The sequence below is a fragment of the Paenibacillus sp. N22P23 genome (genome assembly GCF_059383735.1).
Map to the genome: position 1 here is coordinate 57,672 of NZ_JBXENT010000001.1, position 115,343 is coordinate 173,014.

At 50.1% G+C, this 115,343-nt stretch carries 103 protein-coding genes and 1 other RNA gene; 90 read left to right on the forward strand and 14 right to left on the reverse strand.

Going from position 1 to position 115,343, the window contains the following annotated elements; translation table 11 throughout:
- The first annotated feature begins 105 nt into the window (after window positions 1-105).
- Window positions 106-2,796, forward strand: a complete 2,691-nt coding sequence (locus tag AC506A_RS00270; RefSeq protein ID WP_495459031.1) for a ComEC/Rec2 family competence protein — start codon at window positions 106-108, stop codon at window positions 2,794-2,796.
- A 48-nt stretch (window positions 2,797-2,844) separates the two neighbouring features.
- On the opposite strand, the gene AC506A_RS00275 is transcribed toward AC506A_RS00270, so the two are convergent.
- Window positions 2,845-3,162 (reverse strand): hypothetical protein, encoded by a 318-nt coding sequence (locus AC506A_RS00275; protein ID WP_495459032.1) that lies wholly within the window; start codon window positions 3,160-3,162, stop codon window positions 2,845-2,847.
- A gap of 195 nt (window positions 3,163-3,357) precedes the next feature.
- On the opposite strand from AC506A_RS00275, the gene AC506A_RS00280 reads away from it, so the two are divergent.
- From AC506A_RS00280 to holA, 4 genes are all read left to right on the forward strand, one after another.
- Entirely contained in the window at window positions 3,358-4,311 is a 954-nt protein-coding gene (locus AC506A_RS00280) for a D-2-hydroxyacid dehydrogenase (protein WP_495459033.1), read from the forward strand.
- A gap of 332 nt (window positions 4,312-4,643) precedes the next feature.
- Window positions 4,644-5,192, forward strand: coding sequence for an RNA polymerase sigma factor (locus AC506A_RS00285; protein ID WP_495459034.1), 549 nt, complete (start codon window positions 4,644-4,646; stop codon window positions 5,190-5,192).
- Window positions 5,189-6,325, forward strand: coding sequence for an anti-sigma factor family protein (locus AC506A_RS00290; protein WP_495459035.1), 1,137 nt, complete (start codon window positions 5,189-5,191; stop codon window positions 6,323-6,325). Before AC506A_RS00285 ends, AC506A_RS00290 begins: the two co-directional genes overlap by 4 nt.
- 252 nt (window positions 6,326-6,577) lie before the next feature.
- A complete protein-coding gene (holA, locus tag AC506A_RS00295) occupies window positions 6,578-7,594 on the forward strand; it encodes a DNA polymerase III subunit delta (protein WP_495460925.1) in 1,017 nt (338 codons plus the stop codon).
- A 65-nt stretch (window positions 7,595-7,659) separates the two neighbouring features.
- On the opposite strand, the gene rpsT is transcribed toward holA, so the two are convergent.
- A complete protein-coding gene (rpsT, locus tag AC506A_RS00300) occupies window positions 7,660-7,932 on the reverse strand; it encodes a 30S ribosomal protein S20 (protein WP_495459036.1) in 273 nt (90 codons plus the stop codon).
- Window positions 7,933-8,120: 188 nt separating this feature from the next.
- On the opposite strand from rpsT, the gene gpr reads away from it, so the two are divergent.
- The 20 genes from gpr to AC506A_RS00400 all read left to right on the forward strand — a co-directional run bounded on the left by gpr (window position 8,121) and on the right by AC506A_RS00400 (window position 28,331).
- Window positions 8,121-9,128, forward strand: coding sequence for a GPR endopeptidase (gene gpr, locus AC506A_RS00305; RefSeq protein WP_495459037.1), 1,008 nt, complete (start codon window positions 8,121-8,123; stop codon window positions 9,126-9,128).
- Between the two features lie 582 nt (window positions 9,129-9,710).
- Complete coding sequence (spoIIP, locus tag AC506A_RS00310; protein ID WP_495459038.1) at window positions 9,711-11,039, forward strand: stage II sporulation protein P; 1,329 nt, start codon at window positions 9,711-9,713, stop codon at window positions 11,037-11,039.
- A 24-nt stretch (window positions 11,040-11,063) separates the two neighbouring features.
- Window positions 11,064-11,549 carry a hypothetical protein gene (locus AC506A_RS00315; RefSeq protein WP_495459039.1) on the forward strand — a complete coding sequence of 162 codons (486 nt, stop codon included), beginning with the start codon at window positions 11,064-11,066 and terminating at the stop codon, window positions 11,547-11,549.
- A gap of 66 nt (window positions 11,550-11,615) precedes the next feature.
- Window positions 11,616-13,433 (forward strand): translation elongation factor 4, encoded by a 1,818-nt coding sequence (gene lepA, locus AC506A_RS00320; protein ID WP_495459040.1) that lies wholly within the window; start codon window positions 11,616-11,618, stop codon window positions 13,431-13,433.
- A 110-nt stretch (window positions 13,434-13,543) separates the two neighbouring features.
- Window positions 13,544-14,701 carry a radical SAM family heme chaperone HemW gene (gene hemW / locus AC506A_RS00325; protein ID WP_495459041.1) on the forward strand — a complete coding sequence of 386 codons (1,158 nt, stop codon included), beginning with the start codon at window positions 13,544-13,546 and terminating at the stop codon, window positions 14,699-14,701.
- Window positions 14,702-14,809: 108 nt separating this feature from the next.
- On the forward strand, window positions 14,810-15,271 hold the full coding sequence (locus AC506A_RS00330; protein WP_495459042.1) for an N-acetyltransferase: 462 nt from the start codon (window positions 14,810-14,812) through the stop codon (window positions 15,269-15,271).
- A gap of 192 nt (window positions 15,272-15,463) precedes the next feature.
- A complete protein-coding gene (locus AC506A_RS00335) occupies window positions 15,464-16,528 on the forward strand; it encodes a C40 family peptidase (protein WP_495459043.1) in 1,065 nt (354 codons plus the stop codon).
- Window positions 16,529-16,836: 308 nt separating this feature from the next.
- Window positions 16,837-17,862, forward strand: a complete 1,026-nt coding sequence (gene hrcA / locus AC506A_RS00340) for a heat-inducible transcriptional repressor HrcA (RefSeq protein WP_495459044.1) — start codon at window positions 16,837-16,839, stop codon at window positions 17,860-17,862.
- 61 nt (window positions 17,863-17,923) lie between these two features.
- A complete protein-coding gene (grpE, locus tag AC506A_RS00345; protein WP_495460926.1) occupies window positions 17,924-18,490 on the forward strand; it encodes a nucleotide exchange factor GrpE in 567 nt (188 codons plus the stop codon).
- 66 nt (window positions 18,491-18,556) lie between these two features.
- Entirely contained in the window at window positions 18,557-20,404 is a 1,848-nt protein-coding gene (dnaK, locus tag AC506A_RS00350; RefSeq protein WP_495459045.1) for a molecular chaperone DnaK, read from the forward strand.
- Window positions 20,405-20,531: 127 nt separating this feature from the next.
- Window positions 20,532-21,671 (forward strand): molecular chaperone DnaJ, encoded by a 1,140-nt coding sequence (dnaJ, locus tag AC506A_RS00355; protein WP_495460927.1) that lies wholly within the window; start codon window positions 20,532-20,534, stop codon window positions 21,669-21,671.
- A gap of 81 nt (window positions 21,672-21,752) precedes the next feature.
- On the forward strand, window positions 21,753-21,905 hold the full coding sequence (locus AC506A_RS00360; RefSeq protein WP_495459046.1) for a YfhD family protein: 153 nt from the start codon (window positions 21,753-21,755) through the stop codon (window positions 21,903-21,905).
- Between the two features lie 16 nt (window positions 21,906-21,921).
- Window positions 21,922-22,113 (forward strand): hypothetical protein, encoded by a 192-nt coding sequence (locus AC506A_RS00365; protein WP_495459047.1) that lies wholly within the window; start codon window positions 21,922-21,924, stop codon window positions 22,111-22,113.
- 125 nt (window positions 22,114-22,238) lie between these two features.
- Window positions 22,239-22,571 carry a cupin domain-containing protein gene (locus tag AC506A_RS00370; RefSeq protein ID WP_495459048.1) on the forward strand — a complete coding sequence of 111 codons (333 nt, stop codon included), beginning with the start codon at window positions 22,239-22,241 and terminating at the stop codon, window positions 22,569-22,571.
- On the forward strand, window positions 22,568-23,593 hold the full coding sequence (locus AC506A_RS00375) for a Gfo/Idh/MocA family protein (RefSeq protein WP_495459049.1): 1,026 nt from the start codon (window positions 22,568-22,570) through the stop codon (window positions 23,591-23,593). The genes AC506A_RS00370 and AC506A_RS00375 overlap by 4 nt, the downstream gene beginning before the upstream one ends.
- A gap of 148 nt (window positions 23,594-23,741) precedes the next feature.
- Window positions 23,742-24,722 (forward strand): 50S ribosomal protein L11 methyltransferase, encoded by a 981-nt coding sequence (prmA, locus tag AC506A_RS00380; protein ID WP_495459050.1) that lies wholly within the window; start codon window positions 23,742-23,744, stop codon window positions 24,720-24,722.
- Window positions 24,723-24,755: 33 nt separating this feature from the next.
- Complete coding sequence (locus AC506A_RS00385) at window positions 24,756-25,466, forward strand: site-2 protease family protein (protein WP_495459051.1); 711 nt, start codon at window positions 24,756-24,758, stop codon at window positions 25,464-25,466.
- Window positions 25,467-25,607: 141 nt separating this feature from the next.
- Complete coding sequence (locus AC506A_RS00390; RefSeq protein ID WP_495459052.1) at window positions 25,608-26,387, forward strand: 16S rRNA (uracil(1498)-N(3))-methyltransferase; 780 nt, start codon at window positions 25,608-25,610, stop codon at window positions 26,385-26,387.
- 5 nt (window positions 26,388-26,392) lie between these two features.
- Entirely contained in the window at window positions 26,393-27,775 is a 1,383-nt protein-coding gene (gene mtaB / locus AC506A_RS00395) for a tRNA (N(6)-L-threonylcarbamoyladenosine(37)-C(2))-methylthiotransferase MtaB (RefSeq protein WP_495459053.1), read from the forward strand.
- Between the two features lie 118 nt (window positions 27,776-27,893).
- Window positions 27,894-28,331, forward strand: a complete 438-nt coding sequence (locus tag AC506A_RS00400) for an NUDIX hydrolase (protein WP_495459054.1) — start codon at window positions 27,894-27,896, stop codon at window positions 28,329-28,331.
- A 1-nt stretch (window position 28,332) separates the two neighbouring features.
- Here the strand turns inward: AC506A_RS00400 and AC506A_RS00405 are convergent, their stop codons facing one another.
- On the reverse strand, window positions 28,333-29,316 hold the full coding sequence (locus tag AC506A_RS00405) for a Na/Pi cotransporter family protein (protein WP_495459055.1): 984 nt from the start codon (window positions 29,314-29,316) through the stop codon (window positions 28,333-28,335).
- A gap of 102 nt (window positions 29,317-29,418) precedes the next feature.
- Between AC506A_RS00405 and AC506A_RS00410 the strand changes: the two genes are divergently transcribed.
- The 6 genes from AC506A_RS00410 to AC506A_RS00435 all read left to right on the forward strand — a co-directional run bounded on the left by AC506A_RS00410 (window position 29,419) and on the right by AC506A_RS00435 (window position 44,364).
- Entirely contained in the window at window positions 29,419-30,825 is a 1,407-nt protein-coding gene (locus AC506A_RS00410; protein ID WP_495459056.1) for a class I SAM-dependent rRNA methyltransferase, read from the forward strand.
- A gap of 345 nt (window positions 30,826-31,170) precedes the next feature.
- Window positions 31,171-34,713, forward strand: coding sequence for a helicase-exonuclease AddAB subunit AddB (gene addB / locus AC506A_RS00415; protein ID WP_495459057.1), 3,543 nt, complete (start codon window positions 31,171-31,173; stop codon window positions 34,711-34,713).
- On the forward strand, window positions 34,710-38,930 hold the full coding sequence (gene addA, locus AC506A_RS00420; RefSeq protein WP_495459058.1) for a helicase-exonuclease AddAB subunit AddA: 4,221 nt from the start codon (window positions 34,710-34,712) through the stop codon (window positions 38,928-38,930). Before addB ends, addA begins: the two co-directional genes overlap by 4 nt.
- Window positions 38,931-38,954: 24 nt before the next feature.
- On the forward strand, window positions 38,955-40,178 hold the full coding sequence (locus tag AC506A_RS00425) for an exonuclease SbcCD subunit D (RefSeq protein WP_495459059.1): 1,224 nt from the start codon (window positions 38,955-38,957) through the stop codon (window positions 40,176-40,178).
- Entirely contained in the window at window positions 40,175-43,621 is a 3,447-nt protein-coding gene (locus AC506A_RS00430; protein WP_495459060.1) for an AAA family ATPase, read from the forward strand. Before AC506A_RS00425 ends, AC506A_RS00430 begins: the two co-directional genes overlap by 4 nt.
- Window positions 43,622-43,752: 131 nt before the next feature.
- Entirely contained in the window at window positions 43,753-44,364 is a 612-nt protein-coding gene (locus AC506A_RS00435) for a hypothetical protein (RefSeq protein ID WP_495459061.1), read from the forward strand.
- A gap of 88 nt (window positions 44,365-44,452) precedes the next feature.
- Here AC506A_RS00435 and AC506A_RS00440 read toward each other — a convergent pair whose 3' ends face one another.
- From AC506A_RS00440 to AC506A_RS00455, 4 genes are all read right to left on the reverse strand, one after another.
- Window positions 44,453-45,580, reverse strand: coding sequence for a Ger(x)C family spore germination protein (locus AC506A_RS00440; RefSeq protein ID WP_495459062.1), 1,128 nt, complete (start codon window positions 45,578-45,580; stop codon window positions 44,453-44,455).
- Window positions 45,577-46,647 (reverse strand): GerAB/ArcD/ProY family transporter, encoded by a 1,071-nt coding sequence (locus tag AC506A_RS00445; protein ID WP_495459063.1) that lies wholly within the window; start codon window positions 46,645-46,647, stop codon window positions 45,577-45,579. Before AC506A_RS00445 ends, AC506A_RS00440 begins: the two co-directional genes overlap by 4 nt.
- A 6-nt stretch (window positions 46,648-46,653) precedes the next feature.
- Window positions 46,654-48,072, reverse strand: coding sequence for a spore germination protein (locus AC506A_RS00450; RefSeq protein ID WP_495459064.1), 1,419 nt, complete (start codon window positions 48,070-48,072; stop codon window positions 46,654-46,656).
- A gap of 227 nt (window positions 48,073-48,299) precedes the next feature.
- Complete coding sequence (locus AC506A_RS00455) at window positions 48,300-49,643, reverse strand: FAD-dependent oxidoreductase (RefSeq protein ID WP_495459065.1); 1,344 nt, start codon at window positions 49,641-49,643, stop codon at window positions 48,300-48,302.
- 269 nt (window positions 49,644-49,912) lie between these two features.
- On the opposite strand from AC506A_RS00455, the gene AC506A_RS00460 reads away from it, so the two are divergent.
- The 29 genes from AC506A_RS00460 (at window position 49,913) to rnpB (ending at window position 77,480) form a co-directional block, all read left to right on the forward strand.
- Window positions 49,913-50,407 (forward strand): hypothetical protein, encoded by a 495-nt coding sequence (locus tag AC506A_RS00460; protein WP_495459066.1) that lies wholly within the window; start codon window positions 49,913-49,915, stop codon window positions 50,405-50,407.
- A 150-nt stretch (window positions 50,408-50,557) separates the two neighbouring features.
- Complete coding sequence (locus AC506A_RS00465; RefSeq protein ID WP_495459067.1) at window positions 50,558-50,896, forward strand: histidine triad nucleotide-binding protein; 339 nt, start codon at window positions 50,558-50,560, stop codon at window positions 50,894-50,896.
- Window positions 50,897-51,015: 119 nt separating this feature from the next.
- Window positions 51,016-51,189, forward strand: a complete 174-nt coding sequence (rpsU, locus tag AC506A_RS00470; protein ID WP_090573672.1) for a 30S ribosomal protein S21 — start codon at window positions 51,016-51,018, stop codon at window positions 51,187-51,189.
- A 15-nt stretch (window positions 51,190-51,204) separates the two neighbouring features.
- A complete protein-coding gene (locus tag AC506A_RS00475) occupies window positions 51,205-51,648 on the forward strand; it encodes a GatB/YqeY domain-containing protein (RefSeq protein ID WP_090979935.1) in 444 nt (147 codons plus the stop codon).
- Between the two features lie 142 nt (window positions 51,649-51,790).
- A complete protein-coding gene (locus AC506A_RS00480) occupies window positions 51,791-53,137 on the forward strand; it encodes an MATE family efflux transporter (RefSeq protein WP_495459068.1) in 1,347 nt (448 codons plus the stop codon).
- Window positions 53,138-53,213: 76 nt separating this feature from the next.
- Window positions 53,214-54,590 (forward strand): NfeD family protein, encoded by a 1,377-nt coding sequence (locus AC506A_RS00485; protein WP_495459069.1) that lies wholly within the window; start codon window positions 53,214-53,216, stop codon window positions 54,588-54,590.
- An 18-nt stretch (window positions 54,591-54,608) separates the two neighbouring features.
- On the forward strand, window positions 54,609-55,604 hold the full coding sequence (gene floA, locus AC506A_RS00490; protein WP_495459070.1) for a flotillin-like protein FloA: 996 nt from the start codon (window positions 54,609-54,611) through the stop codon (window positions 55,602-55,604).
- Between the two features lie 48 nt (window positions 55,605-55,652).
- A complete protein-coding gene (locus tag AC506A_RS00495; protein WP_495459071.1) occupies window positions 55,653-56,162 on the forward strand; it encodes a hypothetical protein in 510 nt (169 codons plus the stop codon).
- Window positions 56,163-56,323: 161 nt separating this feature from the next.
- Window positions 56,324-56,602 (forward strand): sporulation protein YqfC, encoded by a 279-nt coding sequence (gene yqfC / locus AC506A_RS00500; protein ID WP_090979929.1) that lies wholly within the window; start codon window positions 56,324-56,326, stop codon window positions 56,600-56,602.
- 12 nt (window positions 56,603-56,614) lie between these two features.
- Window positions 56,615-57,808: a sporulation protein YqfD gene (gene yqfD, locus AC506A_RS00505; RefSeq protein ID WP_495459072.1), complete on the forward strand. Its 1,194-nt coding sequence runs from the start codon at window positions 56,615-56,617 to the stop codon at window positions 57,806-57,808.
- 6 nt (window positions 57,809-57,814) lie between these two features.
- Window positions 57,815-58,822 (forward strand): PhoH family protein, encoded by a 1,008-nt coding sequence (locus tag AC506A_RS00510; RefSeq protein WP_495459073.1) that lies wholly within the window; start codon window positions 57,815-57,817, stop codon window positions 58,820-58,822.
- 439 nt (window positions 58,823-59,261) lie between these two features.
- A complete protein-coding gene (locus tag AC506A_RS00515) occupies window positions 59,262-61,520 on the forward strand; it encodes an HD family phosphohydrolase (RefSeq protein WP_495459074.1) in 2,259 nt (752 codons plus the stop codon).
- The gene (ybeY, locus tag AC506A_RS00520; RefSeq protein ID WP_495459075.1) at window positions 61,517-62,014 is read left to right on the forward strand and encodes an rRNA maturation RNase YbeY; all 498 of its coding nucleotides are present in this window, start codon (window positions 61,517-61,519) and stop codon (window positions 62,012-62,014) included. The genes AC506A_RS00515 and ybeY overlap by 4 nt, the downstream gene beginning before the upstream one ends.
- Complete coding sequence (locus AC506A_RS00525) at window positions 62,014-62,364, forward strand: diacylglycerol kinase family protein (RefSeq protein WP_495459076.1); 351 nt, start codon at window positions 62,014-62,016, stop codon at window positions 62,362-62,364. The genes ybeY and AC506A_RS00525 overlap by 1 nt, the downstream gene beginning before the upstream one ends.
- Window positions 62,365-62,381: 17 nt before the next feature.
- A complete protein-coding gene (gene cdd, locus AC506A_RS00530) occupies window positions 62,382-62,819 on the forward strand; it encodes a cytidine deaminase (RefSeq protein WP_495459077.1) in 438 nt (145 codons plus the stop codon).
- A gap of 39 nt (window positions 62,820-62,858) precedes the next feature.
- Complete coding sequence (gene era / locus AC506A_RS00535; RefSeq protein ID WP_495459078.1) at window positions 62,859-63,785, forward strand: GTPase Era; 927 nt, start codon at window positions 62,859-62,861, stop codon at window positions 63,783-63,785.
- Between the two features lie 115 nt (window positions 63,786-63,900).
- The gene (locus tag AC506A_RS00540; protein ID WP_495459079.1) at window positions 63,901-64,053 is read left to right on the forward strand and encodes a YqzL family protein; all 153 of its coding nucleotides are present in this window, start codon (window positions 63,901-63,903) and stop codon (window positions 64,051-64,053) included.
- A 26-nt stretch (window positions 64,054-64,079) separates the two neighbouring features.
- Entirely contained in the window at window positions 64,080-64,826 is a 747-nt protein-coding gene (gene recO, locus AC506A_RS00545; protein WP_495459080.1) for a DNA repair protein RecO, read from the forward strand.
- Between the two features lie 24 nt (window positions 64,827-64,850).
- Window positions 64,851-66,242: an MATE family efflux transporter gene (locus tag AC506A_RS00550; RefSeq protein ID WP_495459081.1), complete on the forward strand. Its 1,392-nt coding sequence runs from the start codon at window positions 64,851-64,853 to the stop codon at window positions 66,240-66,242.
- A gap of 365 nt (window positions 66,243-66,607) precedes the next feature.
- Window positions 66,608-67,495, forward strand: coding sequence for a glycine--tRNA ligase subunit alpha (glyQ, locus tag AC506A_RS00555; RefSeq protein ID WP_495459082.1), 888 nt, complete (start codon window positions 66,608-66,610; stop codon window positions 67,493-67,495).
- A complete protein-coding gene (gene glyS, locus AC506A_RS00560) occupies window positions 67,488-69,569 on the forward strand; it encodes a glycine--tRNA ligase subunit beta (RefSeq protein ID WP_495459083.1) in 2,082 nt (693 codons plus the stop codon). The genes glyQ and glyS overlap by 8 nt, the downstream gene beginning before the upstream one ends.
- Before the next feature lie 151 nt (window positions 69,570-69,720).
- On the forward strand, window positions 69,721-70,539 hold the full coding sequence (locus tag AC506A_RS00565) for a pyruvate, water dikinase regulatory protein (RefSeq protein WP_495459084.1): 819 nt from the start codon (window positions 69,721-69,723) through the stop codon (window positions 70,537-70,539).
- A gap of 81 nt (window positions 70,540-70,620) precedes the next feature.
- Window positions 70,621-71,088, forward strand: a complete 468-nt coding sequence (locus AC506A_RS00570) for a YaiI/YqxD family protein (protein ID WP_495459085.1) — start codon at window positions 70,621-70,623, stop codon at window positions 71,086-71,088.
- Between the two features lie 41 nt (window positions 71,089-71,129).
- Window positions 71,130-72,989 carry a DNA primase gene (gene dnaG, locus AC506A_RS00575; RefSeq protein WP_495459086.1) on the forward strand — a complete coding sequence of 620 codons (1,860 nt, stop codon included), beginning with the start codon at window positions 71,130-71,132 and terminating at the stop codon, window positions 72,987-72,989.
- Window positions 72,990-73,007: 18 nt separating this feature from the next.
- Window positions 73,008-74,132, forward strand: a complete 1,125-nt coding sequence (rpoD, locus tag AC506A_RS00580) for an RNA polymerase sigma factor RpoD (RefSeq protein ID WP_090979899.1) — start codon at window positions 73,008-73,010, stop codon at window positions 74,130-74,132.
- A 110-nt stretch (window positions 74,133-74,242) separates the two neighbouring features.
- Window positions 74,243-75,070, forward strand: a complete 828-nt coding sequence (locus AC506A_RS00585; RefSeq protein ID WP_495459087.1) for a hypothetical protein — start codon at window positions 74,243-74,245, stop codon at window positions 75,068-75,070.
- 1 nt (window position 75,071) lies between these two features.
- Window positions 75,072-75,866 (forward strand): tRNA (adenine(22)-N(1))-methyltransferase, encoded by a 795-nt coding sequence (locus tag AC506A_RS00590; RefSeq protein ID WP_495459088.1) that lies wholly within the window; start codon window positions 75,072-75,074, stop codon window positions 75,864-75,866.
- Window positions 75,830-76,951 (forward strand): Nif3-like dinuclear metal center hexameric protein, encoded by a 1,122-nt coding sequence (locus tag AC506A_RS00595; RefSeq protein WP_495459089.1) that lies wholly within the window; start codon window positions 75,830-75,832, stop codon window positions 76,949-76,951. Before AC506A_RS00590 ends, AC506A_RS00595 begins: the two co-directional genes overlap by 37 nt.
- Before the next feature lie 122 nt (window positions 76,952-77,073).
- Window positions 77,074-77,480: RNase P RNA component class A (rnpB, locus tag AC506A_RS00600), an RNA gene on the forward strand.
- Between the two features lie 48 nt (window positions 77,481-77,528).
- Here the strand turns inward: rnpB and AC506A_RS00605 are convergent.
- Entirely contained in the window at window positions 77,529-79,370 is a 1,842-nt protein-coding gene (locus AC506A_RS00605) for a S8 family peptidase (RefSeq protein WP_495459090.1), read from the reverse strand.
- Window positions 79,371-79,567: 197 nt separating this feature from the next.
- Between AC506A_RS00605 and AC506A_RS00610 the strand changes: the two genes are divergently transcribed.
- The 6 genes from AC506A_RS00610 to thiI all read left to right on the forward strand — a co-directional run bounded on the left by AC506A_RS00610 (window position 79,568) and on the right by thiI (window position 84,147).
- A complete protein-coding gene (locus AC506A_RS00610; RefSeq protein ID WP_495459091.1) occupies window positions 79,568-80,068 on the forward strand; it encodes a YpuI family protein in 501 nt (166 codons plus the stop codon).
- Between the two features lie 53 nt (window positions 80,069-80,121).
- Window positions 80,122-80,334: a DUF1540 domain-containing protein gene (locus AC506A_RS00615; protein ID WP_495459092.1), complete on the forward strand. Its 213-nt coding sequence runs from the start codon at window positions 80,122-80,124 to the stop codon at window positions 80,332-80,334.
- Between the two features lie 6 nt (window positions 80,335-80,340).
- Window positions 80,341-80,748 (forward strand): hypothetical protein, encoded by a 408-nt coding sequence (locus AC506A_RS00620; RefSeq protein ID WP_495459093.1) that lies wholly within the window; start codon window positions 80,341-80,343, stop codon window positions 80,746-80,748.
- 153 nt (window positions 80,749-80,901) lie between these two features.
- Window positions 80,902-81,606, forward strand: coding sequence for a lytic transglycosylase domain-containing protein (locus AC506A_RS00625; protein ID WP_495459094.1), 705 nt, complete (start codon window positions 80,902-80,904; stop codon window positions 81,604-81,606).
- Window positions 81,607-81,752: 146 nt separating this feature from the next.
- Complete coding sequence (locus tag AC506A_RS00630; protein WP_495459095.1) at window positions 81,753-82,919, forward strand: cysteine desulfurase family protein; 1,167 nt, start codon at window positions 81,753-81,755, stop codon at window positions 82,917-82,919.
- 7 nt (window positions 82,920-82,926) lie between these two features.
- Window positions 82,927-84,147 carry a tRNA uracil 4-sulfurtransferase ThiI gene (gene thiI, locus AC506A_RS00635; RefSeq protein WP_495459096.1) on the forward strand — a complete coding sequence of 407 codons (1,221 nt, stop codon included), beginning with the start codon at window positions 82,927-82,929 and terminating at the stop codon, window positions 84,145-84,147.
- A gap of 26 nt (window positions 84,148-84,173) precedes the next feature.
- Here thiI and AC506A_RS00640 read toward each other — a convergent pair whose 3' ends face one another.
- A complete protein-coding gene (locus tag AC506A_RS00640; RefSeq protein ID WP_495459097.1) occupies window positions 84,174-84,875 on the reverse strand; it encodes a TerC family protein in 702 nt (233 codons plus the stop codon).
- Between the two features lie 205 nt (window positions 84,876-85,080).
- On the opposite strand from AC506A_RS00640, the gene AC506A_RS00645 reads away from it, so the two are divergent.
- The 7 genes from AC506A_RS00645 to AC506A_RS00675 all read left to right on the forward strand — a co-directional run bounded on the left by AC506A_RS00645 (window position 85,081) and on the right by AC506A_RS00675 (window position 90,518).
- On the forward strand, window positions 85,081-85,740 hold the full coding sequence (locus AC506A_RS00645) for a YjbE family putative metal transport protein (protein ID WP_495459098.1): 660 nt from the start codon (window positions 85,081-85,083) through the stop codon (window positions 85,738-85,740).
- Between the two features lie 108 nt (window positions 85,741-85,848).
- A complete protein-coding gene (locus AC506A_RS00650) occupies window positions 85,849-86,331 on the forward strand; it encodes a hypothetical protein (protein WP_495459099.1) in 483 nt (160 codons plus the stop codon).
- Between the two features lie 80 nt (window positions 86,332-86,411).
- On the forward strand, window positions 86,412-88,253 hold the full coding sequence (gene typA, locus AC506A_RS00655; RefSeq protein WP_495459100.1) for a translational GTPase TypA: 1,842 nt from the start codon (window positions 86,412-86,414) through the stop codon (window positions 88,251-88,253).
- 144 nt (window positions 88,254-88,397) lie between these two features.
- Complete coding sequence (locus tag AC506A_RS00660) at window positions 88,398-88,697, forward strand: YlaH-like family protein (protein WP_495459101.1); 300 nt, start codon at window positions 88,398-88,400, stop codon at window positions 88,695-88,697.
- Between the two features lies 1 nt (window position 88,698).
- On the forward strand, window positions 88,699-88,971 hold the full coding sequence (locus AC506A_RS00665) for a hypothetical protein (protein ID WP_495459102.1): 273 nt from the start codon (window positions 88,699-88,701) through the stop codon (window positions 88,969-88,971).
- 14 nt (window positions 88,972-88,985) lie between these two features.
- Window positions 88,986-89,990 carry an LCP family protein gene (locus tag AC506A_RS00670; RefSeq protein ID WP_495459103.1) on the forward strand — a complete coding sequence of 335 codons (1,005 nt, stop codon included), beginning with the start codon at window positions 88,986-88,988 and terminating at the stop codon, window positions 89,988-89,990.
- Window positions 89,991-90,065: 75 nt separating this feature from the next.
- A complete protein-coding gene (locus tag AC506A_RS00675) occupies window positions 90,066-90,518 on the forward strand; it encodes a pyridoxamine 5'-phosphate oxidase family protein (protein WP_495459104.1) in 453 nt (150 codons plus the stop codon).
- Window positions 90,519-90,582: 64 nt separating this feature from the next.
- On the opposite strand, the gene AC506A_RS00680 is transcribed toward AC506A_RS00675, so the two are convergent.
- Window positions 90,583-91,128: a YhcN/YlaJ family sporulation lipoprotein gene (locus AC506A_RS00680; protein ID WP_495459105.1), complete on the reverse strand. Its 546-nt coding sequence runs from the start codon at window positions 91,126-91,128 to the stop codon at window positions 90,583-90,585.
- A 114-nt stretch (window positions 91,129-91,242) separates the two neighbouring features.
- On the opposite strand from AC506A_RS00680, the gene AC506A_RS00685 reads away from it, so the two are divergent.
- Complete coding sequence (locus AC506A_RS00685; protein ID WP_495459106.1) at window positions 91,243-92,574, forward strand: PhoH family protein; 1,332 nt, start codon at window positions 91,243-91,245, stop codon at window positions 92,572-92,574.
- On the opposite strand, the gene AC506A_RS00690 is transcribed toward AC506A_RS00685, so the two are convergent.
- On the reverse strand, window positions 92,571-93,074 hold the full coding sequence (locus AC506A_RS00690) for a hypothetical protein (RefSeq protein ID WP_495459107.1): 504 nt from the start codon (window positions 93,072-93,074) through the stop codon (window positions 92,571-92,573). The two genes, AC506A_RS00685 and AC506A_RS00690, sit on opposite strands and share 4 nt — an antisense overlap.
- Window positions 93,075-93,268: 194 nt before the next feature.
- Between AC506A_RS00690 and AC506A_RS00695 the strand changes: the two genes are divergently transcribed.
- Entirely contained in the window at window positions 93,269-94,630 is a 1,362-nt protein-coding gene (locus AC506A_RS00695) for an ABC transporter substrate-binding protein (protein ID WP_495459108.1), read from the forward strand.
- On the opposite strand, the gene AC506A_RS00700 is transcribed toward AC506A_RS00695, so the two are convergent.
- Window positions 94,601-95,686 (reverse strand): coiled-coil domain-containing protein, encoded by a 1,086-nt coding sequence (locus AC506A_RS00700; protein ID WP_495459109.1) that lies wholly within the window; start codon window positions 95,684-95,686, stop codon window positions 94,601-94,603. The two genes, AC506A_RS00695 and AC506A_RS00700, sit on opposite strands and share 30 nt — an antisense overlap.
- 105 nt (window positions 95,687-95,791) lie before the next feature.
- Between AC506A_RS00700 and AC506A_RS00705 the strand changes: the two genes are divergently transcribed.
- Entirely contained in the window at window positions 95,792-97,015 is a 1,224-nt protein-coding gene (locus tag AC506A_RS00705; protein WP_495459110.1) for a class I SAM-dependent methyltransferase, read from the forward strand.
- Window positions 97,016-97,117: 102 nt separating this feature from the next.
- On the opposite strand, the gene AC506A_RS00710 is transcribed toward AC506A_RS00705, so the two are convergent.
- Complete coding sequence (locus AC506A_RS00710) at window positions 97,118-97,354, reverse strand: DUF2626 domain-containing protein (protein ID WP_090979850.1); 237 nt, start codon at window positions 97,352-97,354, stop codon at window positions 97,118-97,120.
- Window positions 97,355-97,624: 270 nt separating this feature from the next.
- Between AC506A_RS00710 and AC506A_RS00715 the strand changes: the two genes are divergently transcribed.
- From AC506A_RS00715 to AC506A_RS00740, 6 genes are all read left to right on the forward strand, one after another.
- Complete coding sequence (locus AC506A_RS00715; protein ID WP_495459111.1) at window positions 97,625-98,272, forward strand: RsfA family transcriptional regulator; 648 nt, start codon at window positions 97,625-97,627, stop codon at window positions 98,270-98,272.
- A 132-nt stretch (window positions 98,273-98,404) separates the two neighbouring features.
- Entirely contained in the window at window positions 98,405-99,334 is a 930-nt protein-coding gene (locus tag AC506A_RS00720) for a ketopantoate reductase family protein (RefSeq protein ID WP_495460928.1), read from the forward strand.
- Window positions 99,335-99,360: 26 nt separating this feature from the next.
- The gene (locus tag AC506A_RS00725; RefSeq protein ID WP_494818750.1) at window positions 99,361-99,756 is read left to right on the forward strand and encodes a DUF3397 domain-containing protein; all 396 of its coding nucleotides are present in this window, start codon (window positions 99,361-99,363) and stop codon (window positions 99,754-99,756) included.
- Window positions 99,757-99,912: 156 nt separating this feature from the next.
- Window positions 99,913-101,544: a bacillithiol biosynthesis cysteine-adding enzyme BshC gene (gene bshC / locus AC506A_RS00730; RefSeq protein ID WP_495459112.1), complete on the forward strand. Its 1,632-nt coding sequence runs from the start codon at window positions 99,913-99,915 to the stop codon at window positions 101,542-101,544.
- 45 nt (window positions 101,545-101,589) lie between these two features.
- The gene (locus AC506A_RS00735) at window positions 101,590-102,858 is read left to right on the forward strand and encodes an adenosylhomocysteinase (RefSeq protein ID WP_495459113.1); all 1,269 of its coding nucleotides are present in this window, start codon (window positions 101,590-101,592) and stop codon (window positions 102,856-102,858) included.
- Between the two features lie 148 nt (window positions 102,859-103,006).
- A complete protein-coding gene (locus AC506A_RS00740; protein ID WP_495459114.1) occupies window positions 103,007-104,107 on the forward strand; it encodes a DUF4349 domain-containing protein in 1,101 nt (366 codons plus the stop codon).
- A gap of 30 nt (window positions 104,108-104,137) precedes the next feature.
- Here AC506A_RS00740 and AC506A_RS00745 read toward each other — a convergent pair whose 3' ends face one another.
- A complete protein-coding gene (locus tag AC506A_RS00745) occupies window positions 104,138-104,425 on the reverse strand; it encodes a hypothetical protein (protein ID WP_495459115.1) in 288 nt (95 codons plus the stop codon).
- Between the two features lie 222 nt (window positions 104,426-104,647).
- Between AC506A_RS00745 and mraZ the strand changes: the two genes are divergently transcribed.
- From mraZ to mraY, 8 genes are all read left to right on the forward strand, one after another.
- Window positions 104,648-105,085, forward strand: a complete 438-nt coding sequence (gene mraZ, locus AC506A_RS00750) for a division/cell wall cluster transcriptional repressor MraZ (RefSeq protein ID WP_494818755.1) — start codon at window positions 104,648-104,650, stop codon at window positions 105,083-105,085.
- A 56-nt stretch (window positions 105,086-105,141) separates the two neighbouring features.
- Entirely contained in the window at window positions 105,142-106,074 is a 933-nt protein-coding gene (gene rsmH, locus AC506A_RS00755) for a 16S rRNA (cytosine(1402)-N(4))-methyltransferase RsmH (protein WP_495459116.1), read from the forward strand.
- Between the two features lie 67 nt (window positions 106,075-106,141).
- Window positions 106,142-106,543, forward strand: coding sequence for an FtsL-like putative cell division protein (locus tag AC506A_RS00760; RefSeq protein ID WP_495459117.1), 402 nt, complete (start codon window positions 106,142-106,144; stop codon window positions 106,541-106,543).
- A gap of 10 nt (window positions 106,544-106,553) precedes the next feature.
- The gene (locus AC506A_RS00765) at window positions 106,554-108,788 is read left to right on the forward strand and encodes a penicillin-binding transpeptidase domain-containing protein (protein WP_495459118.1); all 2,235 of its coding nucleotides are present in this window, start codon (window positions 106,554-106,556) and stop codon (window positions 108,786-108,788) included.
- Window positions 108,789-108,883: 95 nt separating this feature from the next.
- Window positions 108,884-110,824, forward strand: coding sequence for a stage V sporulation protein D (locus tag AC506A_RS00770; RefSeq protein WP_495459119.1), 1,941 nt, complete (start codon window positions 108,884-108,886; stop codon window positions 110,822-110,824).
- A gap of 105 nt (window positions 110,825-110,929) precedes the next feature.
- Window positions 110,930-112,414, forward strand: coding sequence for a UDP-N-acetylmuramoyl-L-alanyl-D-glutamate--2,6-diaminopimelate ligase (locus AC506A_RS00775; protein ID WP_495459120.1), 1,485 nt, complete (start codon window positions 110,930-110,932; stop codon window positions 112,412-112,414).
- Window positions 112,414-113,820 carry a UDP-N-acetylmuramoyl-tripeptide--D-alanyl-D-alanine ligase gene (locus AC506A_RS00780; RefSeq protein ID WP_495459121.1) on the forward strand — a complete coding sequence of 469 codons (1,407 nt, stop codon included), beginning with the start codon at window positions 112,414-112,416 and terminating at the stop codon, window positions 113,818-113,820. The genes AC506A_RS00775 and AC506A_RS00780 overlap by 1 nt, the downstream gene beginning before the upstream one ends.
- A gap of 10 nt (window positions 113,821-113,830) precedes the next feature.
- Complete coding sequence (gene mraY / locus AC506A_RS00785; RefSeq protein WP_495459122.1) at window positions 113,831-114,787, forward strand: phospho-N-acetylmuramoyl-pentapeptide-transferase; 957 nt, start codon at window positions 113,831-113,833, stop codon at window positions 114,785-114,787.
- Window positions 114,788-115,343: the final 556 nt, after the last annotated feature.

The window sequence follows — 115,343 nt, forward strand, 5'->3', positions numbered from 1 at the left end:
CGGTGTGGTCCATAACTGTGGATTACTTTAGTCGGCTGCTTCCGTGGGTATAGACGGAGGTTTTTTGCGTTTTCTGCGTTGTTCGGAGGAAAGGGGGATGGGTGGATGGGGGCAAGAAGACCGCTCATCTGGTTTACGGTGTGTTGGGTGCTGGGAGCAAGTGCCGCAGCGGGATTAATGGACTATGGCGTTTATTTGACCGGTGCGGCTTTACTTGCTGCCTTGCTCGCGCTGGGGCTGCTGAAGCGTGCTTCATGGCTGCTTGTTGCTGCATGTTTGGCGGCCTACATGGCATCTGCCGGTGAACGAATGTGGGTGGATTCGCGCAATGTCACTGCGCTGCCACAGCTGCAAGCGGCTGCTCATGAGGCTGTTCCTGCGGGGGCGGCAGTTTTCGGTGCGGAGATCAGCGGCATTATTATTTCATCGGTTGAGATTGACGGTGATCAAGTTCGGTTCCGTGTTGCTGTAGATGAGGTCTTGTTAAGTGGCGAAGTCAATTCCAGACAGCTTGGCGGTGAGCGCATGCAGGTGCAGGTGCGGCTTACGGAGGAGAGGGAGTTAAATCGTGCAGACTCGTGGAAACGCGGGCAACAGGTGTCGGCTGCAGGTGAGCTGTCTGCACCAATGGCTGCTACGAATTTCGATGGTTTCGATTATCGCCGCTATTTGAACAGCCAGCGCATCCACTGGCAGTTCATCGTGGATGGCGCTGCCGCGCTGGAGGTAAGCGCCGGACCGCGCTGGTCGGCTTCTGCGCATCTCCGCTATGTCGATGACGTGCGTGCCTTGCTTGGGGCACAAATGGATAAGCTGTATCCGGACCTCCAGTCCGGGTACATGAAAGGCCTCGTCCTCGGCATAAGCGACGATCTCGATCCCGCCGTGTACCGCCAGTTTGCGCAGCTGGGACTCACGCACATCCTGGCCATATCTGGCCTGCATGTCGCCGTGTTCCTCTATATGCTCGGCGGCCTGCTTCGCTTAACCCGAATGACCCGGGAGCGCATGCTGCTGCTGCTCATTGCGGCGGTGCCGCTGTACGTGCTCCTCGCCGGAGCCTCGCCGTCGGTCGTACGCTCCGGCATTATGGCCGTGCTCGGCCTGGCAGCCGCGCGCCTGCACAAGCTCGGCGACGGGCTGCACTTGCTGGCCGCTGCCGCGCTGCTCATGCTCGCGTTCGACCCGTACATGCTCGGAAACGTCGGCTTTCAGCTGTCGTTTCTCGTGACGGCGGGTCTCATTCTCGGCGTGCCGCCTGTGCGCGGCTGCCTGCCTGCCGGGAAGCGCTGGTGGTCGCGTTCCCTGCTTGATTTGCTCACCGTCACCGTGGTCGCACAGCTCGTGTCGATGCCGCTCACCATCTACTACTTCAACGCGGTGCACCTGCTCTCGATCGGCGCAAACCTGGTACTTGTGCCGTTCATCAGCTTTATCGTCATGCCGCTGGGCGGGGCTTCCATACTGCTCGGTGCTTTATGGCATCCAGCAGGTGCGCTGCTGTCACAGGTGGCCGTAATAGGCAATGAACTGACGTTTACTTTTGTTACACAACTGAGCGAATGGAACAGCTTTCGCTTGATCTGGGCAACCCCGCCGCTATGGTGGGTCGTGTGTTATTATGGTTTGCTAGTGATCTGTTTCAATTTGCTTGGAAGGTTATCGCGTCGACGGCGGCTCGATTCGGAGGAAAGTTCGAGTATACATACGGACTTGGCTGGGAACAGAAATTCGGCTTCGTTTGCGGAGAGGGACCTCACACAGCCGATCCATGAATTATTGCTGGCGGAGTCGACGGTAATCCCGTTCATTGACATGTCGCCTCAGGGATCGCCGCGAGCTCGCAGTCGGAGCATCTTCCTGTTGTCAATAACAGCTGTCAGCTTAGGGATACTTCTATTATGGGCCTATTATCCCGACTTTCGGGATCGCAATGCGTATGTGGATTTTTTCGATGTGGGCCAGGGTGATGCGATTCTGATCCGCACCTCGAGCGGGAAGCAGATCTTGCTGGATGGCGGAGGGGCTGTACAGTTTGGACGCAAAGAAGCTTGGCGGGAACGAAAAGACCCATACGAAGTAGGCCGAAAGCTTCTCGTACCGCTGCTGCAGAAACGAGGCGTTCATCAGTTGGATCTGCTCATTCTATCTCATCTCGACAGCGACCATATTAAAGGTCTGCTAGCGGTATTGAGTGATATCAAGGTAAAGGCGATATTGTGGAACGGTACACTGAAAGCTTCCGAGGATGCCGTATCGCTGCTGCGCACAGCGGTGGATGCGGGTATTCCGCTCTATAAGAGTACGGCCGGCTTGAATTGGCAGGTCGATTCCGGTACGACAATCCAGGTGCTCGGTTTAGCGCCAAGCGCTGGCGATGCGATCATGGAGGAAGAGGAGCAGAACGGGCAGAGTGTTGCGTTACTCATTGAAATGTACAACCGCCGATTTCTGTTTACAGGAGATGCCGATGTACAAGAAGAGAAGCAGCTGTTGGAGCGGCTCCACTCTCATCCAGGCATACCATCATCAGCTAGCCCCATCGACGTCATGAAAATCTCCCATCATGGCAGCAAAACCTCCACCTCCGCGCAATGGCTTACCTATTGGAGGCCGAAATGGGCGGTTGTCTCTGTCGGACGAACGAATACCTACGGTCATCCGGCTCAGGATGTGATGGATCGCCTAACAGCTGCAACGATTCAAACTCGCCGAACGGATTGGAATGGCGAAGTCCAATTCCGCATTAGTCCGGATCAAGTAATGGCCCGCAGAGAAAAAATCCCCGACTCCTAGCAGTCATGCTGCAAGGCATCGGGGAAACGCATTTATGTGTAGATCTATTTAGTGGAGTGATTTAATTTTCTTTGCCAGATCCATGCGCTGAAGTTTCAAGGATCCAATCAGCTCGCGAATCGTGCTTTCCTCAGCCGGATCGCTGCTCTGCTTCATTTGTGCAAGCAGATCCATCATTTGATGGTTGATCGTATTGAATTTATGCCACAGCTCTTCTTTGGCACTTCGTACAGCCTCTTCGCGGTCCAATACATCCTTCTGACGCATCGCTTCAAGCAGCTCTTCCTGCCACTGCTGATCGCCAAGCTGCTTGGCAAAGTTGTAGAGGTCCAAATAATCGTCAAACCAATTGCTGGTCATAGTCATCGTGGAGGACTCCTTTCGTGCGCTTGTCTACCTCATATTATACTTAGAATAAGAAGAAGATCAAATCTCATTCGTACTATATTTAGATTAATTTCGCACTTTTATCAGACTACTTTCGTACATATTCAGTTTGACATCGTTCTTGGAGCGGTGGTAATCTGTGGCAAAGAACGGTTTGGAAAGGGGCATTCTCTCATGGGTACGATTGTGTCAGTACATCCTTTTGATGAAGAACAGGTGAAGGCTATACAAGAGGCTTGTCCGAGCTTGGATTACCTGAGTGTAAGCGGCTCTGATGAAGCAAGAGCGGCTCTTATGAATGCAGAAGTGATTTTGGGCTGGAATCGTGATGTGCTCAAAATCATTCATGCAGACGGCATTCCGCTAAAATGGCTGCAAAACTTAGGAGCAGGCGTCGACCACATCCCGCTGGATCGGCTCCAATCGCTCGGTGTCACACTGACCCATGCTTCCGGTGTTCATCCGAATGGCATTTCGGAATCGATCTTTGCCATGCTCCTCTCCTTGACAAGAAACGTACATATCGCGATTCGCAACCAGCAAACGCAAACGTGGAAGCCATCGAAGAATATGGGTGAAGCGCATGGGAAGACCATTGCGATTCTCGGGACTGGCGCGATCGGGCTTGAAACGGCGAAGCTGGCTCAAGCGTTCGGCATGAACGTGCTCGGCGTTCGCAAGTCGGGCGAACCGGCCCATGGCGTTGATCGTATGTATCCTATTGAACAATTAAATGAAGTGATCGCTCACAGCGATTACATCGTCAATTGCTTGCCGCTGACTGCGCAGACGAGGCATATCGTAGGCAAGGAACAGTTTGCGGTCATGAAGCCTTCCGCGATTTACATTAATATTGGCCGTGGCGGCACAACCGATACAACTGCACTGGTTGATGCTTTGCAGAAGGAACGGATCGCTGGAGCGGGACTTGATGTGTTTGAGCAGGAGCCGCTTCCGCAGGAGCATCCACTGTGGACCATGGAGAATGTTATTCTAACCCCGCATGAAACAGGCAATACGCCTTATTATATGGACCGCGCGCTATCGATTGTGCTCGATAACTTAAAGCATTACAGCGAATATGGAAAACCTTGCCGAAATGTCGTTGACTGGCAAGCGCAATATTGAATTTCGTAACGTAGTCCAAAAGCCGTACTCCCGCTGGTAATTTCTAGTAGGGTGTACGGTTGTTCTATTTTCTGCTATCATTTTGAATAGTATGCTTACCTTAATCATTTCTCAAAATGGAAGTGAAACAGCCTATTTCTTCATGCATTCAGGCTGGAAGAAGCCTGCCGATCGGCCTAGTAATGGTGATTATCTGCCTTAATTCGGCACTTGTTCATTATTTGTCATTTGGCTTCACACAACATCCTTAAATTTTTATAAAGAATTGTTTAGGCTTGGTGCAACATTATAACGAACCTTTCCGTCTGAAAGGTTGCAAGGGGGGATCCTCCGTGGTAGAGCCAGGCCTTATTAAAGCCGCACAAGCCGGCGATGGCGACGCTCTTATTTCTCTATTGCGCGAGATTGAGAATCATGTTTACCGGACAGCCTACTATATTGTAGGCAATGAGCAGGATGCGATGGATGCGGCTCAAGAAGCACTTATTCGTATTTATACGAAAATCGGCAGCTATGAAGAGAAAGCCCAGTTTAAAACCTGGGTACAGCGGATTGTCACTAACATATGTATCGATAAGTTTCGTCGAACCAAACCGACTGTATCCATTGACGAGCATGACATGGTGTTCAAGGATAATCAATCGGTTGAAGAGGAAGTTCTTACTTCCTATGCTGCGCAGGATATCCGCAAAGCGATCGACAAATTGCCTGAGCATCATCGGGCCGTTGTTGTTCTTCGCTATTTGCAGGATTTCTCGTACAATGAAATCGCCGATTCACTTGATCTGCCGCTGAATACGGTCAAATCTTATTTATTCCGGGCAAGACAACAGCTGCAAACATACCTGCATGATTATCAGAGAGGGGGTGTCCGAGGATGAATTGTCAAGAGGTGATGGAATATATGCAAAGGCAGCTTGACGGCGATCTGGATGAGCAGGAAGCCGAATTCTTGATGACTCATACACGGCATTGCCCGGAATGTGCAGCCATGCTTGAACGGCTTGAAATGCTCTCCTCCGGACTAACCAACCTGCCGAGGGTCACGCCGAGCTACAGTTTGGTGGATGCGATACTGCCGCGACTGGCAGAGCTTCAAGTCGCTCAAGATACCGTCATTCAAGGCGATATTCCGATGCAAGACCGCGAAACAGACCAAACAGCAATGCCAAGACGAATTGGGCCAAACTCGGAGAAGCGAAGATGGACAGACCGGTTCTCGTTTCGTGCAATTGGCGGTGTCATAGCAGCAGGCATTATTGCAGGGCTGTTCATCGTCAATTACGATCCGAGCCGTTCCATGAACGATTCCGATTCCGCACAAGATATGTCCGCAGCTTCTTCGGATACGTTTGATACGGCACAGAATACATCTACGGCTGATTCAGCGGTCAGTATGAATCAATCGACTGAGTCGGCCAGCAATGCTTCTACAGCTAATGAGATTACAACCGAAGCTGCCGAGCCAAGCGCTGCATCGTCCAATGTTAAGCCGATGATGAAGTCGGACAGCCGCAATGTGGATCCGAATGGTGAAACCATGCCGCCGCTCACAACAGAAACGGATGGCGGGGCACCTGCGGTGAAAGGCCAGTCGCCTAACTACGAAGTGTCCCATGAAAGTGATTCCGATTCCGGTAATGCAGGTGCAGCAACCGAGAATGCTGCGGGGGATGAAACCAAAACCTTGGACAGCAAGTCGGACAGTGGATCCGCTAATAATGAGCGCGTCGGCATTGCAGCTGAGAACGAATTGATCATGGCTTCGCCGATCTCGCCGGATGGCATGTATCAAGCCTTTATTGTGGAGGACACGGTCCGCATCTATACGGTTCAAGAAAGCTTGATGATTTTCCAAGGCGTTAAGCGGGCCGATATTGCGCATTTGAAGTGGTCCGGGTCCGAAGACAGCTTGACGTTGACGTACGAGGCTGCAGATGCCGAGGGGAACAAGCAAGTTTATTCCGTTGATCCCAAGAAAGCAGCTGAGCAGCAAGTACAATCTATTAAATAATATGGCGGTTGATGCACACTTTACGGGATGTTCGCGTATGGTGTAGGGAGCAGGAAACCAGTCATAGGACGGCACCTTGACGTCGTATGACCATTCGCAGCCGGTACCATGGACCGTATGCTAGCGAGTGTTTATATAGATGTTCGGGGACAAAGGGATGAGTCGCAAGCTGACTTCATCCCTTTGTTGCGTTTTTTGTGAAATGGCGCTATCGTAGGGTTGGTGGTTTAAAGGGGGACTGGGGCCGTGGAAATGAAGGATGTCATGAAGGAATGGAAGGCGGGAACGTTCCGCCCCGTCTATGTACTGTACGGGAAAGACCGTTATCGCATGCGGCAATTTGTGTCGAGCTTGACGGACAAGCTGCTGCCGCCTGAAGAACAAGAGCTTGGACTTGTAAAATTCGATACATCGGAAACACCTATAGAAGAAGCAGTAGCAGAGGCCGAGACATTGCCTTTCTTCGCATCGCGCAAGCTGGTGCTCATTCGGGATTCCTCCGTGCTCGCCGCGGCGCAGGGCAAAGAAGGGAAGCTTGAGCATGGGACAGATGCTCTTATCGCTTATTTGAAGCAGCCATGTGAGAGCAGTGTCATCGTGTTCCAAGTCATGGCTGAGAAACTGGATGAGCGTCGTAAAGTTGTAAAGCTGCTCAAGGAGCAGGATGCGTTAATGGCGTTCCAAGAGCTCCAGGAATCTGAGCTTCTACAATGGACAGTTAAACGCGCGGAGGAACAAGGACGTGGAATGAGCCGTGATGCCGCTCAGCTGCTTCTGGCGCGTACGGGGACAAACATGCAGCAGCTGGCGCATGAAGTGGATAAGCTTTGTTTGCATGCCGGCAGCGGCGGCTCCATCAGCAGCAGTGATGTGGAGCATTTGATTGCCTCAACGGTAGAGGAAGACGTATTCGCGCTCATTGACGCTATGGCTTCGCTGCAGGTGGACCGCGCGCTTAAATTATATGGAGAGCTGCTGCTGCGCCGTGAGGAGCCGATTAAGATTGCAGCGTTAATTGCAAGGCAATTTCGCATTATGCTGCAGGTGAAAGAGCTGGAGCAGCATAATTATTCTCCGCAGCAGATGGCAGGGCAGCTAGGTTTGCATCCTTATGCGGTCAAGCTGGCCGCAGAGAAAGCGAAACGATTTACGGCACAGACGCTTGGGAAACATCTGAACAAGCTTGCGGAGCTGGATTACAGCATGAAGACAGGCCGCATCGATAAGACGCTGGGACTGGAGCTGTTTCTGCTCTCGCTTGCCGCATAATAAGATCATAAAAAAAGTCCTGCTTTTACGCACAAGGCGTAAGAGCAGGACTTTCGTTTGATTGATTAAGCTTGTGCGCTAAGTACGTTAAGCTTTTTAGCCAGGCGCGACTTCTTGCGAGCAGCTGCATTTTTATGAATCAGGCCTTTAGTTACGGCTTTATCCAGCTTTTTTGTAGCGTTGAGAAGAGCTGCTTTAGCAGCATCAACATCAGTAGCAACAACAGCTTGATCAGCAGCCTTAACGGCCGTGCGAAGAGCTGATTTTTGCGAAGCGTTCAAAGCGCGGCGTTTCTCGATTGTTTTAACGCGTTTGACTGCGGATTTAATGTTTGGCATTGCATTCACCTCCTGTAAAAAGGGAGAATCCCTTTGTAACAACACAACTTGACATAGTGTATCATGGGCATGACCAAAATGCAATAGTACCTTGACGTCTGAAAGCATGCAAAACGACAGTAACCGCATAATTCGAGGTTCTCTTTCGCAAACTAGACACAAACGGATGGAAGGAGCGCCCTTATAACATGAGTGAGCTTGATCTGCAGGAGTTTAACGTGGGGATCGATTTGGCGCTTGAAGCGAAGGAATATGCAGAGGCAGCAGGGAACGGTCCGATACCGGGTGTGCTCTCCGATGTGTCGGAGGATGACGGGATTACCATTACGAGACTTGAAGTAACCACTGAGGAAGGCTCCAGAATTATGGGCAAAATGATGGGACACTACGTGACCTTCGAAGTGCCGGAGCTGCGAAAGCAGGACACCGTGCTGCAAGACCGCGTGGCCACAAAGCTGGCGCAGGAGTTTGCAGAGTTTCTCCTGCGAATTGGCATAAGCAAGACGGCGAATGTATTGATCGTCGGACTTGGCAACTGGAATGTAACACCGGATGCGCTCGGTCCGATCGTCGTTGAGAATGCGCTGGTTACGCGCCATTTCTTCGAGCTGATGCCGGGGGAAGTTGCGCCAGGCTACCGCAATGTCAGTGCCGTTGCACCTGGCGTTCTTGGTATAACAGGCATTGAGTCGAGTGATATCGTGCAGGGAATTGTGGATCGCTCGAAGCCGGATCTCATCATTGCGATCGATGCATTGGCGTCCAAAGCACTCGAACGGGTAAACACGACGATACAAATTGCCGATACCGGCATTCATCCCGGTTCCGGTATCGGGAATAAGCGGCGGGGGATCACGAAGGAGATCATGGGGGTCCCGGTTGTCGCAATCGGTGTTCCGACTGTTCTGTATGCATCGACGATTGTCAGCAACAGTATTGATTTGATGCGGGAGCATTTGAAGAAACATGCAGCGGGTAAATCGGATGGTTTCCTTGGCTTGCTTGATTCCATCGACGAGAATGAGAGGCTTCAGCTAGTCCGCGAGGCTCTAGGTCCTCTAGGCCATGATCTGCTTGTTACTCCGAAAGAAATCGACCAGTTCATCGAGGACATCGCCAACATCGTAGCCAGCGGACTGAATGCTGCACTGCACGAGGCAGTAGATAAAACGAATGTAGCGGCATATACACATTAGGACTATTGCTAGGCGTTAACATAAAAGAAGTGCACACAGTGCTTATAGGGCTGTCGGAAAAGCGTGCTTATCGCTTTTTTGGCAGCCTTTTCTGTTGGGGGAAGTTTGGGTCCGCTCGATTTTTACATTCCAGTAATGGTGTGCCTTTGATGTTTAGCTTAGCCGGATTAGCACCGCGGTCGCTTTTTGGTAATGCGGAATGCTCTGACGAACCGTACGGCGCTTATTTCACCAATATTGACTCCGAAATAAATCTAACGAACTGTAGAGGTGCTATTTGACTGTATTTGAGTATTTGGGAGCCGAATATTCGCAAATAAGGCCCCTACGGTTCGTTAGATTCTCGAAACCCCGAAATTCGGCCAAATAACGCCTCTAGGGTTCGTTAGATTTCGCGTAATGCAAGACGAGAGCTGCGATCCCTCATATCCAACTCTATTGGTATCTATCACTCTAGCAATCTATCAATTCTCCAACTCTATTAAACTTTCGGTTCTATTAAATCTGCCTGCTTCATAAAGTGATACTAGCCTAGTGCGCGATGAACCAATGCCACAATTGGAACTGGGAGGAGTACATGGAATGAAGCGATGGATTGTTACCCTGAACCTTGCTAAAGGCAGCATGCGTTTGCGTCAGCTGCTTGTAGCAGGCCGTACCTTTGCGTTGATGTCATTGGGATCTATGATCCTTGTCATTGTAGTTGGAGTCGGCGCGATTGTGCATCAGAACGCCGCGTCATCACCGGTATCGTCGATGAAAGGATTTGCGGCAGCGGTATCCGGTGGATTATTTAAAGACATGCTGTCGATGGAATTGCCGGGCGCAGGCGATGGGTCGCCTAGAACAGCCATTAACGGCCGTCAAATCAGTACGTTCCTGTTTCGACTGTTGACCGACATTAATCCGGAGGATCCGAGGAGCCTGCTGGCAAGTCAATATCCAGGTATGAGCGGCGATACAACGGTCATCCTGCGACCGGGAACAGGTACAGATGCCGTTGTTGAATCCGGAGATCATGATTCGATGCCGGGGCAAGAGGAAGTCACCGGTGAAGGATCAGGGCTTCCGGTTACGGATTCAGGCAGACCGGATCATGAAACAGGTAATACAGACCCAGACGAATCGGAACCGGATGGCGGCACTCAAACAGGAGATCAGCCAACGACGCCTGTGAAACAGCCTGACGATACGAAGCCGGACTCGGAACAGGGGCAGGTAGAACCGGCAAATCCGGTCACACCAACAACCGGAAGCAAGAAGGTCGTTTTTATCTACCATTCCCATAGTCGTGAATCCTGGTTCCCAGAAATCAGCAGCAAGAAATACGCGGAATCATCGGTGAAGAACATTACGCTGCTTGGCAAACGCCTCGCTTTGCAACTGGAGAAAAGCGGCATCGGGGCACAACAATCTTCCACAGATTATGTAACGGCGATTAAAAACTACAATTGGCTCCTATCCTATAAGTATTCGAAAAAAACGGTCGTCGATGCGATAGCCAAAAATAACGATCTCAAATTTTTCTTCGATATTCACCGAGACTCCTTACGACGCAAAAATACGACGATCACCATCGACGGTGAAACGTATGCGGAAGTTTTCTTCATCATTGGTTTGGCAAACCCCAACTGGAAGCAGAATGAAGCGCTGGCGAACCGTATGCACGAGGCATTGGAAAAGAAATATCCGGGTCTCTCACGCGGGATTTTGGGTAAAACGACAGCCAGCGGAAACGGTGAATATAATCAATCCCTCTCGCCGGACAGTGTTCTGATTGAGATTGGCGGGGTCGACAACACGCTGAAGGAATCCTACCGGACCATAGATGTTCTGGCGAAGGTCATCTCAGATATTTACTGGGATGCTGCGAAAGTAACAGCACCACCGTTATCGAAATCGAAAAAATAGTTTAACCATAGGGGAGAGAATCTAATGCGTCGTCAATCGATGAAAATGGCACTGGTAGGTGGAGCGGTTGCGCTCATCATTATGTTTGGCATTGATATGGCTTCGAGCGGCATCGAACGTGTTTATGGTCCGGTTGAAGGAGGCGTTCAAGCCGTTAATCCTGCAGGTTACACGTCCACTAAGCTGACCGATAGTGACGTCGAATCCAGTATATCCGGTTCTTCGGCGGACGCACCTAACGTGGAACAGCTCCCCGAAAATCAAGCGGATCAGAATATACAACGACGCACCGTTGCAGATGCGCAGCATGGGAGAACAGAGGAGGAACTCCTTCAAGAATATGAACGGAAGCTCCAAGAAGAGCTCAATAAACGTCTGACAGGCTTGCCTGATTTGCGCAGTGATGCGACTGTTAACAAGGTCGCAGATGGGACGGCAGGGGTGCTTCAAACGGTGTCCGCGAAGGGGATTCGGATGGTCGTTTCGTTTTTTGAATCGGTAACAGATTGATGGTGACCCTTCAAGCTGTTATACTTATAAGAATGATTAGCAATTAGGTACATCTGGGGGTTTAGCATGGCGGACGTACGAGACAGACAAAAACGAATTCGCAACTTTTCAATTATCGCCCATATCGATCATGGGAAATCAACGCTGGCGGACCGGATTCTTGAATTTACCGGCGCGTTGTCATCAAGAGAAATGCAAGAGCAAGTGCTGGATCAAATGGATCTAGAGCGCGAACGCGGCATCACGATAAAGCTGCAAGCCGTTAGACTCGGTTACAAGGCCGATGACGGTGTAGAATACATTTTGAATTTGATTGATACACCGGGACACGTAGACTTTACGTACGAGGTTTCGCGCAGCTTGGCTGCTTGTGAAGGCGCTTTGCTCGTTGTCGATGCCGCGCAAGGTATCGAAGCACAAACGTTAGCCAACGTGTACTTGGCGCTCGACAACAATTTGGAGATTATTCCGGTACTGAACAAGATTGACTTGCCAAGTGCGGAGCCTGAACGCGTGAAACAGGAAATTGAGGATGTTATCGGTCTTGACGCAAGCGATGCTGTACATGCTTCTGCGAAAGCGGGCATCGGCATTAAGGAAATATTGGAGCAGGTTGTCAGCAAAGTTCCGGCACCTACAGGCGATCCGGACAATCCGCTTAAAGCACTTATTTTCGACTCGCACTACGATCCTTACAAAGGGGTTATCGTGTATGTGCGTGTTATCGACGGCAGCATCAAAGCAGGCAAGAAGATTCGCTTCATGGCAACAGGTGCAGAGTTTGATGTCATCGAAGTCGGTGCCTTTATGCCACGTATGGGGATCGTTGACGAGCTGGCTGTCGGTGACGTTGGTTTCGTCGTTGCAGGGATCAAGAACGTTAAGGATACTCGTGTCGGGGATACCGTTACCGATGCGAAGAAACCGGCTTTAGAAGCACTGCCGGGTTACCGTAAGATCAATCCGATGGTATTCTGCGGCTTGTATCCGATCGAAACGCAGGATTATAACGATCTGCGTGATGCGCTCGAGAAGTTGGAGCTCAACGATGCATCCCTTCGTTATGAAGCGGAGTCATCTACTGCGCTTGGTTTCGGTTATCGCTGCGGATTCTTGGGACTTCTTCACATGGAAATCATCCAAGAGCGGATTGAGCGTGAGTTCAACATCCCGCTTATTACTACAGCGCCAAGCGTAGTGTATCGCGTTACTCTGACGAACGGCGAAGTGATGGAGATCGACAACCCGTCCAACTATCCGGATGTCGGTAAGATTGAATATGTTGAAGAGCCATTCGTAAAAGCGGCTATTATCGTGCCAAATGATTATGTAGGTGCGATTATGGAGCTTTGTCAGAATAAACGCGGCGAATTCGTCAACATGGAGTATTTGGATACTAATCGTGTAACCATCACCTATGATATGCCGCTTTCAGAAATCGTTTATGATTTCTTTGATCAATTGAAATCAAGCACGAAGGGTTATGCTTCCTTCGACTACGAGCTGTCCGGCTATCGACAGTCCAAGCTTGTGAAGATGGACATCATGCTTAACAACGAACAGGTGGATGCCTTGTCCGTTATCGTTCATCGCGACCGCGCTTATCACCGCGGACGGATCATTTGCGAGAAACTCAAGGACCTTATCCCTCGTCAAATGTTCGAGGTGCCGATTCAAGCATCGATCGGAAACAAGGTTATCGCTCGTGAAACCGTTAAAGCGATGCGGAAGAACGTTCTTGCCAAGTGTTACGGCGGTGACATCAGCCGTAAGCGGAAGCTGCTTGATAAGCAGAAGGAAGGTAAGAAACGGATGAAGCAGGTCGGCAGTGTTGAGGTGCCGCAAGAGGCATTCATGGCCGTACTGAAGATCGACGAGGATTGATTGCTGAGAGATTAGCCTCCGGCTAATCTCACGCTTATTTAAGTAAAGGGAGCATAAAAGCTCCCTTGTTTTTATTTCAAGGGAGCATTTGCACTGGAGGGAAAGACAAAATGTTTAACCATGCGCCGAGGGCGCTTTATATTCATATCCCGTTTTGTACGAATAAGTGCCACTACTGCGATTTTACGTCTTATGTGCTTCGCGGGCAGCCGGTAGACGCTTATCTAGATGCGCTTGAGAGCGAAATGGCGCGCACGGTCGAACTGCTTCCGCCTGAAGAGATTCGCACGGTGTTCGTCGGAGGCGGTACGCCGACTGTTCTTACACCGCCTCAGATGGAGCGTTTTCTGACGTCCGTGAAGAAATACTTCCCCATTCATCCGGATGCGGAATTTACGATGGAAGCCAACCCCGGGACAACTGATTTGGACAAGCTCACAGCTATGAAGGCAGGCGGTGTTAACCGGATCAGCTTTGGTGTGCAATCGTTTGATAACGTATTGCTGGAGCGGATCGGCCGCATACACAATGTTGACGATGTTTATCGCAGCATCGAGAATGCACGTACGGCTGGATTCAGCAATCTGTCCATCGATTTGATGTTCGGCCTTCCCGGCCAGAGCGTCGAACAGCTCTCAGACAGCGTTAATCGTGCGCTGCAATTAGGATTGCCTCATTATTCGCTCTACGGTCTAAAGGTTGAAGAGAATACACTGTTCCACACGTTATATGAACGTAATGAATTGCCGCTGCCTCCGGAAGAGGACGAGCTTGCCATGTACATGCTGCTGATTGATAAGCTTAAAGCGGAAGGATTTCATCATTATGAGATCAGCAACTTCGCGAAGCCCGGTCACGAAAGCAGACACAATATTACGTATTGGCGCAATGAGCCGTATTATGGTCTTGGTGCCGGCGCGCACGGTTATGCACGAGGCGAGCGGCATGTCAATATTAAAGGGGTTCAGCCATTCATTGATGCGGCAGCTCAGAGACTGCCGCGTCTTGAGACCAATTCGGTTCCCGAGCACGAGGCGATGGAAGATTTCATGATGGTTGGCCTTCGCATGCTCGAAGGCGTGAACAATGATCATTTCTCTGCTCAATTCCCCGGTCAAACGATTGAAAGTGTGTTTGGTGACGCGCTTCAAACGGTGCTCTCGCAAGGGTTGATAGAGCACACGGAAGGCTTCGGTGGTGGATATCGATTGTCTGAGAAGGGGATTCCGCTCGGCAATGAAGTATTCGGTGCCTTTATCAGCGGATAAAACAGCGAATCTAGTCAAATTATTCTTGTGTTAACATTCATGATGTTGTATATTTATTCGTGTTAAAAGCAGTTTACTATGGAGTTTATGGAAGCGGAGGCGAGTGGGATGCAAGCGGTATGCAGAAAGGCGACCGAGAACGATATCGAAACATTAGTGGATTTAATAGCAGGGTACGCCGAGAAAGGAATAATGCTGCCGCGATCTCGCGATATGCTGAAGCGTCAAATTCATACATTCGTTGTGGCGGAGGTATCGGGTGAGGTAGTCGGCTGCGGTTCTTTAACTCAGCTGGGCGCTGACCTCGTCGAGATCCGCTCGCTAGGCATATCTGAAGGCTATAAAGGACTTGGTATCGGCAGCAAACTCGTCGATCAGCTGCTTCTTGAAGCTAAAGAGCAGAACATACCTAAAGTGATGGCATTGACATACGAAGTTAACTTCTTCGAGAAGAACGGCTTTACGATTGTCAACAAGGAGATTTTTCCAGAGAAGGTGTGGACGGACTGTATTCACTGTCCGAAGCAGCACTGCTGCGACGAAATCGCCGTACTCAGAACGCTGAACTGAAATCTTACTATAACTAACCTAGCCGCTGTACCTTTCCAAAGGTTGCAGTGGCTTTTTTGTATCTACATAATGGCTCCAATCTAAACCAATAGACATAGCAGCGGTCCATATCGGCCATAATAATTACCTGAATGGGAACAATACAAGCTGTCAACATGAGATCAGCAACCATCACAGGAGGATATACGATACATGAAACGCTTAATGATCTTCATCTCCCTGGCCCTTATTCTGGCCTCTTGTTCGGCTAAAGAGAATGTGCGTATAGGGAAAAATAACGCAAGCGGCTCTATCGTCAATCTGCAAGTACAAGGTCATCCGGGGGCGGTCATTACCAAGTATAAGATGAAAGACGGGAAGGTTTATATTCCGGCTGATCAGGCGGCAGAGCTGTTTGGTTATCGCTACGAAGTGGAACCTACAAGCAAGACGGCTTCGATGGGCTACACGGATCCCATTTATACATTTTCCGAGAATACGAAGCAAGCAACGGTTGGTGACGAGCCGGTAACGCTGCACGAGGCTCCGCAGTTAATCGATCGTAAGCTGCATCTTGAAGTGAGCTCATTGTCGCAGCTATGGCAAACACCTATCGAATGGGATGCGAAGCTCAATTCAATCTTGGTTACGCCTCCTGCAACGGAACGGCCCGAGAGATCGTCAGCACTAAGCGTAAGAAGGAACACAATGAGAGCTAAGGCTCTAGACGATACGACCGATACAGAGTGGGACCCGAACGCAGATGAGAATACCGATCCCAACTGGAATCCAGATTGGAATACGGAACCGAATCCGGATGAGAATCCCGATTCAAATCCGGGGCAGAACCCTGTTGAAAACCCGGACTCAAATACGGAACCCGGAGCCGGAGCAGATGCGGAGAAAGTGATTGCATATGCTAAGAAGTATATGGCGATCCCCTACAAATTTGCAGCAGCACCTTATCCGCAAAGCCGCAGATTCGATTGCTCGTCGTTTATGCAGCATATATTCGATCATGTAGGCATTGAGCTGCCGCGTTCCTCCAGAGCACAATCCAAGATAGGCAAATACGTATCCCGAAAATACTTCATACCGGGAGACATCGTGTTCTTCTACACCCCCGGCAGATACAGCAGCAACAAAATTGTCGGCCATGTCGGGTTGTATATCGGAAACAATCAGGTCATTCATACGTACGGAAGTCCCGGCGTTACGATCTCCGAGTTAGAAGGAAACTGGGAGAAACGGATTTTGTGGGGTAGAAGAGTGCTCTAAACGAAGCTTTTCCAATTGAATGGCTGTCTCGAAAGTGTGCAGGCTGACGCTGACTTTTGAGACGGCTATTTTTATAAGCAGAAGTCGCAGGCAGGATCTTGTCGTAAAATATGGCTATTTCATGTAAACACCTGCCTTTCTTCTCGCCTAAAATATCGAACCAGACTTGACAATTGGCAAGCGGTTTTGGTATTTTTGTAGTAATGATTAGCACTCATCGATAACGAGTGCTAACGGTTGAAGGATGACCGTAATAAAGGTAAGCAGCAATAACATGAATCGATCTGAAGAAACCGGGAGGGACTGCGATGTTAACTGAACGGCAGCGAATGATTTTGAATGTCATCATAGACGATTATATCCGCTCAGCTGAGCCAATTGGATCACGCAGCATTTCGAAGCGAAGCGATGTCAGCTTTAGCCCGGCAACCATTCGTAACGAAATGGCTGATTTGGAAGAGCTCGGATTTCTAGAACAGCCTCACACCTCGGCAGGTCGTATTCCATCTATTAAAGGCTACCGGTATTACGTCGATCATCTCGTAAGACTGAGTCAAGTTAACGAACAAGACATGAACACGGTTCGCTCCTTCTTCACGGAGAAAGTGAACCAAATGGAACAGATTATTCAGCATGCAGCCATGATTTTGTCCAATCTGACGAATTACACGAGCATTGTGCTTGGGCCGGAGACGTTTACGAATTCGCTGAAGCATTTCCAACTCGTTCCAATCAGTGATGACACGGCGGTAGCCATTATCGTTACCAACACCGGTCATGTTGAGAACCGTACGATTTCCTTGCCGGACGATATGAGCATGGAGGAAATGCAGCAGGCTGTTAACATTCTAAACAGCAAATTGATCGGGGTGCCGATTGCGCGCCTCAAATCGAAGCTGTATTCCGAAGTTGGTCAAGAGCTTGGCCGTTACGCGGACCAATGCGAACGACTGCTCGGCGTACTCGACGACGCACTAATGAGCGAAGACGATCACCGTGTTTTCTTAAGCGGTACGACGAACATGCTGACACAACCGGAATTTAAGGATGTCGACAAAGTAAAAACATTGCTCGATCTGCTTGATGAGACGCCGACCATTATGCAAATGTTCAGTACGCTCCCAAGTGGTATTCAAGTTCGTATCGGAACAGAAAATACACATGAAGCGATCAACAACTGCAGTCTGATTACGGCAACTTATTCGGCACAGGGCAAACAGCTGGGCACGATTGGGATATTGGGACCGACACGGATGGATTACGGTAAAGTTATCAGTTTGCTGGATTTACTGTCTAAAGATATGGCGGTTTTGCTCAATCGATGGTACAAATGACGCAACTAGCGTGAATGAAGGCATTAGGGATTACTTTCAGGAGGTGTAAGCGCTCGTGTCTGTGAATGAACAGCATACCGAAGAAGAACATAAACATGAAGAGACCCGTTCTGCTGAAGAAGCGCAGGAAACGGTGAACGAAGAAACGGCAGCTCCCGAAGAAGAGGGAAGCGCAGGGGACTCCCGCGTGGAGGCACTTGAGAAATTAGCCGAAGAGAACCAACAGCGATACTTACGAGCACAAGCTGACTTTGATAACTTCCGTCGTCGTACGATGAAGGAGAAGGAAGAGCTTGGTCAATATGCTTCGATGAAACTGATTGGGCAGCTGCTGCCGGTGGTTGATAACTTTGGCCGCGCAATTGATGCTGCAAAGAACGGCGGCGATGGTGAATCGTTCTCCAAAGGCGTCGATATGATTTTCCGCCAGCTTGAGCAAGTGCTTGAAGCTGAAGGACTGAAAGCGATGGATGCCGTAGGACAGCCGTTTAATCCGGAGTTCCATCAAGCCATTATGCAAGTCGAATCCGATGAGCATGAAGAAGGCGTTGTAGTTGAAGAAGTGCAAAAGGGCTATGTCCTGAAGGATAAAGTGCTGCGTCCCGCTATGGTGAAAGTCAGCGGTTAACGATCAGTTGCCTATAGATGATTTAGATAACGTCAAAATATATACCTTTGAGGAGGAACTTTAATTATGAGTAAAGTAATTGGTATCGACCTTGGTACAACAAACTCTTGCGTTGCGGTAATGGAAGGCGGCGAAGCTGTCGTTATCCCGAATCCGGAAGGCAACCGTACTACACCTTCTGTTGTTGGTTTCAAGAAAGATGGCGAGCGTATTGTCGGTGAATCGGCAAAACGTCAAGCGATCACGAATCCAGACCGCACAATCATGTCCATTAAGCGTCACATGGGCTCCAGCCATAAAGAAGTCATCGATGGTAAGGATTTCTCGGCACCGGAAATTTCTGCAATCATTCTGCAAAAGCTGAAATCAGACGCTGAGGCTTACCTTGGCCAAACGGTAACACAAGCTGTAATTACAGTACCGGCTTACTTCAACGATAGTCAGCGTCAAGCGACTAAAGATGCTGGTAAAATCGCAGGTCTTGAAGTGCTTCGTATCGTCAATGAGCCGACAGCTGCCGCGCTTGCTTACGGTCTTGAGAAAACAGAAGATCATACGATCCTCGTTTATGACCTTGGCGGCGGTACGTTCGACGTTTCCATCCTTGAGCTTGGCGATGGCTTCTTCGAAGTAAAAGCAACCAGCGGTGACAATCGTCTAGGCGGCGACGACTTCGACCAAGTGATCATCGACTACTTGGTATCTGAATTCAAGAAAGAACAAGGCGTTGACCTTTCCAAAGATAAAGCAGCTGTACAACGTCTGAAGGACGCGGCTGAGAAAGCAAAGAAAGAGCTCTCCGGCGTAGTGACTTCGACAATCTCCTTGCCGTTTATCACTATGGCAGACGGCGTTCCGCAACATTTGGAGCTTAGCCTGACTCGTGCGAAGTTCGAAGAATTGTCGCAAGCACTTGTAGAGCGTACACTTGGACCAACTCGCCAAGCATTGAGCGATGCTGGCATGTCCCCAAGCGATATCGATAAAGTTGTTCTTGTCGGCGGATCGACTCGTATCCCAGCTGTGCAAGAAGCAGTTAAGAAACTGATTGGCAAAGACCCGCACAAAGGCGTTAACCCGGATGAGGTTGTAGCTCTGGGTGCAGCGGTTCAAGCTGGCGTATTGACAGGCGATGTGAAAGACGTTGTATTGCTCGACGTAACTCCATTGTCCTTGGGTATTGAGACAGCTGGCGGCGTGTTCACGAAAATGATCGATCGCAATACAACAATCCCGACAAGCAAATCGCAAGTGTACTCCACGTATGCGGATAACCAACCAAGCGTTGAAATCCACGTGCTTCAAGGTGAGCGTCAAATGGCTGCAGGCAACAAAACGCTTGGCCGTTTCACACTCGGTGATATTCCACTGGCACCGCGCGGCGTACCGCAAATCGAAGTTACATTCGATATCGATGCCAACGGTATCGTAAACGTGTCTGCGCTTGACAAAGGCACAGGCAAGAGCCACAAAATCACGATCACGTCTTCCGGCGGTTTGTCCGACGAGGAAATCGATCGCATGATGAAGGATGCGGAATTGAACGCAGAGGAAGACCGCAAACGTCGTGAGCTTGTTGAAGCGAAGAATGCGGCTGACCAGCTTGTATATTCCGTTGACAAAACAATCAAAGATCTTGGCGATAAAGTAGATGCAGGCGAAATCGCGAAAGCGAACGAAGCCAAAGAGAAAGTGACTGCAGCGCTGGCAACAGACGATGTAGAACAAATCAATGCAGCAGCAGAAGCTTTGACAGAAATCGTGCAACAGCTTTCCGTGAAGCTGTATGAGCAAGCACAAGCTGCGGGTGGCGCTGAAGGCGCAGGTCCTGAAGCAGGCGGCGGCGAATCCTCCTCCAGAGGCAAAGACAACGTAGTCGATGCTGACTATGAAGTTGTAGACGACAAGAAGTAAGTCGTAGTGTAAACTAAGTTATACGTAAACGGTGTGCCGTCCGAAAAAGTTTGGACGGCGCAGCCGTTTTTCGTGTGTCTAGATAGATAATGAATATGCAGCGCAAATAGGAGACGGGGTGACGGAGTTGGCTGACAAGCGGGACTATTATGAGGTGCTCGGCGTCGGGAAAGACGCAGGCGAGGACGAGATCAAGAAAGCGTATCGTAAAATGGCGCGCCAATACCATCCGGACGTAAACAAAGCGGCGGATGCGGAAGATAAATTTAAAGAAGTAAAGGAAGCTTACGACGTCCTTAGTGATGATGGTAAGCGTGCTACGTATGATCGACATGGTCACGTAGATCCGAACCAAGGCTTTGGCGGCGGTGCAGGCGATTTCGGCGGCGGCTTCGGCGATATCTTCGATATGTTCTTCGGAGGCGGCGGAGGCGGACGACGTGATCCTAACGCTCCGCAGCGCGGTAATGACTTGCAGTACACGATGACAATTGAATTCAAGGAAGCCGTTTTCGGCAAGGAAACGGAAATTACGATTCCACGCACGGAAACTTGTGATACTTGTGTAGGTTCAGGCGCTAAACCGGGTACGAAACCGGAAACTTGTTCCGTTTGTCGGGGGACAGGTCAGCAAGAAGTGGTTCAAAATACACCGTTTGGCCGTATGGTGAACCGAAGAGCTTGCTCGAACTGTAATGGCGCAGGCAAAATCGTGAAAGAAAAATGCGGTACTTGTCACGGTGCAGGCAAAGTGAAGAAGCAGCGTAAAATCAATGTGAAAATTCCTGCCGGTGTCGATGAAGGCGCACAAATTCGCCTAAGCGGCGAAGGAGAAGGCGGATTCCGCGGTGGCCCATCCGGGGACTTGTATATCGTTATTCGAGTGAAGCCGCATGATTTCTTCGAGCGTGAGAATGATGATATTTACTGTGAAGTACCGCTTACGTTTGCGCAAGCCGCTCTGGGCGACGAGATCGAAATTCCGACGCTGACAGAGAAAGTGAAGCTGAAGATTCCTGCAGGCACGCAAACAGGCACTTATTTCCGTTTGAAAGGAAAAGGTGTTCCGCGCCTTCGCGGATACGGTCAAGGCGACCAGCATGTGAAAGTAACAGTCGTGACGCCTACTGCCCTTAACGATGAGCAGAAGGAATTGCTTCGTCAGTTCTCCGGTGTCGGTCCAGCAGGCGGCAATACAGATGCTGGACAGCAGGAGCACCATGAATCGATCTTCGATAAGATGAAGAAAGCATTCCGCGGCGAATAATGGGTTAAAGCATAAGATCGCGGCTACTTGTTTATGCTAACTTTCGTGTCCAAATCCATCTCTACATGAAGGAGCATATCCATGAGCGATCAAGACTTGGAGAAACAAAATTTCGCAGAGCTGCCAATCGGTAAGAATGAAGATGTGGAATTCTCAGCGGAGCTGGCTGACGAGGAAGATAAGAAGGCCATGCAGAGGGCTGCTGAGGCAGATGCCAGAGCACAGAACAAATGATTAGGCTGCTTCTTCTATGACAGTCATTCATGCAACATTTCAAGATGGGGATGGAGCACGTGAGGCGCAGCTTAAGCTGATGGCTCTGCGCGTGCTGCAAGTGGACGGCGGCGCTGACGGCGCCTCACTAACCGCTACTGTCGGTGATGATCTGGTCGACCGCGCACTTCATTTGATCGAACAAACCGGAGGAACAGCTGATTATTGAATGTTGGGATGCCATACTTGCGATTAATTTCCGCGGTATGGTATCTTTTTTTTATCCTTGTGAAACGTTTCAACGTGTGGCAAAATTAACGATAGTTTAAAGTAATATGAGGAGGATGGATAATCATGCCGGTTAATTTCAAAAGTGCAACACAAGTCTATCCAGAGTGGAGCGAGCTGAGCCATTATGGTATTAACCATCTTAAAGTTGGCGATATCGTTCAGTTGCATTATCATGACGCGAATGAATACTGGATTATTATAAGCGGAAAAGGAACGTGTACGACTGAAGGCGACACGTACGAAATCGGTGCCGGAGATATGGTTCTCACGAAACGTGGAGATGAGCATTCCTTAGTCGTTACCGAAGAGATGGTTGCTGTATATATTTATGGTATTATGCCTGAAGGCGGCCGAGTTGGTTATCTATTCAAGGATAGAGGAGACGCACAACAATGACATTGAAAATCATTCAAGTTGGCCTAGGTATGCATGGGTTCGGCGTTGCGCTTCATTATGTGAAGCAGTCCGCAGATTTCTCCTATGCGGGTGTCGTTGAAATCAATCCGGCTCGTCTGAAAGAATGCGCAGCTGAACTCGGCGTTGCCGAAGAGAATTGTTACACGGATTATTTGGAAGCGTTCGCATCTTGTGAAGCGGATGCCGTATTTGTAACCGCAGCTTCTCCATACCATTATGCGATTTGCAAAGCTGCCTTGGAGCAGGGCTTACATGTGCTGGTTGAGAAGCCTTTCGTACTCGATATCGGCGAAGCTTGCGAGTTGGTCGAGCTTGCGAAGCAGAAACAGCTCATTCTGATGGTCAGTCAGAATTACCGCTATCAGAACCATGTCCTGTCGCTTAAGAAAGCGATCTCCGAAATGGGGAAACCGCTGTTTGTGCAGGCTCAGTTCTTCTATGATCATTTTGGCAAGGACTATCAGCAGGTAATGGAGAATTTCATGCTGCTTGAGATGGCTGTTCATCACGTGGACATGATTCGCTACTTACTGGAATCCGATATTCGGACCGTGTCGGGCAAAACGTGGAACATCGAAGGAAGCATGTACAAAGGTCATCCGAATGTGCAGGCGAGTATGGAGCTGGATAACGGAATCCCTGTGTTTTACTTAGGCAGCCTCGTATCCAAGGGACTGTCAACGCCTTGGGAAGGTGACTGGCGCATTCAATGCGAGAACGGCTCCATTCATCTGGATGATCTCGGACAAGGCTATGGTGTTTATATCGTGGACCAAGAGCAGAACAAACGATTTATCTCTTATGCGGACGGTCCGCTGCCGGACTCGAAGCAAGGCATTCACAGCGTATTGTCCGAGTTTGCCGCGCGGATCAAAGACGGTGCCGAACCATCGATTTCGGGCAGAGATAATCTGCGTACCTTAGCTGCACTTATTGCATTCAGTGATTCTTCCCGTACAGGTGAGGTCACTTATCCGGAAAGCTACATTGTTTCTAAGTAACCATCATTAGATATGCATGGACAAGTCTCTGCGGCTCGTAAGCCGCGGGGGCTTGTTTTTTGTGTGAAGCCGTTATCTGGTGTAGAATAGACAAGATAGGTTAAAAATGACGAATAGAAATGATAACGCGATCAGGGGGATTTACAAAGTGAAATGGCATGAACTAACAATCTCGACAACAGAAGAAGCGATCGAGATGATTTCCAACTTCTTGCATGAAATGGATGCCGACGGCGTATCCATTGAAGAATCAGGCACGCTGAACAAACAGCGGGACACTTCGCTCGGACAATGGTATGAGCACCCGCTTAACGATATTCCTGAAGGACAGGCAGTTATTAAAGGCTACTTCTCGGAGCTGGATACGGACGTCGACAAACTCATGTCTATATTGCCTGAGAGAATCGATCAGCTTCGCGAATTCGATATTGATCCCGGTGATTATACGATTACGAAAGCGCTTGTTGACGAGGAAGACTGGGCTAATGCATGGAAGCAATATTTTAAACCGATCCGGGTATCTGAGCGCTTGACGATTAAGCCGACTTGGGAGGAATACACCCCATCGCCGGAAGAACGAATTATCGAACTTGACCCCGGCATGGCGTTCGGAACGGGTACGCATCCTACAACAGCGCTTTGCTTGCGTACACTGGAGACGGTTATCAAGGGCGATGAGGAAGTTATCGATGTAGGAACAGGTTCAGGCATTTTGGCAATCGGTGCAATTCTGCTAGGCGCTCGCCGCGTGCTTGCACTCGATTTGGATCCGATTGCAGTTACCTCTGCGACAGAGAATACGCGACTGAACAAGCTGGAAAACGATATTCAAGTGCATCTGAGTGATTTACTAGGTGTATTGAACACGGATGGCAGTCAAACGGATAAGCCCTTAAACGTGAAGGTACCGGTTGATGTTGTTGTGGCTAACATCTTAGCTGAGATCATTCTGCTGTTCATCGACGATGTTTATGCAGCGCTTAAACCAGGCGGCACCTACATTGCATCAGGTATCTTTAAGAATAAAGAGGATGCCGTTGCGGAAGGCCTCGAGCAAGCAGGTTTTGCGATTATCGATCGTCAGCGTGATCAGGACTGGATCGCTTTCGTCGCGAAGAAACCGGAGTAAGCTGAAGTTTCACAAAAACGTGTAGGAGGGTGAATGGTGTCGGACTTTTTGTGGTATCCGCTGAAAGATTTACCTTTTATCTTTCTTGTACTAATGATTGCGTTCACGCTGCACGAATTCGCGCATGCGTACAGCGCCTATAAGTTCGGAGATCGGACCGCATATGATGCCGGCAGGGTAACATTGAATCCTCGTGCCCATCTGGATGTTATGGGAACTATATTGCTGCTCGTAGCGGGTTTTGGCTGGGCCAGACCCGTTCCGGTTAACCGGAGCCGCTTTAAGTATCCTCGTTTGATGGGTATCGTTGTTTCGGCTGTTGGCCCCCTCAGCAATTTGCTGCTGACGGCAATCGGAATTCTAGCCGTATATGTGCTGAACCAGATTGGCTTACTTAATGCAGGCTCCTTTGGCGTACATAGTGCACTCGTCCACTTTCTTAATTACTTAATTACGCTGAATGTCATGCTATTTATATTCAATCTTATACCTGTGCCGCCGCTTGATGGATACCGGATCATTCAGGATCTAGCTCCGACCCCGCTTCGTGTGAAGATGGATCAATATGAAACATGGGGGATGTTTCTGTTCCTGCTGATCGTATTTGTCCCGCCGCTTCGCGCGGCAACGCTTGATCCGCTATTCGCCAATTCGGATTCGATTATTTCCGGCATTATGCATATTTGTGAATTGTTCTTTGACGATGTGAATTGGGCGCAGTTTGTAGCAGATTTCTACAGGTAAGGACAGTAAGCAGCTGCGCTTCTGGAAAATGTTTTACGACCCTAGCGGAGCGAGTGTAAACCGTGTATGATGTAGGTTGGAGTTTTGACACAGACCTTGTAGTTGTCGGCCTGTGATTTGACTGGAAAGGTTCTACCGAGGATGCAACGATATTTTGTCACGCCGGAGCAGTTTACTGACAATTTGGTTGTTCTTACAGGCGACGATGCTCATCACGTTACGCGCGTGATGCGGATGGAAGCGGGAGATACCATTATTGTAAGTGACGGCCGCACACGTGTCGCGGAAGCGACTATTCGCGCCTTATCACCGAACAAAGTAGAAGCTGAAGTTTCCGAATGGCTGACTATGAGCGGTGAACCGACTTGGTCGGTGACGGTAGCCCAAAGCTTACCGAAAGGCGATAAAATGGAGATTGTCATCCAGAAGGGGACAGAGATCGGCGCAGCAAGCTTCGTGCCGTTCCAATCCCAGCGGATGATTGTTCAATATGATGACAAGAAAGAAGCCAAGCGGCTTGACCGTTGGGGCAAGATTGCGAAGGAAGCTGCTGAGCAGGCACATCGCAGTCGCATTCCGGCCATTGAGCCGGTTGCGTCATGGCGGGAGCTGGTCGCACGCATTTCCGAGTACCACTTGGCGTTATTTTGCTATGAGAAGGAAGGCGGCGGACTTGGTTTGCGCGATGCAATCCAGGCACGCCGAAGAGCGGCAGAAGGCTGGGGCGACTATGAAGAGCCGCGCAATATTTTGCTTATTGTCGGACCAGAAGGCGGCTTCACAGAACGTGAAGCTGAGGAAGCAGAACAGGCCGGTGCTGTCATTATCGGTCTTGGCAAGCGAATCTTACGCACGGAAACCGCTGCGATGGTTGGACTCGCCTGCCTCATGTATGAATCCGGAGAAATGGGAGGCGTTTAACAACTATGCCATCGGTTGCTTTTTACACATTAGGCTGCAAAGTAAACTTTTACGATACGGAAGCGATCTGGCAGCTGTTTAAGAAGGAAGGCTATGAGCAAGTCGACTTCGAAACAACTACTGCTGATGTTTATCTAATCAATACATGTACGGTAACAAATACGGGGGATAAGAAGAGCAGACAGATTATACGTCGTGCCATTCGTCGTAACCCGGATGCCGTTGTAGCGGTTACGGGCTGTTATGCCCAAACTTCACCTGCCGAAATTCTGGCTATTGAAGGCGTTGATCTTGTCATCGGAACGCAGGATCGGGACAAGTTGATGAATTATATTACGGACCTGCAAAATGAGCGTAAACCAGTGAATGCGGTTCGTAATATTATGAAAACACGTGAGTTTGAGGAACTTGATGTGCCGGATTTTGCTGAACGTACGCGTGCGTTCCTTAAGATTCAAGAAGGATGCAACAACTTCTGTACCTTCTGTATTATTCCGTGGTCGCGTGGTTTGTCCCGCAGCCGTGAAGCGGAAAGCGTCATTAACCAAGCTCGCCAGCTGGTACAATCCGGTTACAAAGAAATTGTACTGACAGGCATTCATACCGGCGGTTATGGTGATGATATGGAGAACTACCGCCTTTCTGACCTGTTGTGGGATCTTGACGCCATTGAAGGTCTTGAGCGAATTCGAATCAGTTCCATCGAAGCGAGTCAAATTGACGAAGCGATGATCGACGTGCTGAACCGTTCCAGCAAAATGTGTCGTCATCTTCATATTCCGCTGCAATCAGGCGATAACGATGTGTTGAAACGGATGCGCCGCAAGTATACAGTGGAACAGTTTGCCGAGAAAATCAAACTGCTGCACGAAGCGATGCCGGGCGTTGCAATTACGACGGATGTTATCGTTGGATTCCCTGGCGAAACGGAAGAAATGTTCGAGAACGGCTTTAAGTTCATGGAGCAAATGGGCTTTGCCGAAATGCATGTATTCCCATACTCCAAACGGACGGGTACGCCTGCCGCGCGCATGGAAGATCAGATTGACGACGAGCTGAAGAACGAACGCGTTCATAAGCTGATTGACTTGTCTGAGCGGATGCAATTGGAGTATGCGAAGAAGTACGTCGGTGAAATGCTTGATATCATTCCAGAGCGTGAGCATAAAGGCTCAGAAGGCTCCGGCTTGATTATGGGCTACTCCGACAACTATATCCAAGTTGTATTCGAGGGTTCGGAAACGCTGATTGGCGAGCTGTGCAGAGTGAAAATTACGGAAGCAGGCGTCAATGAGTGTCGCGGAAAGCTTGTACGCGTACTGGATATCCATACAGCGTCTACTGCCCGTATCGAAGCTGCGACAGAGCCACAAGCGATGCAGGCGTAAGTTTGTTCGGATTCAATAGCATGCAGCGAGGATTCTTATGCGGCCCGGACAGGGCTGCAAGAGAGTCCTTGCTCTACATAAGAGCATAGTATCCAAGAAACGCGAAGGGGGAACGCAAATGAAGGAGATTTCAGCAGGTGGTGTCGTGTTCCGTAAGGTTGGCGATGAGCTGCAGGTGCAGTTGATCCAAGACCGCTATGGCAAAATATCGCTGCCTAAAGGCAAAATGGAACCGGGCGAAACCATTGAGCAGACAGCCCTTCGCGAAATCGTCGAGGAGACGGGGATGGAAGGCGTAATCGTTTCGCCAATCGATCAGATCAAATACAAATACAATCATGAGTCCAAGGGGCTTGTAGATAAAGAAGTCCACTATTATCTCGTGGAAGCAGTAGGCGGTAAGCTGCAGGCGCAGGTGGAGGAAATTCGAGGCGTGGAATGGTTTGAGCCGATGGAAGCATGGCGCAGGCAGAAGCAGTCCGGATATAACAACAATGATCGGATCCTTGCCGGGGCGCTTCGCCTGCTTGGATTGCATGTTCAGAATGGCGGCTGATTCACGTTGCTGACAGTTTCCTTAAACGCGGCAGATAGCAGATCGGCAGCGCAATCAACGAGCATAGGATATTAAAGATCGTTTGGGCATGGGCAATTTGACCGGCTGGAGACGAAGTTAATGAGGTTGCTATGGTGCCGAGTTCACCAGCGAATGGTGCAAACAAAGCTGCTCCGCCGACATTGAGCAGCACATGCGCCCAAGCGACGAAACGGCCGGAAGGCGTTCCTCCCAGTGCAGCGAGTACGGCAGTGATACACGTGCCGACATTGGCGCCAAGGACAATCGCGATGCCGACATCCAGCGGCATGGCGCCGGACTGAGCGAGTCCCATGACGATGCCGATAACGGCCGCGCTGCTGTGAACGGCAGCCGTAAGCACTGCCCCTGCGGCAAGTCCCCACAGCACACTATCTTCAGCACGGCTCATAAAGCCTTGAAAGAACGGTGTAGCTTGTACTGCAGGTGCAACGGATTGCATGAGACCGATTCCAATGAGGAGTAAAGCGAATCCTCCTGTAACGACAGTACCGTTGCGGAATGGTTTTAGGAAACGGCTGACCTTCTGCCCTGCGCGGCTGCCGCTGCCAAGGCCAACCTCACCGAAGAGGGCGGTCAGCAGCCAGACTGCAAATGATATCTTTAATAGAGGCCAGCCCAGACTGCCTAGATTAAGACCAATTAACTCGGTAGTTAAGCACGTGCCGATGTTTGTACCTAGAATAATGCCTAGCGTGCGCGGGAAGGTGAGCACGCCGGCATTGACCAGTCCTATTGCGATTACGGTAACGGCTGTGCTGCTCTGCAGTACAGCCGTTGTTGCTGTCCCGACAAGCATTCCGTGAAGCGGTGTGGCGGTAGATTTGCGCAGCACGTCCTGCAGCCGGTGGCCGACAGAGCGATGCATGGCCAGCTCCATCGCTCTCATGCCGAGCATGAAGACGACAAACCCTCCCAGAACGCGGGCTACGATCATGATTAGCATGGCAGTACGCTCCTTTAACAAGAATAACGATACATATGCAGCAGACTGGACGAGCATGACAAGATTGGATCAAGGCAGCTTACGGAAAGGATGAGGATGAACATGGAACGCGTAAAAGCAATATTGCAGCGTGATCGCAAGAAACGATTGGAGGCCGGACACCCGTGGGTGTTTGCAGGCGAAATTAACCGTATAGAAGGAGAAGCCACTCCCGGAGATTTGGTTGACCTTGTGACACATCAAGGCAGGTATTTGGCAACGGGCTACTGGAATCCAAAATCTCAAATTACTGTTCGTGTCACATCGTACAAACCAATCGAAGCCATGGATGAGGCGTACTTCCGAGAACGTTTCATCCAATGTGCGCAGCATCGGAATCGGTTTGTGCAAGGGCATGATTGCCGGTTAGTTTATGGAGAGGCCGATTTTCTGCCTGGACTGATCGTAGACCGGTTTGGCGGCGTACTAGTCGTTCAATTGCTGACACTGGGAATGGATATTCGCCGTGAAGCGATTGTCGCGGCGTTAGTTGATGTATTTGCGCCGCAGGGTATTTACGAGCGCAGTGACGTTTCCGTTCGAGAACTTGAAGGAACCGAGCAGCGGACAGGTGTTCTGTATGGCGATTGTCCTCGCATCGTCGATATCCTGGAGAATGGCTTGCAGATGGAAGTGGATATTGTAGAAGGACAGAAGACCGGCTACTTCTTCGATCAACGCGAGAATAGAGCTTCAATCGCACCACTGATGCTCGGCTGGGGAGCGCGCAGCGGCATTCAATTGAAATCAGTCGAAGATGGCGATTCTTCTTCGGCTCCGTCCGACGATACCGGCACATTAGCATCTCTTAATGAAGCGAAGCTTGTCCCTGTCAACGCGAACGGCAAGGTAGTCACATTCCCGTATTGGGACGGTGCCACGGTGCTGGAATGTTTCGCGCATACGGGAAGCTTCACGCTGCATGCCTGCAAATATGGTGCTAAGAAAGTAACATGTCTTGACGTATCCGAGCATGCCATCGAAACGGCGCGTCGTAACGTCATTCGTAATGGGTTCGAGGAGCGAGTGGAATTTGTCGTTGCGGATGCGTTTGAATATCTTCGCAGACAAGTGAAGGGAATCGAAGAGCGCCAAGAGCGCGGCAGCGCGAAAGTGGATACCTCCAAGAAGATGGGGGATGCGGGCCGGAAGTGGGATGTTGTCATTCTCGATCCGCCGGCGTTTACGAAATCGAAGAATGCAATCGAAGGCGCAGTACGCGGCTATAAAGATATTAACCTTCACGGAATGAAGCTGGTAAATGAAGGCGGGTACCTTGTAACAGCGAGCTGTTCCTACCATATGCGTCCCGAGCTGTTCCTCGAAACGATCCAAGCGGCTGCCATCGACGCAGGAAAGACACTCCGCTTGATTGATTGGCGTGCGGCAGGCAAAGATCATCCGCAAATCGTCGGCGTCAATGAAGGCCATTATTTGAAGTTTGGGATATTCGAAGTGCGGAGCCGCTAGCGACACTTGATTATAGTATTTAACGCTCCCTTATTTAAGCGATCGCTTAAGTAAGGGAGCGTTTTTTTGTTGTTAATTACGGTTGCTGGACCAACACCAACTCCAACAATAGTATCGGTGTCATACCACCGCCACCGCCGTCGTCGCGATCTCCGCCATTAACATGAAATGCTGCTCAAAAAAACGTACAACATTCCAATGTTATCGGGTGCTGGTTTCAGTCAATTGGGACAATGAACAATTTACCTAATTACAAATCGAACAAATGTTTGTGTTTTCGGATGAAACAAGCTGAGGCGTATGGTAGAATAGTAGAATCGAATAACGAGAAGAGGTTGGCGAATTATGACGCTCCGATATGTAATTGGCCGGTCAGGGTCGGGTAAGACCCATTATTGTTTGGATCAAATTCGCAGCAACGTGCTGGCACAGCCGGACGGGCCGCCGATCGTCATATTGGTGCCGGAGCAGGCAACCTTCCAAACGGAATATGCGCTGCTGAACCATGCGGAACTTAGCGGTTCTATTAGAGCGCAGGCGCTTAGCTTCCGCCGTCTTTCGTTCCGCATTATGCAGGAGACAGGCGGCACCGCGCTTGTTCCAATCAGCGAGAACGGCAAAAATATGCTGCTCTACAAAATCGTCCACCGTCTCGAGGAGCAGCTGCAGTTGTTCAAAGGCAGCGAATCCCAGCATGGATTCATCGAGCGTCTTGGTGAGCTGATGACAGAGTGGAAGCGATACGGCATCGGCACAGATGAGCTGACATCATTCGTCGAAAGCCGCATGCCGCAGAAGGGCAGCTCCCTGCTGGGGAGAAAGCTGCATGACTTGCAAATGATAGCCTCAGGCCTTGAACGAGAGCTCGACGGTCTCTACGTAGATGCCGAGGATTATTTGAGCTGGCTGGTCAAAGGTTTTCATCAAGCACCTTCTATGGCAGATACAGAGATTTGGGTAGACGGGTTTCATGGATTTACGCCAAAAGAATTCGACGCGCTCGGCACGTTAATGAAATACTCCAAAGGAATGACTGTGACGCTATGTCTGGACAAGCTTTACGAGCAAAGCGAACAGCCGCATGAGCTGGATTTATTCCGGCCGACTGCGGAGACTTATATGAAGCTTCGCGATTTGGCAATCGAGAACGGCGTGGAGATCGAGGAGCCGGTGCTGCTCGACGGCACGCCGTATAGGTTTAAGGAAAATCCGATGCTTGCACATTTGGAGCGTTACTATGGCGGAAGAAAGCCGCTCAGTCTACCGGACACGGAACTGGAGCAAGGAGGCGTATCGCTCCATGCTGCAGCTAATCGCCGAGCGGAAGTGGAGGCCGTCGCTCGGGATATTACGCGCAGAGTACGCGACGAAGAGCTGCGCTATCGGGATATGGCCGTTATGGTACGTAATGCGCCTGATTACAACGATTATATTAAAGCGGTATTTGCTGACTATGGCATCCCCTATTTCCTCGATCAGAAGAATGGAGCGCTTCATCATCCGTTCGTGGAGTTTATTCGATCTGCGCTGGAAATCGCGACACACGGCTGGCGTTACGAAGCCGTGTTCCGCTGTATCAAATCAGAGCTTCTTATCCCCGAGGACGGCAGTTTAACGCGGGAAACGTTTGATTTGTTGGAGAACTATGCGCTTGCATCAGGCATGAACGGCAACAGATGGACGACGCTCAGCCAGTGGAAGCCTTTAATGCGCGATACGCTGGATGGCGACCCCGTGCAAGCTGGCGAGAATGAACTGCGGGAATTTGATGCCATTATGGCCGCAAGGGAAGCGGTCGTACCGGTTCTGCGTAAATTCAGCAGGGAGATGAAGAAAGCCGGCAGTGTCCGACAAATGTGCGAAGCCATGTACAGATTGCTAGTGACTATTGAAGCGCCGGATCGTATGGAGCGCTGGAGCCGCAAAGCGATTACCGAAGGCAATCCGCTCCGGGCAAGAGAGCACAGGCAACTGTGGGACGGCGTTATGGATTTACTCGATCAACTAACCGAAATGACGGGCAGCGAAGCGATGCCGCTTGAACTGTTCACGGGAATGGTAGAGACGGGACTTGAGAGTTTGAAGCTTGCATCTGTTCCGCCTTCCCTGGATCAAGTACTGATCGGTAGCATGGATCGTACGCGTTCCGGCCAAATCACGATCTGTTATTTGCTTGGCGCCAATGACGGCGTCATGCCGCAGCGAATGAAAGAGGACGGCGTACTTACAGAGCAGGAACGTGAAACGCTGGAATATGGCGGACTGGTAATGGCGCCAGGCGTACGCCGCAAACTGCTCGATGAGCGATTCATGATCTACAATGCGCTTACTACACCGAGCGAGCATCTGTGGATAAGCTGGCCGTTATCGGATGAAGAAGGGAAAAGCTTGCTTCCTTCGGAAATTATCCGCCACATTAAAGGGCTTTTCCCCGGAATGAAGGAGAAAGGGATCGCTGGCGAGCCGGTTCCGGCTATGCCGGAATCCGAACAGCAGTCGTTTATGGCACATCCGGAACGAACGCTGTCCTACCTCATCACGCAATTGCGGCTTTGGAAGCATGGCGGCGACATTGCTCCGCTTTGGTGGGAGGCTTACAACTGGTTTGCGATTCGGCCGCAATGGCAGGACAAGCTGCAGCGCTTGGTTTCTTCTCTGCAGTATACCAATGAAGAAGTAACGCTTTCCGCGGAAACCGCCGAGCAATTATATGGAACGCTGTTGCGAGGAAGTGTGTCTCGGATGGAGCGTTTCGTGTCTTGTCCGTTTCAGCATTTTGCGATCCATGGGCTGCGTCTTCGTGAGAGAGCCCTTTACAAATTAGCTGCGCCGGACATCGGACAGCTGTTCCATGCCGCGCTAAACCGGCTCACGGAATCGTTGGGCGACAGCTGGGCTTCGCTTACACCGGAGCAGCTGCGTGAGGCTTCAACGGAGATCGTAAACGAGCTGGCATTGAGGCTGCAATCGCAGATTCTGTTCAGCAGTAATCGCCATCAATATGTTGCACGCAAGCTTCGCGATATCATTAGCCAAGCTGCGGTTATTCTGGGTGAGCACGCAAGGCGGGCACAGTTTAAACCGGTCGGACTCGAAATTGGCTTCGGGCCGCAAGGGCCGTTGCCGCCGGTTACGATCCCGCTGTCAGATGGAAAAATGCTGGAGATGGTAGGCCGAATTGACCGCGTTGACGCCGCGCAGACAACAGAGGGTCTGCTGCTGCGTGTCATCGACTACAAGTCTAGCGCGAAGCAGCTCCGCTTGGAGGAAGTTGCATACGGCATGGCGCTGCAGATGCTGACCTATCTCGATGTTCTGCTAACGCATGCGCCGGAATGGCTCGGACAGCCTGCGAAAGCAGCTGGCGCGTTGTATTTCCACGTGCATAATCCGATGCTTTCCACATCCAATGGTATGCCGCCTGCGAAGGCACGCACGGAAATACTGAAGCGATTCAAGCTTAAAGGGCTGGTTCTGGCGGATGAGGAAACCGTCAGAATGATGGACGGTGCGCTATCGACTGGTTATTCCGAGCTGCTGCCGCTTGCGCTGAAGCGTGACGGAGGCTTCTATAGCAGCTCTTCTGTCGTATCCGATGAACAATGGGGAACACTGCGTCGTTCGGTAAGAGGAACACTTCGTCGTATCGGCGATCGGATTGCCGGCGGAGATGTTTCGATTCGCCCGTATCGTCTTGGCAATAAGACGCCTTGTCAATTTTGCGCGTATAAGCCGGTGTGTCATTTTGACCCATTGGTAGAAGGCAATTGCTATACAAGGCTGAATAAGCCGGGTAAAGATGAAGTCTGGGAGCTGCTTGCGAGCGGCGATGATTCAGATGATTCAATTGATGCACAACAAGATGCAGGGAAGGAGCAAGAGCAATGACGACAACGTTAACCGGGAGCTCGATGATTCCACCAAAGCCGATCGGAAGCACATGGACGGATGACCAGTGGAGAGCAATTGTGACAGGCGGCAGTAATATCTTGGTAGCTGCGGCTGCGGGCTCAGGTAAAACAGCTGTTCTGGTAGAACGGATTATCCGCAAAATATCAGCAGATACCGATGTCGATCGGCTGCTTGTCGCTACCTTCACGAAAGCAGCAGCCGCGGAAATGAAAGAGCGAATTCGGATCGCACTTGAGAAAGAGCTGGATCGAAATCCGAGCTCGGATCATCTGCGCCGTCAGCTTGCTTTAATGGGGCGTGCCTCGATTACTACGCTGCATTCCTTCTGTCTTGATGTCATTCGGCGCTACTATTCTCTCATTGGACTCGATCCCGGATTCCGCATCGCCAATGAAACAGAAGCAGAGCTTCTGCGCATTGACGTGCTTGATGCCTTATTCGAGGAGCGTTATGGGGAGCCGGAATCCGAGGAAGGTCTAGCATTCCTTCAACTTGTAGACAAGTTTGGCGGGGAACGCGGCGATGAACCGCTCTACGCGCTTGTTATGAAGCTCTATCACTTCTCGCAGAGTCATCCTTGGCCTAAGGTATGGCTAGAGGAGACGGCGAATGCGTTCCTGGTTCAGAATGCGGAGGAGCTCAGTGGGACCGAATGGGTGACGAGCTTGACGGATGCTGTTTCGTTATCGCTGCAAGGCGCAGTTAGTTTGCTTGAACAAGCAGAAGCGCTGACCTACCAGCCCGGAGGTCCTGATGCCTACGGGGAGACGTTTCGAGATGATTTGGCGCTTGTTCGCTCTCTCCTGCATCGAGTGGAAAGTCAGCCATGGACGGCATGGCATGAAGGGTTCTCTACGGCAACCTTCGGAAAGCTGAAGAGTCAACGCGGGGATGCATGCGACAAGGCGCTGCAGGAGCAAGCAAAGGATCTGCGTGATCGCGCCAAAAGCATTATTGCCGATTTACAAGACGAGCTGTTTACGCGTACACCGGAGGAGTTTGCGGCGGAGCTGATTGAATTGGCACCTCTCATGAAGACGCTGGCCTCGCTTGCCGATCAGTTCGGCAGTAGGTTCGAAGCGGCGAAGCTCGAGAAAGGTCTGATCGATTTCGGCGATATGGAACACTATTGCCTTCGCATATTGCGCGATGCTGATTCCACAGCCACTTCGTTAGTGCCTTCAGCCGCAGCGTTGGAGTATCAACAGCAGTTTCAAGAGATTTTGCTCGATGAATATCAAGATACGAATATGGTTCAAGAAGCGATCGTATCGCTGATTTCGCGTTCAGGCAGAGGGAACCGATTCATGGTTGGCGACGTCAAACAGAGCATTTATCGGTTCCGCTTGGCGGAACCGGGATTGTTTCTGCGTAAATATAAGAGTTATCAAATGGCCGGTGATGCGGACGCGGCTGCTTCAGAGAATGTCCCTGAGGATCAAGACAGCGGTGAGTTCGGCGTGCGGATCGATTTGGCACGGAATTTTCGCAGTCGGCAGGAAGTCGTGGACGGCGTTAACAACGTGTTCCGCGCCATCATGCGCGAGAAAGCAGCGGAGATGGACTACGATGCACGTGCCGAGCTTGTGTGCGGCGCAACATATCCGTCTTCAAGCGAAGGCGGCTCTGCCGAGCGGTATGCGGTAGAGCTTGCCGTACTGGACCGTGGCAAAGGAGAATCGGTGGAGCATTCCGCTGAAACGCAAGAAGAGACGGAATCGGAAGGCGAAGGTATCTCAGCGGCTGAATCCGCGGAAGATTTGCAAACCGTACAGCTTGAGGCACGTTATATTGCAAGTCAAATTGTTCGGCTGAAAGGTATGCAGGCAGATGCAGCAAACGCAGAGCCTTTCGAGGTGTACGACGGCAAGAAGGGGCGTAAACGACCGCTTGCTTGGCGAGACATCGTTATATTACTGCGGGCAGATAAGCAATGGGCGCCTGTAATCATCGAGGAACTGCAGCAGCATGGCATTCCAGCCTATGCGGAACTGAGCAGCGGCTATTTCGAGGCGACTGAGGTAGAAACGATGCTATCTCTGTTGCGCGTTATCGACAACCCTTATCAAGATATTCCGCTTGCAGGCACACTTCGTTCACCGCTAGTAGGGCTGACAGGGGAAGAGCTCGCTCTTATTCGAATCGCCGCGGGACGCGTTTCCTATTTTGAAGCGGTCAGAAATGCTGCGGATGATCCTAATATGCCTGAAGATACGCAGCGGAAACTGCGAAGTTTCTTAGCTTCGCTGGAAGTTTGGCGGGGAGAGGCTCGGCAGGGATCGCTTGCGGATTTGCTATGGCGTATCTATCGGGAGACCGGCTATTACGACTTGGCGGGTGGCATGACAGGCGGCCTGCAGAGACAAGCCAATTTGCGCGCTCTTCACGACCGGGCAAGGCAGTATGAGGCGACAACTTTAAGAGGTTTGTTCCGTTTCCTTCGGTTTATTGATCGGATGCGGGAAAGCGGCGGTGACCTCGGGACGGCCAGGGCGCTGGGTGAACAAGAAGATGTCGTCCGAATTATGTCCATCCATAAGAGCAAAGGGCTGGAGTTCCCTGTCGTCTTCGCCGCGGGATTAGGCAAGCAATTTAATAAACGGGATCTAAGCAGCCCGTTCCTCATGCATAAACAGCTTGGATTCGGACCCCGTTATGTGGATACAGAACTCCGAGTAAGTTATCCGACTTTGCCGCAGTTGGCTATTAAACAACGTCTGGCGATGGAAACGTTGGCGGAGGAGATGCGGATTCTGTATGTAGCCTTGACGAGGCCGAAGGAGAAAATGTTCCTCGTCGGAACGGTTGCAGACGCCGCGAAGCAGCTGCAGCGCTGGGAGTCTGCGCTGGATGCGGACGGCGGATTGGCGGATTTCCGCATCGCCGGAGCGTCGAGGTTTCTGGATTGGCTCGGACCGCTCGCAATGGGGGCGGGGATCCCGACGATATTGGTGGGCGAATCCGCAGATCTTGAGGAAGTAGTCGATCATGCAGAAGTGATCGATTCCGAGGGCGTTGATGGTCCCATGTCAGAGATTGCCCTTCAAGCTGCTGAAACGATAAGAAGTGAAGATGCCGCAAAGGTCATTTCCTTCCGCGATTGGCGGACAGCAGTCGTTCCGGCTTCAGTCCTCGGTCTTGAAGCGGCGGCCGGTACAGTGGAAGAAACCGAAGAGGCAGCAGCATTCGCTGAGCGAATGCAGGCCGTACAGGAGCTTGTTCCACTGCCTGAATGGCCGGAGGCGGCAGCAGAAATTGAACGACGACTAAGCTGGCAGTATCCCTATACTGCAGCTACGATGACGGCAGCCAAGACATCCGTAACGGAGATGAAACGGCTGCATGCCGAAGCAGGGATGGATGAGGCGGCGTTTCTACTGCCGGAACTTGCGGGTGATGATGGCTTGGTCGGTTGGGGAATATCGGCTGATACCATTCTTGATGAAGAGGAGCCCGCGGATGAGGCGCAACGGTCTACTTCATCAAGTATAGGGATTGAGGAGCAGGTAGAGTTTCTTTTTGACGAAGCGTCTATCAGCTTGGTTCATGAGGAGCCTGAGACTCGGCGTGTAGTAGAAGAGAAAGCGGAACATAAAGGAAAACATGCCGGCGATGGTGAGTATACCTTCCGTCTGAGACGTCCGAAGTTCATGGAGGAAACCGCGTTAACGCCAGCCGAAAGAGGGATGGTCAGCCATCTTGTCATGCAGCATATTCCGATTACAGATGAAATATCGGAAGAGACGGTGCGGGTAACAGTTGCAAGTCTTCGAGAGCGCAATATGTTATCTGCTCAGCAGGCGGCGGCCGTGGACATCGCGGGTTCGGCGGCATTTTTTCAAAGTGAGGTCGGTCTTAGACTGCTCCGGGCTCAATGGGTGCGCCGCGAGACGCCGTTTAGCTGCACGTTCCCTGCAGATCGCGTTTATCCGAATGCCTCGCACCAATTGAGCGACGAGCCGATCCTCATTCAAGGGGTTATCGACTGTTTGTTCCAAGATGAACAAGGCAGACTTGTGCTGCTCGATTATAAAACAGACCGAATTACGATGAAACGTTGGAAGGAAGCGGCTGAGCGTCACCGTTTCCAGCTTACGCTGTATGCGGAAGCGATTCAGTCTATCATCGGTCGCAAGATTGATGAATGTTATGTGTTCTTCTTCGATGGGGGAGAAGCGGTTCAATTGTTTTAACAGAAGGGACGGGGAAACAAAGCGATGCGCATATTGCATACGGCAGACTGGCACTTCGGGCGATCACTCGAGGGCCGCAGCCGATTAGAAGAGCAAGCGGCTTTCGTAGATGAGCTTGCCGCAATCGTCAAGGATGAAGGGATTGACTTGGTTCTGCTCGCAGGCGATGTCTATGATTCTGTCAACCCGCCGGCAGCAGCGGAGCAGCTGTTCTATGAAGCAGTTGCCCGTTTGGCCGATGGCGGCAGGCGGACCGTTGCGGTTATTGCAGGGAATCACGATCATCCGGAACGAGTGTCCGCATCTGCGCCGCTTGCAGCACGCAGCGGCATTCGGCTGGTAGGCATGCCGACGGATCAACCGATTATTGTCGATGTTGCCCGCACAGGGGAGCAAGCGGTTATCGCAGCTTTGCCTTATCCGTCGGAATCGAGGCTGCGCGAGCTGCTAAGTGAAGCAACCGACGAGGCGCTGCTGCGCACGGCCTACTCGGAGCGAGTTGGGCGTCTCATGACGCAGCTTGGCGGTGCTTTTCGAAGCGACACGGTGAATTTGGCGATGAGTCATATTTATGTGCTTGGCGGTTTGGAGACGGATTCCGAGCGTCCCATTCAAATCGGAGGTGCCTATACGGTTGATCCATCCGCACTTCGAATCGGTGCGCAATATGTGGCGCTGGGGCATTTGCACCGCCCGCAGCGAGTAGCCGGGGATGAGACGATGCGTTACAGCGGATCGCCGCTCGCTTATAGCTTCTCAGAAGCAGGTCAAGCGAAGTCGGTTACGGTGTTTGATGCGGAGCCGGGTAAAGTGGTTGTGCCGCAGGAGATATTGCTTCGCTCAGGCAAACCGCTGGTGAGCTGGAACGCCAAAGGCGGCCTGGCCGAAGTGTACAGCTGGCTGGAAGAAGGTCGCGATGCGCGTGCATGGATCGACCTGGATGTGTGGATGACCGAAGCGATGACGCTTCAGCATATTCAGCAGCTGCGCAAGCTTCATGACGGATTAATCCATATCCGTCCCATCTATCCGGAGTCTGCCGAAGCATTGGAATCAGGTGAACGCTCACGTGAGCAATTACCTGCCGAAGAGTTGTTTCGGCGATTTTTTGCCAAGCAGACCGGAGGCGGGGAGCCGGATGATGGGACTGTTCAGTTGTTCTTGGAACTGATTGCCGAAGAGGAAGATTTGCAAAGTGGCGAGAATGGCACTGCGTCGCCACACGTTGAAGGAGGTGAGCCTGCATGAAGCCGATATCTCTTCGATTAAGCGGATTACAGAGCTACCGGGAAGTGCAGGAGGTCGACTTCGAACGGCTTTGCGAAGCCGGTGTATTCGGCATCTTCGGTCCGACTGGCAGCGGGAAATCCAGCATTCTGGATGCGGTAACTTTAGCGCTCTACGGAAAAGTGGAGCGGGCCGCAAACGGAACGCAAGGGATAATGAACCAAGCGGAGAAAACGCTCGCGGTGTCCTTCACCTTCGAGCTCTCCGGTGCCGGCGAGAAGAAGCGTTTCCGGGTTGAACGGCAATTCAAACGAGGCGGCGACGTCTCTGTTAGCAATTCGGTCAGCCGTTTCGTGGAGATTACCGAAGCTGGCGATGTCGTCCTAGCGGACAAGCTCGTTGATGTGACGCGCTGCGTGGAAGCGCAGATTGGTCTTCATATGCAGGATTTCACGCGTGCGGTCGTTCTCCCGCAAGGGAAGTTCGCGGAGTTTCTGTCGCTGACCGGCAAGGATCGGCGCTCCATGCTGCAGCGGCTGTTCCGCCTGGAGCGATTCGGCGACGGCCTGGCGCTGAAGCTTAGCCAGCGTATGAAAGCGGCAGAAGCCGCGCTGAATGAGGCGGCGGCCGAGCAGCTGGGCCTCGGCGACGCTTCTGCCGAAGCGGTGGCTGCCGCGGAGGCACGTTACCGCGAAGCGGCAGCCGCAGCCGCGGCCGCGCGTGCCGCGTTTGCCGATGCGGAGCGGCTGCACGCGGAGCGGCTGCACGTGCGCGAGCGCCTGAGCGCGCTGCGCGAGAAAGAGGCGCTGCAAGCGCAGCTGCTCGCGGAAGCGCCGCGCGTCGCGGAGCTCGAGCGCGAGCTTGCGCGCCTCGCCGCAGCGGAGCGGCTCGCGCCTGCGCTCGGCGCAGCCGCCGCGGCGGAGGCGGCGCTGCGCGCTGCCGCCTCGCGCCGCGAGGCCGCCGGGCTGGCGCACGCTGCCCGGCTTGAAGCGGCCACGGCCGCAGCCGCCGCGCGGACGGCGGCAGCCGCCGAGGCCGCGGCCGGCGAGCCGCGCCTGGCGCAGCGGCTCGAGCAGCTCGCGCAGGCGCAGCGGCTCGAGAGCGAAGCCGCCGCGCTTGCGCGGAGCGTCGCGGACGGCGAGCTGCGCGCCCGCGAAGCGGAAGAGCGTAGCCGCAGCTGCGGCGAGCAGGCTGCGAAAGCGCATGAGATGCTCGGCAAGGCTGCGGCCAAGCAAGGCGAGCTGCGTCAGGAGCTGAAGGCGGTAGAGCTTACCGCCGAAGACAGGGACAAGCGTAATGCGCTGAGCAAAAGGCTGCAGCAGCATAACCATCTAAATACGCAAGCTGTGGCTGCGCAGGCAGAGCTCAAGGCAGCCGTCAATACGTACAATCAAGCGAAGCTTCGGATGGAAGCAGCGCAAGCCGAGCAGCGTCTAGCAGAGAATGAACTGCTCGGACAGCTCCAGCAGCTGAAGCCGGTATATGTGTCGTTGACAGGATTGAACCGCGAGCTGAATGAGTGGAGCCGTTCGCTGCCGCTATGGTTGGAACGCATTCGCAGGGAGCAGCGCGACCAACAACGTCTGCAGCTTGCCGCGCAGTTGGCGGAAGGATTAGTCCAAGGTGAGCCATGTCCGGTATGCGGTTCATGCGTGCACCATGGCAACCACGACAATACAGGGAATGAAAGCTCCGCCGGTGATGGTGTCCTTGCTTCTTGGGAGCAGGCGATTCAGCAAGCTCAGCATTTGCAGCTGCGCTTATCGCCGTTGCAAACCAAAGCAAGCGCGGCTATGGAGAGATTAACCGATGCGATTGATTCTGAATCGACAACGGTTATGGATACCGAAATGCCGGAGGCAGCTGCTGCGGCCGAAGCGACAACCTTGACAGTTGAGGCGACAGTTATTTCAGTTGAAGCACTGGCGGCACATCAGTCAGCCCTTAAGGCTATCGCTGAAATGATAACCATGCACGAAAGCGGGCTTGCGAATGCGGAGAAAGCTTTTGCCGGCAGCCGAGTCCGGTTTACAGATGCCACTCGCAAGTGTGAACAGTTCGCTAACGACTACCGCACGCAAGCTGCACTCTCTAACCGTGCCCAGGCTCAAGTCGAGCAATGCGCGAAGGAATTGAAGCAGGAACAGGCGCTATGGCTGGCGCAATTCGGTGCAGCACTCCAGCCGTCGCAGGGGGAGGAGTTTCTTCAAGAGTTGGAGCGGCGAGAAACGGCTGCCCTTGAATTGAGGAGCCGCCTTGAGCGAAGCGTGAGCTACATTGAGGAGACAACGCGAACCCAGCAAGAAAGTGCGAATCAGTCTCAAACGGCACAGCTGGAATTTGCTACACTCTCGGCAACGCTTGCTGGTCAGCAGCAGCAGTTAAGCGAGAAGCGAAACCATCTGCAGGGCATTACAAACGGAGCCCGAGCGGTTGATTTAATTACCGCGGCAGAACAACAATTGTCTATGCTCCGCGTGAATCTTAAGCTGCTAACCGAGCGCCATGAAGCCGAGCAGCAGGCGCTGTCGGAAGCGGCGCAGCAGCGGAGTGCTGCTGAAGAAGCGCAGCATGCAGCTGACATCAGACATAAGGAAACGAGCTCGGTTTGGCAGGAAGCCTTATCGGCATCCCCGTTTGAGAGCAGCGAGGACGTCACTGCTTTGCAGCCGATGCTTATCCATCAACCTCGTATCAAAGAAGATGTCGCCAAGTATCATGAAGCGCAGCAGCAGCTTGCCGCGCAAGTTGAGCTGCTTCAGGATCAACTGCAGGGACGCAGCCAAACCGAAGACGAGTGGGAGGCAGCTGTTATGCTGCTGGATCAAGCCCGTACGATGAATGAGGGTATGCTGCAAGCGGCAGCAAAAGCCGAACGCGATATGGATGAGTTGAAAGCGAAACAGGAGCGGTGGAACGGCTTAGAAGCGAAGCGGTTGGAGATGGAACAGCTTTGCGGCAGGCTGAAGTCGCTGCAAACCGTATTTCGCGGGAACGCATTCGTGGAGTATGTCGCAGAAGAGCAGCTGGTGCAAGTATGCCGAGCAGCTTCCGAGCGGCTCAGCTTCTTGACGAAGCGCCGCTATGCGCTCGAAGTCGATTCCAGCGGCGGCTTTGTCATCCGAGATGACGCCAACGGCGGTATCCGCCGACCGGTTTCAACGCTTTCTGGAGGCGAGACCTTCTTGGCATCGCTGGCGCTGGCACTCGCGCTTTCCGGTCAAATTCAGCTCCGCGGCAAATATCCGCTGCAATTTTTCTTCCTGGACGAGGGCTTCGGAACGCTCGACCCAGAGCTGCTGGATACGGTTATTACGGCGCTGGAGAAGCTGCATAACGATACGCTGTCCGTTGGCGTGATCAGTCACGTACCAGAACTTCGGGCACGCTTGCCTAGACGCCTTATCGTTACGCCATCCGAACCGTCAGGTCGAGGCAGCCGGGTTGAACTCGAAACGATGTGACGGATCTGTTAACGTTGCTCCAATCTGGTTGCAATCGCGTGCGGAAAACGCTAACTTAGTGGAGGGCCCATTCGGATAGGTTATATGTGGGTGCCAATCCTGATTTGAACAAACATTTTGGAGGTAACACCGTGGAGGAGCATAAGCCAAAACGACCGATTTTCACGCCTGTCGTCCTTATTTTGCTTACATTTAGTTTAATTGGCAATGTGTTTCTATACAGCCGCTCGATTCAGCATGATAAGGATGCACGCATGAGCCGCGGGACGTCGATTCTGCAATCCGGCAACGACGCCAAGCTTTATTTTGATCAAGTTACGGCTGGAATTGAGGATTTGCTGAAGCATCAGGACATCCCAACCCGGTTGGCAGCCAAGAGCTTGCTGATCGCTGCATACAATAAGAGCTCTGCCATCACGACCTTTATCAAAGAAGCGGAGACTGTGAGTGGAGCACCGTTTCCAACGACCAAACGCAATGCAGCTACGTTCTTAGAGCAATCGGAGAAATCGCTGCAAACGCTCGGCAACCATACCGGTCCGCTGACGGATGAGGAACGAATTTATTTAAAATCGCTATTAGCCGTCAATCAAGCCTGCGCGGCAGAGATGGCAACCTTCAAGCATGATACGATTTCTGAAACGACCTCGCTAACAATACTTATCGATGAAGCATGGGTCAATTCGGGCAAGAAACTGGTAGAATTTATGAATAAGCCGGCGAATGTGATGTTTGGCAAGTAGAAGCTCTAACGCCATAAAGGCTGTTCCCCAAATTGCGACAACGCACCGGGGAGCAGCCTTTTTCTCATCACATTCCATGATTCATACTTCAATTCTTAATCCCCTTCGAAATAATCTTAACATCCACCTTCGTTTGAAAATCGATTTTCGGAAATTCAGTCTCCCAATTAACAGATTTCCAATAGGCAGGATGGAAGGCAATCAAGTCGCGGCCGATGCCAAGTGCATCGGAATTCGCGCGCCGAAGTATATTCGTGACCTGCGAGGTTTCAGCAGTAAGCAAAGCGGAGAGTCGTTTGTTTAAGTCTGCAACGACCTTCTTATCGCTGAGGTCGTCTTTTCCATATTCGATAACAGAAGCTTTGAGAGATAAATGGAGCTTCACGGTAACATTTCCTTCGGCATTAATCGAGACCTGTTTGGAGCGCTTTAACTTGACGATATCAACGGAAATGTACTCACGTAGATCACCTGGCGCGTCCTTTTTTCCATCTTCGATATTTCGGGTCATCACACAGATTCCTTCGAGCTTGCCGCTTAGTAATAATAACAGCGTGGACTGGTTCTCATTCAAGTGATACCCGGTATATTTGCGGTTATTCATCAGTGCGACACCATCGATTTCAGCGCGGCTGCCGACCTTTTTCATGATAGGCAGAACCGAATCTTGTCCCGGATCGAAGAAGATAGGAAAGACGGAATGCAGGGTCACGTTTGGAATTGCCGTTTCATAACGAGCGCTAATGATGAGCTTTCTCAGGTACTCTCCGGCTGTCGCCGACCCGAATCGCTCCAGTCGGATTAAATCGCTGGCTTTGCCTTGAACGATCGCAACCATGGAAAGCATTGGATCTGCAGAGCTGCGGAATGTGGCATCGAGCAGCGCGGCCAAGTCTTGACGTGCCAGCTTATCGCTGATCAGCATCACTTGATTCTTGGAGGTGGCGACGGGACCGGCTAATTGTACGCCGATTTTCTTATATAACGATTCCTCCATGGTAGCGCCAGATGCGGAAATTACCTCATGCGTCGGAGCCGAGCGCTCCTTTCCCCCCGGAGATTGGATGGTTACGGTAGTCACAATCTCGTTGTTATCATTCAAATCCAGCGAGGTAGCATAGATAAGCTGTAAATTCTTTAATTCGTTATGGTAGTTACACCCTGAAACCGTTATGGCGGCGAGCATACACAGCAGGAGCAGAACAACTCGCTTCATGCAGCATGACCTTCCTTTATACCCGTCATCCATGCAATCAGCAGCAGTGCAATCGGGAATCCGAGCACGAAATAGCCTCCGAATTCAACCATTTTCGTTAAGTGTGCGATCCCGCTCTCCGATCTCCAGAACAAGCCTGCAAGGCAGATGAGCGGAGTCATATAATAGATGGCCATCTTATGTTTATTTCGATGAAACAGATAACCAAGCCCTTTCCCTGTCGCATACACATAGCTCGTTAATGTCGCCGTTACTTTGACCAGCCACAAGGACAGAAACAACAGATCGAGCCGCTCCAAGAATGGCAGTGAGATGCCATTCATGTAGTAAGGAACCGGTTGTGGGACGCGTTCCAACGCTTCCGGGCTGAAGTTGAAAGAGCAGGCGAGCACGACCATAAGATAGAAAAACGTAGCTGATCCGTTTGCCCATAACATGGGAGCGACCAAGCTTTTCCCATTCTTCTTGACGTCCGAGCTGATGACGAGCAGAAGCTCAAAGCCGAGAAAAGAGATAATGGAGCTCTTCATCCCGAGCAGTATGGCATTCCAGCCCTTATCACCGATCGGCAGCAAGTAGCGGTAATCAAAGTTATCGTGGCCGAAGAAAAGCAAGGCAAGCATTAAGACGAGGATGAACGAAATCAAGGTATGGTAACGTGCGATAATTTTGGCGCTTTCCTTGGCGAAGTAGAGGAGGATGACGCCATTTGCGATGATGACAAGCCATGGATTGGAGAACGGGAGAATCCACAATTCAACGAACACCATCTCTAGGAGAAGGATCAATGTGGAAGTTAATGCAAAATAGGCGATATAGACGATAGTCACCAGGTTCCCGGCCCACTTCCCAAGCAGAAGCGGCGCGAATTCAAATAAGTTTTTCTGTGGAAAGCGGGCGCACAGCGCTACATAACCAAGCAGCAGCAGCTGAATGACGACGCCTGCAAGGATTACCGAAATCCAACCGTCCGGACCAGCCGTAATGTGCAGCTCATAGGGGAAAGCAAGCACACCAATCCCGACTTGCGTTTGTAAAATAAATCCGAACAATTGAAAGCGAGACATGCTGATTCACTCCTGCTTGGACGTCTTATTGCCGAATATCCGTGCAGGCAGCTGAATAAGCGCGGGCAGTAGACGCCGGGGCTCTAGAGGTGCAAACGGATAGAAATAAGGGACGCCGTACGATTCGAGTTTCGTTAGATGCATGAACAGCAGACTGAAGCTTAACGCGATTCCTACAAAGCCAAGCATGGCGGAAGCGAACATGATTGGAATACTGATAAGCCGAAGCGCAAGCCTCATTTCATGTGAAGGCACGCTGAAGGAGGCGACGGCGGTAAGCGCGATCACGACGATCATGGTAGTGGAGACCAGGTTTGCATTGACTACTTCCGTTCCGATAACTAAGCCGCCTACGATCGATAACGTGGAGGCAATCGATTTGGGCAGCCGAAGAGCCGCTTCTTGGAGCAGCTCCAGCACCGTAATCATGAATAGCGCTTCGATCAATGGATCGAACGGTATATTTTCGAGCGATGCCTTTAAAGAGAATACGAGATCAATCGGCAGTACTTCGAAATGATTGGAGACGATCGCAATATAGATCGAAGGCATTGCGACGGTCAGCAACATGCTTAGGTAGCGGAGTAACCGGAAGAATGTCCCATTCCACCATCTCGCTATAAAATCGTCCGATACTTGAAAAAACATAAAAAAGGTGACCGGAAGTATAACCGCCATCGCATTGCCGTCTATTAGCAGCACGATTCTTCCTTCCATCAGATGGGATACGGTCGTATCGGGCCGTTCGGAGTATAAGGTTTGAGGGAAAAAAGACAATGCGCTGCTCTCCATCAATTCAGTGATCAGACCGGCCGATTTCATGAAATCGACGGATATTCCTTCAATTTTGGCCGCGATTTGCGCTACCACGTTGGGGTCGGCCATGTCTTGAAGGTAAAGGAGCGATACATTCAGCGAGCTTTTCTTACCCAACACATAATTTCGTTCAACAAGATCAGCCGAGGATAACCGTTTGCGAATAAGTTGTGAGTTGATTGTCAAATCGTCGACAAATCCATCGTGAGAGCCGCGGATCGTTTGTTCGTTTTGCGGTTCGGCAGCATGTTCCGTCAGTTGGATGCTGACATCCACTAGCATGATCTCCGTGCTTTGATCCAGCAAAATCGCACATTTGCCCTGCATCATTCCCTCTGCAGCGGAATGGAAGTCGTTCACACGTTTGAGATCTAATATTGGGAGCACGTCTTCGAGACGATTCTCAGTCGCGCGCTGAAGCGGTTTTAGTACGCTCGTTTGCAGGAGCTCTCGGTCGGTGTAGGCAATATGGTAGAGGATGCAGCCTTTGATTTCCTGCAGCCGAAATTCTCTGCTGTAAATATCGCCGGGAGCCTTGAAAACATCGGTTAAACCGCGGATATTCGACTCCAAGTCAGTAGAAGTCGGCAAAGCAGCATGATTAGCCATCGCCACAATTCCTCCACATAGCTCGAATAATCCATTTGAGTATGTGCCATTATTGGCGTTTTCATCCAAAAATAGTAGTACTGCCCACTGAAACCGAGCAGAACGATACTTCCGCCATATCAAAAAAGCCGAGAACGGAATAACCGTTCTCAGCTCCTTACAATGACACGACAGTATTCATCTCATTTATCCATCCTATGTCGCTCTAGCAACGCCTATACGCCGTTCTACAGCTCCACAGCATGTCTTCTTAGCTTCGTATCCTGCACGTGCGATAACTCCGCAGCAAGCTGCTCCGCCACCCGTCTTCCGCTTGAGAAAGCACGCTCGGCCAGCTCGCCTTTGCCTTCACAGCCATCACCGCAGAAATAGAACGGCATGCTCTCAATCCGGTTTGGCACTAGCCGATTGCCCGCAATGTTCTTCACGCTTTGTACCATCGCTTTCTTCGATACCCGTTTCACAGCGACTGCATCCCGCCAGTTTGGATAATGGCGATCGAATAAGGATTCCATCTGCTGCGTGCGCTCTTCCAAGTATGCTTTGCGATCTTCATCGCTGCTGCTCTCATTGCTTAAGTAGGCGATGCCCTGCAGCAACTGCCCGCCTTCAGGTACGAGGGTGTGATCTGTGGCCGACACATCGGAAATAAACAGCTTGTGGTTCATATCGCTAATATAGCTGAACGGCCTCGCTACGACATGGCTCAATCCAATGTCGTAGACCATCACTTCGGTTGCCGTATTCAGCTCGTAAGGAGCCATGAATGGCTCCCAAGGCGTTCCGCGCAGCAGCTTGACGACCTGCTGAATCGGCATCGCGAATACGACGCGATCGAAGGTTTCTTCGCGCGCTTTTGTTTTCAGCACGTATTTGCCCTGCTCATAACGGATGCCGTCAACGCCTTCCTGAAGCGCGATCGACCAGCGTTCGGATGCATTGATTTTGTCCCGAAGCTGATTCGTAATAACCGCCCAGCTGCCCAGTACGTAGTTCACAGGTCGATGGGATAGAAACAAATTATGATAATAATCGCTAATGACGGTACCCGGTACTCGGCGCGCATCTTCCGGCGTGATGAAGAAGTTGCTGCACACGAGATGTTCCCACAGTTCTTTGACATCCTCAGCGGCACCTGATTCTGCTAAATAATCGCCAAGCGTCGCATAATGCTTGATTTGGTGAATATTCGCCATAATTGCTGTAATCTCACCGACGAATCGGACCTTCTGCATGGTGGTTAATAAATCTGTTTTTACTAAATTAACAAAATCCAGCGGAGCAGGGGTCAAATGCTCGCCTTTCTCATACATGACTTTGCGTTTGTCTACTTGTTTGCTGCTGAAATCTAAATTCAGCTCGCGTTCCATAACCGACAGTGTATGCCGATCCAAGCCATAAATCGCATGTGCCCCATAATTTAGCGTGAAGCCGGCCTTCTCATACGTGAAAGCACGTCCGCCAAGCTGCGGACTCCGCTCGAATAGAACACCTTTGACGCCGGGCTGCTCTGACAAGTATGCGGCAGCGGTCAATCCCGCAAGTCCGCCGCCGATGATGGCAACATTCATTTCCGATCTCCTCCTAGTGACAAGCGGCCGGGTTCTTGTATGCATGTCTGCAGCGTGACGAGCAGCTCGTCCAATCCATCCCTTGGCAACTTATGTCCTTGTACATTATACGCCGCTTGATTGAGGCCAATCTATCTCATTTCTGACTGATAGACTTGCCGAATCGGCATCGGTTTTCTATGCGACAAAAGCCCATTTTTAGCATGCACAGGCGCCATTTGCCTACGGGCGAATATCATGGTAGGAGAATGAAGGAGGTCATGATTCGCATGGAAAAGAAGGTTTCAACGTCGCCGGTTGGGAAAACGCCGAACCAGCCGATGTCAAACAAATCGATGCCTAACAAATCGATGTCAAACAAATCGATGCCTAACAAATCTATGCCTAATATGCCGATGCCTAATCAGCCGATGCCCAAGCAATCAACGGCTGTAATGCCGGCAAAACACGACAATAAACCGATGGAAAAGCATGAAATGAAAAAAATGTGTCAAGATCATATGCACCGTTATGTATTTGTGCAGACACATGACGGCTGGTGCTGCGATGGTATCGTTGAGCATATCGACGACGAGTGCGTCTGCATTGCCGTTCCCTACTGCGGACCGCATATGGATCGTGCATTCTTCCCAGGTGGAGGAGGTTTCTTTCCCGGTGGCGGTTTCTTCCCAGGAGGCGGATTCTTCCCGCGTCGCCGGTTTGTTCGACAAGTGTTTCCGCTTGGGGCACTGCTTGGCTTATCGCTGCTTCCGTATTATTGGTAAACGTGGGTATTACTCAGTTTCTGCTAGAGCCGGCGTTCCACTGGGCGCTGGCTTTTTGCACGTTCAACAGCCCTATTCTGGATTGGACTTGCCCTTGGTTTTTCGCTATGATGAACGAAGAATTGAAAACTCGTGAAAAGGAGCAGAGTCATGGACTGTATATTTTGCAAGATTATAGAAGGAACCATTCCTTCAAACAAAGTGTTCGAGAATGAACGCATACTTGCTTTCCACGACATTCAACCGCAAGCCCCGGTACATACACTAATCATTCCGAAGAAACATATCCCGACGATGAATGACGTTACGGATGCGGATGACGCAGTAATGGCGGAATTATTCATGGTTGCACGTCAACTTGCGAAGGAGCTGGGGGTAGCGGAATCCGGCTACAGACTTGTCAATAACTGTAACAGCGACAGCGGACAAATCGTATTTCACCTGCATCTTCACCTGCTCGGAGGAGAGAAATTAAAGCCGCTGGGTTAAGTGTATAAAAATAGCATAGTCTTTCAAGTTGACACTGCCTTTCCTTATAACATATAATTTAGTTTGATGAACCGTGTTAACTTTTACTGGACGGTCTGATTCGGAGGGAGGGAAAACTGGTGTCTGAAACAAAAGTTCGCAAAAACGAGACGATCGATGCTGCACTCCGCCGCTTCAAACGTACCATCGCAAAGGATGGCGTATTGGCCGAGGTGAAGAAACGCAAGCATTATGAGAAGCCTAGTGTCAAGCGTAAGTTGAAGTCCGAGGCTGCGCGTAAGAGAAAGTTTTAGGAGGATCCTTCCACAATGAACCTTAGCGAACGATTAAACGACGATATGAAGCAAGCGATGAAGAGTCAGGAGAAATTCAAGCTCACTACAATTCGAATGATACGAGCATCTATCAAGAATTTGGAGATCGACTTGAAACGTCCACTCGAAGACGCGGAAGTGCTTGATATCTTAAGTCGTGAGATCAAACAACGTAAAGATTCCCTCCAAGAATTTCAGAAAGCCGGCCGCGACGATCTCACGAAAGATGTCGCAGCAGAAATTGAAATTATTAGTGTATACCTGCCTCAGCAGCTGACCGAAGAAGAGATCAAGTTGATTGTTCAGCAGACCATCCAGGAAACCGGTGCTTCTTCCAAAGCCGAGATGGGGAAAGTCATGAGCGCACTTTTGCCTAAAACAAAAGGGCGTGCTGATGGTAAACTAGTAAACACATTTGTGCAGCAATTTCTGCAATAAACATAGGCTGACAGCCAAACACTCCCCTTAGGGGGAGTGTTTTTTCGTTATATCCGGCCTTACTCCAATCAAGACCTATTGACCATTTGCCCAAACTAGATGAAAATTAAGGCTAACCTATTGAAACGAGGCATACAGCAGCATGTTGCGTAATTGGAAAGAAATTCTATTGCTAGCCATTCCATCGCTTGTCTCTTTTGCAAGTATGACGATGACCGGTACCATCAACTTAATTTTGGTTGGACAGCTTGGCGCTCTGATCATTGCTATTGTAGGCGTGTCCAACATCATCATGTACAACGCTTTTGCGCTCTTCTCCGGTATCGGACACACCGTCAATTATTTAGTCGCTCAGAATCACGGCGCAGGTGATATGAAAAAAGGCATTCAGCGAACATACATTGCCATGTATATGTGTCTCATTTTTGCGCTGCTGATTGCTGTAGTCGGTTGGATCGGTGCAGATGATATTTTGCGCTGGACGGGCGGCTCGAAGGAACTGGTCGAAACCGGTGATTTCTATTTGGAACTGCGGTTTTATGGCATGTCCTTCGGTATTGTCAATTTCGCGTTCCACGGTTTTCTACGCGGAATAGGTGCAACTAAATTGTCCATGGTCGTTTCGCTTCTCGTCAATGTTCCGATTATTTTGCTCACGTACACATTGACCTTCGGCCATTGGGGGATGCCTGATCTCGGATTAACAGGAGCCGGAATTGCCATATTAATCGGTGAAGGCTTGCAAACGCTTATTTGTGTCTTTATCTTCTTCGTTGTGCTGCATAAGAAATATCATACCCGCAGCCGGATTGCTTTCGCGATCCAGTGGATCGAAATGAAACTTCTAATGACCGAAAGCGGAAAACTCGGCATCCAAGAATTTTCACTAAGCATCTCGATGTACATCTTTACCGCTTTCGTGGCAAGGCTCGGCGATCATGCGCTGGCTGCCAACGAAGTGGCTTTAAGCATCATGTCCTTTGGTTTCATGCCTGCATTTGCTTTCGGCTCGACCGCGACAATTCTTGTCGGACAGCATGTAGGCAAAGGCACGCCGCTCAAAGGACGCCGAGTCGGTACCGATACGGCGATATTAGGCTCGATCTTTCTTATTTTGCTCGGTACGGTTGAATTTATTTTCGCCAAACAAATTACGCATCTCTACACAAATGATCCAGAGGTATATAAGCTTGCTGCGTATTTGATTCAGGTGTCTGCATTCCTGCAGATTTTTGACGGGCTTCTGAACTTCTATGCAGGTGGTTTGCGAGGAATCGGAGATACAACCTTCCTGCTTCGCATATCATTCGTCGTAAGTTGGTTCATTTTCGTTCCGCTTGCTTATGTGTTCATCTTCGTCTTTCATTGGGGCAGTATGGGGGCGTGGCTCGCGCTTTACGCATTCCTCATGGTGTTCGGTATAGCCGTGATGGTGAGATTCTATCGAACAGATTGGACAGCCGTTCGACTGAAGGAAGCCAGCCATTAATAACTGAAACGAATCGGTGTTATGAACGTAACATTAACTAGGTAATAAGCTTGTTAATGTACAAGGAGGGACTGGCGTGCAGCAAGCCCATAGGTGGAGATTGAAAATGGTGCTGCCTGCTCTGATGGCGCTGCTATATATCGTGGCGATGGCTATTCCGGCCTTCGCCGCGAAAGGTGATTCGAACAGCGCATCAGTAGGCTCAACCATTTACGTCATGAAAGTGAAGCAGACCGTTGAATCCGGCTTGCAGAAAACACTGGAGCGGGCTTATCAAGAAGCTGATGATGCAAAGGCTAAACGCATGCTGCTCGTTCTTAATACCCTTGGAGGGCGGCTGGACAGTGCTCTTGAGATCGGAGAACTTATTAGAACGAGTAAGGTGCCGACAACGGTATATGTTCAGGGCAAAGCCGTTTCTGCAGGGACTTACATTGCACTAAACGCAGACCAGATTATCATGCAGCCCGGCAGCACGATTGGTGCGGCAGCCGTTGTTGATGGATCAGGCGAGCTGATCACGAATCCGAAGACGCTTTCCTTCTGGACAGAAGAGATGAAAGCGGCAGCATTGCTGAATGATCGCGATCCTAATATTGCAGCTGCGATGGTGAACCCGAATCTGGAGCTTGAATTGAGCGCTCTCGGGCGCACGAAAGCCAAAGGCGATATTCTTACGTTATCAGCCGGGGATGCGCTTAAAGTAGGCTATACGGAGTATACAGCGGAGACGGTGGACGACGCGATCGCGAAGTTGAACCTGCAGCAGCCGAACATTGTCAATTACGAGGTTAGTGTACTGGAGCGGGTCGGACAATTCTTAACCCTTCCAATTGTTATGACGCTGCTGCTGATTATCGGAATAGCAGGCGTTACGATCGAGCTTATGATGCCGGGGTTCGGAGCACCGGGTATCATTGGAGTCGTCGGCTTCGGATTGTATTTCTTTGGCCATTATATTGTTGGCTTTGCGGGGCTTGAGGATGTGATCCTGTTTATCATCGGGATCTTGCTGCTCGTATCTGAACTGTTCGTACCAAGCTTCGGCATACTGGGCATACTTGGTTCCATATCGTTAATTGCCAGTGTACTGATGGCAGCGCCGAATCCGAAGTCAGCCGGTTTATCACTCATTGTGGCTGTCATCGCAGCAGGTATTATCGTGTATTTCATTGCCAAACGATTTGCGCATCGCGGAATATGGAATAAATTCATTCTTCGCGATCAGTTGACGACGGCCGAAGGGTATGTCTCAACAGCAAGCAAAGTATCGTATCTTGGGATGAATGGCAAGACGCTGACACCGCTGCGCCCTGCAGGAACCGTTCGGATTGGCGATAACCGGATAGACGTCGTCACTTCAGGAGAATTTATTCCTTCCGGTGCCGATGTCAAGGTTATTAAAGTCGAAGGTGCACGAGTCGTAGTTGTACAACTTGATGAGAAGAATTAATTAATTGGAGGGGTTTACATGGCAGTCGATCCAACTGTAACGATTGTAATTATTGTAGTACTAGCGGTTATCGCATTATCCGTATTTCTAACCTTCTTCCCAATTATGCTCTGGATTTCTGCGCTTGCTTCAGGCGTGCGGGTCGGAATCATTACGCTCGTTGCGATGCGCTTGCGCCGTGTTGTTCCGAGTCGAATCGTCAATCCGTTAATTAAAGCGACTAAAGCAGGTCTTGGTCTTAACATCAATCAATTGGAAAGCCACTTTCTGGCGGGCGGTAATGTTGACCGTGTCGTTAACTCGTTGATTGCTGCGCAGCGCGCTAACATCGAACTTGAATTTGAACGTGCTGCGGCGATTGACCTGGCAGGTCGAGATGTCCTGCAAGCTGTTCAAATGAGCGTTAACCCGCGTGTTATCGAGACGCCGACAGTAGCAGCGGTTGCGAAGAATGGGATTGAAGTTAAGGTTAAAGCGCGTGTTACGGTCCGTGCGAACATTGAGCGACTGGTCGGCGGAGCCGGAGAAGAAACGATCATTGCTCGTGTCGGCGAAGGGATTGTAACGACAGTCGGTTCCTCCGACTCTCATAAAGATGTGCTTGAGAATCCGGATTTGATCTCGCGTACTGTACTTGGCAAAGGCCTAGATGCCGGAACCGCATTCGAAATCTTGTCCATCGATATCGCGGACGTTGATGTAGGCAAGAATATCGGCGCTCATTTGCAAACCGAGCAGGCGGAAGCTGACAAACGTATCGCACAGGCGAAAGCCGAGGAGCGCAGAGCGATGGCGGTTGCACATGAACAAGAAATGAAAGCGCGCGTAGTTGAGATGCGTGCACTCGTTGTGGAATCAGAATCCCAAGTACCGCTTGCTATGGCTGAAGCGTTGAAGCAAGGCAAAATCGGTGTGCTCGATTATATGAATTTCAAGAACATCGAGGCTGACACGAGCATGCGTAATTCAATTGGTAAAACCGATTCTGCGACACCGGATAAAGAAGAACATTAATCGCTGCCCCATTCTAGATGACAATGATATTCTGAAGGGGGTGAGCGTTTGAATGAGCTGATCAAGCTTCTGGTTTCCAACATCTACGTCGTTATCGTGCTCTTAGGTTTCCTGCTTACGCTCATAAACAAAATGAGAGCGAATAAGCCAGGAAATCCGACGACCAATAAGATGCCGCCGTTCGGAGGAGAGCCTCCTCTAAGGCGGCCGGGAGCGCCTCCAATCGAGGGGCGCCCAGCCCAACCGCAAAGACGTCCAGTCCAGCAGCGGCCTGCAGAGCAGCCTCCGGAGCCGCGACAAGGCGTATATAAGTCGAAATTCGATACGACCGGTGAAGAAGGCGTTAGCTCTGAGTACGCGGATACTGATCTTCTGCGGCGTAACGTGCAGTCGGCTCGCGGGTATGACAGAGCGCCGCTTCCCAAAGCCGCTCCCGCCCTTCAGCAGCAGAAGCAACCGGATGCCTTCCGCGTTCCGCAAGGCGATGAGCTGCGCCGTGCATTTATTATGGCGGAAGTGTTTGGTGCACCGCGTTCGAAGCGACCGCATCGCAAATAACAGACGATATACCATTTAGCCGCATAAACCAATAAAAGCAAAACCGACCTGAGGAGGGTCGGTTTTTTTGTGTTTGTTCGTTGTGCACGAGGCTATATTCCTCATATTTGGGGCTGCTCTCGCATAATTTGGTACAGTACGGGAAGGGGGCTTCTGCCTGCATGCGCCGATTAAATCGCAAACTGCGTAAGATGGCTGCGGATCTGCTGGATCTGCCGCCGGATGTCGTAATGGATTTGCCACGATTAACGATGATCGGCGACCGCCAATTATACATCGAGAATCACCGAGGCGTACTGCACTTCTCCAGTGACAAGCTGCGGCTTGCGCTCAGTAAAGGAGAATTGGAAGTGACGGGCAGCGAGCTGGTCATTCGTACGATTTGGACAGAAGAAGTGTTTATTGAAGGGGTTATTAAACATATCGAAGTACGAGAATAGGGGGCAATTGTAATGAATGCGACATGGATGCAGTGGCTCCGCGGATTTGTATCAATTCGCGTTCGCGGTGGAGCTATAGAAAAGCTTGTGAATGCTGCGCTGGCGAAAGGGCTGCAATTGTGGTCCATTCGCCATACAAACGATCGCGAGCTCGTTTGTTATCTGCAGGTCAATGATTTTTTTCGGCTTCGCCCGATTTTGAAAGAGACAGGCTGTCGGATTCACGTCACTTCAAGACAAGGACTGCCGTTTTGGCTGATGCGTGTAAGGAAGCGCGTTTTTTTTGCGGCGGGGCTCGTCCTTTTCTTCGTCGGCATGTACTTGCTCTCCTCACTCGTCTGGTCCATTGATGTGAAGGGGAATAACCGTCTATCGGAGGAGCAGATTCTTCAGGTGGCCAAGCTGGAGGGGCTGTACCCGTTTCAGTGGTCGTTCCGGCTGGACGATGCCTCAGTGTTGTCCAAGCGTCTCGCACAGCAGCTGCCTGGGGCGGCCTGGGTCGGCGTTGAGAAGCGAGGAACCCGCATTACGATACAGGTTGTTGAGACTTCAGTACCAACGCCTAAAATTCCTCAGAATCCACGGCATCTCGTTGCATCTACCGACGCGGTAGTCACTAAAATATTAGCAGAAACAGGGAAGCCGGTTGTCAAACGCAATATGAGGGTTAAGCAAGGAGATATTCTGATCTCAGGTTTGCTGGGGGATGAGAACAATACTGCTCCTGTGGTCGCGAAAGGCATAGTGAAGGGAGTCGTCTGGCATGAGTACGATATTGTGTCCCCGCTAGAGAGGACGATGAAGGTTTATACAGGCGAGAAGAAGGTCATCTGGTATGCCGTACTAGCCGGAAGGTCGCTTAAGGTGAGCGGGTTCGGCAAACCACCTTATTCCATGTATGAGAGCATCAAGCAGGAGGAGAAGGCAGCTTGGCGTACAATGAACCTGCCGTTTGGAAAAATCAAAGAAACGATTATGGAAGTGCGAATGGAGCACCAAACCGTTGGCGTAGAAGAGGCGAAAGCGGAAGGCATCCAGCAGGCCAGGGCGGATTTAATAGCGAAGGTAGGGCCTGATGCAGAGGTGCTGGCGGAAAACATTTTGCATGAAAAGACGGAGAATGGTAAAGTTTATATGAAAGTGCTTTTTGAGGTGGATCAGTCGATTGCGATAGAGAGACCGTTAGTTCAGATGCAAGGGGATTGAGTATTTTTGCAAAATGAATTCAAAGTAGCCAAAATTCCACTTGCCAACGCAGCGGAAGGACTTGCGCTGCTTGGACCGCAGGATAAATTTCTGCGATTAGTCCAGCAGCAGACATCGGCGGACATTATGTCTCGCGATGCGGAAATCGTCATTTCGGGGCCAACTTCCGAAGTGGATTCTATTGAACAGCTTTATACCGTTTTACAGCAGCTAATAAGAGGCGGATACTCGCCGACAGAGCGCGACATCGCGTACGCCCTGGATCTCTCCAAGACGATGCAGGCGGAACAATTGCTTGATCTCTTCAAAGCGGAAATTACGACAACGTTTCGCGGTAAACCGATTCGGGTAAAAACGATTGGTCAACGCCATTATGTCAAAACGATTAAAAAGATGGATATCGTATTCGGTATCGGTCCTGCCGGTACGGGTAAAACGTATTTGGCAGTCGTGCTTGCCGTGGCGGCACTAAAGGAAGGCTCGGTCAAACGAATCGTGCTGACGCGTCCTGCTGTTGAAGCGGGCGAGAATCTCGGATTCCTGCCGGGCGATTTGCAAGAGAAGGTTGATCCGTATTTGCGGCCGCTCTATGATGCACTTCACGATGTGCTTGGTCCCGACCAAACGACCAAGGCGTTTGAGCGAGGTCTCATTGAAGTGGCGCCGCTCGCCTATATGCGCGGACGGACGCTTGAGGATTCATTTATTATTTTGGACGAAGCACAGAACACGACACCGGAGCAAATGAAAATGTTTCTGACGAGGCTTGGTTTTGGCGCTAAGATGGTCATTACCGGAGACGTCACCCAAATCGACCTGCCGCGCGGCAAGCGCTCAGGACTCATCGAAGCACAGCGCATCTTAGCGAACATCCCGGAGATCGGCTTTATCTTATTTACTGAACAGGACGTCGTGCGTCACAGCCTCGTCCAAAAAATCATAACTGCCTACAACATCGACGCCGAAGTGCAAACGAACGAATCGGTAAGTAAGCCATATGACCGCAGGTCATAAAGCATATCAGTAGGTAAGCCTTGTGATCGCAGGTCACAAAGCGACTCCTTGCACAACGTAACGCTAGCGGCACGAATGCAGCAACATTCCACCCGGGGCACCAAGCCGGGGAAGGACGCCGCATGAAAAGTGTGTCCGCGCTTAAGCGGACGAAAACGAGCCAACGTCGAAGTATGGTCGAAGACGGCCCAGGCGGCTGGCACGGTACATTCCGGGTCCAGGGACGGAGTCCCTGGGGTCCCCCTTAGATAAGGGGGACTTAGGGGGATGTATCGGAAGTTGAAATAAGAAGTAGTAATTCCCATAAGGTACATATAGGGTCCAGGGACGGAGTCCATGGGGATCTCTTTACTGTTAGGGTTCCAGGGACGTGAGTCTCTGGGGATCTCCTTACGAAGGAGATCCAGGGGGATGTGTAGTTTCTAGGAGGATAACAACCATGGTAAATCAACAAGCCAACCCGGATGAGTCTAAGTCATCGTCGTCCTCCGGATGGAGTGGATGGAAGCACAGCTCGGCTGTTCGCTGGGTATTGCTGCTTCTGTTTGTTTTGCTATTTTATTTCTCTCTTGCCCCTCACGTGCTCCCCAAAACGTACAATATCGAGCTAGGCAAAGCCAGTGACCGCGACATTGAAGCGCCGGTGGATATTAAGGATGAGAAAGCGACGCTTCAGGCGCAGGAGCTGGCTGCTGATCGTGTAGAGCCGATTTATTCGATTGTTGCCCTCCGCAGCGAAGTGCTCTTGGAGCAGATTTTCGCACGGATGGAGCAGCTGAATCAGGACGACCAAGTCACGTTGGAAAACAAGGTGTCCATTTATCGCAACGAAATTCCGCGGCTGTATACGGATTACGTCGATCAATTTGTTCAGAATAACAAAGGAAATGGCACCTATAACGATATATTGCTGGACGCAATGGCAGAAGTGGTGAAATCGCAGGCTTATCGGATTCCGGAGGAAACCTATTATAAACTGCCTTCGCTCTCTGCGATCCAGCTAAGCGATATGCATCTTGTCGGCGTGAATATTGTCCGCAAGCTGATGAGTGATTCGCTGCGTGAAGCGGAGACGGCAAGAACGAAAGTAGCGGAGCTTGTCAATGCGAGCACGCTTACCGAACGCAAAACAAGGGAGATCGTGCAAGAGCTTGCCAGATACGCGATCATGCCGAACAAGTTTCTCGATACGCAGGCAACCAACGACGCGAAAGTGGCAGCCAAAGAAAATACGACTCCTGTCGTGGTGAAGCAAGGTGACATTATCGTTCATAAGGGCGAGGTCATCTCGAAGGAACTCTATGACCGGCTTTCCTCTATTGGTGTGCTTCAGACGAAGAAGTCCTATTGGCCGCAGCTTGGGTTGCTGCTGCTTTCTGTTCTCTTTCTCATCGTTATTTACAGTTATCTAGAGAGAGCGGCGGGCTTAAGCAGCGGATCCACGAATATGAGGTACAGCAATGCTCAGCTGTCGATGCTGCTCCTGATCTTCTTGCTGAATATTCTCGCCATGCACATTGTGGAATTAACACAAACGCAGGAGATGCCCTATGTCGGCTACTTAGCGCCTTCTGCAATGGGTGCAATGCTGATTGTGCTGCTGCTAGACATCCAGCTGGCAGTCGTGAGCTCATTTTTGTTCGCGATTGTGGGTAGTGTTATATTCAATATGGAATCGGGTCAGTTATTTGACTTTAACTACGGGTTTACGACGGCTGTCATTTCATTCGCCGCGATCTTCGCGATTCATCGCGCCAGCCAGCGATCGACGATTTTGAAAGCCGGTATAATGGTGAGCTTGTTCGGCTCGGCTTCCGTGCTGGCCATACTATTGCTTGGCGAGCTCCCTCCCAAATCAGAGATCATCATGACGGTCGCTTTTGCGTTTGCGAGCGGGCTGTTGACGGCGATACTGGTAGTGGGATTGATGCCGTTCTTTGAAGTGACGTTCGGGATTCTATCTGCTCTGAAACTTGTGGAGTTGTCCAATCCGAACCATCCGCTGCTTCGCAAGCTGCTGACGGAAACGCCTGGTACATACCATCATAGTGTCATGGTCGGCAATTTATCGGAAGCCGCGGCAGAATCGATAGGAGCGAACGGCCTCTTATGCAGGGTAGGTTCGTTCTATCATGATATTGGGAAGACGAAGCGACCTAGTTATTTTATCGAAAATCAGACAAACTATGAAAATCCGCATGATTCCATTGAGCCTAAATTAAGTAAATCGATTATTATCGCCCATGCGCGTGACGGTGTGGAGATGCTTCGCAATCATAAGCTGCCGAAGCCGATCCGCGATATTGCCGAACAGCACCATGGTACGACTTTTCTGAAATACTTCTATCACAAGGCTTATAAAATTGCTGAAGAAGCGGGCATTGAGCCTGATTTTACAGAGGACGACTTCAGATATCCAGGGCCCAAAGCGCAGTCAAAGGAAGCGGCGATTGTCGGCATAGCGGATTGTGTGGAAGCGGCAGTTCGAAGCCTGCGAAGCCCTACGGTAGAACAGGTTGAATCCATGATTCACAAAATCATTAAAGGCCGACTGGACGATGATCAATTTAACGAATGTGATCTTACGCTCAAAGAACTGGAGAAGATCGCGCAGACGTTGAAAGAAACGGTTATCGGTATTTTCCACTCGCGCATTGAATATCCGGAAGATGTTAAACCAAAGGAGCGGCTGGCATGAGCTTGAAGTTGGAATGGAGTAATGATCAAGAGAAAGTCGAAATATCGGAATCCTTTATCGGGGTGCTGGAACAGCTGTTGCAGCTGGCTGGTGAAGCGGAGGGTATGACTGAAGGAGACGTGACACTCTCGATCGTGGATGATGAAGAAATTCATCAATTGAACCGGGAATACCGTAATATTGATCGTCCGACAGATGTGCTTTCCTTCGCGATGCAGGAGGAAACAGACGAAGAGCTTGAGATCATCTACGAGGTGGAGGATGAGAACGAGACGGTTCCGTTTGAAGGGATGCTTGGAGATATTATTATTTCGGCGGAACGGGCTAAACTACAAAGTGAAGAATATGGCCATTCCTTGGAGCGAGAGCTCGGATTCCTGTTCGTGCATGGATTCCTTCACCTGATTGGCTATGATCATCAGGACGAAGCGAGTGAAGCTGTTATGACGGAGAAGCAGGAAGCCGTTCTCCGCCTTGCAGGTCTAACCCGTTAATGAAACGACTGCTCCGCAGCTTCTATTATGCTGGTTCAGGCATCGTGTCAGCCGTTCGCAGTCAAGCTAACATGCAAATTCATGTGGTTTGCGCTATAGGTGTTAATGCGGCGGGACTGCTGGTTGGACTGACGCGAATGGAATGGGTTGCTATTATAGCAGCCCAAGCTGTCGTGATGGCAGCCGAACTGATGAATACGGCAGTTGAGCATGTCGTTGATCTGGCGAGTCCGAGCGAGCATCCGCTGGCAAAAGCCGCCAAGGATACGGCAGCCGGCAGTGTGCTGGTTACTGCAATTGGGGCCGTTATAATCGGCCTGTTTGTATTTATTCCGCATCTTTGGCCTTAACGAAAGGAGTTTCAAGCATGACAGCAACATCAAACGGACAATTATCGCCGGTTTGGCAGCAGCTGATGCAGCAAGCAATTGAAGCTCGCAGTCGGGCTTATGTACCTTATTCGAATTTTCAAGTCGGAGCGGCTCTGCTGGATGCCGAAGGCGGCGTGCATTTTGGCTGTAACGTAGAGAATGCAGCCTATAGTCCAACGAATTGCGCGGAGCGTACGGCACTGTTTCGGGCTATTGCGGACGGGCATCAAGCTGGCTCGTTCGAGGCCATTGCGGTCGTTGGAGATACCGATACGCCGATTACGCCTTGCGGCGTGTGCAGACAAGTACTGGTGGAGCTTTGCCCGCCGGACATGCCTGTCATTATGAGTAATATGAAGGGAGATTGGCGTGTATCGACAGTAGCGGAGCTGCTGCCTGGCGCCTTCTCTTCGGATGCATTAACGAAAGCGTAGGAACGCGCAACGTTCTGAAAGGGGATAAAGTTACAACTTATGAATTCATCATCGTCGGGGTCTAAAGGATCCAAGGAGAAATATCATTCCGGGTTTGTCGCCATTATCGGTAGACCAAACGTCGGTAAATCGACCTTAATTAACGAGGTCATCGGGCAAAAAATCGCCATCATGTCAGACAAACCGCAAACTACGCGGAACAAAATTCACGGGGTATACACGAAGGACAATTCCCAAATTGTATTCCTTGATACGCCTGGTATACACAAACCGACATCCAAGCTAGGTGACTTCATGGTGAAGTCGGCTGTAGGAACGCTTGGCGAGGTCGACGCAGCCCTATTCCTCATCGATGCTTCCGAGGGACTTGGGGGAGGAGATCGCTTCATCATCGAGGCGCTTAAGAAAGTGAAGACGCCGGTATTCCTCATCATGAACAAGATCGACAAAATTCAGCCGGAAGCTCTGCTGCCGCTTATCGTGCAATATAAAGACTTGTATGATTTTGCAGAAATCATTCCGATCTCTGCATTGCAAGGCAACAATGTGAATACGCTTCTTAAAGTGCTCAGCAGCTACTTGCCGGAAGGACCGCAATATTATCCTGCCGATCAAATTACGGATCATCCGGAGCAATTCGTATGCGCGGAGCTTATCCGTGAGAAAATCCTTCATCTGACGCGCGAAGAAGTTCCACATTCCATCGCCGTTGCCATTGAAAATATGAAAGTACAAGAGAACGGCGTCGTAAATATCGGAGCTGTCATCTATGTCGAGCGTGATTCGCAGAAAGGGATCGTCATCGGTAAGCAAGGTACGCTCCTCAAGCAAGTTGGTAAAGAAGCACGCCGCGACATTGAAACCTTGCTCGGCTCACGCGTATTTCTGGAGCTGTGGGTGAAGGTGAAGAAGGATTGGCGGAACCAAGATCGGGTACTGAAGGATTTGGGCTTTAGGAACGACTAATCGACAATTTCCTTTCTTCGGGAAAATGTCCGAAATTTGTCTGGCATAGCGTAATCATCTTCATCGCATCCTAATCCGTGAGCAACATTTCTGAGCGCGGAAAGGATGAATACGAATGCGAGACTTTTCGTGGAAGTATTTTACGCTGACCGGGGATGTGGAAGCTTTCATGCTTTACAGGGAGATGGACGAGCAGGCAGTATCAACCGAAGCTGTCGGCAGTGAGGAAGAGGGAGAACCAGTGCCCGAAACGGACAACTCCGTTTAGGACGCGCAGGTTAGGGGAGAAGCGATATGCAGTACCGAGTCGAAGGCATTGTCATCCGGAGTATTGATTATGGGGAAGGCAACAAAATTATTACGCTCCTGACGAATACGCACGGCAAAATCGGGATTGTCGTGCGTGGCGCCAAAAAATTGAAGAGCAGGCATGGATCGCTGGCGCAATTATTTACGTATGGCGAGTATCTATTCTTCCGTAACAGCGGCCTGGGTACGTTAACGCATGGTGAGATTATTGAATCTCACCATGTTTTGCGTGAACAGCTGGATAAAACGGCCTATTCTTCTTATGCCGCAGAGTTAGTAGATCGTGCACTGCAGGAAGAGGACTTAGGCTCATTCATGTTTGAGCAGCTGAAGGCTTGCTTGACCGCTATCAGCGATGGAAAGGATTTACTCATTACGATCCAGCTCTTTGAGATGAAAATTCTGGCGGCAGCCGGATATGCCCCGGATCTCAGCGCTTGTATTTCATGCGGCAACGAAAGCGGCCCCATGGCGCTTAGCGTAAGAGGCGGAGGCATTATCTGCGGAAGATGCCGTTATAAAGATACAACAGCAATCGAGCTCAGCGAAGGCGCGCTTAAGCTGCTGCGATTATTTTGGCAGCTCGATATGCGCAGACTTGGCAACATTCAAGTAAAGGACGAGACCAAGCAGCAATTAAAGCATATCATGCGTTCTTTGATGGACACGCATCTTAGCCTGCAGCTGAAATCACGCTCTTTTCTGGATCAGTTGGATCGGTACTCGCTTTAAACAGGCAGGAGGAATAGGTTCGATATGGCTGCACAGACGACACCGAGAATTTGGTCGCTGACATGGCCGATTATGATTGAAATGATGCTGCAATTTATGCTCGGTACAGCAGACACCCTTATGGTGAGCCGAATTTCGGATGATGCCGTCGCTGTTGTTGGGATATCGAATATGTTTTTTAATGCAGTTATTATTTTATTCACACTTGTGACGAGCGGGGCCGGAATTCTTATCGCACAGAAGCTAGGCGGGGGCAAGCCGGACGAAGCACGCAAAATCGGTATTATGTCAGTATCCATCACCGTAATTCTAGGTAGTATCATTAGCGTTTTACTCATCTATGGAACACCATTATTCACGACGGCATTACATGTACCGGACAATTTGAAGGGCTTATCGCATACATACATGTCGATTGTCGGCGGTGGAATGGTGATTACGGCACTGAATTTGTCCATGAGCACAGCAGTTCGAAATACCGGCAATACTCGTTCACCTATGTACATTGCGCTTGGTATGAACGTATTGCATGTTGTGCTGAACTACGCGTTTATATTTGGGGCATTTGGTTTGCCGGAACTTGGACTAATGGGTGTCGCTATTTCGACGGTTATCAGCCGGACGGTGGCCTTCTTCTTCCAGCAGCATTTGTTCAGGCATGCCTTTGGAGCGCCGGTCTTGGTTCGTGAATTTGGCCGCTTTCATGCAAAGCTGCTCAAAGAAGTGCTTAAGATCGGCTGGCCAATCAGCGTGAACGGTGCTTCATGGACATTCTCGCAAGTTGTGATTTTCAGCATGATTGCCTCCATGGGTGAGCAGCCGCTGGCGGCACGTACATATATGAACACAATGGAGTCATTCGCGTTTACATTCGGCTGGTCGCTTGCGCTTGCTGCCCAAATTCAAATCGCACATTTGTATGGGGCGAAGAAACTAAGGCAAGCATACTATAGTGCATATCGAGCGTTAGGCTTCGGGGTAATCGTCGTACTTGCGAATACGGCTATACTGTTACTGTTCCGAACATCGATCATTACCACGTTTACGAAGGATCCTTGGATTATCGATATGGCAGTATCTCTTCTATGGCTCAATTTAGCACTGCAGCCTGGCAAAATGTTGAATATGGCGCTTGGTCAGTCTCTGGGTGCTGTAGGAGACAGCCGAACGGTAATGGCTTATTCATTGCCTAGCATGTGGATCATCGCGGTCGGTGTCTCCTATATGCTTGCTATCCCGATGCATTGGGGACTATATGGGATCTATGTCGGAATGATCAGCGACGAGTATCTGCGCGGTGCATGCTGTTATTTCAGATGGCGCAAGCATCGTAAGAAGTTGTTATTTGCTGAAGCTTTCCGTGAAGATGTGAAACTTGGCAGCCGCGGGAACAACAGTGATGCTGTGCCGCTGTAGGCGAATGAGTTACTCATTGACACGAGTGGTTAGAATTGCTAAGATAGGATATTATGAAATATGAACGATGATGGAGAAAGTAATCACGTACAGTCGTCAGACTTAGCGAGCCGGGGGCAGTGGAAGCCCGGTCGGACGTTCGCGATGAAAGGCACTCCGGAGTTTATGCAATTTCGAAAAGAGGGTTTTCAAGCATCCATGCGGATTAGCGCTTGAAGGCCAAGTAGGGTGGAACCGCGGGAGCGTAATAGCTTTCGTCCCTATGTCTGACATCAGACGTAGAGGCGAAGGCTTTTTTATATGCCTTTACATACGTTTCGTTCAGACGCACGGCATGGCAAACAATTCGATAGGAGATGAATGACATGAACTTTCAAAACATGATTTTGACGCTGCAGCAGTTCTGGGCGGAGCAAAATTGCATTCTCGTTCAGCCATACGACACCGAGAAAGGTGCAGGCACTATGAACCCGATGACATTCCTTCGTTCGATCGGCCCGGAGCCATGGAACGTTGCGTACGTGGAGCCGTCCAGAAGGCCGGCAGATGGCCGTTACGGCGAGAACCCGAATCGTCTTTATCAGCATCATCAGTTCCAAGTAATTCTCAAGCCATCACCAGACAATATTCAAGAACTGTATTTGGAAAGCTTGAAGCGCCTTGGCGTGGATCCGCTTCACCATGATATTCGTTTCGTTGAAGATAACTGGGAATCGCCGACACTTGGTGCATGGGGGCTTGGCTGGGAAGTTTGGCTGAACGGTATGGAAATTACACAGTTCACGTATTTCCAACAAGTCGGCGGCATTGATGCCAATCCGGTTGCGGTTGAAATTACGTATGGTATGGAGCGTCTTGCTTCATACATTCAGGAGAAAGAAAATGTGTTCGACCTGGAGTGGGTAGACGGCGTCACCTATGGCGATGTATTCCTGCAGCCGGAGTTCGAGCATTCGAAATACACGTTCGAAACCTCCGATACTGCGATGCTTTTCTCGCTGTTCAACATGTATGAGGAAGAAGCGAAGAAAACGATGGAGCATAAGCTTGTTTTCCCAGCTTACGATTATGTGCTGAAATGCTCGCATGCATTCAACTTGCTTGATGCAAGAGGGGCAATCAGCGTAACGGAGCGAACCGGTTACATTATGCGTGTTCGTAATCTGGCACGTGCATGCGCGGCGACCTACCTGGAAGAGCGTGAACGCCTTGGATTCCCAATGTTGAAGAAAGGAGTGAACGATAATGGCTAAAGACCTTCTGCTGGAGATCGGATTAGAAGAGGTGCCGGCACGTTTCGTCCGCGGTGCTATGAATCAATTGAAAGAAAAGATGGCTAAATGGCTTGAAACGAACCGAATCAGCCATGGTGCAGTAGAAGCTTATGCGACTCCGCGCCGCCTAACCGTCCTTGTTCGCGATGTAGAAGAGAAGCAGGCGGATGTTAGTGAAGAAGTCAAAGGCCCTTCCCGCAAAATCGCATTGAACGAGCAAGGCGAATGGAGCAAAGCAGCACTGGGCTTCGCTCGCAGCCAAGGCGTGGCCCCTGAGGATTTCTTCTTTAAGGAGCTTGCGGGTGTCGAGTATATCTATGCGAACAAGAGCAGCATCGGTACGGTCACGAGCGATGTGCTTCCTGAAGGTCTGGTTTCGCTCATCACATCGATGTCATTCCCGAAAAACATGCGCTGGGGCAACTATGATCTTCGATTCGTGCGTCCGATTCGCTGGCTGGTAGCCTTGTTTGGCGAGGATATCGTTCCGATCGAAATTACGGCTGTTCAGAGCGGCAGAACGACTCGCGGCCATCGTTTCTTGGGCAACGAAACGGTTATAGCGGAGCCTTCGCAATATGTGGAGCGCCTAAGAGAGCAGCAGGTTATTGTAGATGTGGCTGAGCGTGAAACATTGATCGTCGCACAAATAAATGCACTTGCCGCCGAGAAGGGCTGGCACATTGCCATTAAAGAAGATTTGCTCGAGGAAGTTGTATTCCTCGTCGAATATCCGAATGTCCTGTTCGGTACGTTTGATCCGTCATTCTTAAACATTCCACAGGAAGTGCTCATTACTTCCATGCGCGAGCATCAGCGCTACTTCCCGGTATTGGATGATAACGGCAAGCTGCTGCCATTCTTCGTAACCGTTCGTAACGGCGATCGTACCTCGATTGAAAATGTTGCTAAAGGTAACGAGAAAGTATTACGCGCACGTTTATCGGATGCGAAGTTCTTCTATGCGGAAGATCAGAAACTCGCTATCTCCGATGCGCTTGCGAAGTTAAAATCGATCGTTTACCATGAAGAACTTGGCACAGTTGCGGATAAAGTCGCTCGTATCGTAGCGACTACCGAGAAGCTGTCGCAGGCACTGAGTACGGATGCCCAAACCGCAACAGATGCTGCTCGGACTGCAGCCATTTGTAAATTCGATTTGGTGACGCAAATGGTTTACGAATTCCCTGAGCTGCAAGGCATCATGGGTGAGGATTATGCGCGTAAAGCCGGTGAAAGCGAGTCGGTCGCTAAAGCGATTAATGAGCATTACCAGCCGCGTTTTGCAGGTGACAGAGCTCCTGCTTCCTTGGTCGGAGCACTGGTCAGCCTTGCTGACAAAATCGATACCATTGTGGGCTGTTTCTCCATCGGAATTCTGCCGACTGGTTCGCAAGATCCGTATGCACTGCGCCGTCAAGCTGCAGGTATCGTACAGATCGTGCTTGCTCATGGCCTTAAACTGCCGCTGAGCACGCTGTTTGATCTATCGCTTGAAGTTCATGCTGCTCGTTCGTTGAAACGTGATGCGGCAGAAATACGTAAAGACTTGTATGAATTTTTCTCCCTCCGCGTCAAGAACGTGCTGTCGGAGCAGAGCGTTCGGTACGATGTAGTCGATGCGGTAATGGCAGTTGGTTATAATGATTTGCGTCAGACGGTTGACCGTGCAGCTGCTGTAATGGCTGTCGCTGCGGGAGATCGCCGCGATGAGTTTAAAGCCGTGGTTGATTCGCTTAACCGGGTTTGCAACCTTGCTGCGAAAGCAACGTCTAAAGAAGTAAGTGAAAGCTTGTTCGCGGACGAAGCCGAAGGCGCCTTGTATCGTGCTTGGTCAGAGGTTCGCGATGACGTAGCGGTTCAGGTGGAAGAAGGACGTACAGCAGAAGCGATTACTAAGCTTGCCAGCTTGAAGACGCCGATCAACGTATACTTCGACAAAGTCATGGTAATGGCTGAGGACGAAGCTGTACGGGCCAACCGTCTTGCTACGCTTGCTGCTATTGCTGGCAGTGTCGTGAAAGTAGCGGATTTTTCGAAAGTTGTTTGGTAAGTGTTTTTCCGCAGGAAAAGACACTACCTTGGACTAACTTGTTTTTCCGCAGGAAAAGACACTACCTTGGACTAACTTGTTTTTCCGCAGGAAAAGACACTACCTTGGACTAACTTGTTTTTCCGCAGGAAAAGACACAGGAGGGGAAGAAATGGCTACAGATACGCAGCCTGAGGTGATTATTTACGTCGTTTCCGATTCCGCCGGTGACACCGGCGAGCTTGTCGTCCGGGCTGCGATAGCCCAATTTCATCCCATCAACGCCGACATCCGCAGAGCGCCGTTCGTCCATGATGAAGCGTCGCTCGAACGGTTCGTACTGCAAGCCAAGGAGCAAGGTGCCATCATGCTTTATACCCTTGTGCTTCCGGGGCTGCGCGACCGAATGGTCGAGTTTGCACGGATCCACGAGGTAACAGCCATTGATTTGCTGGGTTCATTAATCACGAGTTTGGAAGACAAAACAAATCGCAAATCGCGGCAAGAGCCCGGACTCAATCATGTGCTGGATGAAGATTATTTCCGCAAGGTTGAAGCTGTTGAGTTCGCCGTCAAGTACGATGATATGCGCGATACGACGGGCATTCTGAAGGCGGACATTGTGCTCGTCGGTGTCTCGCGTACGTCTAAGACCCCGCTCTCCATGTATTTGGCCCATAAGCAGTTCAAGGTCGCTAACGTTCCGCTCATGCCGGAGCTTGACCCGCCTGATGAGCTGTTCCAAATTCCTAAAGAGAAAGTAGTAGGGTTAACGATTGATATCAATTATCTGAACGGCATTCGAAAAGAACGATTGAAGGCACTCGGTTTACCGGACAGCGCTGCTTATGCAACGACAGCGCGTATCGAGCGTGAGCTGAAATATGCGGCGCAAATCACCGATCGAATCGGTTGTTTGGTCATTGATGTCTCCCATCGGGCGGTCGAAGAGACAGCAAGTCTGATTTTGGAGTATATAGAATCCAATTGATGCAAGTTCGGTGCAGGATTTTTTGGTTATTTGCCGTATATAATAGTACGGTAGTTACAAGAAGATGCGGTGATGCAAACAATGACAGCAATACCAACGATTGTAGTAGATGCTGATGCGTGTCCGGTTAAGCGGGAAATTGTCGAAGTGGCGCGAAAATTCGCGGTTCCGGTTCTGATGGTGGCTTCTCATGATCACCGGCTCCAAGAAGAAACAGGTGTTTCGATTATGCAGGTCGATCGAAGTGACCAGTCTGTCGATTTGTATATCGCAAACCATATCCGGCGCGGCGATATCGTCGTCACACAGGATTTTGGTCTTGCGACAATCGTATTGTCTAGAGGCGCGATCGCTCTTTCGCCGCGCGGCCAACAATATGATGACAGCAACATCGATTACTTAATGGAGCGCAGGCACGAGCTGGCGAAGAAGCGTCGCAGCGGCGGAAGAACGAAGGGCCCAAAGGCGATGTCAAGCGAAGATCGTGCGTATTTTCAGCAAAACCTGACAAAAGTTTTGCAAACTCGGCAGGAGAATGCCAAGCCGTAGCGAATAGTATTACTTGTCATTTAGGATGAAGGTGAAGGTGTATGGCTTACGAGAAAATACCGGATTCTGTCATTGAAGCGGTGCTTAAGCATCACGATATTGTAGAAACGGTAGGAAAGTACGTTCACCTCTCGAAGCACGGGAAATACATGAAGGGGCTTTGCCCGTTTCATTCAGAGAAGTCTCCGTCGTTTACCGTTACCCCGGAGAAGGGAATTTTTTACTGCTATGGGTGCGGTAAAGGCGGCAATGCAATTAAGTTTATTGAAGAGATTGAGGAATACTCGTTCCCTGAAGCTATTCGCGTAATGGCGGAGGAAGCGAATATTCCCATCACCTGGTCAGGATCGCAGGAGCGTCAACAATCCGCTGATGGGGGAGATCGCGATACTCTGATTGAGGCGCATGAATTGTCCGTTAAGTTGTATCATTATTTATTGATGAATACGACTCATGGGCAAACAGCTCTGCAATACCTACGTAATCGTGGTGTTACGGATAAGCAAATCGATCAGTTCATGATCGGGTATGCGCCTCCGGAATGGGACACACTCACGCGTTTTCTCGAGAAGCGGGAGTATAATCTCGCGCTGATGGAGAAAGGCGGACTGCTTATTGCCAAGCAGGACAAAAGCGGCTACATCGACCGGTTTCGTGATCGGATCATGTTTCCGATTTGGAACCGCGACGGCAAGGTCATCGCGCTGGCAGGCAGAATGCTCGGTGAAGGTCAACCGAAATATTTGAATTCACCGGAGACGATGCTTTTTAACAAGAGCCGCAATTTGTATAACTTTCATCATGCCCGAACAGCCATGCGTAAGAGCCGCCGGATTGTTCTGTTTGAAGGTTATATGGATGTCATCAAAGCATGGAGTGCAGGTGTGCATAACGGCGTAGCCTCTATGGGCACGGCACTGACAGAGGAGCATGCCTCGATATTGCAGCGCAATGTTGAAGAGGCCGTGCTTTGTTATGATGGCGATAATGCTGGACAAGCTGCAGTGCTGAAGACGATCCCGCTATTGGAGCGAGTGGGATTGCGCGTTCAGGTTGCAATGCTGCCCAGAGGGATGGATCCGGATGAATATATTGAGAAGCATGGAGCAGATGCGTTCATGCGAGAAACGATTGAACATCCGGTGTCCGCAACGAAATTTAGACTACTATATGCAAAGAAAAACCATATACTCCTAGAAGAAGAGGGACAGAAGAACTACCTGCTCGAAGCGGTCGGCATCATTGCCGTGCTTGATTCTCCAACGGAGCGGGAGTTTTATTTGAAAGAGCTGTCCCGTGAGTTCGATATGTCTCTGGATTCATTGAAGCAGGACTGCTTTGATCGGCGGCAGCAGCTGCAAAAAATGAAACCGCAAAGGGATAATAACGACAATTCGTGGAATAATGGTAGGAATGAAAACCGCGAGAACCGTCGCACGTCCTCTGCACCGCCTGTTTTGCCTGCTTATCAGGTCGCTGAACGCAAGCTGCTTGCGCAGATGCTGCAGGATGCTGATACAGCAAACACGGTGCATCAGAAGCTTGGAGAGGCTTTTAATGTAGAGGATCACGCAGCGCTTGCTGCTTACTTATATGCTTACTATGCGCAAGGACATGATCCGGATGTTAGTCGGTTTATCGCTTCGCTCCAAGATAGCCGGCTTGAACGGACTGCTGCTTCTATATTGATGACGGATGATGACATTCCATTCGACGAGCAACTGCTTGCTGATTATGTGAATGAAATCTTGAAGGTGCCAAGGTTTCGGGAAATCGAACAGATGAAAGAAGCCATGGTACGCGCGGAACGTTCCGGGGACATGTTGAAAGCAGCACAAATTGCAATTGAAATGAATGCCCTAGAGAGACAGCTAAAAGGTCGGCAGGATGATCGTTTCTAGGGAGGAGGGAGTCGGATTATGGCGAATGATCAACATACTGAATTGGATACTGAACAGAAGCTGGAACTCGTCAAGGAACAGCTGATTGAACATGGGAAGAAGAGATCCTCCTTAACGTACAAAGAGATTATGGAGAAGCTCTCACCTTTCGATCAGGATCCGGAACAAATCGATGAGTTTTTCGAGCAGCTCGATGATATCGGCATTGAAGTGGTAAATGAGAACGATGATCTTCCGATCAGCAATCGGGACGATCAAGAGCGTGAGCATGACGACTTCAATTTCGATGATGATCTGGCGCTCCCGCCTGGCATCAAAATCAACGATCCGGTTCGCATGTACTTGAAAGAAATCGGACGTGTACCGCTGCTATCGGCAGATGATGAAGTCGAGCTCGCCAAGCGGATTGAGAATGGGGACGAAGAAGCCAAGCGCAGACTTGCTGAAGCGAACCTCAGACTCGTGGTCAGTATCGCCAAACGTTATGTTGGACGCGGCATGCTGTTTCTGGATCTCATTCAAGAAGGCAACATGGGTCTAATCAAAGCGGTTGAAAAGTTTGACCATACAAAGGGCTACAAGTTCAGTACTTATGCTACTTGGTGGATCAGACAAGCGATTACGCGTGCGATTGCGGACCAAGCTCGTACGATCCGGATTCCGGTTCATATGGTCGAAACGATCAACAAACTTGTTCGGGTTTCACGTCAGTTGCTTCAAGAACTTGGACGTGAGCCAAGCCCAGAGGAAATTGCGGCTGAAATGGATTTGAGCACCGAGAAAGTGCGTGAAATCATGAAGATCGCACAAGAGCCGGTATCGCTTGAAACACCGATCGGGGAAGAAGACGATTCACATTTGGGCGACTTTATCGAGGATCAAGAGGCGCTCGCACCGGCAGATGCTGCCGCATACGAGCTGCTGAAGGAACAGTTGGAGGACGTGCTGGATACGCTCACGGAGCGTGAGGAGAACGTACTGAGACTTCGTTTCGGACTTGATGACGGTCGTACACGTACGCTGGAGGAAGTCGGCAAAGTATTCGGCGTTACGCGTGAACGGATTCGTCAGATCGAAGCTAAAGCATTACGCAAGCTTCGTCATCCATCGAGAAGCAAACGTTTGAAAGATTTTCTTGAATAACAACCAGGACCTTTCTGCTTGAAGCAGCAAGGTCTTTTTTCCACCTTGTGGAATTTATATGTGTAACACTTATAAGAATCCAACCATGAGAGAGGAATCACTGTGACGTTATGGATCAAGAGCGCCGCAAGACTATCATAAGAGAGATCGAGCATTGGCAGCGCAGTAAACTGCTTCCCGAGCAATATTGTGATTTTCTGCTCAACCTTTATTTGGATGAAGGCGAAAAGCGTGCTCCGGCGACCTTTGCGGGTCGAGCAGCGGTTGTAGTGAAAGGAGCATCTGTTAAACAATGGCTCCTGACATTTGGGATTTTTTCCTTGATCTGTTTTGTTTTTCTTTATTTTACTGTTTTTCATCCAGTATTGCAAATTGCGCTGTCGATTACCGGCGTCTACATTCTGCTCTTTATCGGGCAACGATATCGGGCCAAAAACGAATCTGTAGGGATCGGTTTAATCGGGACCGGCATGCTGCTGATGTTAGGTGCCGGCTTATATATGCTGCAGCACCATGCGCTTGAAGCATGGGGATGGAAAGCTGGACTTCTTGCTTTCTGTTCGCTGTTTTGGATCGCATTTGGCATTGGAGCTCGAATACCGTTGCTTCATCTATGCGGCTGGATGGCTTCGTTCCTCGTATATGCGTGGCTGCTTGCAAACAACACGGATTCGCCTAAATGGTTTGAAATCCAGCTGTACTGGCTTCCGGCCTCGTTCGTATTTGGCTGGTGCAGCTGGTTCTTTCATCGCTGGTCAAGACCAGTGGCATCGATTCTGTTTGTTGCCGGTGCGCTTGTTTGGTTCATGCCCGAACTCTACGCCGCTGTATTCGCGGATGCAGAGTTTGGATTACAACTTCAATTAATGGTCAAAATTATGGCGGGAGGGGCACTGCTCTTCTCCCTTCGAAAACAATGGATTGCGTGGGTTGCATGAGATGATAAAGTTGTCTAAACGTTTACAGCAAATTGCAGATCTGGTCTCGCCACAATCGAGAATTGCCGATATTGGTTCCGATCATGCGTTGCTGCCGGTTTATTTGCTGCAAAGCGGTAAATGTCCGTCTGCTATAGCGGGAGAGCTTAACACAGGACCGTTCCAAGCTGCTAAGAGACAGGTAGCTGAGGCTGGTTTGACGAAGAAGATCGAAGTTCGTCAAGGTGACGGATTAGCTGTACTCGCCCCAGGCGAGGCTGACACGGTCACTATTGCCGGAATGGGCGGCAGTTTAATGGCTGACATTCTAGAGGCAGGGCGGCTGGCTGGTAAGCTTGAAGGCGTTCGTGAGCTTGTACTGCAGCCTAATGTTGGTGAAGAAATCGTACGCAAATGGCTTGTTCAGCATGGGTATGTCCTGCAGGATGAGGTGATTCTGGAAGAGGATGGTCGGATCTATGAGGTGATGCATGTACTGCATGAACAGCATAGTCCTTCTCAAGTCACCAATGAAGGCGTATATAACTCGTCGTTCCTGGAGATTCCGTCTATGTCAGAGGCTGCCAAGAGTGAATGGCTGTACCGTATGGGCCCGTATTTGCTGCGTCAGCCGAATGATTGGCTGCACAACAAATGGCTGCATGAGCACGGGAAGCTCGATCGGATATGTGGTCAGTTAGGTCAATCGGATTTAGCGGAATCGCGCGAGAAGGAAGCACAGCTGCGCGGCGAAATGAAAGGGATTGAGGAGGTGCTGTCATGTTTGCGAACGGCCAAACCGTCATCCAACTTATAGAGCAGCTTGCTCCCAAACATATCGCGATGGAGAACGATAAAATCGGTCTTCAGCTAGGTACACTGCAGAAGGTAGTCAGTAAAGTGCTCGTGGCACTCGATGTCACTGACGAGGTAGTCGATGAGGCTATTGCACTCGGCGCAGAGTTGATCATCGCCCATCATGCGATTATTTATAGACCTCTTGCAAAGCTGGACACCTCCACGCCGGCAGGTAAACTGTATGAGAAACTGATCAAGAAGGATATCGCTGTTTATATCGCACATACCAATCTTGACGTTGCTGACGGAGGCATCAATGATTGGATGGCCGATATGCTTGGAGTGCCTGCCGAAGGCCGCGCCTCGCTTGAGGATGTACACACGGACAAGCAGTTCAAGCTGGTCGTCTTTGTTCCAAAGACGCATCATGAACAAGTGCTTCAGGCGATATGGAACGCAGGGGCTGGCGATATTGGCGGCTACAGCCAATGCAGTTTTAATATCGAAGGAGTCGGCACTTTCCTGCCGGGAGATACAGCGGACCCGTTTATCGGTGAGAAAGGCAAGCTTGAGCGTGTGCAAGAAATTAGAGTGGAAACGATTGTTCCTGCAAGCGTGCACCGGAAAGTTGTACAAGCGATGCTAAAGGCTCATCCCTATGAAGAAGTCGCGTACGATTTGTATCCGGTTGATATGAAAGGGCGCGTATTCGGACTTGGGCGAGTAGGTAAGCTGCCTGCTGCTATGAAGCTTCGTGAACTCGCTGAACGGGCGAAAACAGTATTCGAAGTTCCTGCACTGCGCGTCGTTGGTGATCTTGACCGTGATGTACGCAAGGTGGCCGTGCTTGGCGGTTCCGGAGCCAGGTATGTGCGTCATGCGCTGTTTGCAGGTGCTGACGTGCTCGTAACAGGCGATATGGATTACCATACCGCGCATGATGCTGCGATGGCAGGGCTGTCGATTATCGATCCCGGCCACAATATCGAGAAGCTGATGAAGCCTCGTGTAGCGGATTGGCTGCGCAGAGAGCTCCAGCAGCGGAAATATGCGACTGAGGCGATTGCCTCTCAAGTCGAGACGGAGCCGTTCCAATTCCTATAAGTAGACCGTTTCAACTAGATGAAGCCACCGCGCCGCAAAGACGGCGACGGCGTTTCATCTTGATGGAAATGATTCAGACCTTGAGCTTTTCCTTCGTTCCGCGTATACTGTGTTGTACACGGAAAGTTTGACAGACAATCGCTGGCGGCCTTGTTGCCGCGAGAGGAAAGTCCGGGCTCCGTAGGGCGAAGATGCTGGATAACATCCAGTCGGCGCGAGCCGAAGGATAGTGCCACAGAAATGGACCGCCGATGGCCGGATGCAAATCCGGCACAGGTAAGGGTGGAACCGTGGTGTAAGAGACCACGAGCGCCATTGGTGACAATGGGGCTGGTAAACCCCATCTGGAGCAAGACCGAGAGAACGCAGTGGCTTCGAGCCGCACCTCTGCCCGGGGCGCGTTCGGGTTGGTCGCTTGAGCTGATTAGCAATGATCGGCCTAGATAGATGATTGTCGCTTCACACGTGGGAGGGTAGTTCCCGTCACACCACAAGAGGCACAGAACCCGGCTTACGGCAAGCTTTCCATATGCTCAAAAAACCCGCGAGGCTTATGCCTAGCGGGTTTTTTCGTTATTTATTCGTATTTGCTCGCGATCTGAGCCAAGCGACGTTCAACCTGCTGCGGAAATTGCTGCAGCGACACTTTCGACTGCTGCGCAGCTTTCAGCGCATTGACAACGTCGATTTGACCGTAGCCGAAATAATTATCCTTGCCTTTGTCACCAAGGTCTTTGGCCGATTTTCGCATAATATCCATTACTTCAACATTGGTCAGTTCCGGGTTGATCGACCGGATAAGCCCTGCGAGTGCAGCTACATGCGGACTAGCCATAGAAGTGCCGGAGAGCGCTGCATATTGGCTGCCCGGATAGGTACTTGCGATGCTGAAGCCAGGTGCAGCTACATCGATGTAATCCCCGTAGTTGGAGAAGGTCGAGCGCGTACCGTCCGAATTCGTGGATGCTACCGCGAATACTTCAGGATAAGCGGCCGGATAACCGGGACGTTCCGTATTGTCATTGCCGCTTGCCGCGATGAGGACTACGCCTTTGTCATACGCATATTTGATCGCATCATGAAGGAACTGAGCTTCCGCATAGTTGCCCAAACTCATATTAATGACTTTGGCACCATGATCAGTTGCCCATATGACGCCTTCAGCGACCGTGTAAGTTGAGCCAGCGCCGCTGCTGTCCAATACTTTGACCGGAAGTACTTTGTTGTACCAGGTCATGCCTGCAACGCCTTCTCCGTTGTTGACAGCCGCAGCGATGATTCCTGCGACATGCGTGCCATGACCGACATCATCATCCGGCGGTGTTCCTGAGATGACCAAATTCGTCCCTTCCGCAAGCTTACCTTTCAGATCGGGATGATCCATTTGCACGCCTGTATCCAGCACCGCAATAACGACATTGTTGCTGCCTTTCGATACATTCCAGCCCTTCTCCGTTTCGATTACGGGCAGATTCCATTGATATTCCGAATAAAGCGCATCGTTAGGGATAATATCCGATGCCGCATTAGTCATATATAGATAGTGAGGCTCGGCATACACGACATGCCAGCTCGTTCTGAAGTACCGCATCATCGATTCCGCGTCCATCACTCTGGAGCGGAAAACATACGTATACCCCAGCTTCTTCATGGAGAGAGCGGTAATATCCTGTTTGATTTGGGCTAACTGATCTACCGTTGGCGGTTGACGGAACCTCACGACAACCTCGTTCATATGGTAGTGGCTGGCATTTCCGTTGTCTTCACCGGTCTTCACTGTAATATCTTCCGTCGAATTCGGTTTGACAGACTCGATCTTGTACTTGCCTTCAGCCGGATAAGGGACAAGCCGTAAATTGCGCTGTTGATGGCCTTGTACCTTCGTCACGATGTCTTGCAGTAGAATCGCAGCAATTCCGTCTCCTTTATGCTTTGGATCAGGCTCACCGAGGACCATGTAACGGTGTCCATTTAATTGTAGTGGAGAGGAGGAATAGGCTTTCCCAGCAACGACATGCTGCTTCGCTTTCATCATTTCTTCATTGAGCTGGGATAAATCAGGCTTGCTGCCCTTCGTAATGGAATGACTTTGATGCCTCCACCAAACGTAGATCATCTGTTTGTGCATCTTCATTAAGTGAGTGAGATGATGCTCATTCGTCGATACAGCGGCTTCATGCTTCATTAGTTTCTGGAAGTTCTTCGCACATTCCGCATGGCATAGAACGGCAGTTGCGTCCATATCATGCTTTACTGTCGCCAGCTTGAGCTGACGTTCGCGGTTCGCGGACATTGTACGCATTTCGGGTTTCTTTTCTTTATTGGCGGGACTTGGCGAGCTGAACCAAGGTGTGAGCGGAATAAGCAAAGCGGCAGCTGCCAAAATACAAAACCAGCCGACCCACTTTCGCCTCGTCATGGTGAATACCCCCTTGAATGACTGTACCTGCTTTGTTTGACTGGAAGCCCGAATCGGGGCTGCTTGTCTTAGGGTGATATCGGGTAGGTGAAAATATACGGAGGCTTTGGTAATCCGGAGTACCATCTGTTTGCTATTTGTGGTACGATGTTGATGATTTAAGTATTGTTTGCGATGATGAAAGGGGATCTACCATAATGCCTTCGACTAACGTAAAAGCGATTAGCGAATCAACGAGAGACAAATTGAAACTTGCAGTCGGCCATTTGGAGACGTTTCTGAACCAGTATGCGCTTCCACAGCTTACAGAAGAAGACCAAGGAAACGATTCCGAGCTTTTCTATAAAGGTTTGCTGGCAGACCTTAGACACATGCTTGTTTTCTCCGAAGTTGCTTACGAAAAATTGGGTGTGGCGTTAAGACGTCCTAATTTCGATATTGATTTTGCAGAGCGTGGACTGTACGAAGCTTATCATCAATGTGTAAATGCATTTTTCTACCCTAAGAACGAATGTTATTCCGAGGACGGCCGTTACGCGTACACTGGACAAGATGCGATCCGTTTCCGCAAAAAGCCTGTACGTGCCGCTCGTGATATCGTACTTACTGTATCGAAGATTTATGAAGAGCTTCGCGATGATTTATCCTACTATGAGAGCGACTATATGACCCAGCGCCGTATGCAGGGTCAAAAATAAGGAAAGCATAACACACCCCCGGTACGGGCAACTTGATACCGGGGGTGATTTTTATGCCGAATGGCGTAAGCTGCAGTGTTGCTAACTGTACCTTCTGGAAAGAAGGAAACCAATGCAATGCGGCGAAAATTGAAGTCGACATCGACAGACATGCGAACAATCATTTCGGATCTGAATTTGCTGAAGAGGGCTTTGGCGGTGAACATCAAGATACCGCAACGAACAAGGCAGCAACCTGCTGCCATACCTTTAAAGCGAAGGAGTGAGGCTTGATGGAACGCGAATCAGAGGGGCAGTTCTCCCATAGCCCGCATGATGACTCATCGACTAATCCTTTGTATCATCCAGACATGAAGGCTTACAACGAAGAAATGTCTGCCGAAATTGCTATACCGCGTCAGTCGATCCATGCCTATCCAACTCGCGAAAGTAATCACATTACGAATGAAGCTATTCGTGAAACGAAGTCTGCAGGTCGGGCAACCGGTTGGGCAGCACTTATACTAGCGGCATTGTCATGGGTGGTATGGCCAGTTGTTCTCGGTGCTACGGCGATAATTGTCGGTTTCATTGCTTACAGGCAAGGTGCTAGAGGTCTTGGCGTTTGGTCCATTACGCTTGGGTTTATAGCTGCTGCTGCTTATTTGGTCCTTGTTCCCCTTTACTACGCGATAACCTAATGGATCTGAAGCCGGTCAGAGATTATCTCTGTGCCGGCTTCTTTATTGACAAGCATGAGACTGGGACTAACGGCTCACTGGCGGATCCCGTAAAAAAGATGTAAAATAGTGCTAACTAATGTCGAATTGCACTAAGGGATGCGGAGGAACATCATGAGTATCGATCCACGAATAATGAAATCATTGCTGCACTTGCAGATGATGCCGAGTCTAGATTTGAACGGTAATGAGAATATCCTGTCAGCAACAAGCGGCCAAGACGGTTCATCCATGTTCGATACATTGCTTCAACAGTATATGGCAGGTGGGACAGGCACGTCAGGACTTGCTGACATGGCTTCTCAGCCTGGTATGATGTCGATAGAGGCGCTTAACGGCTTAGTGCCTATGATCCAAGCTGCAGCAGTTGAAAGCTCTTCGGAGGGTAATAGCAGTCCAACCGGGTATGAGGCTTATATTCATGAGGCAGCAGCCAAATACGGCATTGACCCAACACTTATTAAAGCCGTTATACATACGGAATCATCCTATAATCCAAACGCGGAATCCTCTGCTGGGGCCAAAGGTCTCATGCAGCTAATGGATGGCACTGCACGTGGACTTGGCGTTACGAATTCATTTGATCCACAGCAAAACATTGAAGGCGGCACCAAATTCCTTGCTTATCTCATGCGCAAGTACGATGGCAATGAACAAACTGCATTAGCCGCCTATAATGCCGGTCCGGGCAGAGTTGACCGTGCCGGGATCAAGAGCAATGAAGATTTCGCGGCAATGATGGCATTGCTGCCCCATGAAACACAGCGCTATGTAGCGAAAGTACAGCGCGCGAAAGACCAATACGACAGTTCCATTTAATCATGCTAACAGCTGCAAGGGAACGTTAGCGGCTGGGGAGAATAGGAGATCACGGGGATCGCTGAGACTGGGGCAAGAAACCCCTCTCAGCATTTTCGCTGATCTTTTTCGTTTGTTGTCAGAAGGATGAGAGGAAGCTGGACATTATGTATTATTTTGACCACTGTGCTTCAACGCCGCCGCATGAAGAAGTCATTCGCACGATGGCAGAAGTAATGGCTAAACATTATGCGAATCCGTCGTCTCTTCACAGAAGCGGCCAGGAAGCGGGTAATGTGTTGGAACGTGCCAGAGGAGCGATCGCCTCCATATTTCCGGGTACGGATACGAAGGAATGGCTGTTCACTTCCAGCGGGACGGAAAGCAACAATATCGCGATCATGGGCGCTGCCAAAAGCGGAAAGAAACGCGGGAATCATTTGATAACAACGGCTGTGGAGCATCCGTCCGTGTATGAATCATTCAAAGCGCTGGAGCGTGAAGGATTTACGGTGACGTACTTGCCTGTCGATTCGCTGGGAGTCGTTTCTGCTGCAGACCTTGAAGCGGCATTAACGGATGAGACCATACTGGTAAGCGTGATGCATGTCAATAATGAAGTTGGAGCAATTCAACCGATTATCGAAATCGGCAAGCTGCTGAAATCACGTAGAGGTGTTCTATTTCATGTCGACGGGGTGCAAAGTGTCGGTAAACTAACCGTTGATCTGGCTGGATGGGGCATTGATTTGTTCTCGGCATCCGCACACAAAGTGAATGGCCCCCGAGGCGTTGGGTTGTTATACGTCCGGCAAGGAGTAACGCTCGAACCTTTGTTAAGAGGGGGAAGCCAGGAGCGGGAGCTTCGTCCGGGGACGGAGAACGTTCCGGCAATCGTTGCCTCTGCGAAGGCGTTCCGCCTAGCCGTAGAGAGCAGCCCTGCAAGAGCAGAGCGCATGTACAGGCTAAGGGCACTTCTCATCGCTTGTATTCAAGATATTCCGGAGCTGCTCATCAACGGCAGCTCAGATTGTGAATCCGGCAGCAGCGCAGCTCCCCATATTGTTCACTTCTCGTACCCTGGCATGAAACCGGAAGTCATCATTCATATGTTGGAGAAGCAGCAGATCATGGCATCGACCAAATCGGCCTGCTCGTCCAAGAGCGAGGAGCCAAGCCGCGTACTTCAGGCGATGCATGTTTCATATGAAAGCGCAGTGAGCGGAATTCGTATTAGTTTTGGCGATGAGCATGGTGAAACGGAGCTGGATTGGCTTTGTCAAAAGCTGCGGTTGGTCGTTCAACAGCTGAAGCCGCTCGAGAGGAAGGGGTAAACCGATCATGAATCCGGATATGATCCTAATTCGTTTTGGCGAATTTACGATGAAAGGCAAGAACCGTGACCGTTTCGATAAACGAATGGTCGAGCAAGTCAGACGTGCGGTGGCCAGTTATGTGCGAGCTGATATTACGCGTACGTATGGAAGAATCTATATCACTTTAAATGGTGAACCCTATGAGGAAATTGCAGCAAAACTCAGGGATATTTTTGGAATCGCAACATTCAGTCCTATCCGGAAGGTAACTAACGAATTGGAGGCTATTCGTGCTGCCGCACTGGAAGTGATGCGCGCGCTTCCGGCGCAGCCTGCGACATTCAAAGTATCCACAAAGCGGGTAGAGAAGCAGTTTCCACATGATACACAAGAGATGAACCATTTGGTCGGCGGCCATGTGTTGCGTGAAACGCCAGGTCTGAAAGTGAATGTAAGAGAACCGGAAGTTGAGCTTCGCGTTGAAATACAGCCGGAAGGCACTTACGTCTTCAGCAGCGTCGTACAAGCCGCTGGAGGCTTCCCTTACGGCACGAACGGTAAAGCGGTGCTATTGCTCTCCGGCGGGATTGACAGCCCTGTAGCGGGCTATCTGGCGATGAGACAGGGGTTGGAGATCGAGGCGGTTCATTTTCACAGCTATCCGTTTACAAGCGATAAAGCGAAGGAGAAGGTAATCGACTTAGTCAGACGGCTGTCGCACTACAGCGGAGTGCCGATCAAGCTTCATCTGGTCTCGTTTACGGATATCCAAACTTCACTGGCTCAGTCCGGGCAAGATCCGCTCATTATTACGCTGATGCGCCGTTCGATGCTTCGTATCGCAGAGTTGATTGCTGAACAGGTCAGTGCATACGGCATCGTGTCTGGTGACAGCTTAGGACAAGTTGCGAGCCAGACACTCGGCAGTATGAATGTCATTGGCCGGTCGATTCAGTTGCCGCTGCTAAGACCGCTTATTACGATGGATAAGAATGAGATCATTCGGATCGCACGTCAGATTGAGACGTTTGAGACATCGATTCTGCCCTATGAGGATTGCTGCACGTTATTTGTACCGAAATCACCAAGTACCAATCCGAATTTGGCTATCGTGGAGAAAACCGAGCAGGCGATTGTCGGTCTAGAAGATATGATTGCGGAGGCTGTATCGAGCGTGGAAGTCATGCGGATTACACCCGAAGTGCGGAATAAGGTCGAGACGGCAGGCGAGGATCGCTGGTTTTAAACAAAAAAAAAGCAGGAACCCCCAAATTAATGGGTTTCCCTGCTTTTTTCCATGCCTTCTGCTTGTTTACGTGAAACATTTTTCCAAAGACCTGCTACAATGATAACGATGACGATCAGAATTAAGAATGACCATTCAAATGCAGGGTTGTTCTTAAAGAATTCTTCGAGCTTAATTTCGTGCGTAATCATCTTGGCTGCCGTGTAAGCAAGCACTCCGGACCCTACGTAAACAATCCACGGGATCTTGTTGATCAGCTTAATAAACAATGTGCTGCCCCATACTACGATTGGGATGCTGATGATAAGTCCAAGCAAAACCAGCATTACACTGCCGTGTGCTGCCCCTGCGACCGCGATGACATTGTCTAAACCCATCGCTGCATCGGCAATAATGATAGTGCGAACAGATTGCCATAGTGTATTGCCTGCCGTGATATTGTCATGTGCTTCATTATCAACCAGCAGCTTGTAGGCAATCCAGAGCAGCAGAATGCCGCCTGCCAGCATGAGCCACGGAACATTTAGCAAATATACAACTAATGTGGTAGCAAGGGCCCGAATAGCGACGGCTCCGACCGTCCCCCATATTACGGCTTTCTTCTGTTGTTCCTTTGGCAACCTTCGAGCTGCCAGCCCGATTACGATGGCATTATCGCCGGCAAGAATGAGGTCGATAAAGACGATTGTAACCAGTGCAGAAAGAAATTCAAGCGATAAAATGTCCATTGTCTTTCTGTCCTCCTTTTCTTAAGTGCGTTGTGATATTTATCGTTCTTACGTTTGAAAACGAAGAAGGATTCAAAAATTGATAAACATAAGCTGTCCACTTGGGACATACACGTTCATAGACGAGTGCTTTCCGAATCTTTGAAGGAAACTCGCATCGTCAAAAGGGCGGCAAAAGCCGTTTCTTCTTGAGGAGGCGTAATTAGTGGACAGCTTAATCATTTTCGTTCAAATTATGTTTATCAATTTGCTTTTGAGCGGTGACAATGCCGTCGTGATCGCGCTGGCGAGCCAGCAGCTGCCTAAAGCTCAGCGGCGTAAAGCTGTTGCGTGGGGCGCTGCTGCGGCCGTGCTGCTGCGTTGTTTACTGACGCTCATTGCGCTGACGCTGCTGCAGGTGCCTTACCTTCAGGCCGCAGGCAGCATCCTGTTGTTCATGATTGCCATTAAGCTGGTAACGGACGCTTCGGCACATGCTGAGGAGTACCACAACATGCGCAAGGTAACCTCACTTTCCAGTGCAATCCGGACCATTGTGATCGCTGATTTTATTATGAGTCTGGACAATGTCCTTGCCATCGCTGCTGTGGCTGAAGGAGAGCCCGTACTTATTTTACTCGGGATTGCCCTTAGCATACCTATGATTATTTGGGGGAGTCAGCTACTTAGTACCATGATTCGAAAATTTCCATCCTTTGTTTATATTGGAGGAGGATTGCTCGGATATGCGGCTGGTGAAATGTTGGTTCATGATCCAGCCGTTCATCCTTTATTTTCGAATGAATTTTCCGTTCTGTTAAAGGCAATTCCGGTTCTGTGCATCCCTTTGGTCATTATTGTGGCATTGCTGCGAATAAAAAGATAAGGTAAACTATATTTTTAGAGTAAATGTAGCAGTACCACTGGTTTTTTGCCTGCTGTTCCAGTACACTAGTAAATGTTAAAAAAGTGCCAAAGAGAAAGGAACATAGGCATGTCGAAAAACCAATACACCATCGGTCTTCTCTTTTTGATCGCGGGTGCTGTTATTTTACTCGGAAAGCTTGGATTGTTTGCGTTTATCGGCACAAACTTCTGGCCGCTTTTCGTTCTGATCCCCGGCATATTGCTGCACGTGCTGTTTTTTGGACGACTGCTTCCTCCGATTGTTCTAATCCCGGGAGCTATTCTAACAATAAACGCCTTTATTTTTTTCTTTTGCATTGCGTTCGGATGGAGCAACATGCACTACTTATGGCCTTTATTCATTTTTGGGGTTTCCATCGGTTTATACGAGTATCATTTGTTTGATACGTACCATCCGAAGTTTCCACGAACACTTGCCATTATCCTTGCTCTTGTTTCAGCGTCGTTTTTTGGCATCATGCTAGTGTGGGGCTGGGGCTTATACCTCATTGCCATCGCATTTATCGCGCTTGGTGCTTGGCTCGTTGCGGGACGTAAAGCTCGTTGGTAAAGGTTCAATTGTTTAACACGTTTGTCGCAAGCCCGCACACAGCAGACTAATAAATAAAAAAAGTTGGAGTGGATTCTTACATGCAAGTCAGAGAGAACATCAGGAATATCGCAATTATTGCGCACGTTGACCATGGTAAAACTACGCTAGTCGACAAGTTGCTTCAACAATCCGGCACGTACCGTGATAATGAAACGGTTCAAGAACGCGCAATGGATTCCAATGATTTGGAACGGGAACGCGGCATCACCATTTTGGCTAAGAACACAGCTGTAAACTACAAAGAATTTCTAATCAACATCGTGGATACACCTGGACATGCCGATTTCGGCGGCGAAGTAGAGCGGATTATGAAAATGGTTGACGGCGTTCTTCTAGTCGTTGATGCGTTTGAAGGCTGTATGCCGCAAACGAAATTCGTACTTCGTAAAGCACTGGAGAGCAATCTGACTCCAATTGTTGTTCTGAACAAAATTGACCGTCCGAATGCCAGCCCTGAACAAGTTGTTGATGAAGTATTGGATCTGTTCATCGAACTTGGCGCTAGTGACGAGCAGCTTGAATTCCCAGTTGTGTACGCATCTGCATTGATGGGTACAGCAAGCTTGGATGTTGACAAACAAGACGAGAACATGCAGGCGCTCTATGAGACAATCATCGAGCAAATTCCAGCTCCAACAGAAAGCGTAGACGAGCCGCTTCAATTCCTCGTTACTTTGCTTGATTACAACGAGTACCTTGGCCGTATCGCAGTTGGACGTGTAAACCGCGGTATCATCCGTCAAGGTCAAACAGTCGCTGTTATCAACCGCGAAGGCGTGACCAAACAAGCGCGTATTGAGAAGTTATTTGGTTTCCAAGGTCTGAAGCGTGTTGAGGTTGAAGAAGCAGGCGCCGGCGATATCGTTGCCATTGCCGGTATTCGTGAAATCAACATCGGTGAAACCATTGCAGACCCTAATAACCCAGAGGCATTGCCGGTTCTGAAGATCGATGAGCCGACCCTGCAAATGACATTCCTTGTTAATAATAGTCCGTTCGCAGGCCGCGAAGGCAAATGGGTAACGTCCCGTAAGCTTCGTGAGCGTCTGTTCAAAGAACTTGAAACAGATGTAGCCCTTCGTGTAGATGAAACAGACAGCCCGGATGCATTTGTCGTTTCCGGCCGTGGCGAGCTTCACCTTGGTATCTTGATCGAGAACATGCGTCGTGAAGGCTTCGAGCTTCAAGTTTCCAAACCTGAAGTTATCATCAAGGAAATTGATGGTCAGAAGAATGAACCTTACGAGCGTTTGCTTATCGACGTACCGGAAGAAAGCACTGGCGCAGTTATGGAGAGCCTTGGTTCGCGTAAAGCCGAGATGGTCAACATGATCAATAACGGTACAGGTCAAGTGCGTATCGAGTTCATCATCCCAGCACGCGGATTGATCGGCTACCGTACGAACTTCTTGACACTGACTCGCGGTTACGGCATTATGAACCACGCATTCGACAGCTACGGGCCGCTTGCCGGCGCATCGGTTGGCGGACGTCATCAAGGTGTTCTTGTTTCCAGCGAGAATGGCGTAACCACTTTCTACGGCATGATGGGCGTGGAAGATCGCGGCGTTCTGTTCATGGAGCCAGGTACTGATGTATACGAAGGTATGATTGTCGGCGAACACAACCGCGACAATGATATTATCGTTAATATCTGTAAAGAAAAAGCACTGACAAACGTTCGTTCCGCGGGTAAAGACGACACCGTTCGTTTGAAAACACCGATCTTGTTCTCCCTTGAACAAGCGCTGGAATATCTGAACGATGATGAATATTGCGAAGTAACGCCGAAGTCGATCCGTCTTCGTAAGAAACTTCTCAATAAGAGCGAGCGCGAGCGCGCTGAGAAACAACGCAAGACAGCTCAAGCTGGCGTTTAAGAGGTTATAATCGCCATTGATGGTAGTAGATGACAGGCAGGGCTTGCAGCGTTCTCTTCAACTGAAGAGTCCGTTGTTGCCCTGCCGTTTCTCGTCCCTGACCTAATGGAAGTCATTTCAAGTAATTCAGGAGGTAGAAGCATCATGCAGAACTGGTTTCATGCTCATCCTATTTTGACCTATCTCATTATTCTGGCTTTGACCATTTATATTTTTAACGCAGTATTTCGTGTACAACGTTTGCCGATCCTGAAAGAGATACTCGTTCATCTGGTGATGGCAGGCGGCTCGTTCGTGCTGTTCGTATTGCAATTTGATAAACTGCCTATTATCCAATGTATGTCCGTTGCCGTGTTTATGATGGTGCTGCTTCGTGGTAGACAATTGTATGACAAGATTAAAGGAAAACGCGGTGGAAGCAGCTCGGATACGGGAGGGGCTTAACTTGCGGTTTGAGGATGCCTTGTTCAATTGGCTTCAAATTCAGCTTGTAGCAGATGCGAGACCGGAAGACCGTGCTGCAAGCGACACCCGAGACTTTTTCCTTGAGATTCTAACGGAGGATCACGGTATTTCGAATCTGCACATACATACGGTAGATGATACGATGATTCATTTGAGGTTTGACAAGGAAGGCAAGAGCAAGCTGCAAATGTTCCCCCGGGAGTCTGGTGAACAGCTGCTTCAAGATATCAACGAGAATCCGAAATATAATTGACGAAGGTGGAAGTCATGACTAGGGGATCCGATTTATCTCCACGTAAGGGCAAGAAGAGATATTGGCTGCGCCGGATGATGGTTCTGTTTCTGGCTTTACTGATCGGTGTAGCGGGGTATCTGGGTTATTTGTATAAGGTTTCGAAGGATGTACTGGGTGAGATCACGACGGATGCCGATCCGAGTGTAACGGTTTCTGCGAATCAGTCGGTTAAAGTGAAACCGGTAACGATTATGCTGCTTGGCGTAGATACACGGAAAGAAACCGGCAGCTTAAATACGGATGTCATGATGATTGCTACGTTTAACCCGAATACGAAGTCTGCCGTCGTCGTGTCTATTCCGCGTGATTCCAAAATCGAGCTGTCCGGCTACAACAGCCGTAAAGCAAATGCATACTATTCGAGATTCCTCGCTGGTGCAAGAAGCGACGGCTTGAAGGGCAAAGATGCGGAGAGACAAGCGAAGCAGGATTTGCGTGAGATGTTCAGCAAATATTTCGATATTCCGATCGACTATACGGCAACCATCAACTTTCAAGGCTTTGTTGATGTCGTAGACGCGCTAGGCGGCGTCGATGTTGATGTGGACATGGACATGCGTTATGTCGACTCTGCCGACGGAACGAGCATCGATTTGAAGAAGGGCCCTCAGAAGCTCAAGGGTGATGATGCGCTTGATTTCGTTCGTTACCGCAAGTCCAATGACGGTACGAATATGTCCAGTGACTTTGACCGCAATCGCCGTGAAAGTCAAGTACTGGGTGAAATCGCGGATAAGCTCAAATCCTTCTCCAGCGTACCGAAAATGGCAGGCGTTATTAAAGCAGTAGGCAACAATATGCGTATGGATATTCCGAGTAACGAAGTAGAAAACATGATGAAGACTTACTTCGGTATCAGCAAAAGCGATATCGCCTTTATCCCGCTGGAAGGGGAATGGCGGTCACCATATGTGCATCTGAATGAAGCCAAACTTCAAGAAGCGAAATCAGCACTGGCGTCCAAATTGGCGGAATGAATGTGGTAGTACGACGTATGCTATGTTATAATAAAACCATCGAAGCACTGACACAATAGGCAAGGAGGACTGCGGATGACTGAACCTGTCACCGTACTTACTGACGAGCTGCTAAGTGGCCTGGAGAAAGAACCGTTTGTACTGTTGCACACCATTGATGCAGACAGCGGATTTCCGACTTCCAGCGTAATTTCGTGGATTTATGCGGTCAACCGCTCCACACTTCGTTTCGCCATTGACGGCCGCTCGCGCCTAACGGTGAATATGACTTCGAAAATGGATGTAAGCGTTACTGTGTTTGCGCCGGGTACTGTTCAAACGATCTACGGCACGGCACGGCTTGTAACTGAAGCGCTTGAGGACGTGCCATTCAAATTGGTATGCTTCGACATCGACATTGCTTCGGTACGCGATGCGATGTTTTACGGCGCACGCTTGTCCGCAAGACCTGAATATGAGAAAACTTACGACAGAAGAGCTGCAGACAAACTGGATGGACAGGTGTTTGCTGCCATGAAGAAAGCCTAGTGATTGATCACTAGGCTTTTTGTGTTCTTATACCGACTCTCACGGTGCCGGTGTCTTCGTAAGGTTAGAGTTTTTGACTCATTTTTTGCTTGTCTGTCTTGGCAGTGTCTGGCTGCTCCGGTTGGATATCTCGCGGAACTTGTGGAACGATCCGCCCAATGATGTCAGCCATCTCTTCGGCAAATCCTGCAATGGGTCTGCCGCGCTTCATGTCGGCCTGTACTTCTTTCAGCCGAGTGCCGATATCGATATCGGCGGTTACAATGGCATCAATACCGTATGGATCTTTACGGAATGCTTCTGCAACCGCATATTTGATCGTTCCAACACGGGATCGTTCCAAATTTCCTGCCACATCGATACCAACAATCGCTGTATTTTTAAACACGACACAGTGAGCGGCCTTCACGCCGGGTACATGCCGCGCCAGATCCTCTAAATGAGCTGCGACTTGTTTGGGGCTGCTGATTTGCTTCTTCTGCGGGGCGCTCTGCTGTGCACGAACGCGATTATCATTTTGTGGAGAGGGTGATGTCTCATTGCGGGCGACAGTGTTACAGCCTGTTGCCAGCAAGCAAAGGATCATAGCGGGCACCAGCCACTTTCTCATATTCGCCACCTGACCTTTCTAGAGTCTGCAAAGTTTGTTCAAGCATAGTTTGCCTAGATGAAGGTTGCGCTATGTACGCCTTTGAACGAAATTCCAACGCCAGGAGGGCTCACGATGAAAAAGATATTCGTGCTCGACACCAATGTACTGTTACATGATCCGCAAGCGATCTTCGCTTTTGATGACAATGAGATCATTATTCCCGCGGTGGTGTTGGAAGAAATTGATTCAAAGAAAAGACTTGCTGATGAGCTTGGCCGTAATGCACGGCATGTATCCCGGCTGCTGGACCAAATGCGGCTGACGGGCCGCTTGCACGAAGGAATTGAACTTGATAACGGGGGCGTTCTCAAGGTAGAACTGAATCATCGCAGCTTCATGCGTGTACAGGAAATGTTCGGTGAAATGTCTAACGACAATCGAATCCTTGCAGTTGCGCTCAATTATCACCTCGAAGAGCAGGACAAAGGGGAACCGCGTCCTGTCATTATCGTCAGTAAAGATGTGCTCGTCCGCATTAAAGCGGATGTACTGGGGCTGGAAGCTCAAGATTATTTGTCCGATCAGGTGGTAGCGCCATCGGATGTGTATGCCGGTTATTTAACACTTAAAGTGCATCCTTCGGTCATTGATGAATTTTATACGTACCGTTTTCTAACGATCAAGAATCTGCTGCTCAATACGCGGCTGCACCCGAATGAATTTGTCATCCTGCGAGATGAGATGGGGACATCGAAATCCGCGCTGCTGAAAGTTAGCCAGGACGGAGCGAGGCTGGAGCCGCTGTATCTCAGCAATGATCCGGTATGGGGGATTACCGCCCGCAATGCGCAGCAACGCATGGCACTGGAGCTGCTGCTCAGTGACGACATTCCGCTCGTTACGCTGACCGGTAAAGCCGGTACAGGCAAGACGCTGCTTGCGCTTGCTGCAGGCTTGATGAAGGTAGAGGATGAGCATAAATACAAGAAGCTGCTGATCGCAAGGCCGGTCGTTCCAATGGGGAAGGATATCGGGTATTTACCAGGTGAGAAGGATGAGAAGCTGCGTCCGTGGATGCAGCCGATTTATGATAATTTGGAATATTTGTTTGATACGAAGAAGTCGGGCGATATTGATAAAATATTAATGGGGCTCGGCAGTATTCAAGTGGAGGCGCTCACCTATATTCGGGGGCGTTCGATACCGGGGCAATTCATCATCATCGATGAAGCGCAAAACTTGACTCGGCATGAGGTCAAAACGATCGTATCGCGTGTCGGAGAAGGAAGTAAAATCGTCCTGATGGGCGATCCGGAGCAGATCGACCATCCTTATCTGGATTCGATCAGCAATGGCCTTACGCATATCGTGGAGCGCTTCAAGCAAGAAAGCGTCAGCGGTCATATGACGCTGGAGAAAGGCGAGCGTTCCAGACTTGCCCAACTGGCAGCGGATCTGCTCTAATCGGATGCTTCCAGCACCGTTTCGGTGCTGCAGCGGTAAGCTCGTGCAATCCCCTCAATAAGTGTAACCTGATGACGGTCTACGGCGAGCAGCCGGCGGCCGTCATTTTGTATGAGGTGGGCAATGGCATGCTCGTCCGCTTGTTCTGCGGCTGAGGCAGGTTCGGCATCAGGCCCGCTGCCGGGAATCAAGCACATGATCGATGCGAGCAATAAGTCGATATAACGATTGTCGGATTGCGTAATCAGTCCATAATCCGTAAAGGTGAGGTTGTTAAGCGACCAATTCTCATCAATTTGGACCCATTGTCCATGCTCGCAGCTGACTTTAAGAGGAGCGACAAAAGCTTCAATGGCATCCGCATCTGCTTGGCTATTGACGAAGAGCAGTGTATCTTCGCTGTCCAGCAAGGTGACTGTCATTTCGTGTACAATTTGCAGGAAGTGATCTGGCAGCAAATCCTCCGGTAATTGCAGATCTACACTGTAAATCGGTTGCATGGTTTCAGCATCCTCTCATGAGGTGTTTTCTCCAAGTATGACGGATCCCAGGGCGGGAAGCAATTTGAAAATGAGTCGATCAACGGGAAATGACAGGCGACAAAAAAGCGCTTTCTTGTTAAAATAAAGATTAGCTAAAATTTTAACTGTAAGCGTAGAGCGATAGAGTTAAGAGTTTGACTTAGAGGAGGGACATGGTGTCACGCAGAAAATATGTCATGCTGCTGCTGTGCGTATTTACCATTTGCGCTGCGCTGCTTGTTCCTATGTTCGGTAAGCCGGGATCACCGGTCACTCACTCAGAAGACGGTCAATTATCGACTGACAAACCTCTGATCGTTGATGGGGACGAACAGGATCGAACGACACTTTCAATTGCAGTCTCGATGGATGAGGCTGAATACCAATATTGGCAGAGCGAGAATGAGCATTTTAAACTTACCCATCCTCGAATCAGCATTCAGATGACGAACATACATAACGAGGATGCAGATGAAGCGAGGAAGAAAGCATCTGAGAATGGCGAACCGTTCGATCTGATGCTGCTTGATAATGATCGTGTGCGCGAATTTGCAGTGCAAGGGTTTCTGCTTCCTGTCGATGAGATCGTTTCAGGGGATACAGCTGCCGACCAATTGGAAGCGCTAACAAGCATTGTGAAGTGGAATGGCTCTTTGTGGGGAGTTCCCCTCGACTGTAATCCGCTGCTTTTGGTTTGGCAGAAAAATCTGCTCAAGGCGGCCGGTTTGGCTGCACCACCAAAGGATCTCGAAGCACTGAAGGCCGCGGTTACGACATTATCAGCAACGAATCCGCAGCTAAGTCCATTTAACCTCAATACGGCTGACGCGAAGGAAATGGCAGCTTGGATGGGCATGTTCAAAGAGAACAGTGAGGCTGCTGCCAATCTGTCTCCATTCACCATCACTCAGAAGGAACAGCTCTATTACGCCGCTGAACATGCTGCACAGTTGTACAGGCTTGCACCAGCCCAGCAGAAAAATCAGCTGCTTGGCGCATTCGGTGCCGGTACACTCATGTCTGCCGTGATGCCATGGACGCTCTTTAAATCCTTGACGGATGATGATAGAGGGCTGCTTTCGATTGCCTCATCGACGGGCCCGGTAGTTCGCGCGAATGGAAGAAGTTTTGTCATGCTGGCAGAAACGCAGCGGGTAAGCGAAGCTAATGAGTATATTACGGAAATGACCACTACGGATTCACAATTGGATCACTATCGGTCACTGGGACGATTGCCTTCGCGCATATCGGCGATGACGAATGAATTTGAATATAACGATATCGATCAAAGGCCTCCGCACTTCCTGGTCGGGATGCTGAGCAGAACAGCTGTAACTCCTGATCCATCATGGAGGGAAAGATGGGAACGCTGGTCGAAGCTGCTTGTCATGCTTGGAGAAAACAAGACCGCACTAGTGCCTGAGCTGACGTCAGAATTTATTTCTCAGTGGAATGAGGAACCGGAACCTCCAATAGGCGGTGCCGAAGCACCGCCAGAGGAGTCATCAAAGACTGATGGTAAGCCTAATCAATAGCTTGCCTTCTTCTATCGTGACCGATTTGGTTTTGAGGAAGGATACGATTTTGGAAGGGTAGAAGCCGAGGTCGAATTCTTTCTCGAGTGCAGTTCTTGTCGTGTCCGGCAGTTCCAAGCCGTTAAAAATGAGCGAATCGACATGGAATAAGATGGATCCGTCTTTCTCCAATGAATAATGTCCAGTTAATTGCACTTCCATGTTGTCGCGTTTGCCGGTTACGATGACTTTGTCTGGTTTGAAAGCAAAGGAGAAATTGTTAAACAGTTCATTTTGCTCTCGCAGGAATGCATTTAGTTTATCATCAGGAATTGAGAGGGAGTAATTGAAGCCGTCTATTTCAAGCATATCCTTGTTGTTTTGCACCCAGGCCGGCATTTGCTTCATCGCTTTGGACAACGCGCTAAAGTATCGTTTCACCTCTAACAATCCGACATTTTGCCAGAAGTCCGTAAATTCATTGATGAGCAGCTTAAGTTTATCTGCATCGGACCGTCCACTAAGCGAGGTGTCTACATCCTGCTGAAGCGCAATGACGCGGCTTCGCTGTGAAGTGAGGCGTTCTTCGACTTCTGCCAGCTGTTCGGATTGTGTATCTAGTTTGCTAATGCTCTTCTTCAGCTCTCGATATTGCTTCATGTACATGTTCAGCGTAAGCTTGTCATTAGAGAAAATGAGATCAAAAAAATCAAGCAGCTGCAGCAGCTCTGATAAATTGTCTGAGGACACAAGCGCGGTCAGAAAAATATCTCTTTCACCTGTGTAATAGGCGCGAAGCACTTTCCCTGCCTCTTCGCGTTTCTTCGCGATGTCTTGTTCTTGGCTTGCCAGCTTCACTTTGGAATCATCCAGCTGCGCAAGGATCGTCTGCTGCTGTTCTTTCACGCGAGCAATTTCCTTGTCAATTTCAACGACGGAGAGGCTTTTCTCCAGTATCGCTCTGACCTCTTCATCCTTCGGGGTTGCAGGGTCGGCGAATACGGGGTAAATGGTCAGCCACACTGCGAGCGCGCAAACGGTGAACGCCGCAATCCGGCGGCGTATCGTTCCTTTCACGAAGGGCTCCCCTTTCTTCACTCTTTGCATGCACTACTATATGCATGTACCAATTCTATTATATCCGCAAGCATTAATTTTGTCCTTGATTTGGAGGGGGATTGCATGAACAGAAACGATCGACGATTATCCTTGATAATTGGGGAGCAAATTGCACAAAGTCAGCGGAAGGGGAGAGGTTCCTCGCTCTCGCAGGAGAATGCGGAGGTCAGCTGTATCTCGTTCCATGATTATATGGCGATGTGTTTATATGACGAGAAGGACGGCTATTATCGTTCCGGTAAAATACGAGTCGGCAAGACAGGCGATTTCTACACGAGCTCTGCGATCGGCTCCATAATGGGCGAGAAGCTGGCAAGCTGCGCAGCATCTTTGATTGAAAGCCAGAAGGAGTCAGCGCCTGTTAGGATCGCTGAATGGGGTGCAGGTACAGGCCTGCTCTCCCAGCAAATGATTGCGGCATGGTCCGCCGCGGGACATTCGTGGCTGTCACATGCGCAGCTCTATATTGTGGACAGCAACCCTGTACACCTGGATGAAGCACAGACGAGGCTGGAACAAGCAATGGCAGCCCAAAACGACAATTCCGATTCACCGCAGCTACAGTTGCGATTCTTGACGCCTGAGAATGCGATGAGCACATTGAAGGATGTAAATAACAGTCCAGCGCCATCGGCGCCTTATATGATCATTATTGCAAATGAACTGCTTGATGCTTTTCCGGTGCACCGGGTCGTCATGGTAGAGGGTCAACTGCTGGAGCTTGGCGTAGCTATGAATGTCAACGCGGATGAAGAAGCGTTCCGCTATGTCTATACAGCACTAACCGATGAACGGATTGCAGAGGTGCTGAAACGGGATGGAATCGATTTGCTTGAAGGGCAAATTACCGAGGTGAACCTCGCTGCTGAGCGATGGATTACGGAGATGAGCGAGTTGGTTGAACACGGAGCACTAGTGCTCGTAGACTATGGACATGAAGCACAGGAATTCACGGCATCGCATCGTATGCAAGGGACGCTGCTTTGCTATAAGGATCATGTGGCGCATGACCGTCCCTTCAGTGCTCCGGGGGAACAGGACATCACCTCACACGTCAACTTCACTGCTTGCAGCCATGCAGCCAAACAGGCGGGCTGGCAAGTGCAGTATTATCATACGCAGAAGCAATTTCTCCTGGATCAAGGCCTTCTAGAGGACCTAGTCGCTCATGATGGGACAAACCCATTCAGCGAAGCGGCAAGACGCAATCGATCCATAAGGCAGCTGCTGCTGAGCGACAATATGAGCGAGTCGTTTAAAGTGATGGTACTCGTCAAAGGTGATTAATAAAACAGTAGAACCATAACGAAAAAAGGCTGTTCCGGAGATGGAATTCCATCTTATCGGAGCAGCCTTTTGGCTATTTGTGAATGTCAGAAGGTCCGTTTATTAGAATGGGTTACCCATTACAAATACGGTCCAATACGTGAAGCTGACGAACGAGATAAACATGTATCCCCAGAACATCAACATATAGGTTCTTTCGGAAAAGTTCAAATAGCCTAACAGGACAAACACGACGGTTTGAATAAAGAACAAGAGTGCCATCTCGGTCATATGTCCTGCAAACGCCATAAGCGCGATTACAAGCGTCCAGAAACCGAGCACTCGGAACATGCGTGCCATGATTTCATCCCCCTTCTCGTCAGTCTCGACCCGATTACTATTGCCCATTATAACGTTTCAGGTAACAAGTGTAAACTGTTTCAGTCGTGACGAATTGGCAAACTTTTTGCCTCTTTTTCACGCTCTGATACAAGTTTGCTTCAAATTGAGAAAAAACATGTATGAGCCGTTAAAAAAATGGATATACAAATTAGTATCCGATAGATTCTATGAACTCTACCAAGGGCATAGAGATAAAGTAAGCGCCTAATGTTAGGAGGTTTTGGTTGCATGACAGCAGTCAGACAAGATGCCTGGAGCCCGGATGATGATCTCATCCTAGCCGAAGTGACGCTGCGGCATATCCGCGAGGGAAGCACGCAGTTGGCCGCTTTTGAAGAAGTAGGGGAGCGGATCGGCCGGACATCGGCCGCATGCGGATTCCGCTGGAACAGTTGTGTCCGCAAACGCTATGAAGATGCGATACAAATTGCAAAGCAGCAACGCCAGAAGCGGAACTATATGAAAAAACAAACGTACGTTGCAACACCTCATGTATCCGCAATCAGCTTGCTCGACACAGAAGAACGTACGTACAAGAACGATCCGTTGACGGAAGAATCGCTATCAATTGATACCGTTATCCGATTTCTGCGGCAATGGAAAGGTACTTATCAGGAACTCAATCGCCAGATCAAGACACTTGAACGTGATCTGCGCGAGAAGGATGAAGAATTGTTCACCTTACGTGAGCTGAATGAAAGATTATCACTTGAAGTCAACAATGCCCAAACGGATTATCGTGCGGTCAATGATGACTACAAGACGCTCATTCAAATTATGGACCGTGCACGCCGATTGACCGTGCTGACAGAAGAAGATGAGGCTAAACCTCGCTTCAAAATGGACGCGAACGGAAACTTGGAACGAATCGAATAGCCGGCATGCTTTAATGAAGGCGGCTCTCCAAAATCTCTCCGAACCTGCTATAGGTGCGGCGGGATTTTTTAGTTTGCTTCTGTTACGATAGGTTTAAACAGGCAGAGGAAGAAATGAGGCAGTACAGTGAGAATGATCATTGTGGGAGCGGGCGCGCTCGGACTTTTATATGGGGCAAGATTGGCAGAAGCCGGAATGGAAGTCACCCTTTTGACGCGCTCGGAAGAACAAGCAAAGCTGCTTCGTGAGGAAGGCATCCGGTTGACCAAACGAGATGGCGTGCCATGTCGGGCCAGTGTACAGGCTTCGACCATAGAATCGTATTCTCCTGATGTACTCCGACAAGAAGATTGGATATGGCTCACCGTCAAGCAAGTACATCTAAGTGAGCAGCTGCTTCAACAGCTGGGACGATTGACTGCCCACGGCTGTTCCATTCTAGCGCTTCAGAACGGGATCGGGCATCTGGATTTGCTGCGCACGGTATGTCCGGAGAATCAGTTGAATGTCGCCATAACGACAGAAGGTGCGATGCGAATCGACGAACATTCCGTTCACCATACAGGAAACGGGATGATAACGTTCGGCAGTTGGCTGAATAATGAAGAAAAAGCGAGCAAACCTCAAAAAATGTTGTTAAAAGCGCTCACTGGTGCAGGAATTGAAGGCAAACTGTCGAATGAAATGGATAATGTTGTTTACCGGAAATTACTAATCAATGCCGTCATAAATCCGCTAACCGGTATCTTCGCGGTGAGGAATGGAGAGCTTCCGTCCGATCCAAGCCGATTACGCTGGATGAAGGCACTCCATGAAGAGTGTGAAGGCATTCTAGTTCATGCCGGAATGGCGAAAGATGGAGGAAGCTGGGAACAACTGCTCCACATTTGCGAAGCGACCGCAGAGAATCAATCTTCCATGCTGCGAGATGTACTGGCAGGACGCCAAACGGAAATCGAATGGATTAACGGCGGCATCGTGTCGCTGGCCAGAACGATGCAAATACCTGCTCCGATGAATGCAGCCATGCTGACACTAATAAAGACACTCCAGACGAACTAATGACCGTAGAGAGGGGCGAATCGAGGATGCAGTGGATTTGGGAAAGCATCAAGAACGTCTACGCTTTTCTGGCCGTTCTTCCGATAATACCGTTTCTACTCGTATATTTTGGTTATGGAGCTTTCACCGGTGATAAGAAGAAAGCATTCAGCACAGCTATGGATGTAACAACGGCACTTCTAATTGGCTGCGTGGCCGTGTTGTTTAATAAAATTTTTCATAGTTCGTTTGGGATCTACGGAATCTTACTCCTTCTACTTCTTGGCGGCGGGCTGCTCGGCAATGTGCAATATCGGTTGAAGGGCAATATCAATATGCGCCGCATTATGCGCGCAATATGGCGACTTGGTTTCTTTCTAATGAGTCTTTGTTACGTCATACTGATGTGTATCGGTATCGGGAAGAGTTTTTTTAACGTGTAATCGTTGTCAGTTGTTCGATATGGATTAGAGGATCACTCTCCGTGTTATAGGAGGGTGTTTTTTTTGACGGTGCGCATTACGTTGTGTACAATGAATGAGAAAAACTGCAATTATTCTATAGGTGTTACTTACGAGGAAGAAAGGTAGAGACTGTCCATGAAAATCGATACGGTTCAGCTGCCTTTCGGACAGCCTGTCACCGAAGCTTATATACATCGAAGCCACCCCGGCGTAGAGGCGTTGTTCGGCAGCCACGCGGCAGAAAATATGCACTGGAAAAGTAGAATGAACTGGCTCTCGGAGAACGTAGATAAGCGCGCCGATGCTCGTCTGCTTGGCGATACGCTCCAAACGTACAATACGCGTTATAACAACGACGCTGCGGTCATGGCGAATGTCGATGCGATCCGTTTAGGGGCGCCGGTCATCGTGACGGGTCAGCAGGCTGGGCTTTGGACAGGACCGCTGCTCGTCATACATAAAGCGGTAACGGCGATTTCGGCTGCGAAAGAAGCCTCGGCACTGCTGGGTTCGGTTGTTGTGCCAGTGTTCTGGATTGCCGGTGAAGACCACGACTTCGATGAAGTCAACCATGCTTATGTGCGTGGAGAAGCTGCTGCGTTGACCCGATTGGCTGTCCAGAGACCGAAGGGTGCTCGCAACGCTGTCAGCAGGACGAAGATCACGCAGGATACGTTCACGGAAGCTGTTCACCTTATTAGCGCGGCACTGCCTGACACATCATTAAAGCCGGAGCTCCTTGAGAAGCTCAGACAGTTTGCGAAACAATCTGAGACCTTGTCCGATTTATTCGCCTATTTGCTAGGGTGGCTGTTCGGCAGTAATGGCCTTATTTTGCTCGATGCGGATGATCCCGGTATACGGAAGCTGGAATCGCCGATGTTCGGTCAAATGCTGGCACGTAATGATGAGCTTGAATCTGCTTACTTCCGCAGCGCAAGTCAGCTCCTAGAGCTTGGATTCACGCCTTCCGCGGATGTCACGCAGGGAAGTGCGAATTTGTTTCTCTTTGACGAGGAAGAGCGGATATTGCTGCATAAGCAGGATGGTCAGTTTCGGAATCGAAAAGGCTCGAAGTCATGGCCTGTAGAGCAATTGCGTGCATGGGCGGATAATGAACCGCAGCGGTTTAGCAATAATGTCCTGTCCAGGCCGATTATGCAGGACTATGTGCTTCCTGTTCTGGCCGCGGTTCTCGGTCCGGGCGAGATCGCTTATTGGTCGCTGACCGGCGAGGCGTTCAAGGTGTTAGGCATGGAGATGCCGATTGTTGTACCGCGGATGTCCTTTACGCTGGTAGAAGACAAAACGTCGAAGTATATGTCCAAGTACGGCTTGTCTTTCGAGGAAGTGGCTTTCCGATTTAAGGCATGTAGAGAAGCGTGGCTTAAGGAGCGGGATGAGACCGGAATTGAAGTTGGTTTCGCCGCAGCTCTTGCAGGTATCGATGCACTTTACGAGCCCTTGAAAACTTTAACAGTTTCTGTCGAGAATGGCCTAGGGGAATTGACCGATCTAAATTTGCTGCGAATCAAGGATCAAATCTCGTATTTGGAGAAGCGAACTATGGATGCGCATGCCAAGAAGTTCGGTGCTGCGCTTCGGCAGCTGGATTGGATCGCGCTGTCATTATGGCCGGATGGCAAGCCTCAGGAACGTGTATTGAACATGATGGATTTCTACAATCGATACGGGAGAACATGGATCGACAAGCTGCTTGAAATCCCATATGATCAGCAGGGCGGCCATCATTTGATTTCGATTTAGAGCAAAGATGAATAACGATGTATAAGACGAAAGGGTGCTGAAAAAATGACCGTTAATGCGAAGCAAAACAGTATCGTGCGTGATATGGCGCTTGCGCCGGAAGGCCACTTGAAAATTGATTGGGTTGCAGCTCATATGCCAGTTCTTAACCGAATTCGTGAGCAATTCGAGAAGGAGCAGCCGTTTAAAGGATTGAAGGTTGCGATCTCTCTTCACTTGGAAGCCAAAACCGCATACTTGGCTAAAGTTGTTCAAGCCGGCGGCGCAGAAGTAACCATTACAGGCAGCAACCCGCTGTCCACACAGGACGATGTATGTGCGGCACTTGTTGAAGATGGCATTACCGTATTTGCGAAATACAATCCGGAGCCGGCAGAGTACAAGTCCTTGCTTGTAAAGGCGCTTGAAACGAAACCTGACCTCATTATCGACGACGGCGGCGATTTCGTCTCGATCCTCCACGCTGAACGCCCTGATCTGATGGAGCAAATCCGCGGCGGCGCAGAAGAAACAACGACAGGCATTCTGCGTCTTAAAGCCATGGAGAAGGATGGTTCATTGAACTTCCCGATGGTTGCCGTTAATGACGCGTTCTGTAAATACTTGTTCGATAACCGTTATGGTACGGGCCAATCCGTATTCGACGGGATCAACCGGACGACGAATCTTGTTGTAGCCGGCAAAACAGTCGTTGTTGCAGGTTATGGATGGTGCGGTAAAGGTGTAGCGATGCGTGCGAAAGGTCTTGGCGCGCAAGTTGTCGTAACGGAAATCGATGCGATCCGTGCCGTTGAGGCTTATATGGATGGTTTCACTGTTCTTCCGATGATAGAAGCAGCTAAACTTGGTGATTTCTTCGTTACGGTAACAGGGAATAAAGATGTCATCCGCGGGGAGCATTACGAAGTGATGAAGAATGGCGCGATTCTATCCAACGCAGGTCACTTTGACGTAGAAGTGAACAAACCTGAGCTTGAGGCGCAGTCCAATGGCAAGCGCGTCGTACGCCGCAACATTGAAGAGTACCAACTGAAAGATGGCCGCAGCATTTATTTGATTGCAGAAGGTCGCTTGGTAAACCTGGCTGCTGGCGATGGCCACCCAGCCGAAATTATGGATATGACGTTTGCACTGCAAGCCATGTCGCTTAAATATGTGAACGACAATTATACCAGCATTGGCAAGAAAGTCGTTAATGTTCCTTACGCGCTGGATGAGCAAGTAGCTCGCTACAAGCTTGAAGCAATCGGAACAGGCATCGACAAACTTTCAGATGAGCAGAAGGCGTATCTGGAGAGCTGGCAAGAACATTAATACGCCTTAATACAAAGGCGCATGAGCATGAGTTCCAATCGGAACCGGTTCATGCGTCTTTTTTCTCCCGCAATATGCAACTTCTACCTTTCCTCCGACGTTTGATAGGTAGGTCGATCATATTACAAAGAAAAGTGGGGGTTGTATCATGAACATGCTTCATGGCAAAGGCGCAACAAAAAAGAGAAGCGTCAGATGGTTTATGCTGGTTGGCATTGCAGTCATGGTATGGATGCTGGCGGGTTGTTCTTCCAGCAACAGTAATTCAAATATGTCGAGCGACGGGTATGCTGGCAGCGCAACCAGTGACAATGCTGCGGTGAGTACGGAGGCAACAGCGCCGCAAATGGCAAACGGTGACTCTGAAATGACCTCGTCATCTTCAAACTCGAGTACTGCAGACAAAGCAGCAAGCAGTGAAGAGGCGGAGGCCCCTGCAGCCGGAATGAGCGACACTGGCGGCAATATTCCGGATGGCGAGTCCAGCTTCACTCGCAAAATCATTTACAAAGCGGCTGTAAACATGGAGGTTGAAGACTACGGAAAGGCTCAAACCTCTCTTCGCAACTTGATTCATTTGTCAGGCGGTTATTTGCTCTCTTATTCGGATAAGAAAACAACTTCCGAGCTTGGCGGCACTTATACGATTAAAGTACCGGCTGCCGGCTTTGATACGTTCATCAGCGAACTGGAGAAAATCAAACACGAAGGCTTCGAGAGCAGTGCGCAAGGAACAGATGTCACGGAAGAATACGTCGATATGGAGGCTCGGCTGAAGGCTCGTCAAGTGGTAGAGGCTCGGCTGACTGCATTCATGGAGAAGGCGACGAAGACGACAGATTTGCTGCAAATTTCAAACCAGCTCGGCGAAGTTCAAACCGAGATCGAGCGGATAAAAGGACGAATTCGCTATCTGGACAAAAATGTGGAATACTCCACCATTGATCTGCGGATGTATCAGGTGTTAGAACCTGTTAATACGAAAGACGAGGAAAAAACAGGGTTTCTGAATCGAATCACGGATGCCATGTCCGGCAGCACGAATGTCGTTTACGCGTTCATTCAAGGTGTGTTTATCTTCATTGCCGGGGCATTGCCGGTATTGGCATTGGCGGCAGTCGTAGGTATTCCTGCTTATATGGCTTACCGAAGCAACCGGCGCAAGCGTAATTTGCGTCCGGCTGCCAGCACAAAAACAGTCCCTGCGCTTGAGGCTGCGGAACCAGCTAAAGAAGATTCAGAACAATAGAATACCCCAGAAGCAAATCGAAGAGCTGCATCACATGTCCCTGGTGACATGTGGGTTCAGCTCTTTTTGCCGTGTTTGGCTATTGCCGGCAGCGCGCTGCAGGGCAACGGTTACGGCGGTTTTCCTAGCGATAGCTGAGCGTTCCTCCTCGGAAGCTTCCAAGAAGGTTGGATTGCAAAATAGAGCGGTCAGTGCTTCCTCGCTGGCAGCTGCTGCTTCTTCTTCACTGTGGAGTAAATAGTGTGTTACTTGATAACAAAGCAGCTCGACCGTGCGAAGAAGGTTGATTTTATAGGTCAAGGCGGAAGTGCCGGTCACAGGCAGGCCCCCTAATGTATGATTCATCCAGCATTTCTTTTCTAGTGTACACGAACCAAAGAACTAAAAAGTTTCAAAACCGTAACAAGGTTAATCCCATAAATTATTTTATTAAATCCTGCTAAAGGAGCAGGATTTCCTTTTGCTGTGGCGAATAGTTCAACACTAGTGGTGGAAAGTGGGGTTAAGTGGAGGATTTGGGGGAAGGGGTGGAGCGGTTCAATGTTTATGGGCGAATATCAGCATAGCATTGACGAGAAAGGCCGCATCATTATCCCGGCTAAATTCCGCGAACAACTTGGCGACCACTTTGTTGTCACACGAGGACTTGATAACTGTTTGTTTGTTTATCCGCAAAGCGAGTGGAGCTTGCTGGAACAGAAGCTGAAATCGCTGCCCATGATGAAGTCGGATGCACGTGCGTTCTCTCGTTTTTTCTTCTCGGGAGCAACGGAATGCGAGCTCGATAAACAGGGAAGGGTAAACTTACCGAATACGCTGTGCGAATATGCCAAGCTGGACAAGGACTGTATTGTGCTGGGCGTTTCGAACCGTGTGGAAATCTGGAGCAAACCGATCTGGGAGAGCTATTTCAAGCAATCCGAAGAGACCTTCAATGATATTGCAGAGAAGCTTGTTGATTTTGATTTTAATTTTTAGCTCGCTTGCCGAATCAGTTAGGGTAGCGAGGGCTTTAGAGCAGGGAGGATTACAGCATGTTTCAACACATCACAGTATTGAAAGAAGAAGCAGTAGATGGACTTGCCATTAAACCGGACGGTATCTACGTGGATTGTACACTCGGAGGCGCCGGTCACAGCGAACTTATCGCATCAAGGCTTGGACCTGAGGGACGATTGATTGCATTAGACCAGGACGACTGGGCACTCGACAACGCGCGCGTCAGACTGTCCGCTTACATGGATCGTGTCACACTAGTTAAAAGTAACTTTCGTTATTTAGCGCATGTGCTGAAGGATTTAGGGATTGCCGGTGTAGACGGAGTATTGTTCGATTTAGGCGTTTCCAGTCCGCAGCTCGATGAAGGTGAACGCGGCTTTAGCTACAATCACGATGCACCGCTTGATATGCGGATGGATCAAGACGGCATGCTGACAGCAGATGATATTGTCAATACATGGGATGAACGTGAAATCTCCCGTATTATTACGAACTACGGTGAAGAGCGATTTGCCAGATCGATCGCACGCAAGATTATCGCAGCCAGAGAGCAGAAGCGAGTCGAAACAACCGGCGAGCTGGTTGAGATTATTAAATCCGGCATTCCTGCTGCTGCAAGGCGGACAGGCCCGCATCCAGCGAAACGTACGTTTCAAGCGCTGCGGATTGCGGTTAACGATGAGCTTGGTGCAGAAGAAGAAGGTCTTGAACAGACAATAGACGTATTGAATGCCGGAGGTAGAGCTTCAGTCATTACGTTTCATTCCCTGGAAGATCGTATTTGCAAGCAGTTGTTTGCGAAATTTGTTGAAAAATGCACCTGCCCAACCGACTTCCCGTTGTGTGTTTGCGGCGGAGGCGGCAAGGTGAAGCTTGTGAATCGCAAACCGATTCTACCTAGCGAAGAGGAATTGGAGCAGAACCCAAGATCACGTTCCGCAAAGCTCCGAGTTGCCGAGAAATTGTAATCGCATAGAAGACAACACACCATAGATGTCGTTTTATAAGTAACAGAGAAGGGGAGAGGGTACCGCAATGGCTTATGTGAATGGGAATCTAGCGCTGCAACCGAAACGAAAACCGGAACAGCGGCCGCAATTCCGAGAAACCAAAAAAGTTGTAATCAAGCGAAAGTCGCTGCCGGTGCAGGAGAAACTGCTGTACATGTTTACGATTCTCGTTTGCGTGATTGTAGCTGGCGTCGTTATTTTCCGTTATGCACAAATCTACCAGATGGAGCTTCAAATCAAGCAATTGACGAAGCAGCATGAGCAGTTGACTGAGCAGGTAGCCTTTTTGACTTCGGAATACGAGAAGGCCAATGATCCGGCTAATATTCGGGATCAAGCAAAGAAACTAGGCTTGGAGCAGGATGACAATCCGATTAAAGTAAGCGTGTCGACACCAAAAGATACGAATGCAAGCGGCAAGGAATAGGTGAACCGTTATGACAAAGAGAATTAAAATACGGACATTGTTGGTCGGAGGGCTTATCACCCTCCTTTTTGTTTTATTGGCGGGCAGAATCTACTGGGTTCAAGTTGTACATGCAGATTTCTGGGCGGACAAAGCGAGAGAAGTATGGTCGAGGTCGGAGAAGCTTATTCCGGTTCGCGGTACGATTACAGACCGGGATGGCAATGTACTGGCAATGGATGTTGCGGCATATACGGTTGCCGTCAATCCAAAGGTCATTCATGACTTGAAGCTGGAAAACGTCATCATCAACAAGTTGAGCGGTGTGCTTGGTAAATCGCAGATTTCGCTGCGCGAGATTGTAGAGGCGAAGCAGAAGAACGGCGAATACTATCAGCAGCGCGAGGTGCGCAAAGAAGGCTGGAAGATTGACAAGTCGGTTGCGGATCGGATTCTCCGTTTCAGAGACCAGCTCGTCGAAGAAACCGGCCACAAGGATGTAGGCATCTACTTGATCGATCAACAGAAGCGCTCTTATCCCAAAGGCAGTTTGGCTTCCCACATTCTCGGTTATGAGAACAAGGAAGGTAAAGCTGTAATGGGGCTTGAGGCATCGCTGGATGAGCAGTTAAGAGGCACAGAAGGCGAAATCAAATACGAGCGGGACGGTAATGGCGTCATTCTGGAAGATGGAACAGTCAGTTTTAAGCCTTCCGTGGATGGTAAAAACGTTAAGCTGACGATTGATACCGAAATCCAGCACTATATCGAAGAAGCGATTAAAGAAACGTATGATAAATATAAGCCTAAGAGCATCACGGCGATTGCGGCGGACCCGCAAACGATGGAAATTCTCGGATTGGCGAATATGCCCGATTTTAACCCGAACTCGTACTGGACTGCACCGCAGGAGAACTTTTACGATCATTCTATTAAGTCCTTGTACGAGCCGGGTTCGACGTTTAAGATCGTGACGCTGTCAGGTGCCGTTCAGGAAGGCATGTTCAATCCGGACGAAACGTTCAAATCCGGCGTTATCAAAGTGGCAGGCGAATCGATCCATGATATCAATCGTGAAGGCTGGGGAACCATTTCGTTCTTGGAAGGGCTGAAGCGGTCCAGTAACGTTGCTTTCATCAAGCTTGGCTACGAACGGCTGAAAGCAGAGAAGCTGATGGACTATATCACCAAATTCGGCTTCAGCCAGAAGACTGGTATTGAGCTTCCCGGCGAAATCAAGGGACAGGTTAATTTCAATCCCCGTTATGCAACTGAGGTTGCAACCGCAGCTTTCGGTCAAGGTAAAGTACTCGTGACGCCGATTCAACAGGTTGCGGCTGTAGCTGCCGTTGCTAATGGCGGCAAGCTGCTTGTACCGCATCTTATTAAAGAAATTCAAGATCCGGTTTCGAAGAAAGTAGAAGTGATCAAACCACAGGTCGTCCGTCAGGTGATCACCGAACAAACGGCCAAGAAAGTGGATGAATATTTGGAGCAGGTCGTTTCTGACCAAGAGATCGGTTCCGGCCGCAGAGCCTACATTGAAGGTTACCGTGTAGCAGGTAAAACAGGTACGGCTCAGAAAGTTGTCAACGGCGGATATGCAGACGACAAGTACGTGATTTCTTTCATCGGCTTCGCGCCTGTAGGCAACCCGAAGATCGTTCTTTATCTTGTTATGGATGAGCCGAATGATCGGTTAGCTTCCGGTGGTATCGTTATGGCGCCTATTTTCAAGAAGATCGTGCAGCAAAGTCTTCGCCATATGGGTGTTGATCCGGTGACATCAGTGAAGACGACAGCCTCTAGTACGCCGAATCAAGAGCAAACCGTCGAAATTCCAAGCTTGACTAAGCTGGATCTAACGAATGCGAAAAATAAATTGAAATCGAGCAAGCTCAATTACGAAGTTGTCGGTAAAGGCAAGACCGTCCTGCAGCAAATTCCTAAGGCAGGTACGGCCGTCAGTCCGGATCAGCGGATCTATCTTCTAACCGAAGAGAGAACGAAGCTGCCAATTCCGAATATGACCGGCTTATCGCTTCGAGATGCGATGGAGATGTGCTCGATCCTGCAGATTCGCGTTATGACGACAGGGGAAGGCTTCGTAACCTCGCAATCATTAGCGAAACAAGGCGAGAACAAAGTGCTCAAGCTTGTCCTGTCACCGCCGGCTCTACAAGCCTCCACACAGACGGAAGACGGAGAAAATGCATCAAAAGGAGCAACAGACAACAGCAAATCGGGTACTGCTTCTGGGGGATAGGCTTGTTCTAACCCCCTTTTTCTTTGAATAGGCTTGGATTAGGAAACGGATGGACGAACGTTCCCGTTTTACGAGCTATTCGGAGGGGATGTTAAGTGAAGGTTTCGAGTGTGACGATTAGGCGCAGGCTGTTTACGGCGCTTCTTATTGGCATTCTTGCATTCTCGCTTCTGGCCGGACGGCTGGGTTATGTGCAGCTGTGGAAAGGCGAGGAGCTTGCAGCGAAAGCGGAGGACTCCTGGCGCAGGGAAATTCCGTTCTCGGCGAAGCGGGGCGAGATTTTGGACCGAAACGGCACCATGCTTGCGTATAATATAAGCTCGCCTACCGTTATGGCGATACCTGCCCAGATCAAGGATGCGAAGTCGACTGCCGCTCAGCTAGCCAGTGTACTGGATATGTCGGAGGAAGTAATCTATACAACGATTAAGAAAAAGCAGATGATCGTAAGTCTTAAACCAGGCGGTCGCAAAATCACTACGGAAAAAGCGCAGCAAATTCGGGATCTTAATTTGCCGGGAATTGTGGTAGCCGAAGACAACAAACGCTACTATCCGCTCGGAAGCTTCGCATCACATGTACTCGGATTTACCGGCATTGATAATCAAGGCTTAACCGGCATTGAAGCGAAATATGACGATCTTCTGGAAGGTATCAACGGAAATATTTCGTTCTTGTCAACGGCCGGAGGCGGACAGATGCCGGGCTCAGGCGATACCTATTTGGAGCCTAAAGACGGGCTTAACTTAGAACTTACGATAGACAAGCAGATACAAACGATTATGGAGCGGGAACTTGATCAAGCGATGGTCAAGTTTCAGGCCGATGACATCATTGCGATCGCAATGGACCCTACGAACGGCGAAATTCTCGGAATGGCCAGCAGGCCAACTTACGAACCGGACAAATACCGTGATGTTGATCCGGCGATCTACAATCGCAATTTGCCGATTTGGATGACGTATGAGCCGGGGTCCACGTTCAAGATCATTACGCTGGCAGCCGCGCTCGAAGAAGGAAAAGTAAATCTAACGGGTGAGCATTTCTTTGATCCGGGCGCTGTTGAAATCGGCGGCGCCAGGCTGCGCTGCTGGAAGAAAGGCGGCCATGGCAGCCAAACCTTCCTTGAAGTGGTGCAGAACTCTTGTAACCCGGGATTCGTCGCGCTAGGCAACCGACTTGGCAAAGAGAAGCTGTTCGATTATATTAAGAACTTCGGCTTCGGTAAAAAAACCGGCATCGACCTCGGCGGCGAGGAGAACGGTATTATGTTCAAAATGAGCCAGGTCGGTCCAGTTGAGCTTGCGACTACCGCATTCGGTCAAGGGGTGTCGGTTACACCAATTCAACAGATCACTGCTGTTTCGGCAGCGATCAATGGGGGTACACTGTATAAGCCGCATGTCGCCAAATCATGGATTAATCCAGAGACAGGCGATACGGTAAGTACAGTAGAGCCGGAAGCGGTTCGAACCGTCATATCCGAGAAAACGAGCAAGCAGGTGCGAGAGGCACTGGAGAGCGTCGTTGCCAAAGGAACAGGACGCAATGCCTTCATAGATGGCTATCGTGTCGGCGGTAAGACAGGTACAGCCCAGAAAGTTATCAACGGCCGATATTCACCGAATGAGCATATCGTATCCTTTATTGGTTTTGCTCCGGCAGACGATCCGAAGATCGTGGTATACGTCGCAGTCGATAACCCGCAAGGCATTCAATTCGGGGGTGTCGTCGCCGCGCCTATCGTACACAATATTTTGGAAGATGCACTGCCGTATATGGGAGTTGCTCCGCGGAAGGATCAACTGAGCAAAGAGTATAAATACGGGGAGACACCGATTGTGGTCGTTCCGAATCTCATCGGCAAGACTGTATCTGATATTTATGAGGATTTGAATATGAACTTCAATTTAACCTCGGCCGGGAGCGGGGACACCGTGATAAGGCAGTCACCTGCTGCGGGAACGCGGGTCGATCGAGGGTCAACCATACGGATTTATTTAGCAAAAGACGATGATGAAAGCTCTGTTCGCTGACTATAATGAGTATAGATAGATGAAGTAGGCCGCGACCCAACTTTGCTGCTTCTTCATAGGCGGCCCTGCGCAGATTTGATCTGCTCACGGGAGGGGACTTAAGCGATGCGTGTAGAACACTTGGCTGCACTGCTGCTCACATCTGTTCTGGTTGGTGAAGGGACGGCGGAGGTTGGTAGTATTGAGACCGACTCCCGCCGCGTCTTGCCAGGCTGCGTCTTTATCTGTTTGCGTGGACATAAGGTTGACGGGCATGATTATGCCGCGGAGGCCGTTGCTAGAGGGGCCGTTACCCTGGTTGTGGAGAGACAGCTGGATCTGCCAATCCCTCAACTTATCGTCAAAGACAGCCGTTATGCGATGGCCGTGATCGCCAATCATTATTTTGATTATCCAAGCCGTAAGCTGAAATTGATCGGCGTTACGGGCACGAACGGTAAAACAACGACAACGTATCTGATCGAGAAAATTATGAGTGACGCAGGGTTCAGTACCGGTGTTATTGGAACGGTGGAAATGCGCTATGCCGGCAAATCGCTGCCGATGTCGGGAACGACACCTGAGGCGCACGAGCTGCAGCGTTCACTTGCTGCCATGGCAGAGGCAGGGACGGAATACTGCATTATGGAAGTTTCCTCGCATGCGCTGGAGCAGGGACGAGTGAAGGGCAGCCGCTATCGGACAGCGATTTTCACCAATTTGACGCAGGATCATCTCGACTATCATGCTACGATGGAGAGGTATGCATCAGCGAAAGGGCTGTTGTTCTCCCGGCTTGGCAATGAATTCGGGCGTACGCCGGAGGATCGTTTGTTTGCGGTACTGAATGCTGACGACGCAGCCTCGCCTAAGTATGCAGACGTTACGACAGCTGAGGTTGTTACTTACGGCATCGATCATGATGCGGATGTGCGCGCCGATAAAGTGCGTATAACTGCCCACGGGACAGCTTTCCATGTGGAAACGTTCGCCGGTTCTGCGGATATTACACTGCGGATGGCCGGTAAATATAATGTGTACAATGCGTTAAGTGCCATAAGTGCTGCTCTAATTGAGGGTATTTCACTGAAGCAGATTAAGCAAAGTCTGGAAGACATCCCCGGTGTTCCAGGCCGCGTCGAGTCCGTTCAAGCCGGACAGAAGTTCGCGGTCATCGTCGATTATGCCCATACGCCTGACGGACTACAGAATGTGCTTACCGCTGTGAAGGAATTTGCCGTGGGGCGCGTCATTTGTGTATTTGGCTGCGGCGGCGACCGTGACCGGACAAAACGGCCGCTTATGGGCCAAATCGCCGCGCAGCTTGCGGATTATTGCATCCTTACATCGGATAATCCCCGTACGGAGGATCCGGAACGTATCCTGCTGGACGTTGAAGCAGGACTTGTACAGGACAATACGGCTGCGAATCGTTACGAGCTGCTCGTTGATCGAAGAGCGGCGATACAAAAAGCGGTTGAAATGGCGAGGCGTGACGATGTAGTATTAATTGCGGGGAAAGGCCACGAAACCTATCAGGATATCGGCGGCGTCAAGTATGACTTTGACGACCGCGAGGTGGCTAAAGAAGCGATAAGGAGTCTTTCATAGTGATTACACGTAAATTAAGCGCGATTGCCGCCATGTGCAGTGGAACGATACAAAACGATACAGATGCCGGCAGTCTGGAAATAACCGGCGTCTCCATCAACTCCCGGCGCATGTCGCCGGGTCAGTTGTTCATTCCGATCAAAGGCGAGAACTTTGACGGTCATGAATTTGCAAGCAGCGCCATTGAAGGCGGTGCAGTTGCTACGCTGTGGCAGAGGGATAAAGAACTTCCTAATGCGTTGGCGACTGGTGTGCCTCTTATTCTGGTGGACGATACAACTGCGGCACTGCAGCAGCTTGCTTCGGCATACCGTGACGAATTGCGGGTGCGCGTAGTTGGCGTAACAGGCAGCAATGGCAAAACGACAACGAAAGATATGGTCGCAGCGCTGCTGTCGGGCTTTTTTCGCGTGCATAAAACAGATGGCAACTATAACAATCATATCGGCTTGCCGCTAACGCTTCTGGCATTAGAAGAAGGCGTGGAAGTTGTTGTGCTTGAGATGGGGATGAGTGAGTTCGGCGAGATCGATCTGTTGACTCGACTTGCGAAACCCGATGTTGCGATCATTACCAATATCGGCGAATCTCACATGCTTCAGCTTGGTTCACGTGCAGGCATTACCCAAGCGAAGCTTGAAATTGTAGCGGGACTGAAGCCTGGCGGCCTGCTGCTTATTAATGGTGATGAACCGCTTCTGCACGAGGGGCTTAAGCAGGTTTCGTTGCCGGAACTGACCGAGGTACAAACCTTCGGTTTGCAGGAAGGCAATCGATGGGCGGCTGAGAATGTAGTCGTGAACGCAACAACTTCTGTATTTGATTTATGCGGCGATAATGGGCTGCAGCACGTTGAACTTCCTGTGGCCGGCACGCATAATGTATCCAATGCGCTCGCGGCGATTGCGACAGCCAAGAAGTTTGGTATGCCGGACGAAGTCATTCGCGAAGGATTCGCTGGGCTGAAGCTGACAGCGATGCGCATTGAGCCGGGTCGTGCGTATAATGGAGCAATGGTACTTAATGATGCATACAATGCCAGTCCGACATCCGTCCGCGCCGCGATTGACCTCGTAGCAGGGCTGTCGGGTTATCACTGTAAATGGCTCGTCCTTGGCGATATGCTGGAGCTCGGGCCGGATGAAGAAGCGATGCATGGCGCAATCGGCGCTTATGTGAATCCGTCGAAGGCAGATCGTGTGCTGACATACGGTAAGCTATCGCAGAATATCGCCTCTGAAGCGGCAAAGCAATTTGACGGCTCAGACCTCGTTAAAGCATTTGAAGATAAGCAACAACTTATAGAATGGCTCCGCGCACAACTAGTGCCGGAAGATCTCATACTGGTGAAAGGATCCCGCGGCATGCGCATGGAAGAAATCGTCCATGACCTGCAGCGTGCATAGAGGTGAAATTATGGACGTAAAGGTCATTCTTCTGTCAATCGGCGCTTCCTTCATGCTTGCGATACTGTTCGGACCTTTGTTCATTCCGCTGCTGAAACGGATGAAATTCGGCCAGCAGATCCGTACAGACGGCCCGCAAAGCCATCTGAAGAAATCAGGGACACCGACTATGGGCGGCATCATCATTATGCTGGCTGTCTTGCTGGCGTTCCTAAAGTTCTCGGATAAGACGTCTTCTTTCTGGGTGCTGCTTGTTGCATCGCTCGGATTTGGTCTGGTCGGATTTCTGGATGATTATATCAAAATCGTATTTAAACGTTCGCTTGGCCTTACAGCGATGCAAAAGCTAATTGGCCAACTGATTTTTTCCGTAATTATATGTGTACTGCTCTATCAAATGAATCACAGCACGGTGATCGGGATTCCAGGGACGTCCGCAGAGCTTGATTTCGGATGGTTCTATTATCCGTTCGTCGTTATTATGTTGTTCGGCACAACGAATGCGGTTAACTTCACAGACGGCGTCGACGGATTGCTGGCAGGGACAGGCGCAGTCGCGTTCACGGCCTTCGCGATTCTCGCGCTGCATGCAAGCGAACATGAATCCGCCATCTTCTCGGCGACGATGATCGGCGCGATGCTGGGCTTCTTGGTATTCAATGCGCATCCGGCCAAAGTGTTCATGGGCGATACAGGCTCACTTGGCATCGGCGGCGGTATGGCGGCTGTTGCGATTCTAACCAAAACCGAAATATTACTGGTCATTATCGGCGGCGTTTTCGTTCTGGAGATGCTGTCGGTTATACTGCAAGTAGGTTCTTTCAAACTACGAGGCAAACGAATCTTCAAAATGAGCCCGATCCATCATCATTTCGAATTGTCCGGCTGGTCGGAGTGGAAGGTTGTTACTTCCTTCTGGTTCGTCGGGATTGTATTCGCGGCGATCGGTTTGCTGCTGGGACGGTAAGTGCCTAAGGGCATGTTAGGGAAAGGACGCTGGGAGTACACCGCTGCGCGTGCGGATCATTGTTTCGATCGCTGTTGTCCCCCGAATTTCTTGATTCTATAACTGATCTAGTGGTAGAAATTCGGTTGACAAAGGCGAACGCTAACGCTTCTACACAACGATTCCGCCCGCTCCGCTCTTGTACCCGGCTATTTTTATAATGTCCCGAATGGACAAGGCGGCGCAGCCGCCGACGTGCTCTTAAGTCCCGAAGGGACAAGGCAGCGCAGCTGCCGATAACTAACCGTGCGCGGGAAATGGGAGCGTGTCCCGAAAGGGACGAAAGCGGGCACTACGCATTGGTTGCAACAACGACGCGCCGCTGTGACCAAAACGTTCTTCAGTGACGTAGTCAACAGGTAACACGGGAGCGCCAACATGAAAGTTAGTCCCGTAAGGGACTTCGAGCACCCCACCAACAGAAGCTAGGAGCGTTCCTCTGGAGCACCAACGTTACACCTTCCGGGTGTCCAGAGGGCCGGGGCCCTCGGGGTCCCCCTTTCAAAGGGGGATTTAG

Bases quoted from the DNA above. Each gene is read 5' to 3' on its own strand.
- AC506A_RS00455 (WP_495459065.1), bottom strand. From the start codon at position 49,643: ATGAATGTTGCCATCATCGGCGGCGGACTTGCGGGATTGACCGCTGCC.
- thiI (WP_495459096.1), top strand. From the start codon at position 82,927: ATGAATCCGGATATGATCCTAATTCGTTTTGGCGAATTTACGATGAAA.
- AC506A_RS00625 (WP_495459094.1), top strand. From the start codon at position 80,902: ATGAGTATCGATCCACGAATAATGAAATCATTGCTGCACTTGCAGATG.
- spoIIP (WP_495459038.1), top strand. From the start codon at position 9,711: ATGAAGCGATGGATTGTTACCCTGAACCTTGCTAAAGGCAGCATGCGT.
- AC506A_RS00550 (WP_495459081.1), top strand. From the start codon at position 64,851: ATGGCTGCACAGACGACACCGAGAATTTGGTCGCTGACATGGCCGATT.
- rsmH (WP_495459116.1), top strand. From the start codon at position 105,142: ATGTTTCAACACATCACAGTATTGAAAGAAGAAGCAGTAGATGGACTT.
- AC506A_RS00450 (WP_495459064.1), bottom strand. From the start codon at position 48,072: ATGGCTAATCATGCTGCTTTGCCGACTTCTACTGACTTGGAGTCGAAT.
- hrcA (WP_495459044.1), top strand. From the start codon at position 16,837: ATGTTAACTGAACGGCAGCGAATGATTTTGAATGTCATCATAGACGAT.
- AC506A_RS00740 (WP_495459114.1), top strand. From the start codon at position 103,007: ATGAACATGCTTCATGGCAAAGGCGCAACAAAAAAGAGAAGCGTCAGA.
- AC506A_RS00615 (WP_495459092.1), top strand. From the start codon at position 80,122: ATGCCGAATGGCGTAAGCTGCAGTGTTGCTAACTGTACCTTCTGGAAA.
- AC506A_RS00465 (WP_495459067.1), top strand. From the start codon at position 50,558: ATGGACTGTATATTTTGCAAGATTATAGAAGGAACCATTCCTTCAAAC.
- glyS (WP_495459083.1), top strand. From the start codon at position 67,488: ATGGCTAAAGACCTTCTGCTGGAGATCGGATTAGAAGAGGTGCCGGCA.
- AC506A_RS00685 (WP_495459106.1), top strand. From the start codon at position 91,243: ATGAAAAAGATATTCGTGCTCGACACCAATGTACTGTTACATGATCCG.
- dnaK (WP_495459045.1), top strand. From the start codon at position 18,557: ATGAGTAAAGTAATTGGTATCGACCTTGGTACAACAAACTCTTGCGTT.
- AC506A_RS00565 (WP_495459084.1), top strand. From the start codon at position 69,721: ATGGCTACAGATACGCAGCCTGAGGTGATTATTTACGTCGTTTCCGAT.
- AC506A_RS00410 (WP_495459056.1), top strand. From the start codon at position 29,419: ATGGAACGCGTAAAAGCAATATTGCAGCGTGATCGCAAGAAACGATTG.
- AC506A_RS00330 (WP_495459042.1), top strand. From the start codon at position 14,810: ATGCAAGCGGTATGCAGAAAGGCGACCGAGAACGATATCGAAACATTA.
- AC506A_RS00610 (WP_495459091.1), top strand. From the start codon at position 79,568: ATGCCTTCGACTAACGTAAAAGCGATTAGCGAATCAACGAGAGACAAA.
- cdd (WP_495459077.1), top strand. From the start codon at position 62,382: ATGACAGCAACATCAAACGGACAATTATCGCCGGTTTGGCAGCAGCTG.
- AC506A_RS00765 (WP_495459118.1), top strand. From the start codon at position 106,554: ATGACAAAGAGAATTAAAATACGGACATTGTTGGTCGGAGGGCTTATC.
- AC506A_RS00335 (WP_495459043.1), top strand. From the start codon at position 15,464: ATGAAACGCTTAATGATCTTCATCTCCCTGGCCCTTATTCTGGCCTCT.
- AC506A_RS00365 (WP_495459047.1), top strand. From the start codon at position 21,922: ATGACAGTCATTCATGCAACATTTCAAGATGGGGATGGAGCACGTGAG.
- holA (WP_495460925.1), top strand. From the start codon at position 6,578: ATGAAGGATGTCATGAAGGAATGGAAGGCGGGAACGTTCCGCCCCGTC.
- yqfC (WP_090979929.1), top strand. From the start codon at position 56,324: ATGCGCCGATTAAATCGCAAACTGCGTAAGATGGCTGCGGATCTGCTG.
- AC506A_RS00430 (WP_495459060.1), top strand. From the start codon at position 40,175: ATGAAGCCGATATCTCTTCGATTAAGCGGATTACAGAGCTACCGGGAA.
- AC506A_RS00390 (WP_495459052.1), top strand. From the start codon at position 25,608: ATGCAACGATATTTTGTCACGCCGGAGCAGTTTACTGACAATTTGGTT.
- AC506A_RS00570 (WP_495459085.1), top strand. From the start codon at position 70,621: ATGACAGCAATACCAACGATTGTAGTAGATGCTGATGCGTGTCCGGTT.
- era (WP_495459078.1), top strand. From the start codon at position 62,859: ATGAATTCATCATCGTCGGGGTCTAAAGGATCCAAGGAGAAATATCAT.
- AC506A_RS00425 (WP_495459059.1), top strand. From the start codon at position 38,955: ATGCGCATATTGCATACGGCAGACTGGCACTTCGGGCGATCACTCGAG.
- AC506A_RS00675 (WP_495459104.1), top strand. From the start codon at position 90,066: ATGACTGAACCTGTCACCGTACTTACTGACGAGCTGCTAAGTGGCCTG.
- AC506A_RS00720 (WP_495460928.1), top strand. From the start codon at position 98,405: ATGATCATTGTGGGAGCGGGCGCGCTCGGACTTTTATATGGGGCAAGA.
- AC506A_RS00640 (WP_495459097.1), bottom strand. From the start codon at position 84,875: ATGGACATTTTATCGCTTGAATTTCTTTCTGCACTGGTTACAATCGTC.
- AC506A_RS00385 (WP_495459051.1), top strand. From the start codon at position 24,756: ATGGTGTCGGACTTTTTGTGGTATCCGCTGAAAGATTTACCTTTTATC.
- AC506A_RS00760 (WP_495459117.1), top strand. From the start codon at position 106,142: ATGGCTTATGTGAATGGGAATCTAGCGCTGCAACCGAAACGAAAACCG.
- yqfD (WP_495459072.1), top strand. From the start codon at position 56,615: ATGAATGCGACATGGATGCAGTGGCTCCGCGGATTTGTATCAATTCGC.
- AC506A_RS00525 (WP_495459076.1), top strand. From the start codon at position 62,014: ATGAAACGACTGCTCCGCAGCTTCTATTATGCTGGTTCAGGCATCGTG.
- AC506A_RS00690 (WP_495459107.1), bottom strand. From the start codon at position 93,074: ATGCAACCGATTTACAGTGTAGATCTGCAATTACCGGAGGATTTGCTG.
- mraZ (WP_494818755.1), top strand. From the start codon at position 104,648: ATGTTTATGGGCGAATATCAGCATAGCATTGACGAGAAAGGCCGCATC.
- AC506A_RS00290 (WP_495459035.1), top strand. From the start codon at position 5,189: ATGAATTGTCAAGAGGTGATGGAATATATGCAAAGGCAGCTTGACGGC.
- recO (WP_495459080.1), top strand. From the start codon at position 64,080: ATGCAGTACCGAGTCGAAGGCATTGTCATCCGGAGTATTGATTATGGG.
- AC506A_RS00590 (WP_495459088.1), top strand. From the start codon at position 75,072: ATGATAAAGTTGTCTAAACGTTTACAGCAAATTGCAGATCTGGTCTCG.
- ybeY (WP_495459075.1), top strand. From the start codon at position 61,517: ATGAGCTTGAAGTTGGAATGGAGTAATGATCAAGAGAAAGTCGAAATA.
- AC506A_RS00375 (WP_495459049.1), top strand. From the start codon at position 22,568: ATGACATTGAAAATCATTCAAGTTGGCCTAGGTATGCATGGGTTCGGC.
- AC506A_RS00445 (WP_495459063.1), bottom strand. From the start codon at position 46,647: ATGTCTCGCTTTCAATTGTTCGGATTTATTTTACAAACGCAAGTCGGG.
- AC506A_RS00315 (WP_495459039.1), top strand. From the start codon at position 11,064: ATGCGTCGTCAATCGATGAAAATGGCACTGGTAGGTGGAGCGGTTGCG.
- hemW (WP_495459041.1), top strand. From the start codon at position 13,544: ATGTTTAACCATGCGCCGAGGGCGCTTTATATTCATATCCCGTTTTGT.
- addB (WP_495459057.1), top strand. From the start codon at position 31,171: ATGACGCTCCGATATGTAATTGGCCGGTCAGGGTCGGGTAAGACCCAT.
- AC506A_RS00605 (WP_495459090.1), bottom strand. From the start codon at position 79,370: ATGACGAGGCGAAAGTGGGTCGGCTGGTTTTGTATTTTGGCAGCTGCC.
- dnaG (WP_495459086.1), top strand. From the start codon at position 71,130: ATGGCTTACGAGAAAATACCGGATTCTGTCATTGAAGCGGTGCTTAAG.
- AC506A_RS00475 (WP_090979935.1), top strand. From the start codon at position 51,205: ATGAACCTTAGCGAACGATTAAACGACGATATGAAGCAAGCGATGAAG.
- lepA (WP_495459040.1), top strand. From the start codon at position 11,616: ATGGCGGACGTACGAGACAGACAAAAACGAATTCGCAACTTTTCAATT.
- AC506A_RS00370 (WP_495459048.1), top strand. From the start codon at position 22,239: ATGCCGGTTAATTTCAAAAGTGCAACACAAGTCTATCCAGAGTGGAGC.
- bshC (WP_495459112.1), top strand. From the start codon at position 99,913: ATGAAAATCGATACGGTTCAGCTGCCTTTCGGACAGCCTGTCACCGAA.
- AC506A_RS00405 (WP_495459055.1), bottom strand. From the start codon at position 29,316: ATGCTAATCATGATCGTAGCCCGCGTTCTGGGAGGGTTTGTCGTCTTC.
- AC506A_RS00670 (WP_495459103.1), top strand. From the start codon at position 88,986: ATGACTAGGGGATCCGATTTATCTCCACGTAAGGGCAAGAAGAGATAT.
- floA (WP_495459070.1), top strand. From the start codon at position 54,609: ATGGCAGTCGATCCAACTGTAACGATTGTAATTATTGTAGTACTAGCG.
- mtaB (WP_495459053.1), top strand. From the start codon at position 26,393: ATGCCATCGGTTGCTTTTTACACATTAGGCTGCAAAGTAAACTTTTAC.
- AC506A_RS00710 (WP_090979850.1), bottom strand. From the start codon at position 97,354: ATGGCACGCATGTTCCGAGTGCTCGGTTTCTGGACGCTTGTAATCGCG.
- addA (WP_495459058.1), top strand. From the start codon at position 34,710: ATGACGACAACGTTAACCGGGAGCTCGATGATTCCACCAAAGCCGATC.
- typA (WP_495459100.1), top strand. From the start codon at position 86,412: ATGCAAGTCAGAGAGAACATCAGGAATATCGCAATTATTGCGCACGTT.
- AC506A_RS00460 (WP_495459066.1), top strand. From the start codon at position 49,913: ATGGAAAAGAAGGTTTCAACGTCGCCGGTTGGGAAAACGCCGAACCAG.
- AC506A_RS00270 (WP_495459031.1), top strand. From the start codon at position 106: ATGGGGGCAAGAAGACCGCTCATCTGGTTTACGGTGTGTTGGGTGCTG.
- AC506A_RS00650 (WP_495459099.1), top strand. From the start codon at position 85,849: ATGTCGAAAAACCAATACACCATCGGTCTTCTCTTTTTGATCGCGGGT.
- AC506A_RS00775 (WP_495459120.1), top strand. From the start codon at position 110,930: ATGCGTGTAGAACACTTGGCTGCACTGCTGCTCACATCTGTTCTGGTT.
- AC506A_RS00725 (WP_494818750.1), top strand. From the start codon at position 99,361: ATGCAGTGGATTTGGGAAAGCATCAAGAACGTCTACGCTTTTCTGGCC.
- AC506A_RS00440 (WP_495459062.1), bottom strand. From the start codon at position 45,580: ATGAAGCGAGTTGTTCTGCTCCTGCTGTGTATGCTCGCCGCCATAACG.
- AC506A_RS00695 (WP_495459108.1), top strand. From the start codon at position 93,269: ATGGTGTCACGCAGAAAATATGTCATGCTGCTGCTGTGCGTATTTACC.
- AC506A_RS00540 (WP_495459079.1), top strand. From the start codon at position 63,901: ATGCGAGACTTTTCGTGGAAGTATTTTACGCTGACCGGGGATGTGGAA.
- AC506A_RS00620 (WP_495459093.1), top strand. From the start codon at position 80,341: ATGGAACGCGAATCAGAGGGGCAGTTCTCCCATAGCCCGCATGATGAC.
- AC506A_RS00705 (WP_495459110.1), top strand. From the start codon at position 95,792: ATGAACAGAAACGATCGACGATTATCCTTGATAATTGGGGAGCAAATT.
- AC506A_RS00585 (WP_495459087.1), top strand. From the start codon at position 74,243: ATGGATCAAGAGCGCCGCAAGACTATCATAAGAGAGATCGAGCATTGG.
- rpsT (WP_495459036.1), bottom strand. From the start codon at position 7,932: ATGCCAAACATTAAATCCGCAGTCAAACGCGTTAAAACAATCGAGAAA.
- AC506A_RS00400 (WP_495459054.1), top strand. From the start codon at position 27,894: ATGAAGGAGATTTCAGCAGGTGGTGTCGTGTTCCGTAAGGTTGGCGAT.
- AC506A_RS00680 (WP_495459105.1), bottom strand. From the start codon at position 91,128: ATGAGAAAGTGGCTGGTGCCCGCTATGATCCTTTGCTTGCTGGCAACA.
- AC506A_RS00515 (WP_495459074.1), top strand. From the start codon at position 59,262: ATGGTAAATCAACAAGCCAACCCGGATGAGTCTAAGTCATCGTCGTCC.
- glyQ (WP_495459082.1), top strand. From the start codon at position 66,608: ATGAACTTTCAAAACATGATTTTGACGCTGCAGCAGTTCTGGGCGGAG.
- AC506A_RS00630 (WP_495459095.1), top strand. From the start codon at position 81,753: ATGTATTATTTTGACCACTGTGCTTCAACGCCGCCGCATGAAGAAGTC.
- AC506A_RS00735 (WP_495459113.1), top strand. From the start codon at position 101,590: ATGACCGTTAATGCGAAGCAAAACAGTATCGTGCGTGATATGGCGCTT.
- mraY (WP_495459122.1), top strand. From the start codon at position 113,831: ATGGACGTAAAGGTCATTCTTCTGTCAATCGGCGCTTCCTTCATGCTT.
- gpr (WP_495459037.1), top strand. From the start codon at position 8,121: ATGAGTGAGCTTGATCTGCAGGAGTTTAACGTGGGGATCGATTTGGCG.
- AC506A_RS00360 (WP_495459046.1), top strand. From the start codon at position 21,753: ATGAGCGATCAAGACTTGGAGAAACAAAATTTCGCAGAGCTGCCAATC.
- AC506A_RS00660 (WP_495459101.1), top strand. From the start codon at position 88,398: ATGCAGAACTGGTTTCATGCTCATCCTATTTTGACCTATCTCATTATT.
- AC506A_RS00280 (WP_495459033.1), top strand. From the start codon at position 3,358: ATGGGTACGATTGTGTCAGTACATCCTTTTGATGAAGAACAGGTGAAG.
- rpoD (WP_090979899.1), top strand. From the start codon at position 73,008: ATGGCGAATGATCAACATACTGAATTGGATACTGAACAGAAGCTGGAA.
- AC506A_RS00275 (WP_495459032.1), bottom strand. From the start codon at position 3,162: ATGACTATGACCAGCAATTGGTTTGACGATTATTTGGACCTCTACAAC.
- AC506A_RS00715 (WP_495459111.1), top strand. From the start codon at position 97,625: ATGACAGCAGTCAGACAAGATGCCTGGAGCCCGGATGATGATCTCATC.
- AC506A_RS00595 (WP_495459089.1), top strand. From the start codon at position 75,830: ATGTTTGCGAACGGCCAAACCGTCATCCAACTTATAGAGCAGCTTGCT.
- AC506A_RS00480 (WP_495459068.1), top strand. From the start codon at position 51,791: ATGTTGCGTAATTGGAAAGAAATTCTATTGCTAGCCATTCCATCGCTT.